The sequence below is a fragment of the Corynebacterium anserum genome, from assembly GCF_014262665.1.
Taxonomy (GTDB): domain Bacteria; phylum Actinomycetota; class Actinomycetes; order Mycobacteriales; family Mycobacteriaceae; genus Corynebacterium; species Corynebacterium anserum.
Genome location: NZ_CP046883.1, coordinates 980,415 through 1,095,757 on the forward strand (window position 1 = coordinate 980,415; position 115,343 = coordinate 1,095,757).

The following is a 115,343-nucleotide window of genomic DNA, read 5'->3' on the forward strand; positions in this document are numbered from 1 at the left end:
CCATCGTGGAATTGCAGGAGAAGACCTGGCGTTTTGTGGATACTGCGGGAATTCGCAAGAAGACTAAGACTGCCCGCGGCCATGAGTTTTATGCATCTCTACGCACCCGGGCGGCGATTGATTCAGCCGAAGTGGCCGTTTTCCTAGTCGACGCATCAGAGCCCATCGCTGAGCAAGATCAACGTGTGCTGCGCATGATCCTAGACTCTGGCAAAGCTTTGGTGGTTGCCTATAACAAGTGGGATATTGTGGATGAAGACCGTCGAGAGCTGTTAGAGCGCGAAATCGAACAGCAACTGGCACACGTTCCTTGGGCACGCCGCGTGAACATTTCCGCGAAAACGGGTCGGGCGCTCCAGAAGCTTGAACCAGCCATGATTGAGGCTTTGGAAAGCTGGGATAAGCGCGTGACCACCGGTCAGCTGAACAACTGGCTCCGCACGGTTATTGCGGAGACACCACCCCCAATGCGAGGTGGTCGTCTCCCTCGAGTTCTCTTTGCTACGCAAGCGTCCACCAAGCCCCCTGTCATCGTGCTGTTCACGACTGGTTTCCTGGAGCATGGTTACCGCCGTTTCCTGGAAAGGAAATTCCGCGAAACTTTCGGTTTCCAGGGCTCCCCAGTGCGGATTGCAGTGCGAGTGAGGGAGAAGCGCGGAAAGAAAAAATGAGGTGAGGATTTTGGGGTGGGAGCTGTGAAGTTAGCTCAACACTACCAGCCAGATTGCCACGTGATGAAGCACGGCAGCCACGATGGTAGCTGCGTGGAACACCTCGTGGAATCCAAACCAACGCTCTGAAGGGTTCGGCCATTTTCTGGCGTACACGATGGCGCCTACGGAGTAGACCACCCCGCCGAGCACCATCAGAAGGGTGACAGCTACACCCAATGAGTTGAAGTAGCCCATTGCGCCGATAACGGCAAGCCACCCCAAGGTGAGGTAGACGACGACATCGAGCCAGCGTGGATGGTTAATCCAGAAGATATTGAGAACGACGGCGGCAATAGCGGCGATCCAGCACACAGGGAGTATCCATAATCCGCCAAAATTGAAGAGTCCATGCCCCACGAAGAAATCGGTGCCAAAAGCACCTATGGTCAAGGGACCGTAGGTGCCGGCGATAAAAACAGCGATCATCGCATGGTCGGCTCGCCGCCAACCATCGATGGCTTCGGCGGAACGCCACGGAGCCCGGTGGTAGAGGGCACTGACCATGAGCATCCCCACGAGGCATAGTGCATAGATCGCGGTGAATAAAGTCATGAGGCTGGCTCCATTGGCCACCGCCGTCACCACGGTTAATGCTGTGCCTGTGCCTCCGAAGTACCACGCAGCGGCACTGTGCAGGCGCCCCCGCATCCAAGGGCGGGGTCCTCGATCGTAGGCGATCCGACGTGCGCGGCTTAATTGGCTGGTTGGCATAGACCCATGCTGTTTAGTTGTCGAGGGCATAGCTATGAGTTTAGCCTTAAAACAGGCCGCTGATGACACCCTCAACATCCACGTCGATTCCCTGCGCAGCAGGAGCCTTCGGCAGTCCTGGCAGGGTCATGACGTCCCCGGTCAATGCCACAACAAAGCCCGCCCCGGTGCGTGGTATCAGCTGGCGCACGTGCAGGGTGTGTCCCTCCGGTGCTCCCAGGGCAGTATGGTCATCCGAGAAGGAGTACTGCGTCTTGGAGACACAGACGGGGAGCTGATCCCAACCATTGGCTTTGAGATAGGCCAGGTCCTTGCGTGCCTGCAGGCTCAGCTCGACATCACTAGCACCGTAGATTTCGCGCGCGATGGTGCGGAGGGTGCTCACCGTACCATGTGAGGGGTCGTAAATTGTGTGTTCCCCCTGTGCCTTTGTCTTCTGTGAGACTTCTTTCTTCGACGCCACCTCGTCCATCGCACCACCAATCCCCGCGACCTCGAGAACGACCTCTGCCAGTTCAATGGCGCCCTTTCCTCCATGCGCCCATACTTGAGTCTCCACCATCCGAACATCATGATCGTGCGCCCATGTACGCATGGCCTCGCGTTCTTCATCGGAATCGGAAGAGAAGAGATTGAGGGCAACAATTGGTTCCACACCGAACTTCCGGATATTGGACGTGTGCCGTTCGAGGTTAACCAAACCTGCTTGAAGTGCTTCTACATTGCTCTTTTGAAGTTCCGCGCGGACTACGCCACCATTGAACTTCAACGAACGGATGGTGGCCACTACAACGGCAGCGGCAACATCGAGTGCTCCCGCACGTGTCTTGATGTCGAAGAACTTCTCTGCCCCCAAGTCAGATCCAAAACCCGCCTCGGTTAATACCACGTCAGCGAGTCCTAGCGCTGTACGAGTCGCTATGAGTGAGTTGCAGCCATGAGCGATATTCGCGAAAGGTCCCCCGTGGACAAGAGCTGGTGTCCCCCCGAGGGTCTGTACGAGGTTTGGATTTATGGCGTCGCGAAGAAGCGCTGTGAGCGCCCCGGCCGCACCGATTTCTCCCGCGGTGACCGGCTCCAAGTTGTAATTTTGCCCGATAACGATGCGGCTGATGCGTGCTTTGAGATCCTCAAGATCGGTCGCTAAACAAAGAATTGCCATTATTTCGCTAGCGGCGGTGATATCGAAACCGGCTTCTCGGGGACTTCCCTGCGCAGGGCCGCCTAAGCCAGTGATGATGTTGCGCAGAGAGCGGTCGTTGACGTCAAGGCAACGCCGCCAACTGATGCGGCGAGGGTCAATGTCCAAGGCATTCCCCTGATGAATGTGATTGTCCACTAGTGCAGCCAGGGTATTGGTCGCTGCAGCGATAGCATGAAGGTCACCTGTGAAATGCAGGTTGATGTCTTCCATCGGGACGATCTGAGAATATCCGCCACCGGCGGCGCCGCCCTTGATTCCCATCACAGGACCCTGGGAGGGCTCACGTAGCGTCACCATTGTGCGGTGTCCCGCTTGGCGCATTGCATCAGCTAATCCGATAAGTACTGTGGACTTTCCCTCGCCTGCGGGAGTAGGAGACATTGCGGTGACCAGAATGAGCCGGCCTTCGCGCTGCGCAGGGGATCCCTTGAGTTCTTTGAGCCGTGGCACATCGATTTTGGCCTTGGTGTGACCATAGGGGATAAGTGCTTCTTCGGGAATGCCGGCGCGCTCAGCAATTGTGGTGATGGGCTCGGGGGTGTGAGCTTGAGCAATTGCTACATCTGATGGCTGTGTATCGAGAGCGTTGTTAGCAACAGAAGTGGTCATGGTTCAACCATAACGAAGTGTCTTTACTGCCCTGACTGAGATAGGCATAGATAGGGATAAAAGAAGCGCAATTTTTCGGTAGTAGCTGCAGCTATGTGCAGAGACCACTGAGCGTTTGAGTGAGATATTGCTGAAGTTGCCGGTGGTGGCGTCGTGTCCAGAAAACAATGGTGAGCTGGAACAATACCGAGGATCAAGGTGCCGTAATTCACAAACAGGGGAAAGAATTGGGTGTGAACATTACAGAAAACCCACATGTGGACACCTAGAATCAGAGGGTAGCCCGGACACCCCCGGGACCATGATTTTTCAACGGACTAACGAGGATCCATGACGACTCCACAGCAGCACCAGAACGACTGGAATGAGCGCCTCCATGAGGCTCAGCAGATGCTTCCGCTGATCAGCAAACTCCACCGCGAGAAGAACGTGGTGACTTCCATATTCGGTCGATTGCTGGTGAACCAGACTGACATTGACATCATCAAGTCACACCGTTACGCACGTCGCGTTGTTGAAAAGGAGATGCCCCTAAGCCAGACCCTTCCGGTTCTCCAAGAACTGGTGAAGATGGATCTGGGTACCGCATCCATCGACATCGGATCCCTCGCGCGCCGTTACGAGAAATACGGCGAAGGGCAAGAGCTAGGTGCATTCATCGAAGATCAACTCAGAGAGGTCATCGGTACGCAGACCGGCCGCGAATCCCGTGACGTTGTCCTCTACGGATTCGGACGAATCGGACGCCTACTAGCTCGCATTCTGGTCTCTCGCGAGGCTATGTATGGCGGCGCACGTCTACGCGCTGTAGTCGTCCGTTCCAAAGGCGCCGGAGATCTTAAAAAGCGCGCATCGCTATTGCGCCGCGATTCCGTACATGGGGCCTTCGATGGAACCATCACGGTGGATGAGGACAAGAACATCATCTACGCCAACGGTACGGCCATCCAGGTCATTTACGCCAATGACCCATCTGATATCGACTACACTGCCTACGGTATTGAAGACGCGATTGTCGTGGACAACACCGGTGTCTGGCGTGACCGGGAAGGATTGTCGAAGCACCTGGAGTCTAAGGGAGTTTCTCGTGTTCTGCTGACGGCTCCGGGTAAGGGAGACATCCCTAACATCGTCTATGGCATCAACCACGGTGATATTAAAGATGATGAGAAGATTCTCTCCGCCGCATCGTGTACGACCAATGGTATTACCCCAGTGCTCAAGGTCATTGCTGATCGTTACGGTGTCAAGCACGGTCACGTTGAGACTGTCCACTCCTTCACCAATGACCAGAACCTCATCGATAACTACCACAAGGGCGAGCGTCGCGGTCGCGCGGCAGGTCTGAACATGGTGATCACTGCCACCGGCGCGGCGAAAGCTGTTTCTAAGGCTCTGCCGGATTTCGCGGGTAAATTGACCGGCAACGCCATCCGTGTTCCTACCCCCGACGTCTCTATGGCCGTCCTGAACCTCGACCTTGAGACTGAGGTGGAAGCCGAGGAGGTAAACAACTTCCTGCGCCGTGTTTCTTTGCACTCGAATCTCCGCCAACAGATCGGCTACATTCAGAGCCCGGAGGTGGTCTCTACCGATTTTGTGGGCACGACCAATGCAGGCATTGTGGATGGTCTGGCTACCATTGCCTCCGGAAACCACCTGGTTCTTTATGTGTGGTACGACAACGAATTCGGCTACTCCAACCAGGTTATTCGTATTGTTGAAGAGATCGCCGGAGTACGTCCACAGGTTCTCCCTACTCGTCGTGAGGCTAACGACGTATAGCGATAGTGGCGGATAGACCCACAAGGAATCTGTTTTCAGCTCACAAGTGCATAAGCGGAAAGAACCCCTGGGGATACTCCCACACATAGTGGTGAGTGTTTTCTCCAGGGGTTGTGTATGTGGGCAAACTCTATGTGAGTAGATAATCTGCCTGTCTGACCCAGCCCGTCCGGCGAGCGATGCCCCGGTGCTACGCGGAGGTTCGATAAGTCAAGCGGCGGTAGCACACGCGCTTAAAGAAGCAGAAGGATGAGGATCTGGCAGCCAAGAATCTTACCAATCATGGCTGTCGGGTAGACGGTGGTATAACCCCGTGCTGCTAATTCTGTTCCGGTTTGTCCGTTGAGATAGCCCAGGAATGCGGGGTTTGTGGAGACTCCCGCTGCCACACCCATTGCTTCATCCCAGCGTAGGCGCATGAATACTGTGCCTACGACGCCGCACACGAGAGCGGAGGTGACGGTGAAGAGAAAGCCTACGGCGATATAGGTCAGGGACGACGGGTCTGTGAGTGCATTACGGAAACCTTGACCAGCCGTGGTACCGACGCCCGCGAGAAACAGTGCGAGGCCAAGTCCTCCGAGGGAACGGTTAGCGTGATAGGGCATTTGCCATTGGATTTTTCCTGTGCGGGTCAGCGCGCCGAGGACGAGACCGATGACGATTGGGCCGCCGCCGAACCCTAGCGACATATGAGTTCCCCCTGGAAGTGGTATGGGCACCGCACCCAAAAGCAGCCCCAGCGCGAGTCCCAAGCTGAATGGGAAAAGATCCACGTCTGCCAGAGAGCGTTCTGAATCACCGAGGAAACGCTCGACATCCTTCATCCGATGGGCAGGAGCTACGGCGCGAACACGGTCGGAGAATTGTAGTACATCGTGGTCGTGCGGAACGACATCCTCGTCGCCTCTGCGCAGCCGCGTAATGAGGAAACCGTGGGAGAGCGGATCGATATCTTTAATGGTTCGACCAGCTACCGCAGGGTTAGAGATTGTCATACGACGGTAGCTGATATCTGATTTTGTGATCTCTAGGGGAACCTCCACGCCCAGCAGTGCAATGGCCTTATCTAATTCCTGGGGTGTTCCAGCGATGACGAGAATCGCTCCACCATGAGCCTCGGCCTCATCATGGGCTAGTTCTTCGTCGAGATCATCGGTCGCTAGCGGCACCAGCTCGTCACTGTTGGTGAGCAAACGGATGGTATCAGGATCCGGATGAATGATGCGTGAGACCATAATGTCCGCCCCGGAGAATCGACGCAGACCGTCGATGGTTCCACCGATGCCGTCGCGCAATAGCACACTTCGGTGTTCGAGAGGAGCATGGAGTATGCCTTCGTCGAGGGCATCTTGCACGTGGTTGACTTTGAGTACCTTTGCGCCGATAGCCGCGACAGCGATTGCGCCGAGGATTCCTCCTGGGTAGGCCAAGGAATACCCGACTACGGGGTTGGCTGCGAGATCGCGGGCGGAATTCTCCAAGACCTGCACAATAGCTGCCATGCCAGGGGTACTGGTTAGAGCTCCGGAAAGGGTACCTGCGGCGGTGGCTCCGTCAAGATGTATGAGCTTAGTGATTGCGAAAGATCCAGCGACCAAGGTGACGAGCAAAATAGCGACGAAGGCATTCAATCTCCAGCCACGGTGGGGAAGGTCGGCAAAAAATGCACGACCTGCGGTGAGTCCAATGGTGTAGACGAAGATCGATAAGCCCAGTTGATAGAGCAGCGGTGGCATCTGTATGTCCGGGTTGGCCGTAGAAAGTGCCAAAGCGACGAAGAGCACCGCCGCTGGTCCCAGAGCTATGCCAAACACACGGATACGCCCCAGTGCGAATCCGACGGCGCAAATCACGACGAGGGTGATTAGTGGTTGTTCTGCGAGGAAATCCAACAATGCATTCATGTCAATGTAGAGTTTGCCACTTTTGTTGTCTGCTTTCTCTCTATCAGGGGTAGGAGGGTGTTGCGTTTTGAGTTGTCACGCCTTGTAAACCCAGATGCCTTTCACCGCTCATGAGTTTTTCAAGAAAAAGACGAATAAAGGCCGGTGAAGTTTTTAAGCTAAAAGAATGATGTCAACGAGTGATCACTCAGCTTCGGTTCGCGTGCCTTTTGCTATCGGTACATCCAGCGCCTCCACACAGATTGAAGGCACAATGCCTCCGAGTAACTGGACTAGATGGGCCGAACAAGGACGGGTAGTAGATGGTACAAGCCCCAATCCAACGACCGATCACTGGGTACGTTGGGAAGAAGACAACCAACTGATGCAGAGCCTGGAACTGCAAATCGCCCGGGTGTCTGTGGAGTGGGCGCGAATAGAGCCACGCCCCGGGCATTTTGATGAACAAGCGCTACAACGTTATGTGCAGGAATATCAAGATCTGAAAGAAAGAGGCGTGCAGCCTCTCGTGACTCTTCACCACTTCAGTCACCCGTTGTGGTTTGAAGATTTGGGAGCGTTCACACGGGAAGAAAATGTGTCTATCTTCCTCCGCTTCGCCCGGGTAGTGGTGGAGCATTTGGGAAGCATTGTGGATGACTGGGTCACAATCAACGAACCGAATGTGTATGCTACTCAAGCCTTTTTATTCAACGAAACCCCGCCAGGGGGTAAGGCAAACTGGAGGCGCTTGCGCTGTACGTTGCGCAACATGGCTATGGCTCACATCAAGTGTTACGAGCTCATCCATGACATGCTCGACAGCCCAGGCAGGAGCGTGCGTGTGGCTTTTGCCCATCATGTCCGCGCCTTTGCTCCTATGAACCCTAAGAATCCGGTGCACAAAGCATTTACGTGGATTGACGATGCATTGTTCAACCGCGCTGTGGAAGACTCGTTTGTAGTGGGGAAGTTCTCTGCATTCCTGGGTGAACCCAAGACCCAGATCACACCCGGTTTTTATGCTGATGCTATCGGTATCAATTACTATTCCCGCACTGCCGTTACGGGTATGAGCGATGGGACGTTTCCGGATGTTCCTGTAAATGATTTGGGCTGGGAGATATTTCCGGAAGGGCTGGTGGAGTCGGCGCGACGGCTCAATGCCCGCTACCAGCTGCCAATTTGGGTGACAGAAAATGGAACCGCGGATAACGGAGCGGACGGTAAACTCGAGCGATTTCGGTGTCGTTTCCTATTGGATCACATCACAGCGATGGCTCAAGCGTGCGAATCCGGGGTGCCCATTGAGCGTTACTATCACTGGTGTTTTGTGGACAACTGGGAGTGGACGGAGGGGATGGCACAGCGTTTTGGCATCGTTGCGATGGAACCGACAACCCTCGATCGCGTCGTGAAACCCAGCGGTTATCTGCTACGCGACATAATTCGATCGGGCGCAGTGACCGCAAAACACTGGGAGACTTACGCTGAACCCGAGGGCTACCCACGAGGTGTACCTCTCAGCCAACCAGGCAAGGAGTCGGTGCGATGACGGATGTGAAACCCCCGAAGAGCCACACGCCGAGCGAACAGCACCAGCAACAGGTTACTACCCGCACGAGTACAGACGTCAATCAGAGGCCAGATGTTTCGAGGACGTGGCTCACACAATACGGACTCGCATATTTTGGCTCATGTATTGGCTGGGCGGCTCCGTCGCAGCTACTCCTGGGTAACCAGTTGATGATTCTGCGCCCAGAGGATAAAGAAAATGCCCTAAGCCTATTGATGATGATAGGTGGAGCAGCAATGGTGATTACCAGCTTGTTTACGGGCTATCTATCAGATCGAACAAGAAGCAAAATTGGGCGCCGTATGCCCTGGATTTTGGCGGGGACTGCGATCTGTACTGCTTGTTTAGCTCTCATGCCAGGTTCACCGAATTTCGCTCTGTTGGTGGGGCTGTGGGCTGTGTTTCAAATATTCATGGCCTTTGTGACAAACAATCTGTTGACTCTAGGACCGGACGTAGCACCGCAACGGCAATTTGGCATGATCTCTGGGGTGTTGGGGGCTACGTATACGTTGGGGCTAGTTTTGGGTACGGTTGTGGCTTCTGCCGTGGCTCTGGCGCCGGCTTATTACATCACAGCGGGTTTGTTAATGGTGCTCGTATGTCAGATGGCTACGGGGCCTGGCCTGCGAAAGTTGTTAGAGGCTGAGCGCCACGCCGATCAGTACGGTGATGATGCGACCGAATCCGTGTTTAACACTGCTGTTTCTTTGGAAAAGGAGCGTACCGCGATTACTGGTGGGTCTTTGCATCCCGTTTTGTAGTGCATATAGGCAACTACGTGGCACTGTTCTATCTGTTGTACTACCTGAAGGATCACATCGGTGTGGCTAACCCCGATGAAGGAGTGATGCTCCTGACGGTCATCTACGCAGTCTGTACTATCATCACCGCGATTGTCGGCGGTAGCCTTTCGGACAAACTGCATCGCCGCAAGATTTTCGTCATTATCGCTTCATGGAGCGTGTCCAGTGCCACTATCGTCATGGCGTGGGCCGAGACGCTGGCACCAGTCATCATCGCGGCAGTGATTCTGGGGTTGGCGTGGGGAGTGTTCACCTCTGTGGATCAGGCACTCATCAATGAGGCTCTGCCTAGCGAGAAAAACCGTGCGCGAGATGTCTCCATCATGACGTTGACCGTGGGGATAACAAATATGCTTTCCGGGGGGATAGCGGCCTTAGCACTGAATTATTTAGGCGGATATCCAGGGCTTTACCTTTTGTGCGGTGGTGTCTGCATCCTCGGGTCGCTGCTTGTCGTGCCAGTACGGTCTTCGCGCTAAGAGTGGATCGCTAAAGTCCCCGCGTCAAAAGGCTCTGAATGTGCGACCGCCCGCGCAGCTCCACGTCACCGGTGAAATGCCGTTCGTAGGTTGCCAGGGCGGCATCGTTTCGTCCGTGTGAGACCGCGGGTTCTCGGTGGCCCTCCGTCATGTTCGTTTATGTGTCACCTTCTTCGACGTCATTGCAGCGCTTTCACGCTGGATTACGCGTTCGACAGGTGTAGCCACAACGGTGGTGACAGCGACCGTGATGAGAGCACTAAGCATAAGCGCGGCATCTTCACCGGGATGGAGAACTCCCAATTGATTGCCGGTGGTCGCAGCTGCCACAGGTACTCCCATTTCGACTGCCGTCATGAGAGCTATCGTGAGGGGCTGTCCGGTGAGCACCGGGACTATGTGAGCAAGAAATGCTGCGGCGCCGAGCGTAATGCCAAGAATGATCATGTGAGGATGTTCCACCAGTTGACGGAGATTGAGTGATGCGCCGAACCAAACGAAGAATATTGGTGCAAAAAGTCCCTCTGAGAGGGTGAACATTTGCTTGGCGAGCCGCTTGGGCTCACCTACGGCGCCAACTGCGAGACCTGCAGCGAACCCAGCCAACATGACGGAGACTCCAGTAGTTTGTGCTAGCGCTCCCAAAAGAAAGATGATCACGAGGGAAATGCGCAGTTCGAGAACCATTTCCTTGGCTTTGGACCATGTGCGAAAACGCTGTTCGTAGCCGTTGTTTACCAGATATTTGAGCACGACGTACAAAACGACGGCGCAAGCGATGATTGCAAGTGCGCCGAGTGCTGTGTGGAGGAGTTTATCCGGTCGCAGTACGAGAGGAAGAACAGGGATAGAGAAGGCGTCCGCCAGGGCGATTTGAGGAATCATTTGGCGCATAGAAGGGCCATCGAGCGGGTAGTTTCCCAGTGCAGACAGGATGAGAGCTGCAGAGGATGACGTGATCAACACTGCGTAGAGCGCGCTGTGACCCGTGCCGAAAAATTTGCTCAAAGCCACACCGAGAGGGACTGACACCACAGCCACAAGAAAGGCCCGGAAAATGCCCGTTTTGAGATCGTGCTTATCTAAGGTTGCGAAAGAGGGGACATGAGTACCTGCAACGAACATGAGGAGGATAAAGCCGATTTCTGCGAGGAACTTGAATTCTTCCCTGTTGGCGTCGAGAATTCCGAAGCCAGTTGCTCCGAGCAGAACGCCCATCCCCAATTCTCCTACGACCACGGGCATGCTCACGCGACGTCGTGTGACAACAGCGGTTCCGGCGATGGCAACTGCCAGAATGATCGCTAGTTGAAAGAAGCTCATAGCCGGAGATAGTACTCCCGACCATGAGCGCCTACGGTGATTATGAATTGATTAAACGGAAGTGTATTCGCAAACCTGCGCAGGGGTTATTTCTCAGGGTGTGAGCTGAGCACAACCTCGAACTCCAAGAGGTCAGCTCCCGTGGCTACCGGAGTGCGTCCCCCAGTGTGAGCCGTAGACTGAGTGTGGTTTTCAGAAGAACTCGAAGGCTTACGAGTGTGGGGATCTGAATCACGCCAGGCTTCAAAAGAGGATTCGTCGGTCCAGCGGGTCACTACGAAGTACCGATCATCGCCCTTGACTGGGCGCAAAAGCTCAAAACCTTCGAAACCCGGCGCGTTATCCACAGCATGTTGGCGAGCGGCGAAGCGTTTCTCTAGCTCTGCACCTTTGCCCTCTGGAACAGTAATTGCGTTGATCTTTACAATACTCATGAAACCGAATCTACCCCTCATTTATTCGGAAGAACGCTGAGAGAATTCAATTAGAAGAATGCTCTGGGAGCCTGGACGAACTTTCCGGAGACAATGTGCTTGCAGTGCAGTACTCAGCGAAGGCGTGTGCCACGATTCGTCCTGCGGCCACTATGTCAGGATCAGCGGCCGTCATCTCTGCGACCATAGGCTCAGGATCATGACCGTCGCCCTCCATCCATGCGCCCATGAGCTGAGGACTGGCCTCTGGATGAAATTGAAGGCCGAGGGCACTTCCCACACGGAAGGATTGATGCGCATAGCGTTGGGACGTGGCCAGCAACGTAGCTCCCGGTGGCAGTGCAGTAACAACATCGTGATGGCTTTCCGCTGCGATGAACTTCTGAGGCAAATGCCTGAGAACCGGATCTTTCATTCCCTCAGCGGTGAGACACAAGGCAAAAGCACCCTCCTCACCTTCCTGGGCGAGGGTAACCGTGCCACCAAGCGCGTCCGCGAGGATCTGGTGGCCAAGGCAGATGCCGAGAAGTGGCGTGTGAGCGTCGACAATCTGAGTGATGAGATGGTGCAACTGAGGCATCCACTCATAGCCATTCAGACAATTGTCTCTGCCTCCAAGGACGATGACACCGTCTCCTAGTTCTTCGAAGGAGGGAACCGGCTCGTGCCATAATTCGACAGTGCTAATGCTCAAACCAGCATCACACAGCCACTGGGCGAAGCGATCAAGGGGGACGGCTGGATCCGGTTGAAGGACTGTGACACTAACACGCATGGCAGCGATGGTATTGTTCCCGTGTTTCGACCGGATTACGCGCGGGATAACCTCTGGGATTACCCCTGAGAGCTCTCGAGGGATGAGACGCGTGGGAAAACTCTCTGTGCTCGAAAAAAGAGGACAATATGAGAAACAGGCCAGAACATGTCTGTGAAAACATTCTCTGACCCGTCGATGGTCGGGCTAGCGGGATTTGAACCCGCGACCCCCACACCCCCAGTGTGGTGCGCTGCCAAACTGCGCCATAGCCCGCATGTCTCGTGAAGAGACATGAACACCATACAACAGTCTCTTCGGAGAAACCTCGAGCGGGTCCATAACTGCACGCGACCGGCGTGTCGCGCTGTTTCCTTTGAGAGGCCTAAGGCGCGAGTTTTCTAGGGGAGGAGGTAGGAAATTCTGTGGTTAGCGCGAGATTATTCTGCCCGAGTATCTACTGGCGTATCGGTAACGACAATCCCATCAGAATCGCAGTATGCGATGTGTCCAGGAATGAAATCCACTCCACCGAAAGAAACGGTGACATCACGGTCACCTTCGCCAGTTTTGGTGGACTTACGAGGGTTCGTCCCTAGCGCTTTGCATCCGAATTCCATCGTCTTGATCACCGCAGAATCCCTAATCGCACCGTTGACGATTATTCCTGCCCAACCGTGATCTTTGCCGAGACCAGCGATGATGTCTCCCACGAGAGCTGTATGGAGGGAAGCGCCTCCATCGATGACTAACACGCCACCGGGATTATCCTCACTCAACACACTTTTTAGTAGAGCGTTGTCCTGGAAACACTTGACGGTGGTGATCGGTCCGGCAAATTCTGTCTTGCCTCCCAGGTCGTGGAATTGCGTGTCGCAAGAACGTACGTCTTGGCCGATAGTGTCCACTAAATCTGCGGTCGGAATAAACTTCACGGTAGTCATGGCACCACCTTACGTCACCTCCGTTTTACGTCACATAGGGTTGGGCCCACGCTGCGATTAATTCGCCAACTCGTTGGCCGGAACCACGCCGTGTGAGCAAATGATCTACTTCTGGTACCGCAATGAGGCTGGCTGGTTGGAGGGCCGCGTCGATAATCTTGAGTGCGTCTCGGAATGGAACCGTCTGGTCGAATGGTGAGTGAGCGACCATGAGGTTCACCTTCTTTCTCCCTAGCGCCTCGATATCGCGGGCCGGGACAGATCGGGCAAGATCTTCCAGCATCTCTTTCGTGATGCGAATTGAACGACCGGAGAGAGGAACATCTAGATAGGTACCTGCTGAAGCTTCAGCGAGCTGCTCGATGAGGTCGGGTAGAGTGATGGCCGCATGGCGTGGGTCAAAGGGGGCACCAATTGTTGCTACGGCTTTCACCGAGGGAATACGAGAGCCAGCGCGAAGAGCAGCGGCGCCACCCAGAGAATGTCCCACCAGAAGTGCCGGAGCAGTGTACTTTTCGCTCAGCCACGTGGCGACGTGGTGGAGATCGTCCACATTATGGCTCAAGGTTAGATCGCTGAATGTGAGACGCAGACTTGCGTAGCCGTGACGGGCGAGAGTCTTTGAGACGCGGCTGACTCCAGGAGAGTTTTTATTGCACGTGAAGCAATGGGCGACGAGTGCGACTGCACCGTTGTGTTCAGCGGGAATATCGTATGTGGCCTCGATCATTCCATGAGGCCCTTCAGGCACTGTGACATTAGTGGAACGGATAGGTGCCACCTTGAGAGTCATGTTTCTTGCCATCCTTTGTCTCGGCCTTCGCTACTGTTGAACTATTAGATTAACGACCAAACCGAAGGGCGGATCTGACATATGGCATTTGACTGGTTCTGGAAGGCAATGGGGTCTTCTCCAACAAAGAATCAGAAGAAGAGCAGGGCAGTGGTTGCCCAAGCTGGTGCGGATCGTTATGCCGGCGCAACTGACGATGAGCTACGTACGGCCGCGGCCGAAGCTGTGGTTCCGCGTGAGTTCGACGAAGACGGAGCCGTAATCCGCGAGGGGTATGTTGAGGATGCTGCTCAGTTACTCGGTGTGGTGCGTGAGGTTGCTCGGCGGACGTTGGGGTTAGCACCTTTTGATGTGCAGATGCAAGGAACTCTACGGTTACTCCACGGTGACGTTGTGGAAATGGCAACCGGCGAAGGAAAAACCCTCGCCGGTGCTATGGCTGCGGTGGGGTATGCATTACAAAACAAGCGTGTGCATGTCATTACCGTCAACTCATATCTCGCAGGCCGTGATGATGAGTGGATGGGGGCAATGTTCGACTTTTTTGGATTGAGCCACGGTGCGATATCCGAGGAGCTTGACAGCGCCTCTCGCCGGGATATTTATGCTCGCGACATTGTATTTGGAGCGATTAATGAATTAGGATTCGATGTCCTCCGTGATCACCTCATTACTCGCCGTTCAGACCAGGTGCGCACTGATGCGGATGTGGCCATCGTTGACGAGGCCGATTCAGTCATGGTTGATGAGGCATTGGTTCCTTTAGTGTTGGCTGGGTCTGAGCCAGGCCGTGCCCCTGCTGGCCGTATCACCAAGATTGTGAAGGCCATGCGGGAGCAGGAACATTATGTGATTTCTGAGGATCACCGCAATGTTTTCCTCACTGACCGAGGCGCTGCGTTCGTGGAGCGGCATTTGGGAATTGATTCTCTTTACGGCGAAAGTGGGGATGACCACCGTATTCATGGATCGACCGAATTTCTTAACTCCGACGCCACGCTTGAGAATGCTGCGTCGGACGAAGAAGAGCGGGACGCGAACCTAGGCGAAGCGGCAGCGGGAGAGCAGCTTCGCAGTGCGGATGTGTTGGTACAGGTCAATGTGGCATTGCATGCGGAGCATTTGTTGATCCGGGATGTGCACTACATCGTGCGTGATGGAAAAGTTGCGCTCATCGATGGCTCTCGTGGGCGTGTCGCCGAGTTGCAACGCTGGCCCGACGGTTTACAAGCAGCGGTGGAAGCGAAAGAAGGCCTGCAAGTCACCGACGGCGGCCGGATTCTAGATCAGATGACGATTCAGGCACTAGTGGGCATGTATGAGCAAGTCTGTGGCATGACCGGCACTGCCTTGGCAGCGGGTGATCAATTGCGGCAGTTCTATGACCTGGAGGTGTCGGTCATCGAACCTAATATGCCCACGAAACGTTATGACGAAACGGATCATGTGTATGCGAGCGCCGAAGATCGCGATAACGCCGTGGTGAAACACATCATGGATATTCAACACACTGGTCAGCCCCAGCTGGTCGGAACTCAGGATGTGGCTGAATCCGAGCGCATCGCTCGCGAATTAGCGAAGGTCAATATTGAATGTGCTGTGCTTAACGCGAAAAATCATGAAGCGGAAGCTGCCGTCATCGTCGAGGCTGGCCGGCCAGGTCGGGTCACCGTATCAACGCAGATGGCTGGGCGGGGCACAGACATCAAACTCGGAGGTACCGATGAGGCAGAGCGGGATGATGTGGTCGCAGCTGGCGGTCTGCATGTGGTAGGCGTGGGACGCTTCCGTTCACAACGCCTAGACAACCAGTTGCGTGGACGCTCAGGCCGCCAAGGCGACCCAGGTTCCTCAGTATTTTTCGTGTCTCTCGATGATGACGTTGTCGCAGTGGGAGGGGCAGGGGAAGAGCTACAAGCTCAGCCGGAGCCTGACGGGCTATTGCCGCAGAAGAAGGTCATCAATTTCGTCGACCACTGTCAGCGTGTAACGGAGGGGCAGATGCTCGACATACATGCCACTACCTGGAAATATAACAAGTTAATTAAGGATCAGCGCGACATAATTAATGATCGGCGCGATTCTCTCCTCGATACAGCTACTGCGTGGGATGACCTGAGTTATCACAACGTGGACAAGGCCAATGCTCTCAAGTCCGCTGGTCTCGCTCAGGAAGTATTAGAGCAGGCAGCGCGCGAAATAATGCTTTTCCATTTGGACTACGAATGGAGTGAACACCTGGCCTATTTGGATGACATTCGAGAATCGATTCATTTGCGCGCCATTGCTCGGGAGTCTCCCATCGACGAGTTCCACCGGATGTCGATTGCTGCCTTCGGCAACTTAGCAGAGCGTGCTGTGGAGAAGGCTCGAGAGACCTTTGACGAGGTGGAAATCACCGGAGATGGTGTGAACCTGGAGGGGCTAGGTCTCCATAAGCCGAGTGCTACCTGGACCTATATGGTGAACGATAATCCGTTGAGCAGCGGTGGCGGTTCTGTTATCGGGTCAATTGTTCAGATGTTCCGCTAATTTTTCTATAACGAGTTGGCCACTGAATCCCCCTTGGTATCCACGGGGTAGTATTGTGGTCGTAGTTGCAGCAAACGTCTCAGAGAGGACTACAACATGAGTGAGAACACCGGAATCCCAGAGGCTTCGGTCGAGACCACTTCGGTTTTCCGTGCTGACCTCTTGAAGGAAATGGAGTCTGGAGCACAGTCTGACTCCACTCCTGCCGGTGTGGAAGGCCTGCCTGAGGGCTCTGCTCTTCTCGTAGTGAAGCGTGGACCTAACGCGGGCTCCCGTTTCCTGCTTGATCAGGAGACCACTGCCGCCGGACGCCACCCAGACAGCGACATTTTCTTGGACGACGTGACAGTCTCCCGCCGTCACGCAGAATTTCGCGCTAACGGTGAGGGTGAGTATGAGGTAGTGGATGTGGGATCCCTCAACGGAACGTACGTGAACCGTGAGCCCAAGAATTCCGCAGTATTGAGCAATGGTGACGAGATCCAGATCGGCAAGTTTCGTCTGGTGTTCCTCAACGGATCGAAGGAATCTTAAGTAGATTTCTCCCCTGGACAGCTAGTATCTGTTAGTTTCTGTCCAGGGATCTTCTAGGTAATTAGCTTTTGTCATGTAAGACCCCACATCCTCCTGACGCCGATGGCCAGTCAAGGGATGTGACTGGAATTTTGGAGTGATCTGGTCTGTGAGCGCTCAAGGAAACGCTGCCCGCAAGGTGATGGATAGTGCCCTTCCAGGGGCTGCGAAAAAGGTCCTGCCTACGTCTACTATCGGCGACGTACTTAAGCAGCTAAAGCCTGACTTCCCAGATGTTACTGTTTCTAAGATTCGTTTCCTTGAGACTGAAGGTCTTATCAGTCCACGGCGCAGTGCCTCGGGATATCGCCGCTTTTCCCCGGAAGATATATCCCGTCTTCGTTACATCCTTACCCATCAGCGGGACAACTACTTGCCTCTCAAAGTGATTCGTGAACAGCTGGAGGCGATGGATTCTGGCAATGTGACGCCGGTGACTGCTAAACAAAAAGCTCCGGGCGCCGTTAGTGCTGATCAACTCCGGGCGTCCCAGGCTCGGCGTTTGACCCGAGCGGATGTGGTGGCGCGAGCTGGAGTACGAGACGCCTTCGTGGGCTCACTGATCCGATTGGGTCTGATCAGCGCAGACTCTGCCGGATTCTTCTCTGTGGATGATGTGGTTGTGGTTGAGCTGGCTTCTCGTCTTACCGAACATGGGTTGGATAATCGTCACCTCAAATCACTGATGACCATCGCGCAACGGCAGACCGACATGGTTTCCCGCGTCGCAGATCCGTTGGCTCATGGCCGTGATGAGAACGCCAAGCAGCGGGCAGAAGAAGTGTCCAGAGAAGTCTCGGCCTTGATCATTTCTCTCAATACAGCGTTGGTGAAGGGCAATCTTGGCTGATATCGAGGTTCACCTTGTGGGGCGTCTCAGTGCGTCGGGTCTTAGTGATCGTCGCCTAGACGTCCTTCTTTTCGTCACACCTGATAACTCTCAGATGCTGCCGGTGTGGATTCCAGAGTTAGCCGATTTAGGTGGACGCCCCACGGACGCCGAGATTTTGGCAACAACGCTCAGCACCAGTGAATACGGGGACCCATGGTTTGCGGAGATCGCAACAAATTCGCGTGGGCAGATGACGGCTGGTCTGAAACAAGGTAAGCGATATATCGATGTTCGTCCAAGCACGCTTGAGGCAGCGTGGTATGCGGGTGTGCTTTTCGACATTCGAGTGAAGGAAGCGGTAACACCTGCACTGCTACCAGTGAACCCAGAATTTATTGCAGAGCTCAAAGAACTCCTCCGACAAGCCCAGACCGAAGAATCTGAGGATGGGAATGTGTGGAGTGAGCTGGCGAAGGAGAACGACCTTCCACTTCACGAAGGAAAAGACCCCGTTTTAACCTGGCAAGGTTTACCCATTGCAGCATGCCCCGACGTTGCTGATGAGTTTGCAGACATGTGGAAAGCACTGGGGCTGAGCGAGGATCTGGGGGACTGGCTCGGCTCCGAAGAAGAATAGGTTCATATAGCGCCCCGGGATTATGTAAACAACATGCGTGTTGTTACAACTGTGATTTTTGTGACTGGTGTTAGTATAAACCCTGAAGTTCTACTAGAGACTTAGAGTAGCTTTCTGCCTTGACTATGCAAGTAAGCTGTCTAAAGTTGAAAAGTGTCGAATTACGGCGTGGTAATCACATGGAATGTGTCCTATGTGCTATCGGCCGGCGATAAGCAGGAGAGACCAGATGACCAAGCAGCTTCCACAACAGGATGCGCTTTTCGACGTGCAAGGCCCCGATGAAGAAGTCGGGTACCGTGTTCCCATTGCGTGTCAGGTAGCAGGTATCAGCTATCGGCAGCTCGACTATTGGGCGCGTACCAAGCTCGTTCAGCCGAGTATTCGCGGTGCCCACGGCTCTGGGTCTCAGCGCTTGTATTCTTTCCGCGACATTCTGGTGCTGAAGATTGTTAAGGGGTTACTCGACACAGGTATTTCGCTACAAAATATCCGGAAAGCTGTCGAAAAGCTCGATAGTCTCGGTGTGGATGACCTTTCCGGTATCACTTTGGTGTCTGACGGGGTGTCTGTCTATGAGTGCCGCTCTCCCGAGGAAGTTATTGACCTGCTCAACGGTGGACAGGGCGTCTTTGGTATCGCCATTCCAGGACTGATGAAGGAATTGACGGGCACGATCACTGCTTTTCCGGCGGAGAAGGTCGATCAGGATCCGGCTATCGACGAACTGGCTGAGCGCCGCCGTCGGCGTCGCATGGCGTAGTAGTTTGGCGTCTTAGCGTTTCTCCTCTCTCGTGGAGGCTAACGTGTGACAATAATCCCCTCGCAGTCTCTCCGCGAAGGGATTATTTTATGCCGAGCGTCGTGTGCAGACAACACCCGTGGGATTTGCTTATGACAAGGCCTCTTCGAGCGTGTCTGCGAAGTTGGCTGAATCTTTTGCGGCGTAGACTTTACCGCCGGTAACTTCAGCGAGTTCTTTCATTGAGGAGACATCCACGCTATCTCCGAGGGTGACGATATCCAGTTGCACTGGGTTGTTTTTATTGAGTTCTTTGATAGCCGCAATGGCTTGGTCTAAAGAGTTCGCGCCGCCCTGATTTGAGCTAGCCGTGATCAACACCATTCGGTGATTCGTGACACTCGAATTTGCAGCGGCATAGGATGCTGAACGATATGTGGCCATGATCGAATCATAGGTGTACGCTGAGCCCCCAAGACCCAGTTGATTCAACCTTGCCGCAGAAATAGTCCCGTCGTCTTTCACCGAAATATCGACATTTGCGCGAAACGGGTTCTTCACACCTGGGTTCAGTGGGGAAGAATAATTCCATAGCCCAACATGGCCCTTATTCTTACCAATGCTCAGCATTTTCTCTGAGAGAGATTCGCGAATTACGTCGAGGCGAGTCTTTCCTTTTTCCATCACGCCCATTGCATTTGACGTATCGAGGAGGAAAGTTACGTCTTGTGGACTCGATGATTGAGCAGACTGTGATTGCTTGTTTCCGACGGCAGTATCTTTATTTGTTCCATGCGAAGCGGAGGAGTCGGAGGTGAAAGTGCCGTTGCGAATATCAGACACTGCAGCGATCTGCGCATCACCACCGTCTCCAATAGCGGAAGAAAAATCAGTACCAGCTCGGGCCTTCATTTCTTCGATCGCCCCCGAGCCGAAGGTAAGGATCGGTGCGCCATCGACGACGGCAACTTTGTCGGAGGAGAGTTTGAGACCTGACTTAGTGATAGCTGTGATTGCTGCCTGCGCATCATCGGGGATCCACACAGAAGTGAGGTTCTTTTTCTGCGAAATCGAAGCTGAAGCTTGTTGGTCGGTCATACTCTTCACTTCAGCTCTTACGCAGGAATCACGGACGATGTGTTGGTCGCCGTTGTAATTGTCCACGAGTCGATGGGCAGTATCGTGGTGGTTCTCAGACGACCAGACGGTGAGGTTGTAGTCTCCATCTGCGCAGTGCTGTTGGGAAGAATCTGCCTCGTTGCTGGAGTGCAGCGCATTCCAGCCAAAAGCTAGCGCCAGAATAGCAATGACAGCCACAGAGGCGACCCACATCCACCCTGCGAGATGATAGTTCTTTGTGTCACTACTGTGGCGACCCATACACGGCACTCCTTAAAGCCGAAGAAAACAGACGCAATGCTCACAGCTTAGCGGTTAGCTGAACGTAACTGGGGGAATGCTGCCTCAAGTCTGTCGATGATTTCCGCTCGCAATTGCTGCCCCTTGAGTGAAAGAGCTTTTTGGCGACGAACGTACTCAGCACGACCGGAAGGAGTTTCAATCTTCACAGGCTGGAACCCCCATTCGCGTAAGTCATATGGGCTGGCTTCCATATCGAGTTTCCGTACGTCGCAGGCCAGTTCAAAGGTTCGCAGCAGCAGTTCACCTGGAATCAGTGGCCCCAGCTTGGTGGTCCATTTGTACAAATCCATTGTCGCGTGGAGACAACCCGGTTGTTCCATTTGTGATTGTGTGGCACGCGTGGGGTACTTGTCGTTGAGGGGCACAGCGTCCTTCGTGAAGAAGCGGAATGCGTCGATATGGGAACAGCGTAGTGTCCCGGCTTCGACCACCCGGTTGCTTGCCTCAGCTCCAAGCCTTAGTGGTTCGGGGTGGCGTGGGGTGTCCTTGTAGACCATTGCCCATTCGTGCAATCCGAAGCAGTTCAGCTGCGGTGGGCGGTTCATCGTGAGGCTCATGAGTCGGTGCATATATGCGATTGACGTGCCGCGTTTCTCCCATACGCGGTGTGTATCTAATACCCATGTGCCATCGCGCTCTACGTAATGATCCTTGTGTCGGGGAAGGATATCGTCAATTTCTTGCGACGCTGGTGCTGTTCCTTTGCAGCCTAGATCTAAAGCGAAACCTGCCCCGGGATGCCAGTGGCTGAGCTTGCCCGGGGAGGTGGGGTAGTAGGTGTACATGAAATCCCACACGGGGTGTCGTTCGCCACGCCTTCGACGTGCGAGGTGCTCACTGGTGAGTTTTTTCACGTGCTCAATGTGCTCTGCCCGCAAGGCAGTCCACGTCGGGATATCGAGCGTTTTAGTCATCGTGCGTCCAGTCTCTGACAGTGCCCACGAGTTCTTCAATGATGTCTTCCAGAGTGACCATACCGACGGTGTCGTTACTCTCATCAATGACGGCGGCAATGTGGCTGGAGGACTGGCGCATGGCTCGCATAGCGAGGTCGAAATTCTCGTCGAGTTTCACCGTGATGAGGGGACGGACATCTGCCGCATCCAAAGGTTTTTGAGCCTCGTCGATTGCAGGATCAGAGGACATCACGAGGTTATCCAACACATCCTTGACGTGAATGTAGCCCACCCAGTTCCCGGTGGAATCCGTGACGGGAAAACGGGAAAAACCTGTTTCAGCGACTGCTGACTCAACATCGGAGACTTTCAGCAGCGAGCCGGTTTTGCGAACAGCCCGGACATCATCCAGCGGGATAAGAACCTCTTTAAGGGTGCGGTTGGAGCTACCCAACGCATTGGACAGACGCACGGCTTCGGCAGGTGCTATGAGCCCCTCAGAACGGGACTCGGCGATCATGCTTGCAAGCTCAGAGGGCGAGACCGTGGAATCCAACTCGTCTTTTTGTTCGACGCCGAATGCATGCAGGGTAAGACGGGCGATCCAGTTCAGAAAGATCATGATGGGGTGAGTGATCTTGACGAACAGCAGATGCGGACGGATCAGATAACATGCCACAGTTTCCGGCCCCGCCAGTGCAATGTTCTTCGGCACCATTTCGCCCAAGATGATATGCAATACGGTGACGATCAACAGTGCGATGGTGAAGCTTACAGGGTGCAAAAGCTGTCCGGGAAGCCCCAGAGCATCGAATGGCTTTTCAATGAGGTGAGCGATGGCAGGTTCGCCGACTTTACCCAGAAGAACGGAGGCGAGTGTGATACCAAACTGTGCCCCAGCGAGCATGATAGACAAATGCTCGGTGGCGTAGAGCACTTTCGGTGCTACCTTGTTGCCAGCGGCGATCATATTATCCAGTCGGTCGCGACGCGAAGAGATGAGCGCGAACTCCACCCCAACAAAGAATGCATTGAGTGCAAGAAGAACAAATGCGAATAGGATTGCCATAAGATCGGTGTTCACTTCTCATGCTCCTTTCGCTGTTGCTCTTCTTTTTCTAGTACGAGTCCTGGGTTCTTCACTGGCCGCAAAACTACGCGATCGACACGGCGGTTATCCATCACTTTGACTGTGGCTCGCCAGCGGAAGGTATTGCCTGACTCCAAGGATTCTGCAAAATCTCTTTCTCCGCGGGGTAATAGAACGACATCGCCCTGCTCCGGAATACGCCCAAGTGTAGCCATGATGAGACCTCCGAGAGTTTCATACGGACCCTCGGGGGCACTGTAACCGACAGCATCCGCTAATTCATCTGTACGCAACAAGCCGGAGACTTCCCAGGTTTTACCTCGCCGCATGACTTCTGCGTCTTCAGCACGGTTATCGTGTTCATCCCACACCTCGCCGACGATTTCTTCGACAACGTCTTCGATGGTGACTATGCCTGCCGTTCCTCCATACTCATCGGCTACGAGTACGAGTTGAGAGCCAGCGCCGCGAACCTTAGCGAGTACTGCATCTCCACCAAGGCTCGCTGGGATAGTTGGTACGGCACGAGCCATATCAGCTACGGGAGTACGAGCCCTCTCTGCGTGCGGAATGCTTAGAGCATCCTTCACATGTACTACACCGATAGTGTCATCAAGATCGCCTCGGGTTACCGGAAAACGCGAATGACCAGACTCTAAGGCTCGACGGATGAGCTCAAGTGCACTGTCATCGACCGATAAAGTTTCCACTGTGGAACGAGGAGTCATGAGATCTTCGGCGCGGGCGTCGCCAAATTTTAGTGACTTGTCGAGAACCCGAGCCTTACCGGCAGTGAAACCACCATCGCCGGTGGAATTCTTCACCAAGGCAGACAGCTCCTGCGGGCTACGGGCACTGGCGAGCTCATCGGCAGGTTCGATACCCAGTTTGCGCACGATGACATTCGCAGAGTTATTCATTGCCCGAATAAAAGCCGCCAAGACTTTATTAAAAGTCCAGACAGGACGAACCGTGTAACGACCCACTTGGAGGGGATGGGCGATGGCCAGGTTCTTCGGAACCAACTCACCGAAGACCATCGATAAAGCGGTAGCGATGACCAATGACAACAGCAAAGCCACAGTCATCGTCGCGGATTCTGGCAGACCCACCAGCTCTAGAAGGGGGGTAAAGAACCGAGCCAGAATTGGTTCGGCGAGATAACCAGTGGCCAGCGTGGTGAGAGTGATGCCCAGTTGGGCACCAGAAAGCAGGAAGCTGAGTTCTCCGTGGGCTTTACGCAGTAGCTTAGCCGTGGAATCTCCCTTTGTTTTGACATGATCGTCCACTGTGGATCGCTCTATACCGGTAAGGGCAAATTCCACAGCAACGAAAAGACCTGTGCACGCGGTCAATGCAACGAAACCTATTAGGCCTAGGACGGACAGCAGTATGTCCATGAATTATCGGCGCCCCTTCTTCAACGCGATTTTTTCCAGCAACTGTTCGCTACTGAGCTGTAAAGGTTTTACACCAGCCTTCTCGAGCAGAGTGAGGGCATCCTCAACAGCATCATCGAAAGCCAATGTTACGACCGTTCCTGCCGAACCTGCACGGGCGGTGCGTCCGGCGCGGTGTATATACGCTTTGTGCTCAGCTGGTATATCGATATGAACCACGAGCTCGACATCGGAAATATCGATTCCTCGCGCAGCAATATCTGTGGCTACTAGTACGCAGGCCGTTCCACTGACAAAGTCCTCGAGCGCAGACGTGCGGGAAAACTGTCCTTTGTTTCCGTGGAGGCCGACCGCCGCCACTCCAGCCTTGAGCAGCGTGTGTGTCAAGCGATCCACCGCGTACTTCGTCCGTACAAACATGATGGCACGAGTAGAGTTCTGGGCTAAAGCTACAACTAGATTGCGACGATCCGCTCCGTCGCTGACGGCGACGAGGTAGTGAGTCGTAGTATCGAGGTTAGCTTTAGCTGGTGTCGTTGCGTGTTCCACTGGATTATGCATGAAACGGTCGACAAGGATCTTGACATCTCCGTCAAGCGTGGCACTGAACAGCAGGTATTGAGTGTCTTGCGGCATACGCTTTAATAGCGATGTGACCTGAGGCAAAAAGCCCATGTCGGCCATTTGATCTGCCTCGTCGAGCGTTACCACGCAAACATCGTCGAGCGTGATGAGGCGCTGCCTGACAAGATCTTGGGCGCGTCCTGGAGTAGCAACCAAAATATCTACCGGACGGGCCAGCGACCGGATGTTGTGGCTGATTTTCACCCCGCCAACGACCTCAAGAATACGCTGCCCCGCGGCGGCAGCGAATGGCTCGAGCCTGGAGCGTACCTGTACCGCAAGTTCGCGGGTTGGTACGAGTATCACGCTACGGGGCGCCTTGGGACGTGAAAACCCCTTCATCAACGCGCTAATTATTGGTAAGCCGAATGTGAAAGTTTTGCCAGAGCCGGTGGGGCCTCGCCCTAGCACATCTCGACCACTGAGAGCGTGCGGGATAGCCAAAGCCTGGATAGGGAATGGGTGGAGAAACCCTTCTGCGTTGAGAGCCTGAGTCAGCGGCAAAGGTAAGCCCAAGTCGGCGAACGTGATAGACGTGTTAGCCAAGGTGGCTGCCCGTGACTGCTGATGACCCTTGGGTGAAGAGGTCGGAGGCGACGACTTCTCTGGGCGCTTTTTGTGGCGAACCGGCCGGCCACTACGGCGGCGTGGTGTGCGTCGTTGAGAAGAGCCAGATGCCACTTAGGCCTCAACCTCATTACGTTCACCGGACCACAGAGTGTGGAAAGCTCCAGGGCGATCAATGCGACCGTAGGTATGCGCCCCGAAAAAGTCACGCTGTCCTTGGATTAGGGCAGCCGGTAGGCGGTCGGCACGTAGCGCATCGTAATAAGACAGTGACGAAGCGAAGACAGGAACCGGCAGACCTTGCTGCGTCGCAGTTACTACGATTGTCCGCCATGAATCAATAAGCCCCTCGAGCTCATCGTTGAAATATCCATCGAGAAGCAATGACGGCAATTGTGGATTGGTCTCATACGCTTCGCGAATACGGTTGAGGAACTGCGCACGGATGATGCAGCCTCCACGCCAGATTGTGGCCATATCCTTTGGGTCGAGGTCCCAGCCATATTCCTTAGACCCCGCAACAATTTGATCAAAACCCTGGGCATAGGCAACGAGTTTCGACGCGTACAACGCTCGACGAACATCTTCGATGAACTGTTCCCGATCAGACTCTTTGATGGCGCCTGATATCTTGCCGGAAGGAAGGTTGCCGAACGCGGCCCGACGCTGATCCTTTGCAGAAGACAAAGCTCGAGCGAAAACAGCTTCACCAATGCCCGTTACCGGAATTCCTAAGTCCAGTGCTGACTTGACCGTCCAGCGGCCCGTGCCTTTTTGGCCAGCTGAGTCAACAATGATGTCCACTAATGGCCTGCCGGTTTCTGCATCAACTTGTGCTAGGACTTCCGCGGTGATCTCCACTAAGTAAGATTCCAAGTCACCCTTGTTCCATTCACGGAATACATCGGCTATCTCAGCAGGCTCCATTCCCGCCGCGTGACGTAACAGGTGGTAAGCCTCGCCGATAACTTGCATGTCGGCATACTCAATGCCGTTGTGAACCATCTTTACGAAGTGGCCTGCGCCATCTGGCCCGATGTGCGTGCAGCAAGGAGTTCCATCCACATGAGCGGAGATTGACTCTAGTAGGGGTCCGAGTGACTCATAAGATTCCTGTGGACCGCCAGGCATGATGGCCGGACCATGAAGAGCACCTTCCTCACCACCTGAAATGCCTGCTCCAACAAACATGAGGTTACGATTCGCCATTTCTTTTTCGCGACGAATTGTGTCGGTGTACAAGGCGTTTCCGCCATCGATGATGATATCGCCTTCATCCATGGCATCCGCCAGTTGGTTAATGACTGCGTCGGTCCCAGCGCCAGCAGCAACCATGATTAACGCCCGACGAGGACGTTCCAACGAAGCGACGAACTCTTCGATGGAGTTGGCTGGAACAAAGCTGCCGGTATTTCCGAACTCCTCCATAAATGCGTCCGTTTTCGCAGTGGTGCGGTTGTAAACAGCTACCGTATGACCATGGCGCGCAAAGTTACGGGCAATGTTGGAACCCATGACGGCGAGACCGACCACACCGATCTGTGCGGAGCCGTTGGTAGACGACGCGGATGAGGAAGTCGCTGAGGAATTAGTCATGGTTTCTCATTTTAGCGTCCGCTCTTCCTATACGGTGATGGCATGAGTGAGAAGTTGGAAACACAGGCACCCAGTGACTTATCGCGTGGGAAAAGTCGACAGTTGATGCAGTTCCATGAGGCCGCGGCTAGAGCGGTGACGGAAGAGCTCCCACCGGAGATCGTGGATCTGATTAACGAGTCGAATGAAGTTGGTGTCAACCTCGATTCTCATCTCGGAGTGACGTACACAGCTGCTGGCCCTAACGGCGTGACGATGCGTCTGGAGATCAGCGACAAACATCTGCAACCATGGGGTGTCACCCATGGCGGGATATACGCAGCTCTAGGGGAATCCGCAGGTTCTGTAGCCGCATACATCGCGGCAGGAGCGGGGCCGGCTGTAATGGGTACCAGCAATCACACGGATTTTCTGCGTCCCTCTAAAAAAGGTGACGTTATTGTCACCACGGCGCGACCAGAACATGTGGGGCGCACCACTCAACTATGGCGCATCGAGCACCGCAACGAACGTACGGGAAAACTCGTGGCGCTTACCCATCTGAAGACGGCCGTAGTTCCTGAGCCAGTAGTGGACTCAAAGCCGAATGGGAAAGAGGAGGGTAGTAGAGGATAAAACTAACCCCTCTCAGTGGAGGGGAACTGCACCCAGAGAGGCGCGCTTATTCGCTCAGGGTCCCATCCACCGTTCGGATAACGGTCGCACGGTTAGTCGGACACTGCTCGAGTATCGCGCCCTTCGCCGAAACGAAGGTTATCCCGAACCTCGATCGAGCGGATACCTTCCTTGTCCTCCATCTCGCGCAGTTTACGCAGGGCGTTCCGAGCGTGAAGCTGCTGACGTGTGGCAACCAGCTGCCAGCGCCGTCGGGAAACAGAATTCAGACCCCACGAAAATGCGGCGACCGCGCGATTACGGAAACCAACCATGTAGAGAAGATGGAGAACCAACCACATCAGCCAACCGACGAAGCCAGACACCTCGGCTTTATTGAGCTTCACCACCGCATTGAAACGGGAGACGATTGCCATCGAACCCTTGTCAAAGTAATCGAATGGCGGGCGCGAAGCGGGTGACGTGCGGTTTTCTACCTGATCGATGATTGTGCGTGCGGCGTACTGTCCACCTTGCATAGCAACCTGGGCAACACCCGGAAGGCCATCGAGATTGATCATATCGCCGACGACAAACACATTCTTGTGCTCACCGACAGTGAGATCTTTGTTGACAGATACCCTACCGGCACGGTCGACGTCGACGCCAGCCTGATCTGCAATGTGCTTACCCAATGGGGAAGCGGCGACACCAGCGGACCAAATCTTGCAGTAGGCGGGAACTGTCGTCTCGATATCCGTCTTGAGATCTTTAAAGGTCACGCCCTCTTTATTCACGTTAGTGACGAGAGAGTTTGGAATGACTTCAACGCCCATTTCTTCGAGGCGACGAGCGGCTTTGCGCCCTAGCCGCTTGCCAAATGGCATGAGTACCTGAGGTCCACCGTCTACCAGCAAAATACGGGTGTTCTTGGTATTGATTTCACGGAACTCGTCACGCAACGTGCGGTGTGCCATTTCAGCCAACTGTCCAGCCAGCTCCACCCCGGTCGGGCCTGCTCCGACAACCACGAATGTTAACAGGCGTTCGCGTTCTTTTGGATCGTCAGTGATCTCAGCGCGCTCGAATGCACCAGTAACGCGTGCGCGGATCTCAAGAGCATCGTCGATAGTCTTCATGCCCGGCGCGAACTCAGCGAAGTGCTCATTACCAAAGTAGGACTGCCCAGCTCCGGCAGCGACGATCAAGCTGTCGTAATCCAATACTTCATCTTTGCCACCCAAGTCGGCGGTGACGGTGTGCTCGGCGAGGTTGACGTTGCGGACTTCACCCTTAACCACGCGAACGTTTTCCTGATCCGCCAAGATTTGGCGAATAGAGGGGGCAATCTCCCCGGAGGAGAGAATGCCGGTTGCAACCTGGTACAGCAGCGGCTGGAACAGGTGGTGGTTGGTGCGGTCAACGATAGTTACGGACACGTCTGCATCCTTGAATTTCTTGGCCGCAAAGAGGCCACCGAAGCCGGCGCCGATGATGACGACGTGGTGGCGACCGCCGGATGGGCGGTATGGGGTGGTAGTCATACAGGTGATCTCCTCTATTGGTGCAATTGGGAAAGTCTTGCCAGACCTGTGGAACCCTCGGTTTTGAGGAACAGTCCCATGTTAGACCCCAACTACTGAATCCTTCATGTCGGCTCGTGATAAATCACCCTTACCAGTACCCCGGGACAAGGAAAATTGCGGCGAATCGGCTGTGTCGGACAGGAATAATGTTGTTTTCCTAGTAACTTCGGGGGGACTAGGAGGTGTCCGCAAAATCGTGGAGCAGTACATCGATGAAGAGCGCTGGCCAAATCTGGTCATGCCTCCACGTGCCCGTTTTCAAGGTCTGCGTGCGCGTGATGTAACCTCCCGCCTAGAAGAACTACTGCAAGCTCATGACGTGTCGCTTGAGACCGGGAGCACACCGCACATGGTTGTTCGAGACGGGCAGGTCATTGACCGCATCGTTGCGGATGGCTGGTTGGGCTTGGCAGAAGGCTATATGGCCGGAGAGTGGAGTGCAGAGCCACTGCACGAGGTACTCCACGTGATTTTATCTCAGCCATTAGAGAAGACCTCAAAACGTTTGCTGGGTAACTTTGGGCATACCCATCGGCACAAGTTCGGTCAGGTGCGACCTGGCGAGATTCCCGAAGGACTCGTAGAGCTCTACGCCGGTGCTACTCGCGCAACGGGGGCAGCCTTGTTTTCTGCGTCGTCCCGAACGTCCTCAGCTGAAGAAGTGACAGTCCACCCGAGTGCAAACTCAAAGACGACGGAAACCTGGCCCGTGGATATCACTTTCTTTGGCGAGACCGAGCATGTCGATCGACGCGACCTTGATGACGCTCAAAAACGGCGTATAGAAGCGATGCTGGATGAGGCGGAGGTTCGACCTGGAGATCGCGTGTTGGAACTTCCGAGTTCAGGAGGTCAACTCGCAGTGCAAGCCGCTTTGCGTGGTGCAAGTGTGGATGTTCTGACCAGTGACGAGGATCATGCAGATGCGGTTGAGGCACGGGTACGTGCCGCAGGCGTGGCAGGAGCTGTTCGCGTAGAACTCATCGATGGCCCGATACCGTCGCCGCGGCAGTGGTCGGGCGAATATGAGGCAGTTTTCTCCGTAGAGAGTATGGAAACCCTGGGAGTCGGTGGGCTCAAACACTACCTCCGGGCGGTGGATCGTATGTTGTCTCGAGACGGCATCGCCGTCATACAGTCCTGCGTGGCTACCGAGAAGATGCGGGAGACCAGTAGAGAGGCGCTCGATGTTATGCGTGCTTACGTGTGGCCGGCGTTGGACTACCCGACAATTCAGCAGGTGCTGGACACGACGGCACGGCACACCGATATGCGCGTCGTTGCAGAAAACCACATTGGTACACACCTCGCTGCAACCATTCCACTGTGGCGAGCTAATTTCGTTGCCCGAGAGCGTCAAGCCGCTGCGGCTGGTTTTGATGTGGTGTTTCGGCGCTTATGGGAGTATCAATTGGCCTTGCATCAGGCGCTGGTTCACCATGGCGAGTTGGACTGCGTGCAGTTTGTTTTCCAGCCGCGTTACCACTGAGATTGATAGATATGAGCGTCGTCGCCGGTACTTTCGATGGCTCATGCCCGTGAATGACGGCCTGGGAATGATCTAGGTGAGTAATTCTTCGTCAGTAACCTTTGTGGGCACCATTTGCGACTAATCCACGAGAAGTGCCACGGAGCCTTGGTACACAAAATAAACTAGCCTTCGACATTGAATCATCCCGGGGCACTATGCGTGTCCGTATCATCTCCATGGGAAGGAACGCGAAGGGCCGTGAGCACAATTTCTCATTCTAACGGGCAGGCATTTAACCCTGATGTGATTGTCGTTGGCGCAGGTCTTGCGGGTATGGTCACAACTTTTGAAGCGGTGCGTAGTGGGTTGAAAGTCCTGGTCGTCGACCAAGAGAATCGCAAGAATTTGGGTGGACAGGCATTTTGGTCTTTAGGGGGGTTGTTCTATGTCAATAGCCCCGAGCAGAAAATCATGGGGGTAAAAGACAGCGAGGAGCTCGCGTGGCGAGATTGGCAGAACTCAGCTCAATACGACGATGCCGATAATGACTATTGGCCTCGCCGCTGGGGTCGTGAATACGTACGTTTTGCTGCGCAGGAGAAGCGCGATTACCTGAAGTCCTTAGGGCTGAATGTGCTTCCTACAGTTGGTTGGGCTGAGCGCGGTTCGGGCGACGCGTCGGGACACGGCAATTCAGTTCCACGTTTTCACTTGACGTGGGGTACTGGTCCAGAAGTGGTGCGTGTTTTCCGCGAACCACTGGAAAAATTTGAGCGCGAGGGAAAAGTCGCGTTTCTTTTCCGTCACCAAGTTGATGAGCTTATTACCAAGAGCGATCCTCAGGGCTCGCGCGTGGTGGGAGTACGTGGCACTGTTCTGGCGGAAGCTCCAGAGGAGCGGGGAGTGGCGTCCAGCCGAGACGGGATCGGTGAATTTGAATTGCGCGCGGCCGCTGTAGCGGTCACCTCTGGAGGTATTGGAGGCAATCTTGACCTCGTGCGCCGCACGTGGCCGGAAGATCGTTGGGGACCTGTTCCCAAGGATCTGGTGCAGGGAGTGCCAGCCCACGTAGATGGTCGCATGATTGGGATTTCTGAAGCCGCTGGAGCTCGCCTCACCAATACCGATCGCATGTGGCACTATCCCGAAGGCATGCAGAATTGGGATTCAGTGTGGCCGACCCATGGCATTCGCATCATTCCCGGCCCGTCATCATTATGGCTTGATGCGGAGGGCAAACGCCTGCCGACCACCATCATTCCAGGCGGTGACAATCTCAAAGGTTTAGCCTACGTGGGGCGCACGGGATATGGATACTCATGGTTTGTCTTGAATAAGTCCATCGTCGATAAAGAATTCATCTTCTCCGGCTCTGAACAAAACCCTGATCTAACGATTAAAAAGGTGAAGAATCTCCTTACAAAAGTTGGTCCGGGAACTCACCCTGCTATCCAAAATTTTATGGATCATGGGGAGGATTGGGTTATCGCCGAGAACTTGGGTGACCTGGTGAAAGGTATGAATCAGCTGGTGGGAGAAGATGCTCCGCAGATTGATGTGGCGGATCTACGCCGCCAGATCGAGGATCGCGATAGCCAGATTGATAACAAATTCTCCAAGGATTACCAGGTCAATTACATTCGTATGGCTCGCGGATATTTGGGTGATAAGATCGTTCGCTGTCAAAGCCCCCATAAGATCCTTGACGATGCACACGGTCCACTTATCGCTGTGCGACTGCGTATCCTGACCCGCAAGACTTTAGGCGGGATTGAGACAGATTTGGAAGGCCGTTGCCTGCGCGCCGATGGCTCCGTATTGCCAGGACTCTATGCTGCGGGTGAAGTGGCGGGCTTCGGAGGGGGAGGAATGCACGGAAAGAATGCCCTCGAAGGCACATTCTTGGGTGGTTGCATTCACTCCGGTAAGAGAGTGGGCGAACACTTGAAGAAGTATGTGGATAGCGTTCGCAATGAAAATGCTACTGGGACGCTTTAGCTAGAGCCGTGCAGTGAAGAGAAGCGGAAGTGACTTGTGGAGCACTTGGGATCTACATATCCATTTTCAACCGCATGGCATTGGCGACCACACGGCGAGGTAGAAAGCCCGGGAGGCTGCTGAGGACTCCATTGGAGGTACCGACTACGCGTGACGGGGGTGGTGATTTCTTTTCGAGGGTCTTTAAGCAATCCGTGACCACAGCTTCTGGCTCCATTCTTTTCATCCCTCCGTCTGCTTTCTCACTGCCCGCGACGTGGAAAAACTCGGTATCGGTGGGCCCTGGGCATAGCGCGAGGATCCTGACGCCGCAATGACGGTTTTCCGCCCATAGAGCTTCTGTGAAGTTGAGAACAAAAGCTTTGGAGGCGCCGTAAGCGGCCATCCCTGGAGAAGGTTGCATCGCTGCAATACTGGAGACGTTGACCAAAAAACCGCTTGCGCGTTCGAGGAAGCGGGGGAGATAGGCTCGCGTAAGTTCCACTAGCGCGTCGATATTAACTGCAATCTCATTATGCAAATTTCTGGGCTCTACCTCAGTAAACCGTGTGTAGTTGGCGAATCCCGCGTTGTTGATGAGGGAGGTGACTGTGATGTCTCGGGCATCTAATTCTGCTTGTAGTTCAGTGCCCGCGCCGGGAACGGCGAGGTCTTTTGCGAGGGCGATGGCCTTAATGCCGTAGGAGGCTTCAAGCAGTTCGGCCAGAGCTTGAAGCCGTCCCTCTCGGCGGGCGACGAGCACGAGATTGGCTCCTCGTGCTGCGAGTCTGCGGGCAAATTCCACTCCTAGACCGGAGCTCGCGCCAGTGATGAGGACAGTTTCTGTAGTGTACTTCAGAGCCTTCATACAGTTAGTTCTACCGGATTATTAGATTTCCGACGCCATGAAGCCCTCCGTGCAGGAGTGCATATTTTTATCTAGTATGGATGACTGTTTGCTCTGTGGCAGATTTGCGCCCAGGGCAGTTGTTTTGACGAGTATAGAAAATAACGACGAGTTTAAGAGGAATTAATCGAAGAGATGTCGTTCGCACGAGCTCTTAAGATCTCCTTGTCTTTCGTAGGACTGCTGGTGGGAGCTGGTTTTGCTACAGGGCAAGAAGTTGTTCAGTTTTTTGTTTCTTTTGGCAGCATCGGAATCTGGGGTGCGCTTCTCGCCGGGGTCATCATGACCATCGCCGGAGCAGTTATCCTGCAATTGGGGAGCTTTTTCCTCGCGGATGAGCACAATTTTGTTTTCCGTAATGTGTCGCATCCAGTGATGTCGAAGTTTCTGGATATTTCAGTGACTGCCACAATGTTCGCGATTGGTTTTGTGATGCTGGCGGGTGCGGGGGCCAATTTAGAACAGCAGTTTGGGTTGCCGGCTTGGATTGGTTCCGCGATCATGCTTGTCATTGTGATGGCGACTGGTCTGTTAGATGTGGACAAAGTGTCTAGCGTGATTTCCTTTCTTACGCCGTTGATCATCGTCGCAGTCATTGTTGCTTTCGTCTATACGATGATGAATCTTCCTAGTGACGTGGCTCCACTCAACGATGTAGCGCAGCAGCAGGATTCACCGGTGAGTCCGTGGCTCCTGTCTGCCATTAACTACAACGGGTTGGCATTGATGCTGGGAGTGTCAATGTGCCTAGTAATTGGTGGCAATTATTCGAATCCGCGAGAAGTGGGATTGGGTGGCCTTGGTGGAGGGTTGCTCTATACCGCCATGTTGTTGATGGCGGCCGTCACTTTGTTGCTCAATATGGACGAAGTAGCGACCAGTGATGTCCCTATGCTGCAACTTTTTGAGTCCATGCACCCTGTGATGGCTTCAATAATGGTGTGGATCATTTTTGCCATGATTTACAACACCTGTATCGGTATGTTCTACGCGTTGGGCAAGCGTCTTACGGTGAATAATCCACGACGATACACTCCGGCGTTTCTCGTCACGTGTTTAGTTGGGTACGCGGTGAGCTTCGTGGGCTTCGAGACCCTGATGACCTATGTGTACCCAGTCATTGGTTACGTGGGCATTGTGATGGTGCTGACGCTGACTTTCTGGTGGGTAAAACACCGCAAAGACATAGCTAAGGAGATCAAGATCCGTGAGGACATCCGAGAGCTTATGGAAAAGCGGGAGGATCCGGAGGTTCACTTCGGTAAGGAAGAAAAGATTGAGCTGGAGGACAAGATCGACGAGTCTGAGGCCGATGACATTGAGGGCGTCATCGAGGAGGAAGTGAAGAACGAATTGGGCTAACCGAGCCAAAGTGTCATAATGTATATTATCGGCTAAAAGAGCTCTAGCGAGTGTTAGGTCCTCGCCAGAGCTCTCATTTTCTAGCGAAAGAACACACACGTCATAGGTGGAGAAATGTCACTGTGACGTTTCTTTACCCTCCGGTAGCTGCAGCAATTTGCTCAGCCATGATCATTCCCGCCACGGAAAAATAGATCAGCAACCCAGTCGCATCCACGAGCGTCGACACCACTGGCGTCGAAAACACAGCTGGATCGACACCGAGCTGACGGCCGGCCAACGGGAGTACGCCGCCGACAATGCATGCCCACGTACAAATTGCCACGATGGAAAGTGAGATTGTCGCGCCGACGCGGCCGTCGTACAAAAGGAAGATCACAGGGAAAATAAGCGCGCCCAGAAAGATACCAAGCAGAAAGCCCACGCGTACCTCTCGCCAGATCACGCGAAAGATATCGCTCGGCCGTACTTCATCGACTGCCAAGGCACGTACAACGGAACTGGCTGCTTGCGAGCCGGCATTGCCACCCGTACCGATGATCATTGGCACAAAAACGCTGAGAACCACCACCGCCTCGAGTGTGGATTCGAAAATCTCCATGACATTGATGGTGAGAAATGCCGCGAGAATGAGGATGATTAGCCAGATGCCACGTTTCTTCGCAAGTGTCATAACGGTAGCTGTGAGATAAGGCTCTTTGAGAGGTTCTGAGCCACCCGAGCGATAAGCATCTTCGGTAGCCTCGAACTCCAGTACCTCCATGGCGTCATCGACCGTGATGAGGCCGAGAATACGCTCCTCAGCATCCACCACAGGCAATGCCAGCATGTCTGATTCCTGCATAAGACGAGCGGCAACCTCCTGGTCCTCTGAAGCCTGTACATGGTGCTTATCTCTATGCAGCAACTCCTCCACTCTTGTACCAGTCGGTGCTGTGACCAGTGATGATAGTGCAACTGTACCGAGAAGCTTACGGGTATCATCTGTCACGGGTATGACCGCAATTTCAGAGTGGCTTGCGTTTATATCGGGATGGCGAGAATTCTCAGCATTGCGCTGTATCTTCTCCAGTGCTTCCTCCCTCGTGACGCGCGGTGAGAGCACTGTGGGCGTAGGAACCATGAGTCGACCTGCAGATTCAGCAGGATAACCAAGAAGGTCATCGACTAGTTCTCGCCGAGAGTTCGGTAACCCCTCGAGCAAACGCGCCGCCACTTTTGCGGGCATTTCGTCGAGGAGCTCTGCCTGATCATCCGGTGCTAGAGAGTTGAACATTTCCCCTGTCTCCTCCTCTCGGAGACCGTGGAGAAGATCAGCCTGCACAGGAGGATCAATAAACTCGAAAACTCTGAGAGCGCGTTCTTTCGTGAGAAGACGGAAGGCTATTGCCATTTCAGAGGGGGTAAGCCGCGAAAACTCCTCGGCAATTGATGAAGAAGTCTCCGCCGATAGCCATTGCCGAGCCGTATCAACGTCCCGGGAATGAAGAAGGGAGCGCAAAGAAGCCTGCGCGGCAGCGGCCGTCATGGCAGCCCTCCGTCACGCTTATAGGTAGCCCATAGTTGCCAGACTGTAGTGAGAAGAAAAAGGATGCAGACCGCGCTAAAAAGATAGTTCACCCAGCTATTCGCGCTCATCAGTAGATAAATGGTGAAAAACAGCAACACCACGATGCGCATAATACGGGAAAAGAAAATGGTTTGGGGTGACATGTTTCTATGCTCTTTACTGACGGCGTGGAATCGATGTACTGAGGGCTAGGAAAGCTCCGCCAAGCAACAAAGGAATTGTGCCCTATTAGTGCTTTTGTTGGAAGACTAAGAGCAGATCAATCGTACCTTCGTCTTGGATCACAGCGGCAACAAACTGACCTGTATCTATCTTGAAATCTGAACGTTTCACCGGAATGTTGCCTTGGACTATGACGCTCTCCCCTGTGCGAAGAACTTTCAGCTCGGTAGTGATGCGCTTAGTGACGCCGTGTAGTGTGAGATCTCCAGTAACCGTGATGGGAGCAACTTTTCCATCAGAGGGAAGACGGGAGATGTCCACGGGTTTAGTGAGGCTAAACGTCGCTTTAGGAAACTCAGTGGTGTGCAGAATGTCTTTGCGTACGTTGTTATCCCGCTTTTGATTATCGGAGGTAATAGAGGCAACATCGACCTCCACCTTGCCAGCGGTCAGCATCTCATTCTTGACGGTGAGCTCACCGTGGACGTGTTCGTCCTGGAGGTTATCGGTCCGCCCAGATGTGGTTTTAGATTCTGCGGGTAGCTTTTCGAAAAATGTATAACCGGCCTGAGTGGAATTTGAACCGTAACCCTGGACTGTGTACCAAGAACCATCCATACCGATGGATGCTGGTTCACCACCAGTGGCCATGTCTGCGGCCTTGAGGCCCTTATCGTTGATCATGTGCATCACGATTGGACCGAAAGCAAAGAGTAGACAGAAAATGATGCCGATGACACCGAGCGTGATGATTCCCTTACGCATGCGTATAAGCCTAGCCCCCAAATTGAAAAAAGCTAATCATAAACTGCACGCAGAGACCTCGTATGCGACTAGTGGTTGCGGAAGTTTTCGACCTGACGGGCGATGTTCACAACGTCCGCCGCGAGTAGCGCGATAGTTGCATGGTCTTCCCCATCGTGAGCCGCTGTGTGGATGTCTTCGGCAGCACAACGCAACTCGAATAATTCATCGTGGAGTTTGGCTACCTTAGAGGCAGATAAGATGACCGAATCCTGGGGAATACCCGTGCCTTCGAGCTGGTGGCGCTGTTCATAGGAGCGTTGCCGACACGCATGCGAACAGTACTTTCGGCGCCGGCCTGCTGGGTTGATCGTCATCTCTTTGCCACACCATGCGCAGTGGTTAGGGGGCTTTCTCACGGGATGAGTGGGCATGGGAACAAATGTTAGTAGCTATCCGTTGAATAACTATAAAGCGAAACCCGTTACACTAGTGTGGTTGTGCCACTGTTCCCGTGGCACGCTTGACCTTCCAACCAAAGAATTTTAGGAGTGAGGCACAATGGCAGATCGCGTACTCCGCGGTAGCCGCATGGGCGCTGTGTCCTACGAGACCGATCGCGATCATGATCTGGCTCCTCGTCGCATGGTGAAGTACCAGACCGAAAATGGCGAGGTCTATGAGGTTCCGTTCGCTGATGACGCTGAAGTCCCTAATGAGTGGATGTGCAAGAACGGACAGATGGGCACCCTCATGGAGGGTGATGGCCAGGAAACCAAACCTGCTAAGCCTCCGCGTACCCACTGGGATATGCTCCGGGAGCGCCGTTCTCTCGAAGAGCTGGACGTTCTCCTTGAGGAGCGCATTGAATTACTACGGAAGCGTCGCCGTAATGCGGTCAAGTTGATGAAGGAGCAAGAAGCCGCTAATAATGGCTGAGCCGTTGTACGAAGTGCTCTTTCCCTCAAGAGAAAAGCTCCCTTTCCCGATGATTCGCAGAGAGGGAGCTTTTTGCAACTCTTCTATTTCACGGCATGCTCAGAAAACTTACTTAAACATGTTGATAAAGCTGCCCGAACCGATACGCCAAAATTCAGATGCCAGGTTCTTCGCTTGTTCAGCTCGGTGGGCTGCTCCCCACTTGGTTACCTGAATCATTGCTTCGGAGACGATATTGCCGCTCATCTTAGATTCGCCGAGTTCACGTTCGGTGAAGGTGATAGGTACTTCGCGCACGTCGAAGCCAGCCATGACAGCGCGGAAAGCGAGGTCTACTTGGAAGACATATCCCGCAGAATCCACCGCGTCTAGGTCGATACCCTCGAGAACTTCTCGACGGTAGGCACGGTAGCCGCCGGTGATGTCGGATAGTCCCGCACCTAGGGCCATTGAGGCATACAAGTTACCTCCTCTGGAGAGGATTTGGCGCGATGCTGGCCAATTTACGGTTTTGCCGCCACGGACATAACGCGAACCGATGACCATTTCAGCGCCGGAGTCGATGCGATCCAACAACAGGTGCAGTTGCTCTGGGGCGTGCGAGCCGTCGGCATCCATCTCGCACAAGATCTCGTAGTCACGGTCGAGACCCCATTTAAATCCGGCGATGTACGCGCCGCCGAGGCCCCCCTTGCCCTGCCGGTGCATAACTTTGATGCGCTCGTCCTTGGCTGCCATGTCGTCAGCTAGCTCGCCGGTGCCGTCCGGACTGTTATCGTCGACGACGAGAACATTGACGCGCTCGGGCTCGGCGGCGAGCAAACGGTTGATGATCAGCGGAAGGTTTTCCTTCTCGTTGAACGTGGGGATGATGACCAGCGTCTTGTCGCTGAGCTTCGCCATGTATAAAACAACCTTTCTTATGCGGGCATGTGCGGCCCCATTACCCTGCTGAGTTTAGTCACTCACTGTGCTTTCTGCCGATTCGGGTGGCGTGTCGGCTCGTTTTTACCCGACGTCACGCCACACCGTTTGATGGCGAAACCAGCAATGACGAAGCAGATACCCATGGCGGATAAAACCCACTCTACCCATGGTCCGACATAAGCTGATATAGTTCGCGAGTCTCGCAGCGAGAGGTTAGCACTGAGTATGGCTGGCTGGAATATCGTGCTGTGCTCGACGACAGAGCCGTCGGGATTGATTATGGCGGAGACGCCGCTGGTTGCTGCAACAACCAATGAGCGGTCATACTCCATGGCGCGCATACGGCTCATTGCCAACTGTTGATACGTCATATCGGTAAAACCAAAGGTGGCGTTGTTCGTGGGGGTGGTTAGTATTTGTGCCCCGCCGTTGATAGCACGACGAGTAGCCCCATCGAATGCGATTTCATAACAGGTCGCCACTCCCACCTCGACAGGATAATGGCTTGGGGACTCAAGAGAGTACGGCTCCATCGTCACGACACCATTATCGCTACCTGGCTGGAAGTTACCTGCTCGATCCACTAAGGGAGTGATCATGCGAAGCAGATCACGAAAAGGCATGTATTCCCCGAAAGGCTGCAAATAGCGCTTGTTATGCACGTCCCCCGGTCCGTCTGCCCCCCAGGCATACATGCTGTTGTGCTCGGGAGATACCGTACCTAGCAGAATAGGAGCACGGATGTCGTCGACCGCGGATTGGATAATTTCCGCTGCTTCCGTGCTGGTGAAAGGATTGACATCAGAGGCGTTTTCCGGCCAAATCACCAGATCCGGCTGAGGCTGTTTTCCTGCCCGAACCTCCTCGGCAAGAGTGTGCGTAAGCCGTGCGTGGTTATCCAACACAGCGCGACGTTGGGCCGCAAAATCTAAGCCGAGTCGCGGGACATTGCCCTGAATGGCAGCGACATTGATGTGGGCGTTATCGCTGGCTTCCATGTCTGTATCTTTAGCCATGATGGAGGAATTAATGGATACCGCCGTACCGATACCTACGGCCACAACTAGTGCAATGGCTGCTGGTACTCCGAGATACAGTCGGGAGGAAGGAGCCGTGTAGCGTCGGAAAAAATAAAACCGTCCAGCGCACGCGAACCAGGTCGTCCATGCCAACGCTATCCCAGAAAACACGGTGATAAAAGAAACCAAGGCTGGCCCACCCAGCTGAACCCACCAACCCAGAGGACCGCCCACCTGCCCCCACGCAATGCGCCCCCAAGGAAACCCACCAAAAGGCCAACTGGAACGGAGCCATTCGGTAGCAGTAAACCACGCGGCTATGGCGATTGCCGAGGTGAAAACCTGAAAACGACTGGCGTTCAGAGGGCGGCGAAGAGCGTATCTTAAGCCCAGACCAAAAAGCAGAGAATACAACGATTGGACTGCAGCAAGAGCAACCCACGCATACCAGCCAACAAATTCCCCGACCCATGGCAGAAGCAATAGGTAGAGCACAGCGCCCTGAAGCCATGCCATGACAATGGCGCGCTCTGACGTGACGGCCAGGAAGAAGAGAGCAAAACCAATTGGAGCAGCCCACCACAACCCCGTCGGTTGGAAGGATGCATAGAGCATCAGCCCACTAAAAGCGGCGAGGACCAGGCGAAACACTACTCTGTAATGCCCTTGTTCTTGTCTGAAGGATCATCTGAGGATGAGGAGCTGTTGTTGCGGGGACCGCGAGGAGCTTCATCTTCTCGATGATCAATGACCTCTCCCCATCCGGGAATATTTTTGCTGCCGGGAGCACCATACTGGGTAACTGTTGTAAACGCGGAACCACCGAAGTTAGCCAAAGCTCGACGGGCGCTTGCGCCGATGAGTTTACGGGTGAGTGCACGGGTTGGCGGAAGCATGAGTAATAAGCCGCATACTGTCGAGACGATACCGGGAACGGCAACCAGGAAGGCACCAACAACAGTTAAAGCGGCGTCTGCTGTAAGTTTGCCGGGATGATTTGTCTGGGTAGCCACGCGCTCAGTCAAGGCGCGCAATTGCCAGGCAGACACAGCCATACCAGCGATGAACAGCGCGATTAATAATATCAGCGCCCAACCGAACCCAATCCACTTCCCTATGAGGAAGAAAGCAATGAGCTCAATGAGAAAATAAGCAGCTGCCACCAAAGGCATAGAAAATTGCTCCTGACTGACGGTCTCTCATGGAAAATTACTGAGAGATGGGTTTGTTGCGCGGCCTCACCATCGATCACACACCAGCGGCAGTGAGTTGCTTCCGCATGCCCCCTTAGCTTATATCTAAGCCTCTCTCCCCTCCAGCCTATCGTGCTTAAGAGATTAGCGGGGAGCTCGACGCCATAACCAGCGCGGTACCAGTTGCATGACTGCTGCTAAGACCTTGAGTTGAGCAGGAACCCAGATATTTGTTGCATGTGGATTGGCTAGGGCATCGACTGTGGCGCGAGCCACGCGAGCCGGAGTGGATGACAGCGGAGCTGGGTCCATTCCTTGAGTCATTCGTCCGATAACAAAACCAGGACGAATCACTAATAGGCGCACCCCCGTACCGACGAGGGCATCTTGCATACCCTGACAAAATCCATCTAAACCGCACTTCGCGGAACCGTAGACGTAATTTGGGCGACGCACCCGGGCCCCCGCAATAGAGGAAAAAGCCACCACCGTTCCCCTTCCTCGTTGTTTCATACGATGCGTCAATTCCGTAAGTAACACGGCCTGCGCCGTGAAGTCCGTGTGCAGAATCCTATGTACTTCTTCCCCGCTACGCTCGGCTTCCTGCTGATTGCCCAGTACACCGAACATGGCGAAGGCGACGTCTATTGTTGTGCCCTCTTGCTCTATGACGTCTATCACGCGGGAATGAGTTGAAGTCTCAGTTGCATCGAAGAATACGCAGTGGACTTCCCGAGCCCCACGGTGCCGAAGATTAACTGCTTGGCGCTCGAGATCATCCATCCGTCGACCAGCTAAAACGATATTGTTACCCGGAGCCATGAGAGTGGCAATTTCTGCGCCTATTTCGCTGTTTGCGCCGAAAATAGCGATTGTCATCGAGCCAGTGTTCTGTGCATTCACATCCTCTAGTGTAAAGACCGTACTAGTGAAAAGACGCAGCGAAATTACGTTTCCAGAGCGACGACGGATCGATTAATCGCCTTGGATGCTTTGCGGCTAGTACTGCGTACTTCCTGGCTGTAAGCGGTTTGTCGGATTTGGTCTAATAGATCAATCACGCGGCGACACCATCGCACGAAGTCACCAGGTGTGAGAACCGCCCCTGATGCGGCTGCTGCCCTCAAGCAATACTCCAGAGGTGCTCCGGCCGCCCACTGGTGTAACGCTGTAGCAAAACCCAATTCAGGAGGGCGGGTGACATTTAACCCATGGCGTTTTTCGTCGTAACTAAGTTCGTCATAGATGCGGATGGTGTGGTCAATGGCGATGGCGAGCGCATCGGTAGGAACTTCGGTAGAGTCCCCAGTCTCTTTGCGGTTCTCGAACACCACCGTGGAAACAACCGCGGCTAATTCTGCGGGATCTAACTGATCCCAAATTCCACGACGTAGGCACTGCGCAACGAGCAGATCGGACTCGTGGTGAATGCGAGCCAAGCGTTCTCCCTCGAAGGTTGTATTCGCTGTCTTCTTGCCCTCGTTGTCCACATTGGTTTCTACGTAATCCAGCTCCTCTAGCAGAGACACAATGTGATTGAACTGATCAGCCAGGCTGTCCTTTTCCACACCGGAGATCTTCTGCTCAAAATCCAGCCGACGCTGTGCTTTGATATGTGCAATGGCGACGCGCGTGACGTCTTCCCGTAATGTCCATGAATGGACAGGATGCATCTGAATTTGGTTGCGCAAAGCCGTCGCTCGAGCTGAGTTGCCCCGTGCTTTTGGCTTGAGCTTGGCAGGCTTATGCTCAAAATGCATACGGCGAAGATTAGCTGCGACGGAACGGGCTTGTTTCTTAGGCGCGCGTCCTACACCTTTATGCAGACGCATATGTCCGATGAGTACCGGAACGTTGCCGAACATGTTCGGCTGGATGCGCTCCACCCAACCTTCATCGGTGATGATGGTAGGACGGGGATTTTTCGGCGTGGAATCCTGGCGAACAATAACGGCGGTCATAGGGTCACGACCAGTGGGTAGTGCGATAACGTCGCCAGAGCGTAGGCTGCGCAAAAGCTGGGTAATTTCGCCTTGCCGTTCGTCGCCTGCGTTCCGTCGTGCGCGGCGTTCCTCCTGAGCTAATTCGCGACGCAATCGCGCATACTCCAGGGCGCGCGACACATCGTCAGCTAGCTCGCTAGAACCAGCGTGTGTCTCTTGAGCAACCAGAGCAGTGAGCTGTTCCGATTGTTCGGTGAGGTCACGACGGCGCCGTTCCACAGCCTCCGCACGCTCCACAACGGTCCCATTTGCTTGGTACTGGGCAAAAGAACGTTCTAATAAACGATGAGACTCTTCCCATCCTTGGGTGCCCAGCATGTTCACCGCCATGTTGTACCCAGGGCGGAAGGTTGAATTGAGTGGGTAAGTACGAGTTGAAGCCAGACCAGCAACTGCATGCGGGTCGATCCCCTGTTGCCATAGCACCACTGCGTTGCCGACCGTATCTATTCCCCTGCGGCCGGCGCGGCCAGTGAGCTGGGTGTATTGTCCAGGAGTGAGATCAACATGTGCTTCACCATTGAATTTCACGAGTTTTTCCAACACCACGGAACGCGCTGGCATGTTGATACCGAGAGCCAACGTCTCGGTGGCAAAGCAGACTTTCAGCAACCCGCGGGAGAACAAGTCTTCTACGATATGGCGGAACGCCGGTAACATGCCGGCATGGTGGCAACCAAATCCACGTGACAGTGCCCTGCGGAATTGCCGGAAGCCCAGTACATTCAGATCTTCAGGCGTAAGACCGGCGACACCCTCATTCACCGTCCGTAGAATTTCCTCTCGAGCTGAAGGAGATGTGAAATCCACTTTGGCCATGAGCAGTTGTTTGACAGCCATATCGCAGCCTGCGCGAGAGAAAATGAAGTAGATTGCGGGTAGCATTTTCGCAGAGAGCATGTGTTGGACAACGTCAGCACGTTGAGGTTCTCGGCGCTTGCCTGTCTGCTCTTGCTTGGCAACAGCAGCTACCACGGCTCTGTTTACCGAGCCAATATGCTCGTCTTTGCCGTCGAACAGCGGTAGAATTTGGCGGCCAACCATCATGTATTGGTTGAGCGGTACGGGGCGCGTATCAGTGACGATGATGTCGGTATCACCGCGCACGGTTCGCAACCATCCACCGAATTCCTCGACGTTGGAGACAGTAGCGGATAAAGATACAAGGATCACTCGTTGATCGAGGTTGAGAATTGCCTCCTCCCAGACTGGGCCTCGTGAGGGATCAGATAAGAAATGCACCTCATCCATCACCACGTGGGTTAAAGTACGCAGCCGGTCAGAGTCTGCGTAGATCATGTTGCGGAGCACTTCAGTGGTCATAACCACAATGGGCGCATCTGCATTGATAGTGACGTCACCTGTCAGTAACCCCACCCTGTCTTCTCCGTAGCGTCTGACGAGGTCGTGATATTTCTGGTTGCTTAACGCTTTAATTGGGGTGGTGTAGAAACACGTGCCTTGATGGTGAAACGCGCTGAATACGGCAAACTCTCCAACGACGGTCTTGCCGGCACCTGTGGGAGCACCAACAAGTACTCCCCTTCCTTGTGCAATGGCCTCGGCTGCATCCAGTTGGAATGCGTCGAGTCCAAATGGGTAGAGTTCGCGGAAGCGCTCAACGTCAGCGGAATACTCCGAACGGCGTAAAACATCGTCAGTCATCGCTAACGAGCCTACCCTGTGGAGCGACGGGAGCTCTTGCGGAGGTTCTTTCCCGAAGAAGGTTTTTACGACAACGGCTCAGAGAACATCGTCAAAATTTCCCGATTCGGAGTGTAGGTCGAGACCGTCGCGGCGCCCATTGGTCTGTGGCTGTTGATGAGGGCGAGCACTACTGCTGCTGCGTGGAGCACGGCTGGCGGTACCCGGGGATGGATTGTCAGGGAGGCTGGTGGGGCGATCGATCGATGTTGCTCGAGCGACATCCTGGGTGGCGTCCACGTGCGTTGCTTGGCCGATAGGTTGGGCGGAATCTATTGATGAGGCCTGGTCATCCTCGAGATTCATCCACTCCTCTATCTTCTCAGTTCGTTTGCGGTCGTTGATACGGGCAATTTGAGTAGCGATCTCCATGAGCAGACACAACACCAGGGCGAGGATCACCATTGAGAGTGGATCTTGGCCCGGGGTGGCAAAAGCGGCAAAGATGAAGAGACCGACGATGATATAGCGGCGTTTATCCTTGAGCTGTTTGTAGGTGATGACGTCTGCGGCATTGAGCAAAACAGTGATGAGGGGAACCTCGAAGCTCACACCGAATACGACTATGAGCGTGATAACGAATTTGAAGTATTCATTACCGTTGAGCGCTGAGATTTGGACGTCTTTACCTAGAGACATCAAAAACTCAAGGCCATAGAACAGGACGAAGTATGCAATAACCGCACCAAAAATAAAAAGGAAGCCGGTGGCGAAGCCAACGGACAGAGTCCAACGCCTTTCGTTCTTTTTTAATCCCGGCGTGATGTAGGCCCAGATCTGAGCAATCCAAAAAGGAGAAGCTAAAACTGTTCCCGCGAGCGCACCGACTTTCAAACGCAGCATGAACATCTCGAATGGAGTGGTAGCCAACAGAGCGCACTGACCATCCGCCGCGCTTAGGCGCATACCCGGATCCAGATTGCAGTACGGCTCCTTAAGAATCCAACCCAGTGAAGGAACGGGTCCGAGATTGGTGCCATACCAGATGTAGCCAAAGATGGTGCCGATACCGATGATGATCAAGCACGCGAAGAGCCGCTGGCGTAGTTCCTCGATGTGCTCGACGATGCTCATTTGCCCGTCGGCAGGCCTTTTTTTGCGCTTCTTGATGTGAAAGAAGCGCCTTGTCAGCGGTGCAGTTGCTGAGGACATAGCAGGAGCTGAGGCCTATTGCTGCTGACCGTAGTCACGCTGAGGATGTTCGACGGGAGGCTGTGGCTGCTGCACCGGTTGTTGCTGAACAGGTTGCTGCTGTACCGGTTGTTGCTGAACTGAGGGCTGAGGCACGGTATGAGCAGTCGGTTGCTGTTGTTCGATTGCTTGTTTTTCCTGGGCAACGGCCTGCTTATCCGTCTTCATTTCATCCATTTCGGATTTGAAAATGCGCATGGAACGGCCGAGAGATCGTGCGGCATTAGGCAGCCGGGATGCCCCGAACAACAGGAAAACAACGAAAATGATGAGGGCAAGTTCCCATGGGCCGAGGTTCATGTGGGACCTTTCACATAGTCAAACATTTGTATGGACAGTGCGTGAGCGAGTTGCTTTTCCACTGGAATTCAGTGCCGGTGAGCTTCTCTCCAAGAGAGAATCTCGGAGAATAAGCCTTGCCGACGTGGTGCACCTAGATACTATAAGCCTGAAGTCCTAGTTTTGCGCGCTCACGAACTCTCTTCGCTAAGTCTAGTGGTTCAATCACCTGGATGCTTTCCGAGTATGCCACACAAAAACGTTCCAACCATGCGCCAGTATTTGGCATCGTCACTGCTAGATAGTCATTTTCTGGCTGCTCTTCGATAAGCCACATTGGGTAGTACTCGAGCATCCACGCCAAATTCTTATGAAGTTCCAATGTGACCCACTCGGAGGTGGCTTCAAAATTAAAGGGATCTTCCTCCTTAATCACAGGATGTTGGGGAGCCGGAGCTGAATCTTGTGCCCCGAACGTGATATTTCGCATCCGATCGATGGCATAGATACGTTGCTCACGCTCATCTTCTCTCCCCCATAGATAAGGTTCGCCGTTGATCAGCGCAATACGATCCGGAATCCACGTGCGCCGCGTGACGGAATCACTGTTTAACGAGTGGTAATCAGCACAGATGAGACGGCGTTGTGTTACGGCCGCACGCATAGAGGCTAGAAGCGCACCTTGTTCATCGTGTTCTTGCTCCGCCTGAGTCAGCGGACGGTCATTGTGCGTCGAGCTATCCGACGCCACTAAACCCCTATCCTCGCGTCTCACCTGATACTTCCGTGAGTCCCTCAGTAAAGAGCGCAGAGTGCTCACCACATCATCGATGGCATCATGGTAAGAGGGATCTACGGTGTTCCGTAAAGCCTCGAGGTTGAACAGGAGTACTCCCGCTTCCATGCTCGTAAGCGTTAACGGCCTGTCTAATCCAGCTGTGAATTCCACTGACGCAGTGGTCTTGTTCACATTGATTTCGACTAACGACCCTGGCAAGTAGCCTGGCAGACCGCAGTAAGATAGTTGCTGAAGCTCATGCTTGATCTGGGGTACTGACAGCCCGAGTTGGCTCGAGGCCTGCATGAAAGTCCCGTGTGGATGGGAATGAAACCAAGTGAGAACGTTGAGGCTCTGAGCGAACTGAGCTCCTGCGGCAGGCAGCCGAGATGTGGTGTGCGTCTGAGATGTGTCCTGTGTCATGGTCGCTCAGCTTCCTCTTTTGTCGTCTGAAATGCGGCGACGTTAAATGATTCGCCTGTAGCACAGCGTAGAAGCTGGACTACATCACTGACGATGTCTTCAGGTTCTACTACCACGGCATCGGGCGCATAAGCAGCGGCTGTCTTCACAAGCCAGTCGCGGTCGACAGGGCCAATGGCACCAGAGGCATCGGTGAGCAGGCGCAGCTCCTCGGCACCAGATGATTCGTGAAAGCGGAGAACAGCGTGAACCATAGTTCCCGATGAGTTCAAACCCTGGCGGATGAGTTCGGAACTGGGAAGATCTGGTACAGGGTGGGTGATGAATTGGGCCAAAACCTCAATATCTGAAATGCGTGAGATGCGGAAGGTTCGCTGTGCATTGCGTTGGGTGTCCCATCCAGTGACATAGAGCTTGCCATCCACTGCACCGTACGCCCAGGGCTCTAGTGTTCGACGTGTTGGGAATCCGACGAGAGACTGATAGTAATCAAACGTGATGCACAAGCCATTATCCAATGCTCGAAAGATCGCATCAATTGATTTCTGATCGAGATCAGTGAGATCGGGAACACTCGCGATGACAGAGGAACTGAGACCGCGGCGTATCCCAGCTGCAACCAGCTTGTGGTAGGCACTTTCCGCTGCGGCGGACATCTCTCCCGATTGAGTCCAGCGTGCAGCAGCTACCAACACATCTGCCTGTTTGGGAGTCAGATCCAGTTCCGGAAGAAACGCTGCCTCGTGGTCGAGAAAGTAAAGTTCACCTCCATTTCCCCCGTGGTGCACCTCAATGCATAATCCCAGTTGTGCGAGGGTGTTACGGTCTCGCTGGAGTTGTTTACGCCGGGAAGCTGGCGTCGGTGAATCGTAACCATCGACGTGAGAGATCACCCAATCTGCACTGCGAGGTTGGTTCTCATTGATCAGTGCTATGACTAAATTGAGCAGCCGAGAAGCACCCTTTTCCCAACTCACTTTCGCCGGGAGGTTACGGTTTCGGGGAGGTGATTGTGAGAAGTGCTTCTGTTGGTTCACGGCGCGCAACCTGTTTCCATGAGGGCGATCATGGAGTCCACACGTTCATCGACTTCGGAGAAAGGATCAGCAAGCACGGTCTCCATTCCGTGTTCACCATTGATCTTTAACCGCATCCAATCAACGGTGATGGAGGTGTCTGTCGCGCGTGCCTTTTTCAGGAAATGGCCCCGCAGCGCCGCCCGTGTGGTCGCTGGTGGTTCTGTGATTGCTTGTTCACTCACGCCGGGTTCGATAAGCCGCTGAGCAAAACCACGTTTGACGAGAACGTTGAATAAACTCCGATCGGGGTGAATATCGTGATAGGTCAAATCTACCTGCACCAGGCGGGGATCAGTAGCGTCCAAATTATTGCGGGCAGCGATGCGGTCCATGAGAGTCTTTTTAATAACCCAATCGATCTCAGTGGCTACAGGGGTGAAATCTCCAGTGTCGAAACAATTGAGCGTTCGCTCCCATAACTCCACGACGGGTTCTAGCTGAGAATTTGGCGTACCTCGGAATCCAACCTCATCAGCCGGCGGATCGGGACGCTGGGAAAGCCATTGTTTTGATGCCTCACAAAATGAGCGCTGAATTTCTAGTGGAGTGGCTTCCTGGGCGTTGCGCAGTTTGATGGGCACCGTTGCGGTGAAGTCGCGGGCAATATCGCGGATGGAACGAATTTCGTTTGCCATCTCATAATCGGGCAGATCCCATCCGGCTTCAATGAGTTCGAGCACGAGCAGCGTGCTGCCTACTTTGAGTGCAGTGGTGACTTCAGACATGTTGGAGTCACCTACGATGATGTGTAGTCTCCGGTAGCGAGAAGAATCGGCGTGCGGTTCGTCCCGGGTATTGATAATTGGACGGGAACGTGTGGTGGCGCTAGATACACCTTCCCAAACGTGATCTGCCCGTTGGCTCATCACAAAACCCGGTTCGAAGTTTTCATTAGGGGCGCCTGCGGAAGGCATGGATAACTTACCGGCACCCGCTATTAGTTGACGGGTAATCAGGAAAGGCAAAAGCTGGGCACTTAAAGCTTTAAGAGGGACATCGCGTCCGATGAGGTAATTCTCATGGCAGCCGTAGGAATTGCCAAGTGTATCCGTATTGTTTTTTAGCAGAAAGACATGGCCGCCAATTCCTCGTTGCTCAAGTCGCTGCTCGGCCTCCAGGGCCATTCGGTGCAATGTGAGATCGCCAGCACGGTCATAGGCTATTAGTTGATGAAGGCTATCGCACTCGGCGGTGGCGATTTCCGGATGGGCTCCCACGTCGAGGTAGAGACGAGACGCGTTGTTGGTATAGATATTCGAACTACGGAATTCGCGGGTGATTGGTTCGAATAGCTCGCGGGCGATTTCGTCGGGTCCAAGCCGGCGTGTGGAGTCCAGGATGTTAGTGATGCCGTATTCGGTCTCCAGACCCATAATGCGGCGCACATTGACGTGGGAGGATAGTCCCTTGGTCACGCTTACTGACCACCCTTTTGCACATAAGAGCGGACAAATTCCTCCGCGTTGCTCTCCAGCAATCCGTCGATTTCATCCAGGAGATCGTCGGTACCTGTGACGGACATCTGTTCTTGTCCGCCTCCGGTGTTCAATGGGTCCAGAGGATCACTGTTGTCATCGCCGCGTCCGCCGCCAGCGTGAATGTTCCCGCCCGTCGTCATTGTTTTCTCGCTCCTTGCTGTGTACTGATCCGTGGCTTCTACTCTAGTGGGTTGCGCCATGTCTTTTAGCCGACGCCGCTTATCGCCTCCTCTCGGATTGCTTTCAGCTTGGCGATGAGCTCCTGCAAGGATGGGTGCGAATCGTCGTCGCCGAGGATCTGAGCTCGAGTGAATTCAGTTGGCTCATCCATACGGATGCGCGTAGCTGGAAGGCCATCATGCTCACAATCTACGATGACGCTGTCCCAGTTTGCGGACAAAATATGTTCGGAAAAATGCGTGACTAAGTATCCGCGAAGCCATGCGCGAGTGGTGGTTGGGGCATTAACAGCGGCTGCTTCCACGGTGGCAGAATCCACGAGGGTGCGCATCCGTCCCCGTCTTACTAGTGCGTGATAGAGACTTTTATCTGGATCAATGTCTGAATACTGAATGTCAATCACAGCAAGGCGCGGATCATCCCAGCTGATCCCGCGTCCGCGATAACCATTGATGAGGGACAATTTGGCCGTCCAGTCCAACCGGTCAGCTGTGCTCAACGGATCACTGTCGAGAGCGGCGAGGATGTCCTCCCATTCGGTCAGCACGTTGCGGTCATCATCGCTGAGTATGCCCACTGGCTGCAGAGTATCCACCACACGGCGACGGATTTCGCGCTGGATTTCAATGGCAGATAGATACACGTTGCCGTAGAACCGTAACGGTTGCGAGCAGTCGAGATCGCGGGAAACGGTGCGTACCGCGTCCACAGGCTCTACGAACTTCATATCGGAAAAGTCCGCTCCGTGCTCTACGGCTTTCAGGACCAAGGCGGTGGTGCCGAACTTGAGGTAGTTCGCTAACTCACTCATGTTTGCGTCGCCAATAATGACGTGGAGACGGCGCCAGCTATCCGCCGTGGCGTGGGGTTCGTCACGGGTGTTGATAATGCCCCGGTTAAGTGTGGTCTCTAGAGAAATGACAGTTTCGATGTAGTCGGCTCGCTGAGAGATCTGGAAGCCACTCTCCTGTCCTGTCGTACCCAGTCCCAGACGCCCCGCCCCCGTAAATACCTGGCGAGTCACGAAATGAGGTATGAGCGCTTGCTGCACCGTTTCCACATCGAGCGCGCGTGGATACAAATAATTCTCGTGTGAGCCATAGGAGGCACCTTTGCCGTCGACGTTATTCTTGTAGATTTTCAGCCGCGGTTGGCCATCGACGTTGCCCGAAGCTACCGCAGCCCGGTGCATAATGAGATCTCCGGCCTTATCCCACACCATCGCCTCCCAGGCAGAAGCACTTTCCGGAGAAGAGTATTCGGGGTGGGCATGGTCAACATAAAAACGCGCCCCTGACGAGGTGATGACGTTCGCAGCACCTAACGCATTGGGATCCAACACGGGCGCCGCTCCCGAGCGGTAGCGTCGAAGATCAAATCCACGAATGTCCCTCAAGGGCGACTCATTTTCATAATCCCATCGGGTACGCCGGTTCACCCCCAGACCGCTGGTTTGAGCGTATGCAACCACGGCTTGCGTGGAGGTCAAAATAGGACTGACATCTGGTTGGTCGACAGCCACAATTCCATATTCAGTCTCCGACCCGATGATATGCATAGGGGAAGCAAAGCCTCTCTTCTAGTGAACCGTAATATCTGTGACGCGTTTGGTGGTATGACCGTAGATCCGAGCCCACTCGGCAGGGTTGGTGGTATCTGGGAGGTCTTCATTGTCGCGAACTTCAGCGGCGACAGCATTGTGAATATGCTCTACCGTCAAACCTCCCCTGGTGTTCACATCTCTACCGCGGAGAACATCCTTGATCGCAGCAGTCTTTGCCCGATCGACGATATTGGCCAACATCGCTCCCGACACGAAATCCGACCAATAAAGATCTTTCGTGGAACCGTCCGCGCAGTGCAATGTGACATAGCGTCGGGATTCATCGGTGGAAAAAATGTGCTCCACTATCACGCTACGCAGATGCGCCGCCGCAGCTTCTTGAGACCCGAATTCGGCTACCAGATCCTCATTAAGAGGTAGATCTGCGGTGAGGTGCTTCGACAAGATATCGGCGCTAGCGGAAGCATCGGGGCGTTGCACACGGATCTTCACGTCGAGGCGGCCTGGACGCAGCACAGCCGGATCGATGAGCTCTTCTCGGTTGGAAGCGCCTATCACAATGACGTTTTCCACTGATTCCACCCCATCGAGCTCTGCAAGTAGTTGCGGCACCACGGTCGACTCCATGTCAGAGGACACGCCTGTACCTCGGGTGCGGAAGATCGCCTCCATCTCATCAAAGAAAACTATGACCGGGTTACCAGAGCTGGCGACGCGCCGGGCTTGCTCAAATATCTGACGAATTTGTCGTTCGGTCTCTCCGACAAACTTGTTGAGGAGTTCGGGCCCCTTGATATTGAGGAAGTAGGATTTCATGCGAGGTTTATTTCCCGACGCAGTGCTCTCCGCTTCGTTTCCCATGTGTTGAGCCAGGGAATGAGCCACGGCTTTGGCAATCAGCGTCTTGCCATTGCCTGGCGGTCCGTATAGAAGCACTCCCTTTGGGGGACGTAGCCCGTACTGTAGATAGATTTCAGGGTGCAAAAATGGCAGCTCCACTGCATCCCGGATCTGCTCGATTTGGTGAGAGAGGCCGCCAATGTCCTCGTAGGACACATCCGGTACTTCTTCAAGCACCAAGCTTGTTACCTCAGTGCGCGGTAGAGCCTCAAAAGCCCATCCGGAGCGGCGGTCGACAATGACGGAATCACCGGGGGTAATATCCTTGGCGATTACCGCGTCACGGAGAGAGCCAGCAGCCTTAACTACGCTCTCCTCCCCCATTTTGTCAGCAATGATGACGCGTTCGCCGACGATCTCAACCACCTGAGCGATGTCACCAGAGTCTTCTATGCCGGTGACCTCAACAATCTGGAGTCCTTCGGACAGGCGAACCGTGCATCCCGGTTGCATCGACGCCAGCTCAACTAAAGGAGATACTGGTACGCGCATGCGACGGTTGGCGGTAAAAACTTCTGCCTCCATACCCTTGGGACAGACGGCAAGGAGGGTGCCATATGTGCTGGGAGGTTGTGCCATCGCTTCTAGGCGAGCATTCATCTCCTCCAGCTTGTCTCGGCTGGCCTTGAGCATTGAGACCAACTTGGCATTGCGTGCCCCCAGGGTACGATTTGCCAGTTGTAGTTCGCGCAAGGTTTCAGGCTGAGACTGTGTGTTCTCGCTCATAAACCCTAGCTTACTTATGAGTCATGCATTATCGGCGTGCGCGTCGTTGTGGGCGTGGTGCTACTGTTCCGTCAGCAAGGCGGCGAGCCCAGATGAGGAACGCAGTGTGTGCATTCATCCTGTGTTCGGGTCGAGTGGCAAGACCCTCGACTTTCCACTCGCGCACTAAAGATTCCCACGCTTTAGGCTCAGTGAAGGCTTTTGTTTCGCGGATGCCTTCCATCACCTTCATCAACTGCGGAACAGTAGCCACATACGTCATGAATACGCCACCGGGCAACAGGATGTCTTTGACGGTATCGAGCATCTCCCAAGGCTCCAGCATGTCCAGAAGGACGCGATCAACCTCGCCAATTTCCTCTTTCGTGGCCTCTTTGAGATCACCCAGGCGTAGATCCCAATTGTCCGGATGCCCGCCCATCTGTTCAGAGACGTTTCTTTCCGCGTATTCCAGATGATCCTCGCGGATCTCATAGGAGATGAGTTTGCCTTTCTCCCCTACCGCGCGGAGGAGCCACATGCTCATGGCACCGGAACCGGCTCCGGCTTCAAGTACAGTCGCCCCTGGAAAGATGTCTCCTTCCACCAAGATTTGTGCGGCGTCCTTGGGATAAATAACTGCGGCGCCGCGTGGCATCGACAGGACGTGATCTACTAGCAAATGGCGGAAGCATAGATATTCTCCAGCGCCGGAGGATGTCACGACGGTGCCCTCGTGCTCACCGATGATGTCGTCATGCTTGATTTCGCCTTTATGGGTGAAAAAGCTTGCACCTTCTTGCAATGTAATGGTGAAGTGGCGGCGTTTAGCATCGGTAAGTTGAACACGGTCGCCTGGTGTGAATCGTCCGGAATAAGCCATGGGGAGATAGTAACAGCCAAGCGCTATTGTTATTCCATGCTCGAATTCCGCCCGGGTGAGCGCCTACTTGCCTGCACATTTAGCTTCATTTCAGGTTTTGTCGATTCCATTGGATTTCTGTACCTTGGCGGCGTCTTCTTGTCCTTTATGTCCGGGAATACAACGCGTAGCGCGACGGCCATCGTAGAAGGTAATTGGCCCTTGGCCACTCTGGCCGGCTCCTGCATCGTACTTTTCCTCATTGGCGTGGTGACTGGAGCAGTGATCAATCGGTGGGCTGCGCGCCGATGGGATGTGTTCCGCGCCCGTGAGGCCGTTCTCTTTAGTGTCTCAGCCATTTTCTTGATCACATCCATTCTCACTGTTGTGGGAGTAGATGATGTCGCAATACTCACCTTGTCTGTGGGAATCGGCGCAACGAATTCGATTTTCGAGCGTAAGGGAGAAGTAGCAATTCCACTAACTTATATGACCGGCACCCTCGTGAAGATGGGACAGCGCTTTGCGGACACGTTCTTCGGTGGACGGCATATACAGTGGGTATATCACTTTATTCTTTGGGCTTCGCTGAGCGTAGGAGCCATTGCGGGAGCGGTGACTTATCACAAGTTGGGTCTGCACTCCGTAACGATCATCACGGCAGTGGTTATCCTGGCTACCGTTGTCAACCAAATTCTGCGTGCCAGAAGGCGAAAACGCGGTCTACCCCTTTAGGTAACTGTGGCTTATGGCGAAAGCAGTCCACGGACTGATTACCTTGACCGATGCTTTTTTGCCAATGTTCATCATCGTTCTAGCGCCCTCGTGACGAAAGGTTTAACATTCGGACTGTGTTAACTCCAGAACAGACCGAACGTTTACGCTCCGATCTTCTAGAGCTGGCCAGGAGTTTTTCCGGCTCAGTGTCTATCGACCATGACGTGATGGAGGCCGCCTCTTCCGATATGGCTCTCAATGCGGACTACGGCCAAGCATTGGCTTTGGTTCGAGCGAAGTCTGTCGATGACGTCGTCGCCACCATGCGATTTGCCTATGACCATGCTCTTCCCGTGGTGCCGCAGGGAGCCATGACCGGTATCAACGGAGGCGCGAACGCGATAGATGGATGTATCCTCCTGTCTGTTCGCGCGATGGATCGCGTGCTAGATATCGACGCCACTAACCACACCGTCACGGTAGAACCGGGAATTATCAATGCTGATTTGAAAAAGACTCTGGCTGAACAAAATCTGGCCTATCCACCCGACCCGGGATCGATGGCTATTAGTTCTATTGGAGGAAATATCGCTACCAACGCCGGAGGACTGTGCTGTGTCAAATATGGCGTGACACGCGACTATGTGCGTGAGATCAAGGTGGTACTGCCAGATGGAACACTCACAAGGCTGGGACGCAAAACTGCTAAAGGCGTGGCCGGACTGGATCTCTGCTCATTGTTCGTAGGCTCTGAGGGCACGCTCGGCGTGATTGTGGAAGCTACCCTTGAAGTCATCGCTCTGCCACCTGAGCCGCTGACTGCAGTGGCTACATTCCCCACAGAGCACGAAGCGGCAGCAACTGTGAGTGCTTATATGGCAACCGGTTTACGTCCAAGTCTTCTGGAATTTCTCGATGGCATCACTATAAACTTGCTCAATAACTTCGGCGACTTCGGCTTGGATGACTCCGTGGGCGCGATGCTGATCATGCAGTCGGATGCACCAACAGCAGCTTCTGACGTTGAGAGATTTACCGAGATCGCCGAAGAAAACGGTGCCTTGGACGTGGCCTTTTCCGATAACACGGCCGATAATGAAGCGCTGATTGCTACCCGCCGATGCGTGCAACCCGCCAACGAGCTTTATGCTCGCAGTCATGGAGGTGGGCAGCTCATTGAAGATATTTGCATTCCTCGCTCCGCCATGCCGGAATTCTTTGATGGCTTAGCCGAGATCCGGAAGGAAACTCACACCACCATTGCGGTCGTTGCTCATGCCGGCGATGGCAACACCCATCCCTCAATTTTTTACGATGCCAAGGATCCACAGTCCCGCGCGCACGCTGAGGAAGCATTTGAACAGATCTTGGATTTGGGTCTGCGTTTGGGTGGAACTATCACCGGTGAACACGGCATAGGAAGCGTGAAAGCGCGGTGGCTAACGAAAGAACTGGACGAAGGTTCACGCAGGCTTCATCGAGAAATTAAGAATGCGGTGGATCCTCTGGGCATTGCTAATCCAGGCAAGATGCTGGGGGCGCTTTAAACTAGACTCCTAAGAACCTACAACTGGGCTCGCACGCACCCTCAGCTGGGGGTCACTATCCGCTGACAGACGGGGATGCCATCATCCCCTTTGAGGGTCCGCTCCAGAGAATTCGAGAAACAGAAAGGCTGGCAAAACACCCTGTGCCACCTACCGAAAAGAAGAAGCTAAAGCTCGCGCTGTCCCCTTCGCGGGCAGGTGACTACAAACAATGCCCGCTACTGTACCGTTTCCGAGCCATCGACAGGTTACCAGAACCTAAGACAACCGCCCAGGTCAAGGGAACGTTGGTGCACGCCGTCCTGGAGAACCTGCATAAGCTTCCCCGTGAGGAGCGCACCTACCCGGCTGCTGTGAAGATGCTGAAGCCTGAGTGGGCGAAAATGACAGCTTCTGATGAGGAACTACAGCAACTTGTACCGGGCGATGACCTCATGGACTTCTTGGTTGACGCCCGCGGCTTGATCAAGGGCTATTTCATGATGGAAAACCCCGGTGGATTCGATGCCCATAAGTGCGAAATGTTCGTGGACACCGTATTGCCCAACGGCGTTCCGGTTCGAGGATTTATTGACCGCGTCGATATAGCACCGACTGGTCAGGTGCGCGTGGTGGATTACAAGACCGGAAAGAAACCCATCCCTCGCTTCTCTGAGCAGGCGCGTTTCCAAATGCTGTTTTATGCGTTGGTATGGTGGCGAATCTACGATGAGATCCCGGCTCAGCTGCGCTTGATGTATCTCAAGGTTTCAGACGATATGACCCTGTCCCCCGGTCCTACGGAGCTCAATTACTTTGAACGGGATCTAGGTGAATTGTGGGGGCGCATCACCCACGATGTGATGACCGGAGAATTCACCCCCACGACATCAAAGTTATGTGGCTGGTGTGCCCATCAAAAACTCTGCCCAGCTTTTGGAGGGACTCCTCCGGAGTACCCTCGGGATGCTATGGAACTTTTGGACACGGGGGCGAAAAATCCTAGTGAGAGGGTGAACGGATCCGCGTAGCGAGCGTGAGTAGATCCGAATAACGAGTTCAAAAGGGATTCTCACCATCTCTACTGAAAGGGATTCTCACCATCTCTACTGATGAGTGGCGGGAACTCCGTAGCGTTGGGGGCTGGTCTACTCATAAGTCGCTGGCGGCTGGACTACTCATGAGGACTACTTATAAAGGGTGCCCTGGAATGAAGGATTAAGCAGATTGTCTGCGGATAGAACCTTGTCTACCGTCTCTTCGTCCAAAAGCCCCTTTTCCACGACCAACTCGCGGACGGACTTGCCAGTGGCTGCTGCTTCCTTGCCGATGAGATCACCGTTGTGGTGGCCGATCAGCGGGTTGAGGTAGGTCACGATGCCAATGGAGTGATCTACATAGGAACGGCATACATCAGGATTAGCAGTGATATCGACGACGCAGAGAGTCCGCAGCGTCTGGCAAGCTCGTGCGAGGTAGCGCACCGATTCGAAAACGCACTGTGCGATGACCGGCTCCATCACATTTAATTGGAGTTGTCCGGCTTCCGCCGCCATGGCAACTGTGACGTCGTTGCCGAAGACTTTAAAGCAGATTTGGTTGACGACCTCGGGGATTACCGGGTTGACTTTCGCCGGCATGATCGACGAGCCGGCCTGGCGTGGTGGCAGGTTAATTTCATTGAGGCCTGCCCGCGGACCCGAGGACAGCAGACGCAGATCATTGCAGATTTTCGACAACTTCATAGCTACGCGTTTTACGGCGCCATGGGCATTGACATAGGCTCCACAGTCGCTGGTAGCTTCGATGAGGTCTCCGGAGCTAGTGATCTCTAGCCCGGAAACTTCACAGAGAGCGTGAATGACCGCGTCGTGATATCCCGGCGGAGTATTGACACCAGTACCGATCGCGGTGCCGCCCATATTTACCTCACGCAAGTGCTCCTGGGCACGTTCCAGCTGCAGGCGCTCTTCGGAAAGGTTGTGTGCGAAAGCCGTAAATTCTTGTCCCAACGACATGGGAACTGCGTCTTGCAACTGAGTACGTCCCATGGTGAGAACTGTTGAGAATTCTTCACCCTTGGCCTGGAATGCGCGTTCCAGGGCTCCGAGGTGCTTGATCAGTTCATCGATAGCGAAATGTAGGCCGAGACGGAATCCCGTGGGATAAGCGTCGTTGGTGGACTGTGACATATTCACGTCATCATTTGGGTTAATAACGGAGTATTCGCCTTTATCATGGCCTAGAAATTCAAGAGCAAGGTTAGCGATAACCTCATTTGTATTCATGTTGGTGGAGGTTCCAGCACCGCCCTGGAAAACATCCAGTGGGAATTGATCCATAGCTCGATGTTCGTTGAGCATCTGGTCACAGGCCCACATGATCGCTTCAGCTTTATGCTGCGGCAGGGCACCGACTTCATAATTCGCCAAAGCAGCGGCTTTCTTGACCATCACCATCCCGCGGATAAATTCCGGGATCATGTTGATTGTGGTGCGCGAAATTTGGAAATTATCTACGGCGCGCAGTGTGTGCACCCCGTAATAGGCGGATTCGGGGACTTCTAGTACGCCTAGGAGATCCTCCTCGTGGCGGAAGGCCTGTGACTCGCGGGCGCGAATGGAGTGCTTTTCTGCTGAGGTGATGATGTCCGTTGATGTTTGGACATAGCCGGTCTTCGCAGCGTCAGAAGAGGGTGAGGGTTTTGGAGTGCCGACCATTTGTGGTGGTCCTTCCTTCGTTGTGGTGGGTGAATGTTTTTCACCCTGCCCCACACTGTGGCGCAGGTTACACACACCATAACTGAGGAGGTCTATTCAAGTAGTCCGGCAGACCCGAAAAGGGGGCACGATGCAGAGATAACCTAGCGGCGGACACTGACGGTTACGCTGCAGCGCGTGTCGTCCGGCGAATTAGATGCGGGCGATGCGGATATCAGTGGCGAGGATCGCTTCTGCTCCGCGTGCTGATAGCTTATCCATGAGGTCATTGGCCTGATTGCGTGGCACCATCGCGCGTACAGCAACCCAGTTGTCATTGGCAAGCGGCGAGACCGTTGGAGCCGATAGTCCCGGGGTGATGTCCGCACACTCATCCAAGTTCGCTCGAGCTACGTTGTAATCCAGCATCACGTAGTTGCGAGCATGAAGGATGCCCTCGATACGTTTGATGAGCACTTGCTGCTCAGGGGTGACTTCCTCACCGACACGACCTACGATCACAGCTTCTGACGTGATTAGTGGTTCCCCGAATGGCTCGAGCCCCTGTTTACGCAGGGTACGCCCTGTGGAAACGACATCGGCGATGGCATCAGCGACGCCGAGGCGAATGGAAATTTCTACAGCTCCGTCTAAGCGAATGACCTCAGCATTGAGACCGCGTTTCTTGAGATCCTTACGTACGAGATTCGGGTAGCTAGTGGCAATACGCTTCCCATCGAGCTTTTCGGTGCTCCACTCCTCACTGTGCGGTGCAGCATAGCGGAATGTGGAGGCGCCGAAACCCAGCCCCAGAAGTTCCTTGACCTCTTCGCGCGTGTCCGCAGCCAAGTCCCGGCCGGTGATTCCTAGATCCAGATGACCCGAGGCGATGTAGATGGCGATGTCTTTGGGGCGGAGAAAATAGAACTCCACACCGTTGGCTTTATCTTCGATGGTCAGGGACTTTGAGTCGCCGCGAGTTGCATAACCGGCCTCCTTAAGGATTTCGGTAGCAGTTTCGGACAACGAGCCCTTGTTAGGGACAGCAACGCGCAACATGGTAAAAGGTCCTTTATTGGATGAGGAAAAGGCGGATGGATGGAAACAACGAGGTCAACAGAACAAACCTCAGAGATGTCGGTAGATATCCTCTGGGGTAAGACCACGGCCGACCATCACTACCTGCAGCCAGTAGATGAGCTGGGAGATCTCTTCGGCTAGCTCGTCATCGGATTGGTATTCAGCAGCTAACCACACTTCGCCGGCTTCTTCGACAATCTTTTTCCCTTGAAAATGCACGCCGTTGTCAAGAGCGCGGACAGTTCCGGAACCCTCGGGGCGGTCGGCTGCCTTCTTTTGCAATTCGGCGAATAGGGAGTCGAAATTCTTGGATTCACTCACGCCGTCTATAGTGCCACGTCCGGTGGGTGTTTTCCCACTCTGCCCCAGCTGTTCGTATATGAGTTCCAGGTCTGCCACGGTGAAGTTTGTGAGGTCAGTGTGTTGGGGATACAGATCGCTTAGCGTGGTGACGCTTTCAGGAACTACTGTGTTCTCCTCCACAGGGACGCCAAGGACTCGGCATCCAGCGGCGTGTGCCGCACGCATGCCGTTACCTGAATCTTCAATCACGAGGCACTCATCGGGAGAAAAACCCAAGCGACGAGATGCCTCCAGGTAGATCTCCGGAGACGGTTTTCCCGCGCATACTTCGTCGCCGCAGAGTGTAAAAGCGAAAGCGTTTTTCCCTATCACCTTCTCCATGGACGTCAAAGCCACGTCAGTTAGATACCTCGTCGTATTAGTAACCAGTGCCATCGGAATTCCGGCTGCCTGGGCTTCCGCCAACAATTGTGGTACTTGGGGGCGAAAGCTGATGCCTGCGCTGAGAAGTTCACACATGGTCTCTCTCATCCAGAGTGTCCACGTGGCAATCATGGCGTCGTCAATAGGCAATCCGGCGAAACGGGCGCAGATACGAATAGTTCCGGGCATCGTGCCACCGATAGTTTCAGCTCTCACCTCTGGGGTGAGCTCTCGCCCCATGGCTCGAGCCATGCCGTACGTTGCTTGTCCCCAGAGATGCTCGGTATTGACGAGCGTACCGTCCATGTCCCAAAGAATTGCTTTCATGATGGGGTTAACCATAAGCCAGGAACGGCTCCTTTGCAGGACATAAATCGCTACAGTAAATCAACAAAGGAGGAACTATGACATACAACACAATTGCCAATGGAAGTGACTACAACAGCTACTTCACACTCGATCACACAGAAAGCGAAACGCACGGGGACGAAGAACGCACCGTGTACCACTTCACTGCCACTCCTCTGACAGCAAGTCCTTGGGGCGAAGGGTTCCAGCATGGCTCTCCGCCGGCGGCGTTAATCTCAAATCTTCTGGAAACAGGGGCACGTGAGGCAGGGCTAGACATGCAGGCCGGCCGATATTCCCGTATGTCCGTAGACCTTCTTGGGGCGGTTCCTTTGGGAAAACTCACGGGATATACCACGGTCATCCGTCCTGGAAAGCGTATTTGTTTGCTTGAGGCAGTGGTCAGTGACGCCCATGGACGCGAGTTCATTCGTGGTCGAGGGTGGTGGATTAAAGGATCGGATACAACCAGTATCGAGCGTGTGGTTGCGGATAATATTCCAGGTCCAGAAACCGGTACCCCGGCAACAGATTGGCTTGACCACTGGTCTAGCGGCTATATCGATTCCATTGAGGTGATCCGTGTCCCACTGCCTCCCCGTCACAACGATAATGCGGAAGCTAATCCTTGCTGTTACTGGACGCGCACCTCACTCCCCGCAGTGGATGGCCAGGAAGAATCGGCATGGACGCGCCTAATGAAGACGGCAGACATAGCCAATGGTCTGAACATGCACCTATTGGACATTCGAGAATGGTCCTACATGAATGTTGACATGTCGGTCTACCTACATCGAATGCCAGTGGGCGAATGGACCGGGATCGTTGCCGAACACAACTACGGCCCAGACGGCATCGGTACCACCGTGGCAAGGATATATGACACGACTGGCCCGATCGGCACAATAAATCAAGCCATTATGCTGTCGGCAGTGAACTGAACACCAGTGAACTAGACATTGAAGTATTTTGCTTCAGGATGGTAGAGGACGAAGGCATCTGTCGATTGCTCTGGATGCAGTTGCAGCTCTTCAGAAAGCTCTACCCCGATGCGCTCCGGTTTCAGCAGCTTCACGAGTTTGATGCGATCTTCCATATCTGGGCAGGATCCATAGCCGAAGGAGAAACGAGCTCCCCGATATTTGAGATCGAAGAATTCCTCAGTGTCGTCGGAATCTTCGGCGCTCACCCTTTGTTGTTTTTCTTCGCCTTCGTCCAGAATCAGCTCATCGCGAATACGTGCATGCCAGTATTCGGCCAAAGCCTCAGTCAATTGCACTCCTACTCCGTGAACCTCCAGATATTCACGATAAGAGTCGTGGGCGAAGAGCTCATTAGCATATTCTGCGATAGGGTCGCCCATGGTCACTAGTTGGAAAGGCAGTACATCGACACGTCCCTTGCGTATTGCTCGATGGCGGGAGCAGATGAAATCAGCGATGTTGAGAAAACGCCCACGTTGTTGGCGCGGGAAGGTAAAGCTGGTCACAGGTTCCGCGCGAGGATCTGGTTGCTGTCCTTCTGGTGGCATAGGCAAGATGTGTACCGTATCGCCCTCTGATACTGCTGGAAAGTAGCCATACACTACGGCTGCGTGGTCAAGTACTCCCTTTTGTTTCAGACTGTCCAACAGGGCGCGTAGTCGTGGCCGGCCTTCAGCTTCTACAAGTTCTTCATAAGATGGGCCATCTCCGCCGCGGGTTGATTGCAACCCCCATTGCCCTCGGAAGAGAGCGCGTTCATCCAACATTGGTAGATAATCATTGAGGCTGATCCCTTTGACGATGCGCGTTCCCCAGAATGGAGGTGTAGCCAACGGTACATCGATTGCTACATCGGAACGTTGAGGGATTTCCACTGGTTGAGCTTCGGCCTTACGTTTCTCAGCGATGGCTTTGGACCGTTCCCGGCGGGCACGGCGTTTCTGTCGCTTTTCGATAGCTGCTGCAGACTCCTCGGTGTGCTCACCACGCAAGCCGGCCATAATGCCGTCCAACACCGTGAGTGCTTCGAAGGCGTCTTTAGAGTAGTACACGTCACCGTCGTAGACTTCAGTGAGATCATCCTCGACATATGGCCTGGTCAGCGCGGCTCCCCCGAGCATTACTGGAATGTGGGATTTGCCCAGACGATTCATCTCCTCCAGATTCTCTTTCATGATGACCGTAGACTTCACTAATAGTCCGGACATGCCGATTACGTCAGCATTATGCTCCTCGGCGGCTTGGAGAATGTTGCTGATGGGTTGTTTGATACCGATGTTTACCACGTCGTATCCATTGTTGGACAGGATAATGTCCACCAGGTTCTTGCCGATATCGTGAACATCGCCTTTTACGGTGGCGATAACCATTGTGCCCTTCGAGGCTGAGGATCCGCCTGCTTGAGATTCCATGTGTGGTTCGAGGTGGGCTACGGCAGCCTTCATTGTTTCAGCGGACTGCAGGACGAAGGGTAGCTGCATTTGTCCGGAGCCGAAAAGATCACCGACTGTCTTCATACCCGCGAGGAGATCTTCATTAATGATCGCCACCGGATCCTTCTGGGTCATAGCCTCATCGAGGTCGTCCGTGAGGCCAGCACGCTCACCGTCGATGATGCGCTGTGCGAGTCGTTCGAACAGTGGCATAGCAGCCAGCTTCTCTGCTCGTTCGTCTTTTGCCGACGCAGCGGATACGCCTTCGAAAAGTTGCATAAATTTCTGCAGTGGGTCATAGTCTTCGGTTCGACGATCGTAGACCATGTCGAGAGCGGTATTGCGCTGTTCTTCTTCGATGCGGTTCATCGGCAGGATCTTGGAACTGTGGGCGATAGCGGTGTCCAGCCCTGCTTCAATACATTCGTTTAAGAAGACGGAGTTCAGTACTTGACGTGCTGCTGGGTTGAGTCCGAAGGAGATGTTGGACAGTCCCAGTGTGGTGTGCACTTCGGGATGGCGTTTCTTTAGTTCGCGGATGGCATTGATGGTTTCGATACCATCGCGGCGTGTTTCTTCCTGGCCTGTAGAGATAGGGAAAGTGAGACAGTCGACAATGATGTCTTCCTCAGGAAGCCCCCATGATTCGGTGATGTCTTTGATAAGGCGTTCAGCAATCTCTACCTTTTTCTCAGCGGTACGGGCTTGGCCTTCCTCATCAATAGTCAGAGCCACAACAGTAGCCCCGTGCTGTTTAACTAGCGCCATGGTTCGCTGATAGCGAGAGCTGGGGCCATCGCCGTCTTCGAAATTCACTGAGTTGACGGCACAACGCCCACCGAGGTGCTCCAGCCCTGTGCGTATGACCTCCGGTTCTGTGGAGTCAATCATCACTGGCAGGGTGGAATTAGTAGCGAGCAGGGAGGCTAATTTAGCCATATCCTCTGTGCCGTCGCGCCCGACATAATCAATACAGAGATCGACCATATGAGCGCCATCGCGTACCTGTTCCTTGGCAATGTCTAGGCACTTTTCTACATCTCCCGAAAGCATGGCTTCGCGGAAGGCCTTGGAACCATTGGCATTGGTACGCTCACCGATCATTGTGATGCCCGTATCTTGGGTGAGCGGCATGGATTGATATAGAGAGGACACGTCATTGTTATGCTTTGGCGTGCGCTTACCTTGAACTGCGGCGTCGTTGCTTGGGCTACCTAGTACCGCATCACGTACAGCGGAAATGTGTTCCGGAGTGGTGCCACAGCAACCACCCACCATGGATAATCCATAGTCTTGTACGAAATTGCGTAAGGCGGTGGCGAGCTCCTCAGCAGTGAGCGGATAGACGGCGCCATTGGCTCCTAATACGGGCAGACCCGCGTTGGGCATGACGGAAACGGGCAGAGTGGTATTTTGCGAGAGAAAGCGCAGATGTTCATTCATCTCATCTGGGCCTGTGGCACAGTTCATACCAATCATGTCGATGCCCAGGGGCTCTAATGCGGTGAGAGCAGCGCCGATTTCAGAACCGAGAAGCATAGTGCCGGTGGTCTCCACGGTCACATGAACGATGATGGGAAGTGGGGAGTTGAGTTCAGCGAATGCTTGTTTTGTTCCCAGTACGGCTGCTTTGACTTGTAGCAGATCTTGGCATGTTTCGATGAGAATGGCATCCGCCCCAGCACGAACCATCCCTCGGGCACATTGCACGTATGCGTCCCGCAAAGCATCATAAGGAGCATGACCAAGTGAAGGCAGTTTTGTTCCGGGGCCTATAGAACCGACGACGAATCGTGGGGTGCCGTCAGCGCTAGGTCCCATTTCGTCGGCCACTTCACGGGCGATGGCGACGCCTTTTTCGGCGAGTTCCTCGATGCGGTCTGCGATGTCGTAATCGGCTAAGTTCGGCAAATTGCAGCCGAAGGTATTGGTTTCAACTAGGTCGGCACCAGCTTCGAAGTAGCGTCGATGAATATCGCGCAGCACGTCGGGGCGTGTGTGGTTAAGGATCTCATTGCACCCTTCGAGTCCCAGAAAGTCTTGTTCTAGGTCGAGGTCAACAGCCTGAAGCTGGGTGCCCATGGCGCCGTCGCCGATAAGAACCCGTCTCTTCATGGCGGCAAGAAAGGGGTGGTCGGCACTTACTCGGGGAAACGCATTGTTAGTCATTAAATAGACAGCTTAGTTCACTACCCGCCTCATAAAGAATTAATAGTGCTTCACTTCTCCCCCGGTCGTTCCCGTTGCTCATCGCACGCCTCGGAAATCTCAGGTGCTCACCGACACGCTCGGAAGGCGTCATTTCCCACGGAGATTCTCAGGGGTTCCCGTTGCTTGTTGTTCCCTCCCGGGTCATTTACATGATTGGTCTATGAGTGGCTGTCAATCATGATGTGTACATGTTCTGAGACCACAGAATAATTGGCTTCGCATTCTGTGCACAGCGCTCGAAGGAGCGCATCGAGGTCTTCGAGTTCCTCGTCCTCGAGGACCGCTCCTTCGTACTTGTCGGATAAGCGCAGCAAATCTTCGATAATCGGAGATACTGCAGCGACTACTGCCCGGGTAATCTGATCAGGTTCGGAGGGTGTTTTATTCTCTGATGCCTCCTGCAGTACATCCGTGGAGGCAGCGAGAACTTTTTGTTCATCTTCGGATAGCCGTGGGATGCGTGAGATGGCGTCGACTAAGGAGTCAACGATCACCCGCGCCTCTCCGACGACTGTCTCAGGGTACGGTGCCTCCCAAAATTCGCGGTCTTCTTTGCGTAAGTAACTCCCTGTAGCCATCGCATGAAGATTGTCCACGAACGCTTCGCGTGCCTCGTTAACCCCTGTACTCAATTGCCGTCGCTCCTTGTTTTCCGTTTTCTACGTTTGTGCGCATCCGGATTCTGCCGCACTCGCCTCTTGAGCCTCTTCAGTCACTGAGTCCAACTGGATGCCAAGGAGAGCATCGAGTGCCATAGCCACGTCCGACGCCACACCTGCTTCACCACCAGTGAGTACACGATTAGCCCACGCATCAACATGGTGCAGTGCCGCAGGGGTGTTCAGATCATCAGCGATAAATGCCCGCAGCTGATCAATCATGATGGTGGAATCAGCGCTGTCCTCTCGCTGTGTGAGCGTATTGTATGCACAGCGCCACAAAGCTAAACGCGATTCGGCTTCGGCAAGAACCGCGTCGGACCAATCACGATCACTCCGGTAGTGAGAAGCATAGACCCCCAGTCTGATAGCCGACGGCTCGTGACCAGCTTGGGTGAGTTTGTGGACAAACACGAGGTTGCCTAGCGATTTACTCATTTTGGTTCCGTCAAGGCCAATCATTCCCGTATGAACATAGTGTTCGGCCATACGTGTCGCATCGGTGGCAGCCTCCGCATGTGCTGCTGAGAATTCATGATGAGGGAAACGAAGATCGGAGCCACCCCCTTGGATGGCAAACGGAGTGCCCAGGCGGTTGTTAGCTATCGCGGAGCATTCGATGTGCCATCCGGGTCTTCCCGGACCAAACGGTGAGTCCCACGCCGGCTCCCCTTCGCGGTATGCGCGCCACAACAGGGCATCCAGGGGATGCTTTTTGCCAGGGCGCTGTGGGTCGCCACCCCGCTCGGCAAAGAGCTCAGCCATGGTCGGCTCATCATAGCGGGATTCGTATCCGAATTGAGTGGTGAAAGTATGATCGGCGTAAATATCCGGGTAATCATCATGCAGTTGGTAGGCCGCGCCTTTATCCAACAGGCGTTGAACCATCTCTATGACCTCGGGAATGGATTCCACTGCTCCTACGTAATCGCGTGGAGGGATGACTTTCAGAGCCTCCATATCGGAGCGGAATAGATTGATTTGGTCCGTACCCAACTCGCGCCAGTCCACACCATCGCGTTGTGCACGTTCGAATAGAGGGTCATCGACGTCTGTAATGTTCTGGACATAGTGCACCTTCACACCCGAGCTCACAAGGTAACGGTGAATGAGATCGAAGGTGAGATACGTTGCAGCATGTCCCAAATGAGTGGAGTCATAAGGGGTGATCCCGCAGACGTACATGCCTAATTCAGCATCCCCCTGTGGGATAACGACGGGTTTGACCTGATCATCAGCCGTGTCATAAAGGTTGAGCACGGGAGCGGACCCGCTGAGAACCGGCACATGAGGGGGAAGCCAAGAATGCATAGCCACCACTCTAACCCTGCGGTCAAAGTGGTGGTAAGTCAGGGAGGGGCCGTGTGGGTGAGTGTGAGCGAGCCAGCAGGGGTGCAGCGCGGTTGAGTCAGCAGGGGTGTAGCGTGGCTGAGTCAGTTGGGGTGCAGCGCGGATTCTTTCGCGCAGAGTGTTGCCGCACGTGAGGTATGTACGGCGCGACGCTGCGTTTGGTTGATAGAAGTTGATGGAAAACGGCTCATTTAGGTTGCTGGAATAACGTTCATGCCCAGGAGAACCATGACCAGAATGCCCACCGGAATACGCCAGAGTGCGAACCATGCGAAGGAGTGGTGGGAGACGAATCGAAGCAACCATGCGATTGCCGCGTATCCCAAGACAAACGCAATGAGAGTGCCGACGATCAGCTGCGCGCCACTTGCTGCCTGACCCGAGGCCGGATCAAATGCGTCGCGAAGAGAAAAAAGACCCGAGGCCAATACTGCTGGGATAGCAAGCAGGAATGAAAAACGCGTCGCGACTTCGCGATTCAATCCGAGGAACAAACCAGCAGACACTGTACCGCCAGAACGCGACACCCCGGGAATGAGTGCCAAACATTGTGCGAGACCCATCAATATGGCGTCTTTCATCGTCAACTCGTTGAACGAACGCGCACGGTGGCCAACCTTCTCAGCCAGAATGAAAACGAAGGAGAATAGAACCAACATGGCTGCAGTAAGCCACAGATTGCGCAGACCCTCTCGGATGAGATCCTTGCCGACAAAACCAAGAATGCCAACAGGGATAGTGCCGACGATAACCATCCATCCCATCGCATAATCGAAATCCCGACGCGATTTATCAAAAAGCCCGGATAACCAGGCCTTAGCGATGCGGAAGATGTCCTTGGCGAAGTACACCAACACTGCCAGCTCAGTGCCAAGCTGAACCACCGCGGTAAAAGAAGCACCGGCATCCTCGCCCCAGAAAAGGGTCGAGACGATGCGTAAATGTCCTGAGGAAGAGACCGGCAGGAACTCTGTCAGACCCTGCACTATCGATAGGACAATTGTTTGAATCCAAGACATTTCTGATGTCATGAGGACAGACGATACACCTGCCCTCGATGAATAGGGAGTACGAAACTCAGGCTGGTAGCGTAGTGGATGTGAAAGCGCACGTAACCGCCCCTGTTAGCCTGTCCACACAGATACGGCGTGCGCGCCGATTTTCTGTGGGAGCCGTTGTTATCACCACCGGAATACTACTCGGTGGGTGTACTCAGCAGATGCTTGGAAATGATCAGGAGAATGCTGGGTCAGCTGATGACCAGAAAGACCACACTCCCGTCGGATCTCCGGCGACCCCCGATCCGTCGCCGGCGCCAGCTGATCACTTGGCGGGAAAGACCGGACAGGCAGAAGAACACACAGTCCTTGATGCAGTCCGAGTATCTGCAGGATCGGATGCTGATAAACTGGCGGTTCTTTTTGCGGATGGAAAGCTAAATATTGGCAGTGCAGAGTCTGTACTGAGCTCGGATGCCACTACGGTAAATCTGGATAAAAGCTGCGATAACCTGGCCACATCCGCTGATGGCGTCGCCGTTGCGTGTGATGGAAAGTTACTTGATATCAACGCTGAAGGGCACACGACACGAACAATTACCCTCGACGGTCGCATCCTATCCGGAACTTTCACCGATGATGGTAGGTCCGTAGCAGGAATTGAGGGTGAAGAGCGCCTGCGTTTCTTTAATGCACAGGGTGAAGAGACAAAGAAACAAGTGGTCAGCAAGAACATTGATGAGACCATTTTGATCGAGCCCAGCGGAGATAGAGCAGAACGTGTCGCTGTTATTGATCGCAGCCGCACAAGCATCAACGACGTTTCCATCGAAGACCAGGCTTTCAACGCCGCGCTGCGTATTGGTCAGGGCGTAGGAGAGGTAAATAACGGCCGAGGCAATGATGGGGTCATAGTCGCCTCTGATCACCGTCAACAGCAATTCCAACTATTCACGATGAATGATGTTGTGCGCCTACACCAGGAAGCGCCCACTGGGCCATCGCCCTGGGCCACTCTATGGGACTTTAAGCGCCAGCTGGCGTGGGTCTCCACCACAGGGGACAACAAGCTCACTGGATACAGTGTCAAAAGCGGTGTGCCCGAAGCGACTGTTCAGTTGGACACTATTGCGAATGTCCGAGCTGTCCTCGATACGCCCGACGGCAAAATACTTCTCCTAGCTGAAAATGGACAATGGCAATTGCTCAGCGCCAAAGACATACAAGCGGCACAGGATAAAGGTGTTCCAGGTGCTCAAAAGCTGGACCAGCGCATCATCGGCGGGCAGGAGTAAGGCCAAGAATAAGCGGTCTAACACCACCTGGATAATGCAAGAAAGTAAGAAGGATAGAAATTCTATGTCCACCGTGTCCCCGTCACATTTCCGTACTTTTCGCGCTAAAGCATATGGCCTTGCGCTCAAGGCGATGTTTAGAATGCCGCCCGAGCGTATCCATTCTCTGATGTCGTCATTATTGGAGGCGGTGAACAATTCCGACGTCGTGCTCCGAACGTTACGTAAAATGTGGGTTGTTAACGACGTAGTGCTGGCGCAGGATGTCGCAGGAATCCACTTCCCCCGTCCCCTTGGACTGGCTGCAGGTTTCGATAAGGATGCTAAGGAAGTAAATGTATGGGGGTCACTGGGCTTTGGCTACGCCGAAGTGGGTACGCTTACCATTCTTCCCCAGCCGGGTAACCCTACTCCCCGACTGTTTCGCTTGACCGATGACCGTGCCATTCTCAATCGGATGGGGTTCAATAATGAGGGGACGGTCGCGGCAACTCGTCGTCTGGAGCAACGACGTGCCACAGAACCGGTTGGTGTGAATCTCGGTAAGTCTAAGTTGACGGATGCTGACGTTGCGGCTCATGATTACCGCAGGTCAGCGCGGGTTGTTGGTGATATCGCTGATTATTTGGTCATCAATGTATCCTCCCCGAACACTCCGGGTTTACGCGATCTGCAAGCGGTAGAGTCACTGCGGCCGATCGTCCAGGCGGTTCAAGAAGAAAATAACCGTCCCTTGTTTGTGAAAATTGCTCCTGATTTAACTGACGAGGATGTCCTCGCCGTCACGGATATGGCACTCGAACTAGGAGTAGCTGGCATCATTGCTACCAACACCACCATTTCCCGCGAGGGGTTGCGAACCGATGCGTCTTACGTGCGAGCTCTCGGCGCTGGAGGAGTTTCAGGAGCTCCTGTTGCTGAGCGCTCTATGCACGTGCTCAAGATCATCGCCCAACGTGCGGAGGGGAATCTGGCTCTTATCTCGGTCGGTGGAATAGAAACTCCCGAACAAGCATGGGAACGTATTGCGGCTGGTGCGCATTTGATTCAGGGATACACTCCGTTTATTTATGGCGGTCCCGATTGGATTCGCGACATTCATCGAGGGATTGCTGATCAAATTAGAGCCCACGGCCTGAGCTCTATCAGCGAGGCGGTGGGCAGTAATCTTCCGTGGACCCTCGGTGGGACTGAGAAAACCCGTTAGTTCTCCGCCCAGCCCCAGAGGATCCCGCGGGCGGTGGCTTTGAAGTTGAGGTTAAACCCGAGCACGGTGGGTGTGGAACGATCATCAATATCCAGAGTTTCACCCACTGCATGAACTGCGAAGAGGTAGCGGTGAGGTCCATGACCCTCTGGTGGCTGTGGGCCGTAGTAGCCGCGGATCCCGGAGTCTCCGCGCAAAACGACTGTTCCGTCCGGTAGTGAAAGCAAATTGTCTTTGTGCCCGGCTCCCAGCTTCAAGGAGGTTACGTCTGCGGGGATGTTAAAGACTGCCCAGTGCCAATAGCCGGAGGCGGTGGGAGCATCGGGATCGAAGCAGGTGACTGCGTAGGTCTCGGTGCCCTCCGGCCCCTTTTCCCAGGACAGTTGTGGGGAGACGTCATTTCCACCTAGCTGTTCTTCTGGGATACGTTCGCCGTCGTTGAAAGTATCGCTGGTGACCTTGAGCGCTGGCAGGTCTGCCAGTGGTGCATAGGGATCGGGACCGGGGAAACGATCGTCGATATATGTTGGCTTGTGGTGTCTACTGCTGGAAGTCATGTTCTCCAACGTAGCGAAAAATTCAGTCGAATGCACCGTTGAATTTATATTTGTATAGTTTATGACCTGGGTATTTGTTATTTACACGCTCATGACGCTAGAGTAACTTCTCGTGCATTGAAGTACGGATGCACCGCAAGCTTCGCGGTGAATTTCTGTGCTGAGATGTTTTACCCTGTCCGGGTGGCGGAATGGCAGACGCGCTAGCTTGAGGTGCTAGTGTCCTATTAACGGACGTGGGGGTTCAAGTCCCCCTCCGGACACAAAATGACTAATTGTGGCGGTGCGCTAGCTCGTGTAGGTTGTGCTGCCCAGGGGGTAATCCAACGCGCGAGTACTGTACCATTGCGAACAAAGATACTCATTAGCGCCCTTATCGCGGTCATTGTTGTCTGCATACTGTGGGTCCCAGTGCCCTCTACTGGAACTATTCGCGGGTGGGTTGAGTCCACCGGAGTATGGGCACCCGTCACCTACGTATTGCTGATGGTATCGTTTACCCAATTACCAATCCCCCGCACGGTGTGGACGATTGCGGCTGGGATTTTGTTTGGGCCTTTTCTGGGCTCGACGCTAGCGCTCATCGGACTAGCGGTCTCTGCCACCGTCTCTTTGCTCCTCGTAAGAACGTTCGGTCAACGTTGGGTTGATAAACGTACGGAAGGCGACGTGAGATTGGAACTGCTGCGTCAATTGATTGCAGTACGTGGGTGGATCGCAGTTCTGGGTTTGCGGATGGTGCCAGCGGTTCCTTTTACTCCACTGAACTATGCCTGTGGGCTATCGGCCATACCCGTTGTGCCCTATCTCATTGCTACTGTGTGCGGCTCAGCTCCCAACACCGTAGCTACTGTTATGGCTGCAGATGCGCTAGTTACAGGGCAACGTCCGTGGATTTTGCTGATGTCAGTAGTAGTTGTTCTGATAGGGTTCACCCTTTTCACGCGGGAATTTCTGCATTGGCGCACTGTATTAAAAAAGACTCCCCGCACCGACAAGTCAAGTACTGAGCCTGAACTCTGACCTTGTAGCCTAGGAGTATGTTCGCAATTCGTGCTTCCTACCGTGGTCGCTCACGGCGTCGTGGTTCCTACGTGCGTGACGTGGCCGAGGCCTTAGGTAAATCCAGCTCCGTGATCTCCGAGCGGGTGTTATCAGTAGAGGATTTCGTCTGTGTCGTGCCCGGCCCTGAGGAAGCCGGAGGCGTGGTGATGAGCCTGTTGCAAACGGGAGAATTTGCCATCGGCATCGGCTCTGTCATCTCTACCGACGCTGCATCGAACGGAGAACTCGATTACGAAGATCTGGATGAGGCTGATTACAACGAGGAAATTATGGAGGAGCTCATCGGAGCTGCAAGCCGAGCCCTCGCCCCAAAGCAACGTGCCAGTGTAGTGAGCGTGCGTGTAGAAAAGCCGGGTTCTGGCGGAGTATTGGCTCCCGGTAAAGCAGCAGAAATTGCGGAAGATGTTGCCGCGGCTTTCACTCTTCTAGCCCACGTGCTCTCGCGTCGGACAAAGGAAGGTCGTGAAGCTACCGCGCTTCTACGGGCAGGCCACCTTCAATCTGAGGCCGCTGAGATGGTCGGTATAACCAAGCAGGCTATGAGCCAGCGCTTGGCTGCCGCGGGATGGCAAGCAGAGCAGGCGGGTTGGACACTTGCCGTTCATACTCTTGCTCGAATCGAGGAGATGTAGCACTCCCCCTATGTTCGGCTCCATTTCGTGAGTCGGTAACCGATTGACCGTTATCAAATAGCCGATGCTATCCCGCTGCTTCGGGATGGACAGACCCTAACCTTCCCAGGGCGGTAAGGATATTTTTAGTCACGTCTTGGCAATGCTGAATTGTCATGGGATGGGTGGAACAGTCACAAAATCAATGAGCCGTTCCACCGCTCCGATCAGCGAGGAATCTAAGTCGCGGAAGCTATGTATTGACTTGTACACCCGTCTCCATCCTTCTTGTGGGGAACCCCATCCCAGACGGGTGCAGACCCCCGTTTTCCAATCTTCTCCATAGGGCACGTGTGGCCAGTGCTTTATCCGGACGCTTGAGGGTTTGACGGCTTCCCAAATATCAACGTAGGGATGACCCGTGACCATAACGTGCGGGCCAAGACTGCTGGTCAGTCGAGATTCTTTGGTGTTATCGATGAGGTGGTCAGCGAGAACTCCAACTCGGCATTGTGCGGAGGGGTGGAAGTCCGCCAGCATCTGAGGGAGGTTGTCGAGCCCTTCGATGTATTCGACGACGACGCCTTCCACACGGAGATCGTGTCCCCACACCTTTTCGACGATCGCAGCGTCATGGACACCTTCGACCCATATGCGTGACGGGGCGGCTACTTTAGCTTTAACATTGTCTACCCGGCGAGACCCGGAGTTCGACATTGCTTGTCGAGGCGGTAAGAGTTTCGGATCTATATAACGAGTCAAGGTTATACGCTTGCCTTCTAGCAGGAAGCCTCCAGGTTTGAGCTTAAAGAGTCTCGTTGTACCGTATCGGTCCTCAAGCCTAATAAAGTCTCCATCGGGGGTTCGCTCTCCCCCGAGTACTGCCCCCACAAAGTCGTCGCCGTATACCTCAAGAACCATATTCAGTTCGGGTTTCACCTCCGGGTAGACTCTCGGTTGTTTTCGAGCATGTCCCTGGAGGATGTCTCCCGAATAGCGGGAACGATAATCGCCTGCGTTCATGGAATTCATGCTTGAACACTTTAGGCGACAGCCTTGAGCGGATGAACGGGGCGCACCGCACAACAGAGCCAGCTACGAATACTTCGTGTCACAGAGCCAGACTGAAACACACCGCACAACAGAGCCAGCTGTAAGGAAGGGAGTAGGTTTGGGACAATGAGCGCCTCTGAACCTTCTTTACTGCGAGAACAGCTGTGGTCACCCGTGCAGAACACCTCTTTGTGGCTTGCTTGGTGGCTCCACAATGTCATCAGCACCGATGAACTCATTGATGCTTTCCACAGCGTACAAGGGCCTCTCCACATATTCGACGCAGTTCCCTGCCCTAAGGGACACGCCGCGCAAGTGCGTGAGAGGCATCTGGAACAAGAAGTTGTGACGTCGCATGAAACTCCTGCTGGACTAGTTGACCTACTTCGACAGATACGAACAGCAACCAACGATGCCCCGGTGGGGCTCGAAGAACAACCACTTGTTAGTTTGATTTTATCCGGACCGGGAGATGTCCCCCCTCTACCTGCCGGAAGTTTAGCGGCACAGCACATTGTCCGCACGGGTGCGGGGTTGGTGTTACCTACCGACGAGCCCGATATCTCTCACGTACTGGTTCCGGAGATGAGGCACTCGGAATATCACGAGGTAGACGCTATTCACTGGACGTGGCATGTCATTGACCAACCGACGCCACCGATGCCGATATACAGCCCGGGTGAGGCCGAGCATTTATTACGCACATCGACAGATCAGGCGGCTGGGCTCATCGAAAATTCTGCGGACCGCTACGCACACCATCCGAATGTCCATCTGGCGGTCGGGAGGCTCAGAGATGCTTTCGGATTGCCGGGGCTACCCCACGGAATCAGCGAACGTGCTGCAAAGCTCATGGCCAGGGCGGACTATGTTTCGGCTCTTGTGGCGGTGGTGCGCAATGGTGAGCCGGGTGCCAGTTTGGATCCGTTCCTCTTGCCGTTAATGAGAGCTGTGCGTGTAGCACGGACAACCGCCGTGGATTACGCGCAACGGGAATTAGTGCGCTGAATAATTCCTTGGCTCGGCAGTCGGTGATCTGCGACTCGCGATGACCACTCAATTACTAGGAGACAGACCTGAAAATAAGAAGCAGTGATAAAAGGAGCGAAAAGCGGCGGAACCGGAACTCTTGATTGTCAGAAAAACCAGGCTTTAACTCCTCAGGGGCAAGAAGATCACTCAATCATACGCACCGCATAGGGAGCCATTCCACCCCAGCGCACGTCACTTACCTGTACGTAGCTTCCAGATTGCGGAGCCTCAAGCATCTTGCCATTGCCCAAATAGAGAGCCACATGTTGGGAGCCATTAGCACCCCAAAAGAGCATATCGCCGCGTTTCATTTCGGAAGCAGGCACTTGACGACCTGCGTTGTATTGCGAGCCAGAGTAGTGATCAAGCTGGATGCCAACCGCGTAGAAGGCGTACATCATCAGTCCGGAGCAGTCGAATCCTACCTTGGCATAGTCGCCATGCGCATCGGCTACACCATAATCGCGGATACCTAAAGTAGGGCCGTGATAGTTACCTCCGCCCCAGGCATAAGGCACGCCCTGTTGAGACATGGCGCGAGCAATTACCGCTTCAATTTGTTCGGATGCGGAGCCCTGGGCAGTCCCAGTTTCTGTCTTATCAAGTGCATCCTGTACCGGATTGGTGCCGGCGGTGGTGTTATTTCCGGATGTAGTGCCCGTCGTTCCTGTCGTAGCTGAGTCGGTTGCTGTACCATCCTTGGTTCCCCCAGAGGCTCCAGCCCCTGAGGTCGCACCGCTCGCCGCTTCTGTGCCGGAAGTGCCAGTGTCCGTCCCCTGCGTTGGGTTCTGAGAGGCGCCCGCTGATGGGTGAAGTTGAGCTTGAGCATTGTCATATTCGCGACCTGCTGAGTCTCGACCTGCTGCTACTGCGTCCTTTAGCGCGCGTTTTTGATTGCCGTGCTCGTTGTAGCTGCTGAATCCAGTCATCACGGCGTCATTTCCGGCGTTAATTAGACCATTAATTGCAAGCTGACGCTCACGGTCTCCAGACGTATCGGCGGCAAAATCCGTATCGACGTCCGGTGCTGTCCCTAGGGGGTTGGACGCATCAGGTTTGTGTGCCTCGGCGTTGCCGGTAGCAGGAGATTCTTGTTCGGCAGGTGTGAGGGTGCTGTCTTTTGTCCCAGCGGTAGTCGATTGCTTGCCTGTGGTCTTTGAGGCTGCATCCGTAGGGACGGACGTTGCGGTTTTGTCAGCGACGGAGACTCCAGGCGCTGGAGATTGTTGCGTGTCTACTGCAGAATCCTGTGCTTGGGAATCTTCAGCCTTGTCCGCTGCAGATTCCGCTGCTCGCCGCTTATCCCAAGAGGATGCTCCAGGATTAGCCTTAGACACATTGTTTACTGCTTTACGTGCGGCATCGAGCTTGCGCTGAGCGGTTTTCTGCTGCTTAATGAGCTCTGCTAACTTAGCAGATTTCTCTTTGAGCTGCTCCATGGCTGTAGCCAGTGCCTTGTTGGCATCTTGATGAGCCTTAACCGCGGCAGATACGGCATCGTTTGCAGCGCTGCGGTTAGCGCGCAGAGAGGACTCTTCATTTGCAGTCTGAGTGCGGGCTAAATCCAGCCGATCGACTGTGTTTTCCTGACGTTGGGCCGCAAGCCGAATCATGGTGGAACGATCCAACGTGTCGCTCACGGCATCAGCACCGGCAGCGAGATTTATGGGGGAACCGTCACCGCCGGCGTTGTAAGTAGAACGCGCAAGTTGATCCAACTCTTTTTGAGCTTTGGCAACGGCGTCATCGGACAAAGAAAGACGATCCCGTGCGTCCACTACTTGGTTCTGCGCTTTTTGTGCTGCATCTTGGGCTTTGGCTAGGTCGACGCGAGCTTTATTGGCTTGTTCCCTCAGCCCGCCCATTTCTAGTTCCATGCGGGAAACGGCGCCCTTAGCTTCCGACAACTGGTTGACCAGATCTGCCAGGTAGCTTTCGGCAGTTACCGTCTCTTCTGCTTTGGCAGGGTGCGTTGCGACCTGGAAAGTCATGCCTGCTGATACTGCGCAGGCCAGCAGGGCACGGGACGACCGAGCAATGTTGACCGTCTGCAGTCGACGGCTTGCGGCACGTTGGAACACGTTGGTCTCTCCTGAGTTGAACGACTCGCAACGGGTAATTGAGACCCTGTCTGCCCGGTCCGGCTGTCCACACTTCCCCATGCGGTCAGTACCGGTCCCGCTGCAAAGAGGATCCCAAAAATCACTTTGAGATCATCCCGTTACAAAAGATGACAAGTGAACCCTAGGACACAAGAGAAACGACAAGGTACTTCAATCCCTTAAGTCACAAATGACACATATGTACCCTTAGTCACGGCATGCGGCTTGACCTGCATAAATTTGCCCAGAAAAAATAACTGTGAACTATGTCACATTTTTAGTTTGTTCCGCGAGTTGCCTTGAACTGAGCCTTAGTTGCCGTTCAAGTCTGGAGTGTTGATTTACTTCGGTAAAGTCTAAAAGCTTGACCGTTACGTGTGGTTGGTTGGGTGGGTGGGGTGCTCGGGCGAGTTTTTCAGGAAAAAGAGAGGTAGAGAGGTAAGGAAGCAGTAGCGGTAGCAGTAGCGGTAAGCAGAAAGCAGAAAGATATCGGCGCCGAAATGAGAACCTAGGTGCGGTTCTGTCCACCGAAGAATCGAGTAAACGCCACACTGAAGATTGCTGCTAATGCGGTGAGGGTCAAGACTATAGCGTTTACTGTTCCGTAGTTAAGGTCTGTTCCATGCACAGTGTTGATGAAGGTCTCAACTTCCGCGGGGTGGAAAGAATTGACCATGAGATACTGGGTGTCTTGAATTTGGCCACGTGTCAGCTTGTCGGAAATAATCCCGGGAATTCCTTCGGCTTGCACGATGATGGTGTTTGCATCAACTTTGCTCTTGAGGGCTTGCGCGAGGTCGCGAGTTTCATCCATGCGCATCACGCCCGGATAAACGACTATTTTTGTGGCGCCCAGATCTTCGGAGATATGGGGGGCTGTTGTTCCATTGAGGATGTTGTCGTAGTGCTCTTGAATGCTGGTGGTCTCCTCGCCATATATCTTTACTACTTCCGGCGAGAGGTAGAGATCTGAGTGATGTAAGTGACTGGCTATGTCATCAACATTGATGTTTTGAGGAAGCATTGTGGGTGGGGCACCTCATATTTGTAGAAGTAAAAAATGGTCGCTGTGAGCCCGAGTGAAGGTGGATCTTGCAGGATTTTTACCATTAGAACCTTTTCGGGGGTGGTCCCGACACGCGTGTTTCTAGCAGATTAAGAACAGTACGAGCGTCCTGTTAAAATTGGCGGTGACGTTGCGGGGCTTTGCTGACACAATGGGCATTGGTTTCCCGCAGATGCGTCCTTGACGATTTTGGGACCATCTACTTGGTGCGATCCATAAAGGTTGTGCCTTGCGGTGGCCGCACAACGACTACGAGAAGAGACTCAGGAGCATACAGTGACTGAAAGCATCAACTCTTTTGACGCTAAGGGCACCCTGGAAGTCGGCGATAAGTCCTACGAGATTTATCGTCTGTCTGCTGTGCCCGGTATGGAGAAGCTGCCATATTCCCTGAAGGTTTTAGGCGAGAACCTTCTGCGTAACGAGGATGGCAAGAACATCACTCGCGAGCACATTGAAGCTATCGCAAACTGGGATCCAACCGCGGAACCAAGCATTGAGATCCAGTTCACCCCTGCCCGCGTAATCATGCAGGACTTTACTGGTGTTGCCTGCATCGTGGATCTGGCAACTATTCGTGACGCTGTCGTTGCCCTCGGTGGAGATGCCGATCAGGTTAATCCGCTGAACCCAGCGGAAATGGTTATCGACCACTCCGTTATCATCGAGAACTTCGGTGACGAGACAGCTCTCGAGAAGAACGTCGCCATCGAGTACCAGCGCAACGATGAGCGTTATAAGTTCCTTCGCTGGGGTACCGGAGCATTCTCCAACTTCCGTGTCGTGCCTCCAGGAACTGGCATCGTGCACCAGGTGAACATTGAGTACCTGGCACGCTCCGTATTTGATAACAACGGTGTTGCATACCCTGATACCTGTGTGGGTACCGACTCTCACACCACCATGGAAAACGGCCTGGGTATCTTGGGCTGGGGTGTAGGTGGCATCGAGGCTGAGGCCGCAATGCTTGGTCAGCCGATTTCCATGCTCATCCCTCGCGTCGTTGGATTTAAGCTACACGGCGAGATCCAGCCTGGCGTTACGGCAACCGACGTGGTCTTGACCATCACCGACATGCTGCGCCAGCACGGTGTGGTGGGCAAGTTCGTTGAGTTCTACGGCGCAGGTGTGGCAGAGCTGCCACTGGCTAACCGTGCAACCATCGGTAACATGTCGCCAGAGTTCGGTTCTACCGCTGCTATGTTCCCAATCGATGAGGAGACTGTTAAGTACCTCGAGCTGACTGGACGCGATAAGGAAACTCTCGAGCGCGTCGAGGCTTACGCTAAGGAACAGGGCATGTGGCTGGATCCTGAGGCTGAGCCAGAGTTCTCTGAGTACCTCGAGCTGGATCTGTCCACTGTCGTGCCTTCCATCGCCGGTCCAAAGCGCCCTCAGGACCGCATCGAGCTGTCCGACGCAAAGGCTCAGTTCCGCAAGGATCTGTTTAACTACGTCGACGCTGCAGAGGGTCAGGCTGCAGAATTTGACGCAGAGGGTGGCGTATCCGGCGAGACCCCAGCCTCCCCGGCTGACGCTAAGGGCAACATTCCATCTGCAGCCGCTTCCGCAGAAGGCCGTCAGTCCAACCCAATTGAGGTTGAGTACAACGGCAAGAAGATGGTGCTGGATCACGGTATGGTTGCCATCGCCTCTATCACCTCCTGCACCAACACCTCTAACCCATCAGTGATGATCGGTGCTGGTTTGCTTGCCCGTAAGGCTGCTGAGAAGGGTCTGACGGCTGCCCCATGGGTGAAGACCTCCATGGCTCCAGGTTCTCAGGTAGTGAACGGCTACTACGAGAAAGCCGGTTTGTGGAAGGATTTGGAGGCACTGGGCTTCTACCTCGTGGGTTACGGCTGCACCACCTGTATCGGTAACTCCGGCCCACTGCCTGAGGAGATCTCCGCCGGCATCAACGAAGCGGATCTGGCAGCTACCGCTGTGCTTTCCGGTAACCGTAACTTTGAGGGTCGCATCAACCCAGATGTCAAGATGAACTACCTGGCATCTCCAATCCTGGTCATCGCCTACGCCATTGCCGGCACCATGGACTTCGACTTCGAAACCGACTCCCTGGGTAAGGACAAGGACGGCAACGATGTCTACCTGAAGGACATCTGGCCATCTACTGAGGAGATCGAGGAGACTATTGCCTCCTCCATTACCAAGGAACTCTACGAAGCTGACTACGCCGATGTCTTCAAAGGCGACGAGCGTTGGCAGAACCTGCAGACTCCAACGGGTAAGACCTTCGACTGGGATGAGAAGTCCACATACATCCGCCGTGCACCATACTTCGACGGCATGTCGAAGGAACCACAACCAGTTACTGACATCAAGGGCGCTCGCGTCCTCGCTCTGCTCGGTGACTCTGTGACTACCGACCACATCTCCCCTGCATCCACCATTAAGCCTGGAACCCCAGCTGCTCAGTACCTGGATGCAAATGGAGTGGCTCGCAAGGATTACAACTCCCTGGGTGCGCGCCGTGGTAATCACGAAGTGATGGTTCGCGGTACTTTCGCAAACATTCGTCTCCAGAACCAGTTGCTTGATGGCGTATCCGGCGGCTACACTCGCGACTTCACTCAGGAAGGTGGCCCACAGGCCTTCATTTACGACGCTGCACAGAACTATAAGGAGCAGAACACTCCTCTCGTGGTTCTGGGTGGCAAGGAATACGGCACTGGTTCCTCCCGTGACTGGGCTGCCAAGGGTACCCTTTTGCTGGGCGTCAAGGCGGTTATCGCTGAGTCCTTTGAGCGTATTCACCGCTCTAACCTCATCGGCATGGGTGTGGTTCCATTGCAGTTCCCAGAAGGCGAGTCCTGGAAGACCTTGGGTCTGGACGGTACCGAGACGTTCGATATCACTGGGATCGAGGAACTCAACAACGGCACCACCCCTAAGACCATCAAGGTCACAGCTACTAAGGACAGCGGTGAAAAGGTCGAGTTCGATGCCGTGACCCGCATCGATACCCCGGGTGAAGCTGACTACTACCGTAACGGCGGCATTTTGCAGTTCGTGCTGCGCAACATGATGGCATCGAAGTAAGGCTCTTCAAAAACGAAGAGCAATACGCGCGATATGCCTCATGTACGGCTCAGCCGTACAAGGTAGTTAAAGCGATAAGCGGTGGGTCCGAGACAGTAGCGTTCGGCCCGCCGCTTTTGTTCTCTAGTGCATCGCATTCTTGAATCATCCACACAGGAAGTGGGTTTTGGTATGCCCAAAATCGCTGATCTGAATATGGACGAGAAGAAGGAAGAGATTCTCGTCGGAGCTCGACGTTGCTTTGCTGCGTATGGCTACGAAGGAGCTACCGTGCGTAGGTTGGAGGAAGCCACTGGTAAGTCTCGTGGAGCAATTTTTCACCACTTCCGCGATAAGGAAACTCTGTTTCTCGCATTAGCCCAAGAGGATGCTGCCCGTCAGGCTGATCTGGTTGCCCGGGAAGGGCTGGTTGAGGTTATGCGTGACATGCTCACCCACCCTGAACGTCATGAGTGGCTTGCTACACGTCTGGAAATCACCAAGCTTTTGCGCACTGACCCTGTGTTTCGTGCGCGATGGATGGAACATCAAGAGGTGTTGGACACAGCTGTTCGGCAACGTTTGGAACGTTTGGCGGAGGATGGTCGTATGCGTGATGATGTGGATCCGTCAGTTATTCACCTATTCTTGGAGACTCTCATGGACGGTTTCATCACCCGTTTAGCATCCGGTGGCTCTACCGAGGGATTGGATCGAGTACTTGATCTTGCGGAAAGCACGGTGCGTTCCGCACCAGTAGCATAAAGCTTCGCCGCACGTTATTAAGTGCAAGGGCACACGCTGTTAGGCATCGCCTCGTGTGTTGCTAAACACCACGATGCTGCGCATCATAATTTGTGCCCGCCTCGATACGTTTGGTGTGGTGCGGTTCTTGGCCGCATGCCATCGACGTAGAGGCGGGTCTCTCTTTTCTGTACCCAGCGTGCTATTGGTGCACCAGCCTTGGCGAGCCACCACGCATGTTGCGAAAATGCGAGGCACCGACCAGTGACAGAGCCATCCTCTTGGCGTTCGATGATGAATGCTTCTTCCCCCCTTTCGATATGTCCCGATAGCGTACCGTAGACCAACACCGTGCGCGTGGTCGATTTTTCGAGATGGAGAATCCGGCATGGGTTAGACGTTAGACCAAATCGCAGGACAATGACATCCCCGACCCGTGGCTGCATGGTGTACGTGGCTGTTGTGCCCAGGGTCTCTCTTCCCGCAGTGTCCAGGCTCTCCTTCTCCGCGGCAATTATGGTGTCTTCTCCTGTGCAGCCTATGGTGTCACCAACAGTGGACTTTCGTGTGTTGTGCAAGTGGCTGGAATCTCCGTCGGGGTTGCCTCGGGCTCTTGTCCTGGTATTTACACCGACGTGTGCGTGCCTGTGTACTTGCCATGTGAGGAGCCGGTAGCTGGCAGCCCGGAGTGCAGCATCCCCTTTTCCAATCACTTCGGAGTAATCGGTGATTTTCCATCGTGGATCACTGGTGGCGTCGGATAAAGGGTATCCAGCGAGCATCCTCATAGTCCACAGTCTCAAGGTAGAGGGGTAACTCAGCTCAGTTGGACTCATGCTCAGAATTCTCATGGCTCCACATTAGAATGAATCCCATGTATGCGATTATGACTGTCACTGGCGCGGACAGAACCGGCATCATTGCCGCCGTAACCTCCGCTCTCGCTGAGCTCGAGGTCAATATTGTGGATGTGTCCCAGACTCTCATGTCAGGCTATTTCACAATGATTCTGCGCGTGCAGTTTGACGAAGCAGCTACTTCACTCAAAGCTATTCAAGATCGGTTGAACCCGGTCGCAGAAGAGACTAAGCAGGCTATTCGTATCCAATCAGAAGCTCTCTTTACCGCCATGAATGAGATTTAGCCATCCAAGCGCAGCAAAAGCTGAAGGACATCACAAACAGTGTTTAATCCCAACCGTATTCTCGATACGATCGAGATGATCGATAAATATCGGCTGGACATCCGCACGGTCACCATGGGTATTTCTCTCTTGGGGTGTACGCGTAGCAGTATGTCCGAGACGTGTCAGGCTATATATGACCGAGTAACCACACAAGCCTCACGGCTTGTGAATGTATGCGAAGGTATCGAAGCTGATCTGGGCATCCCCATCGTTAATAAACGTATTGCAGTAACCCCTATTTCCTTGGTAATCGCCGGTGTGGATGGAAGCCCAGTTGATGCTGCACAAGCACTCGATAAAGCTGCGAAAGAAGTGGGGGTGAACTTTGTAGGTGGATATTCAGCCCTGGTGGAAAAAGGGGCCACGACTAGTGAAAAGGCATTAATCCGTTCGATTCCCGAAGCGCTTGCCGAGACGGACGTAGTGTGCTCTTCCGTGAACATTGCCTCTTCACGAGCAGGTATCAATATGAATGCCGCAGCACAAATGGGACGGGTGATTAAACAGGCAGCACAACTGACTGCAGATCAGGATGCAATAGCCTGCGCAAAGCTCGTTGTGTTCGCTAATTCCGTTGGGGATAACCCGTTCATGGCAGGCGCGTTTCACGGCATCGAGGAACCCGACTGTGTGGTCTCCGTCGGAGTCTCTGGTCCAGGTGTGGTGGATCGAGCCCTCGGGAGTTTATCGGGAGCCACTCTTGATCAAGTAGCCGAAGAAATTAAAAAAGCCGCGTTTAAGATCACACGTGCAGGTCAGCTGGTGGGCTCTATGGCCTCAGAACGCCTGGGGGTCCCGTTTGGGATTATCGATTTGTCGTTGGCACCTACAGCCGAATTGGGTGACTCCGTGGCACATATACTCGAGCACATGGGGCTGGAGCAGGTGGGAACACATGGGACGACGGCGGCGCTGGCCCTATTGAATGACGCAGTAAAAAAGGGAGGGATGATGGCATGTTCCCGTGTAGGTGGGCTCAGCGGTTCGTTTATTCCTGTGTCTGAAGACAAGGGAATGATTGATGCTGTGCGTGCCGGCGTAATCACGATGGACAAACTGGAAGCCATGACCTCGATTTGTTCCGTCGGCTTCGACATGATTGCCATTCCGGGCGATACCTCAGCGGAAACCATTGCGGGAATGATTGCTGATGAGGCGGCGATCGGGGTGATGAACCATAAGACGACCGCTGTGCGGGTAATCCCTGTCCCGGGAACAAAACCCGGTGATGAAGTGAATTTTGGCGGCTTGTTAGGCTATGCGCCGGTGATCCCAATAAACGAAGTGGGCAATCGCGAATTCGTCCATCGCGGAGGCTTCATCCCAGCTCCTATTCATGGGTTCCGAAATTAGAACCGTTGATAATTGGAATGCAATTGAGCCACAGATTGGGCAGAGCGTGCAGCAATGCAGAAAAGTACCGTGAAAAAGACGGTGAATGTTAGGGAAAGAAGGCATGACTGACTCCCCGAGCTTATTTCGCTATGCGCGGACATCCCCGGTCATTGAGGATAATTACGGCGCGTTGCGGCGTGGAAAGGAAAATGGTGTATTCCGGCAACCCTGTCCGCTGCCAGCAGAGAATCCTGCGGTGTTGGCCGCGCTTGAATCTCACGGCAGAGTGCCAGTTGACGGCCTAAAAAATGGAATGGCAGGCTCTCAGGCGTTACTCAGTGCGGTGTCGGTTAGTTTGATCATTCTTGGGACATTCTTATGCGTGTTTACAACCCGTTTTGGTGGTTGCGTAGCCGGCGGTGTTATAGCGTCGATTGGAATTGTCATTCTCATCGTTGATGTGTGGTCCATCCGTAGGCGACAAAGGGATGTCGCTACTCTGTCGGAGGCTTGGCACAATGGTTGGCTGCGTTTTGCTCCGGCACAAGTTGGCGGTGTGTGGGTGTCTTCCTCCACACGACATGGTAATCAGCGCGAATTGCGTGATGCTGATTTTCGTTACCGGTACCGTGCGCTGGTTGAGGTACATCCTATGGATGGGAGCGAACCTTTTTATGTGCGAACCGATGAGTTCGATGTGGATGCCGACCGCGAGGGTCTTCCCTACGGCTTGAAAATGGCCGACGGACCCCTCGACATGTTTGAACCGGAGTTCTCCAATGGATGGACCGTTGCGCGATGGGTTGCTGGCATACCGGAGTCAGCCACAATTACGACCGACCTTAACGTAGAACAGATTAAGGCTGTACTCAGAGCCGCGGGCATCCGGTAATCGTTAAAGGCTGAGAATAGCTGAGAATATGTGCCGTTGCGGCAGCGTTCTCGTGTATTCTCACCCCTTGCTGTTAGCGTTTCTTTAGAAAATCCAACAAAGGATCGACGCGGGGTGCAATATGTTGACGCAAGATGATGTCGGTACGCACCCTTTGCACACCAGGTATCGCCATCATCATCATGGTGATGTTTTCTAGGTGTTGGAGATCTCGTGCAGTCACTCGGCAGGTCAGGTCTTCGGCTCCTGCCGTGGAGTCTGCGTAAATGATAAAAGGTATATCTTTTAGCTTGGAGACGGCTACATCGAGTGAACGTTGTTCCATTGTGAGATGTACGTCGGCACTGAGCGGGAAACCTAGGGCAGCGGCGTTTAGTGTGGGGGCGAAACTTTCGATCACGCCGCTGCCGACTAACTTGTCGAGACGGGACTGAACAGTGCCCCGAGCTACACCTAATCGGCGTGAATACTCGCGTACGCCGGCACGCGGCTCCGCTCGCATGAGCTGAATGAGATCAAGGTCCAGGCGGTCGAGTTTTGACTGTTCGGGCGGCATAGTGCACCTCCAATTAGTACTAGTTAATGAGATGATGAAATGTGGCAATGGCTCGGTGTGCTCCCGATAATGGTGAGCAATCGGTCTAGTTTTGTTCACCAAATTACCAGCTTGCTGCGCAGATGGTATCGATTTTTAGTAGACGCTGGACTCGTGAATGGCAACAGCAATACTGTGTGATCCACAACACAAACAGTGTGATTATTGTTCCACAGAGCAGGTGACTCCAGCTATGACATCGACGATGAACCCCAGCACCACGGGGACTTTCAAAGACAGCCATTACGAACGCAGCCCCCGGAGCGTCGAGGATCTTTTGACCCGTCGCTATACTGCTCGGCAGGGTTCGGTGCACTTGACCGGAATTCAAGCCCTCATACGAATGATCTCGGATCGCCAGCGGGCAGATGCAGCCCGTGGACTGCGGACCGCAAGCTACGTGAGTGGTTATGAGGGGTCTCCCCTGGCAGGTTACGATCTCGAACTTAGCCGCCAGAAGAAACTCTTAGAAGATCACCGTATTTTTCATCAGCCCGGTGTTAACGAAGAGTTAGCAGCTACCGCCGTTGAAGGCACCCAACTCACAGCTGCTGCCACCCTCAAGGATGATATTGATGGTGTGGTTGGTTACTGGTATGGCAAAGCCCCCGGGTTAGATCGCGCTGCTGATGCAATGCGGCACGCGGTGATATGCGGCACAAATGGGAAAGGCGGTGCCGTGGCCATCGTTGGGGATGATCCCACTGCGAAATCGTCTTCAGTTCCTTCCAATTCAAGTCGCCTCTTGGCAGACCTTGGCATGCCAACCCTGGTTCCTACGGATGCATCCGATGTGTTGAGCCTTGGCACTCATGCTGCGTGGATGTCTCGGGCGACTGGACTATGGGTGGCGCTACGTGTCACCACCGCTGTTGCGGATGGTTCAGCCACTGTCGTGTTGGACGACGTCACTGCTCCCGAGCCCCCCACTACCCCGCACACACCACACGCTAAAGTTCTGGGACAGCCACTTTTGGCGCTCGATGCTTCCAGAACTGGTGAGCGCTTGAACCGTGCTATTGCCTATGCTCGCGAACACCATATCAACCGCTTGGTGCAGGCCTCCCCTGACGATGAAATTGGCATTATTGCCTCGGGTGCAACCTACTTGGAGGTTGCACAGGCGTTGCGCACGTTGGGGGCAGGGCAATGCCCGCCGAGAATCCGACTTTTGCGGCTAGGTATGACGTACCCTCTGGATTCCGCTGAGCTTTCTGAGTTTGCCGCTGGACTAAAAAAGATTGTCGTTGCTGAAGACCTCGGCACCTATCTGGTGGAATCTGTACGCACCGTGTTGTACGGAACGAGCCATCGCCCGGATATTATCCATACAACAGCTCCAGAAAAGTTACTGCCCCGCCTACTTAAGGATGAAGGCATTGACATTATGGAGACCAAGAATCCGCCGCGGCTCATGAATTTGCCTCTGGCGGTGGCACCGCGCACGCCGCACTTTTGTTCGGGATGCCCTCACAATGCCTCCACCAGAACTTCCCCTGACACTTTGGTGGGTGCCGGCATCGGATGTCATGCCATGGTTCTTCTCATGGATGATCAACGCGTGGGTAATGTTATTGGCACTGCTCAAATGGGTGGCGAGGGCGGGCACTGGATTGGCATGAGCCCCTTTGTGAAAGAAAAGCACCTCGTTCAGAACCTCGGCGACGGTACCTTTTGGCACTCTGGATCACTGGCTATTCGTGCGCTTATCGCTTCGGATGTGAATGTCACGGTGAAACTACTCCACAACGGAACTGTTGCGATGACGGGCGGTCAAGATGCTGTTGGAGGGCGCGGTTTACGTTCAATTGTGGACATGCTGCAGGCGGAGGGCGTGGGAAAAATTGTCGTTACTAGCGATAACGTTTCGCGTACCCGAAAAATGCTGCCCCGGGGAGTCGAGGTGAGGGAGCGTTCTGAGCTCGCCGCTGTCCAAGAGGAACTGGCAGCAATCAAGGGTGTCACAGTGTTAGTGCATGACCAGCATTGTGCTGCCGAGAAACGTCGTTTTCGTAATCGGGGCCAAGCGGAAAAACCGAAGACCGCCGTGGAGATTAATCCCCGCATCTGTGAGGGCTGTGGTGACTGCGGTGAGAAATCAGGTTGTCTCTCCGTCCAGCCCATTGACACGGATTTTGGGCGTAAAACAAAGATTGATCAGACCAGCTGCAATTCCGATTACACCTGCTTACAAGGCGATTGCCCGGCGTTCGTGACCGTGACACCCGGAGCCTCAGACATTCGCGCGACGGCGCAGAGCTCACCGATAGGAATGGAACACCAGATTCATGCAGCGGACTTACCAGAGCCAACAATGACTCCATTGGCGGATCGGCAGGCACATAGTGTCCGCATCACTGGTGTGGGAGGTACAGGAGTGCTTACCGTTGCAGCGGTACTCGCTACCGCTGCGCAACATGAGGGTTATTTTGTGAGAGGGCAAGACATGACAGGCCTCGCGCAAAAAGGTGGTTCCGTGATTAGTGATGTCCGTTTGAGTACTTCTTTTATGGATCACCCTGGACATATTCCTGCTGCGGGTGCTGATGTGTTGCTGAGTCTTGATGGCTTGACTAGTGCTGCAGACGAGACGCTGGAAGTGCTTAATCCGGAGCGCACTATCGCAGTGATTTCTACGACTGATCAGCCTACCGGGAAAATGGTGACTGAGGTCCGCGCCGAGCGCACAAATAGCGCACTCATCTCCCGCGCATTGAGTTCGAGAGTTCAACGCGCAATCTCCGCCGATGCGGGAGATCTTTCCACACAACTTTTTGGCGTAGCGACCTACCAGACGATGATTGTTTTAGGCGCGGCAATTCAGGCGGGTGCTATTCCCGTCAGTGCCGCGGCGATTGAAAGGGCTTTACGGGCCAATGGACGCTCTTCTGAGCTTAATGTTCAGGCATTGAGGCGGGGTCGCCAGCTCATCGCTGCCCCGCAAGAATTGGAGCGGCTGCTTGCACAGCCCCAAGGGGTAGAGAGCATGGAAAGTACAGTGACCGTACCTCGAGCCAACAATGAAGAGCCCTTATGGAAAACTGACATGGACATGCGTGCACAAGAATTGGAAGCATGGGGAAATGCGGCGGTTGCATGCAGGTATAAAGAGGATGTTCGGCGCATCGCTGAGGCGGAACGGCGTATTGATCCACGTTCCACTGAATTAGCTCTGGCTGCGGCTTTCGGGCTGCATAAGCTACAGGCGTATAAGGATGAGTACGAAGTGGCGCGCTTAGCTGCTGATCCTGCCTTCGCTCAGGACATTGAACGCCGTTATGGTGCTGGAGCAAGTACGAAAATCCAGCTCCACCCACCGATCTTGCGTGCAATGGGGCTTAAGAAGAAAATTGGTGTGAGCACGCGGTTCATGCCTGCGCTCAAGGTGCTCGCCGCTGGAAAGCGACTACGCGGTACGTCGTTGGATATCTTCGGCTACACCAAGCAGCGACGCGTCGAGCGTGAATTAGCTGAAGAATACCGAAATGTACTCCTCCGTCGTAGTGCGGAAATGTCTAGCGCAGAAGATTTAGCCAGCCTCGTCGAGTTAGCTCGGGAAGCTGATTCTGTGCGCGGTTATGAGGAGCTGAAGATCAACTCAGCGTTGAGACTGCTGGCGTTGTTGCGCGAACCTGACCGACGGTCACACTAGAGAATGAGTCGAGCTGCTGGGGTTGTTTGCGACAACTGCCCGCTCGGCAGCTTCACCAATAGATGAGTGAAATAATGGATATAGACAAAGCTGTCTGTTAGTGTGGGCTTGTGAAGTTTGTACTGCTATCTCCACGCCGAGGCAAAGAAGTCATCGCTGCCGAATACGATGATTTCCTCACCTTTTCTGGACTGACCGAACAACAGCTCGAAGTTCGTGTTTTGGACCAGCCCGATAGTTCTTTGGGCGACTTTTCGGATGTCACCGGAGTCTTTATTGGTGGAAGCCCCTTCACCATCACGGATCCGATTGACGACGAGTGGCAGCCGGCCATTTCCCAGCGCCTGGTTCACTTTGTGAAAGACGCAACCGTTCACCGGCGTTTCCCCATATTGTCCACGTGTTATGGCACCGGAATGTTCGCCCATTATATGGGTGGGCGCGTGGGACAAGAACACAGTGAGGAACCAGGACCTTCTGTGGTTCAGCTCACTGAAGCTGCAGAACATGATGTCCTCACCCGGGGACTTCCCCGCGAATTTTTGGGACTCGGAGCGCATAAGGATTCAGTTGAGCAGCTTCCAGCAAATGCGACGCTCCTTGCGACGGGGCCCACATGCCCAGTGCATATGTACCGCATCGGTGACAACGTGTGGGTCACTCAATTCCACCCAGAATTAGATGGAGACCGAATTACAATTCGACTGGGATTCTACGACCGCGCCGGCTACTACTCCGAGGAGAAGGCCAAAGAAATTTACGCATCTCTTATCGGACACGATACATCTGCTGCCAACTCTCTCATCTCTCGTTTTGTCACGTATGCGGTCAGTCTAGAAAACAAAAACGAGTGTCATTAAGATCCCTCACTATGAATTATTGCCAGGCAGAATGGTACGACGCAGTAGCGCAAGAATACTGGCGTGAGACGAAACCGCTCCTTCTTGATGTACTTCAACCGTGGAGCGGTGAGACGGGCTTGGCTGCGGATATTGGTGCTGGCACGGGTCTCACCACGCAATTGCTCGCCACGGTTTGCCGGGGAGAAGTGCTCGCGTGCGAACCCGAAGAGGCCATGCGGGTCGGAATTATGAGCAAAATTGCCGGTGAGGATGATATGCGCCGTCGGGTCACTATCGCACCGTGGACAGTACACGATCTGGTTAGGACCGTGGATGAGCCAATAACACTCATCACTGCGATCTCCATGATCGATCATCTTCTTCCCTCCGAACGCGCCGAACTTCTTCAGTGGGCTGCAGCGCATTTGATCCCGAAAGGCGCGTTGATTATTGGTCCCTATGAGGACACAGGAGCTCCGAATACGCGAGATAATGGCGTCACCACACCCATGCAAGACGAAAAACTTGGGAATTGCTATACATCGGAATACGTGGGGCGTTTTCGATACGAGGGATGGGCTAAGCTCGATGATTCTCACCAACACACACGATGGTTGATGACGTGGCAGCTTTATGAAGGGGATTCACTACTGGAACAACGGTCATCCGATTTTATTGTTTATCCAACGAGTCGCCAGGAACTAATTAATCAAGCAGAGGACGCTGGTCTTGTTGCGCGAAGCGACGGAACTTTTGTAGTGCTGCAACCGCAAATTGAGGTGAGCTAGTTTTACGGCAGCGTTTTAGAGGGGGCCGGGCGTGCTCCTTATCGGGCCAGGGCAATCAGTCCGACCTGGGCATGTGCCAGCCTATTCGTTTCCAGTTAGGCTAGTTCCACGATCTCCATGTATTCATCTGACCATAGGTCTTCCGTACCGTCTGGAAGGATGATCACGCGCTCGGGGTTAAGAGCTTTCACAGCACCTGGATCGTGGGTAACCAAAACCACTGCCCCGGTATATGTGCGCAGGGCATCCAGTACCTGTTCTCGCGACTGCGGATCCAAGTTGTTCGTTGGCTCATCGAGCAAGAGGACATTAGCACGGGAACTAACGAGCGTCGCCAGAGCCAGCCGCGTCTTCTCGCCACCAGATAACGTTCCGGCCGGTTGGTTCAGTTGATCACCTGAGAACATGAACGCGCCGAGCAATCCACGCAAATCCTGTTCACCGGCGTCTGGGCAGGCAGACACGGCATTTTCCCACACCGTGCGGTGAGCATCAATGGTGTCGTGCTCCTGAGCAAAGTAGCCAATCTTCAATCCATATCCGGACACCACACCACCTTCACCATCAACCCGTTCCACACCGGCGAGCAGTTTGAGCAGCGTGGTCTTACCCGCACCATTGAAACCTAGTACCACAACACGGCTGCCCCTATCAATGGCCAAATCTACACCGGCAAAAACCTCCAACGAGCCGTACATTTTTGTAAGACCCGTGGCATTCAGTGGGGTTTTACCGCAGGTGGCCGGTTCGGGAAAGGAAATACTGGCCACCTTGTCTTCAACGCGTACATCGTCGAGTTCATTCATCATGCGTTCTGCGCGCGCTGCCATCTGTTTGGCTGCCTTCGCCTTCGTGGCTTTTGCCCCCAATTTGGCCGCTTGTTGTTTCAAAGCTCCGGCTTTTTTCTCCGCATTAGCCCGTTCACGGCGGCGGCGGGCTTCATCTGTAGCTCGCGCATCGAGATACTTCTTCCACCCCATGTTGTAGACGTCGGCTTCGGCACGCACGGCGTCGAGAAACCAAATCTTGTTGCATACAGCATCGAGAAGTTCGACATCGTGGCTGATCATGATGAGCCCACCCTCATGTTTGGAGAGAAAGTCACGCAGCCAGGTGATGGAATCCGCATCCAGGTGGTTGGTTGGCTCATCGAGTAGCAGCGTGGTTTGCGAACGTCCCGAACCGGCGGTGGCAGCGAAAAGAATCTGGGCGAGCTCGACACGCCGACGCTGACCGCCGGAGAGAGTCTTTAGCTGTTGGTCGAGGACTCGTTCCGGTAGTCCGAGAGCATCACAAATCCGCGATGCTTCGCTATCGGCCTCATAACCACCTAACGCATAATATTTCTCTTCCATCCGGGAATACTTGTTTACCGCAGCGTTCCGCTCCGAATCACGGGTGGCGGTTTCCATTATCTCTTGTTGGCGTTCCATGGAGCGTCTGATTTGGTCGAGACCTCGCGCCGATAACACTCGATCGCGCGCAGTTTGTTCGATGTTTCCTTCCTTAGAATCCTGAGGAAGATAGCCAAAGTCTCCGCTCCGGATGACCTTGCCCCCGTAGGGTTCGCCTTCGCCGGCAAGGATCCGCATAGTGGTGGTTTTGCCTGCACCGTTGCGCCCAACGAGTCCAATGCGGTCGCCAGGTTGCACACGCAAGTGCTGTCCCGGTGCATCAAGGAGTGTACGGGCACCGACACGTACTTCGAGATCTTCGGTCACAATCACAACCGTCCACGCTATCACCGTGGGCGCGCGTTATTCTCATTGTGTTAGGGCAATGAACCGTGATGGATGAGGAATTACTTGTTGATAGAAGACAACCCTTCTCCCCCAACGCCGGCATCGGGTGCACCGCATCTATGGATTAAAGGCCTAGGGCCCGCTGGCGCACTGTTGGCGTTCAGGGCGGCCGCCCGTGGTTGGAGGGTGACTGGCTGTGATCCTCGTGTGGAGTCTACTCAGCGGCTGCCCGCATGGCCTGCGACCTACGGGTTGCTCGATTCTGAGGTTCCTGTCTGGGCGAGGGATTTTGTGTCCGCGCCCATTGAACTTCGTACTGTGACATGTTCCGAGCGTCCTGCGCCTTTTCGTTATTGCATGCTCAACAAAGAGGCGTTACGCACTGCTGTTGAGGCAGTGGGGATACGTATTACGTCTGATCTGCGCCCCCCTCACGACGCTACGATGGTAGCTGATTGTACGGGCGCGCCTACCGACTCCAGTGCATACTGGCAACTTGCGGTGGGCATTGTGCTGCCTTATTCCTTCTTGCGCAACGCCACCCCCTCCCCCATCTTTATGGATTGGTCAGCAACTACTGGACGACCACCGAGTTTTCTCTACGTCCAACACCTCGAACGTGGTGTGCTTTTCGAAGAGACTGTTTTGGCAACTGGTCTGTCCCCCCATGCTGTCATTCCTGAACTAGAACGGCGGATAGAAGCTCGTCTAGACGAGCACTTCCGGGATTGGCGCTCACATGCCCTCCCTGATCGCGAAACCGTTGTGATACCCATGGGGACACGACGAGCACGCTTTCTTTCGATCCATGATTTCAGTCCAACACCAACGAATACCTCTGAAGACAAAGTACTCTCGGGCGCAAGCACACTGCCGAGAATCTACTTTGGAGCTGCGGGAGGGATGATCAATCCAGCAACGGGTTATTCCGTGGGGGGAGCCATGAGTCAGGCCGATGCGTGTTTGGATTCTTTAGAATCCGCGGGCGGGTATTTATTAAGTGGCACCGAGAGAGCACGCGGGAGAATCAAGCTGCACCGCAAGGCTAATGCTGAATTGGCCTTCTATCTACGTCGTTTGGGTTCTGAATTAATTAGTCGGGCTGATGGCCCGACGTTATCAAGCTTTTTCGATGCATTCTTCACTCTCGATCTTGCACGCCAACTTGCCTATCTCACTGGTCACGATGGGATCGGTGTAATGGCGTCAATGTGGGCGATGCGCTCCATCGTTGGATGGCGGCATCCTTTCCTCATGCCTTTGTGGAAAACTCCACGGCAAGTGCTGCGTGCAGTGCTAAAGAACAAACGATGAAAAGAAGGGTGATAAATACGACAGCGAATTTTGTGGGAAGCTAGACAGAAAATCCCAGGTATCGTAGCTGTTCGCGGCCCTCTTCGTTGATCATTTGAGGCCCCCATGCTGGTGTCCACACCCAGTTAATGCGCAGCTCTGAGATCTCCTGGAGTGTTCCCACAACGGCAGAATTGGCTTGATCCTCAATCATGTCGGTCAGAGGGCATGCAGGGGACGTCAAGGTCATATTCACCACCGCGGTGGAACCCTCGACCCACGTGTCATAGACGAGGCCTAGGTCCACGACATTGATGCCGAGTTCCGGGTCAATGACATCCATGAGGCACTCTTCGATCTTTCCGGCCATCTCGATCTGCTCCGGAGTCTGGTCGACAGGAGGCTGAGGAACCTCATTCATTGGATTGGGGTCCATTTCTGGCGCGGAAGGGTTATCGTTTGTGGTTTGGTTCTCAGTCATTGTGTTGCTTCGCTTTCCTGTCTGCGGGTGTTATTTGTCGGCGGGGATAGGTAAGAATACGTGATTACTTGTGGCTTAGCCGCGAGATTTGGTGGTTGTGGTGCTCGACTGGCAGTGCATCTGCGACCTTCCAGTGCTGTGTTGGCTAAGTAGTGCTCATGCTTTTTGCCGTAGAACAATGGTGGAGCGTAGTTCTCCGGAACATCATTCGGTGTTTCCGGGTTGTTCCTTACGCGCTCCAGCATCGTAGGCGGCGGCTTCGAACGCTTTCCACCCCAGGAGGGCGCACTTCACTCGCGCTGGGTATTTGGACACACCGGCGAACGCTACTCCATCGCCGATGATCTCATCATCGCCGTCAACTTTGCCACGAGAAGTAATCATCCGTTCAAACTCAGCGAGCTTTGCAAAGGCGTCGTCCACCGGGAGCCCGACAATTTCCTCTGCCATCACCGAGGTCGAAGCCTGGCTGATGGAACAGCCCACGGCGTCGTAAGAAACATCCACCACTGTCTGTTTATCTTCGCTGAGAGTTACGCGCAGGGTCAGTTCGTCACCGCAGGAGGTGTTGACGTGATGGACTTCGGCGTCGAATGGCTCCCTCAAGCCTGCATGTTGTGGATGTTTGTAGTGATCCAGGATCACTTCCTGGTACATCTGCTCAAGTTTCATGGCTACTGACTTTTCTCTATAGAAGGGCTGTACGGGGACTATAAGACTGCTTGATCTGGCAGGTAATAAGAAAACTGGCTGTCTGTCAAGCAACAAAGAGACTAGCCCCGAACCGTACCGAAGAATCTTTGTGCTTGCTTGATTGCTTCAACCAGGACGTCTATTTCTTCTCGGGTGTTGTAGATATAGAAGCTGGCACGAGCTGTGGCTTGCACTTTCATACAGGTATGCACTGGCCAGGCGCAATGGTGACCCACGCGGATGCAGACACCGTTGTCATCCAGAACCTGACCCAGATCGTGTGGATGAATACCATCGACAACAAAACTCACCGCAGAACCCCTATTGTCCGTCGTGCAGGGACCAATCAAACGCAGAGCCTCAACGGTCTGCAACTGTTCTAAGGCATAGGCAGTGAGATCCTGCTCGTGAGCGGCAACCTTATCCATGCCCAATTGCTGAAGGTAACGAACAGCTGCGCCTAGACCCACTACTTGGCTCGTCATTTGAGTGCCTGCTTCGAACCGTTGTGGAGGCACAGCGAAGGTTGTTGCCTCCATCGTCACCTTCTCGACCATAGAACCTCCGGTGAGGAAAGGAGGAAGTACGTTGAGATGAGCGGACTTTCCGTACAACACGCCGATTCCGTTTGGCCCGAGCATCTTGTGGCCGGAAAACGCCGCGAAATCAACGTCTAAGGCATGGAAATCAACAGACATATGGGGTACTGATTGGCACGCGTCGAGCACGAAAAGAGCTCCCACAGCACGTGCGCGCCGTACGGCTTCCTCCACGTCCAATATGGCACCGGTGACGTTGGATTGGTGGGTAAGGGCTACAACCTTAGTGTTTTCGTTCAGAACCAGGCTATCGAGGTCGATACGTCCATCGTCGGTGAGCGTGTACCATCGCAGGGTTGCGCCAGTGCGCGCTGCTAATTCTTGCCAAGGAACTAGATTGGCGTGATGCTCTAGCTCGGAAACAACAATCTCATCGTTCTCCGTCACCTGAAGCGCTCCCGCACGCTGATCCCCCAGTAGATACGCCACTTCATTGAGAGCTTCAGTGGCATTCTTCGTGAACGCCAATTCGTCAAAATCAGCACCGACGAAGTTAGCAATTGACTCACGCGCTTGTTCGTAGGCGTCGGTAGCCTCCTCTGCGATTTCATACGCTCCCCGGTGAACAGGGGCGTTATGGCGGGTGAGGAAATCCCGCTCTGCATCCAGAACCTGGACTGGACGCTGTGCGGTCGCTCCGGAGTCTAGGTAGACGAGGGGGCGGCCATCACGGACGGTCCGGGACAGGATCGGGAAATCCTTCCTGATTGCAGGAATGTCCAATGATGTGCTCATGTGCGGGCGCTCTCCTATGTGTGCACGATTATCTGCGCAAAGTGGGTGTGATTAATACGGTATGGCGCTGTGCGCCAGGAAACGACAAGCAGCCGAAAACCAGAGATACCTAGCCGTAAAGATGGCGAAAGGCCTGACCCCGTGGCGAAAGAATCTCACGCACCTGGCCAGGCCCTGCAGTCTTAAAGGCCCAGGAGGTTGTTAGATAAACTTCTCGTAGCCTTCTTCTTCAAGCTGCAGTGCCAGCTCAGGTCCGCCGGACTTGACGATCTTGCCCTTTGAAAAGACGTGAACGAAATCGGGCTTCACATAGTTCAAGATGCGCTGGTAGTGGGTAATCATGACCACACCACCTTCTTCACGTTCCTTGTAACGGTTGATGCCCTCGGAAACGACGCGAAGTGCGTCGACATCCAAGCCAGAGTCAGTCTCATCCAGAACAGCAAACTTGGGCTTGAGCAGACCGAGTTGAAGTACTTCGTGGCGCTTCTTTTCGCCACCGGAGAAACCTTCGTTCACAGAACGCTCGGAGAAAGACGGATCGATTGACAGCTCTTCCATTGCACCGCGAGCTTCCTTTACCCACTCACGAATTTTCGGAGCCTCACCGCGAACCGCGGTGGCTGCAGAGCGAAGGAAATTAGCCATCGATACGCCAGGGACCTCGGTGGGGTATTGCATCGCGAGGAACAGTCCAGCACGAGCGCGCTCATCCACGTCCATTTCGAGGATGTTCTCGCCGTCTAGCAAGACTTCGCCTTCGGTAATTTCGTAGCGTGGATGTCCCGCAATGGCGTAGGACAAGGTGGACTTACCAGAACCATTAGGGCCCATAATCGCGTGGGTTTCCCCCGACTTCACAGTCAGGTTTACGCCGTGGAGGATGGGCTTCGGAGCTTCGTTCTCGTCCGCCGGAACAACCTGTGCATGCAGGTTTTTGATCTCAAGGGTGCTCATTGAAGTGAAAGTTCCTTATTGTTGTGAAATTGGTGTGTCTGAAAGCGTTGGTGGCTCTCGCAGAGAGCTATAGAACGGTGTTCTCCAGCTCTTCGGCCACTTTGTTCTCGAGCTGTTCGCGGACAGACTCCAGCGGAATTCGCTTGATCACATCGGTGAAGAAGCCGCGTACGATGAGCATTTTTGCTGCCGCCGCAGGGATACCGCGGGACTGCATGTAAAACATCTGCTCGTCGTCGAATCGGCCGACGGTCGCAGCATGGCCTGCTCCGACGATTTCTCCAGTTTGGATCTCCAAGTTAGGTACAGAATCTGCGCGTGCACCCTTGGTAAGAACCAGGTTGTTGTTCTTCTCGTACGTATCAGTGCCGGTAGCCTCCGGGCGAATGAGTACATCACCGATCCATGCTGTGCGGGCATCCCGCGCGTTATTACCCTTCTCAGGCTCGCCCTGCAGAGCTCCCTTGTACAAAACATTGGAGCGGCAGTTCTTAATGGAGTGGTCGACTAGGAGACGCTGCTCGAAATACTGGCCCGCATCAGCAAAGTACAGTCCTAGCAGCTCTGCATCGCCGCCCGGAGCGGTGTAACGAACGTGTGGAACGGAACGAACCACGTCACCGCCGAAAGCTGCGTAGTAGTGGCGGACAGTGGCGTCGCGCCCTACCTCGATATGAGAGTTCGACAGGTGTACACCATCTCGGTTCCAGTCTTCGAACAACACCGTGGTGAGCTTTGCTCCATCGCCAACGACAAATTCGATGTTGTCCGAGTGGGCGCCAGAACCGACATATTTCACAATGACTACTGCCTCGGAATGGTTCTCCAATTCCACGACGAGGGTGCCGTACGATACCTTGTCCTCACCCGCGCCAGTGATGGTGATGATCACTGGCTCGTCGAGCACTGTATCCTTGGCGACTTTGAGGTAGTCGGCTGTGGTGGTTTCTGCCCATGCTTGTGCAGCAGCCCGATCGACTGGTGCGCCAGCACGACCGATGCGCTCATCGCTGGGATCCAGCTCTTCGTAGCTGACACCCTCCGGCGCCTCCACGGAAATAGTCGCACGTTCACCCTCTACAGCAGAGCCATCGTGAAGTCCGCGTAGGCGACGGAGAGGGGTGAAACGCCAATCTTCGTCCTTGCCCTTGGGAATCGCGAAGTCTTCGACATTGAAAGAGGTGAAACGGTCGCCCTTAGTCTGGTGTTCGGTTCCAGCCTTCACCGGGGTAATCGTTGCCTCGGTCTCAGTAAGTGGGGTTGTCATCTGTTTTAGCCCACCGATCCTTCCATCTGCAGTTCGATCAGTCGGTTCAGCTCAAGTGCGTACTCCATCGGAAGTTCCTTGGCGATCGGTTCTACGAAGCCGCGGACGATCATCGCCATCGCTTCATCTTCTTCGATACCGCGGGACATCAGATAGAACAGCTGATCCTCAGACACCTGCGAGACTGTCGCCTCATGTCCAAGGGTGACGTGGTCGTTGCGGATGTCGTTGTACGGGTATGTGTCAGACCGCGACACGGAATCTACGAGGAGCGCATCACACTCGACGTTGGATGCAGAGTGGTGGGCATCCTTGTTGATCTGAACCAGGCCACGGTATGCAGCGCGGCCGCCAGAACGAGCTACCGACTTAGAAACAATGTTCGATGAAGTGTGCGGAGCCATGTGTACCATCTTCGCTCCGGTGTCCTGGAATTGTCCCTCGCCTGCAAACGCAACAGAAAGAACTTCGCCCTTTGCGTACGGGCCGGTCATCCACACAGCCGGGTACTTCATCGTCACCTTGGAACCAATGTTGCCATCGACCCATTCCATTGTGGCAGCCTCTTCACACTTGGTGCGCTTCGTGACGAGGTTATAGACGTTATTCGACCAGTTTTGGATGGTGGTGTAACGGCAGCGGCCACCCTTCTTCACGATGATCTCAACTACCGCGGAGTGGAGAGAATCGGTCTTGTAGATAGGTGCCGTGCAACCCTCGACGTAGTGAACGTAGGCATCCTCATCAACAATGATCAGGGTTCGTTCGAACTGACCCATATTTTCAGTGTTAATACGGAAGTAGGCCTGGAGAGGGATGTCAACGTGAACACCCTTGGGAACGTAGATGAAGGAGCCACCCGACCACACAGCGGTATTTAGCGCGGAGAATTTGTTGTCGCCCGCAGGGATCACGGAGCCGAAGTACTCCTCAAAAAGCTCTGGATAGTCCCGTAGTCCAGTGTCCGTATCGACGAAAATGACACCCTGGCTTTCCAAATCCTCACGAATCTGGTGATAAACCACCTCTGACTCGTATTGGGCAGCTACACCTGCAACGAGGCGCTGGCGCTCAGCTTCGGGGATACCCAGCTTGTCGTAGGTGTTCTTGATGTCTTCTGGTAGATCTTCCCAGGTCTGAGCCTGCTTCTCCGTGGAGCGCACGAAGTACTTGATCTGGTCGAAATCGATGCCAGACAAATCCGCTCCCCACGTAGGAAGTGGTTTCTTTTCGAAGATTTCTAGCGCCTTAAGACGGCGCTGTAGCATCCACTCCGGCTCATTTTTCTTGGCAGAGATGTCACGAACGACTTCTTCATTGAGGCCGCGACGTGCAGAAGCTCCTGCTACGTCCGAATCGTGCCAACCGTAGCCATATGCGCCGATGGAGTTGATGATCTCTTCATCGGTCTGTGGTTGCTGTGCAGCTTGAGTCATATCCTAACTTTCCTTCTTGGGGGAAGGGTGAATAGTTGTCAGCGGAATGTGGGTGGTGCAAATGCCGTTACCGTCGGCGATAGTCGCCAGTGGCTGGGTGTGTTGCCCAAGCAATTCCGCGACCACCCGGTGTTCCGCCGCGCACAGTTCAGGGAACTCTTGCGCGACATCCTGGATTGGGCAGTGGTGCCGACAAATCTGAACACCACCTGCAGCATTTCCAACCGTCGCAGCATAACCCCGGTCCGATAGTGCGTCCGCGATCGCCCTTGCCTTTGCGATCACATCTTCATCATTACCCGTGGAAGTCGCGTCGGTAGTGGCGATGCTCTTGTTCTTATTATCGGTTTCCTCAACATCGCTGAGCAGGTCATGAATGCGTTCGGCAGCGAAGTTTTCCACAGCCGCTTCACCACCAGCCTGGCGCAGGGCGCGAAGTGCAAGCAATGCCAGGGTGTCGTAATCATGTCCAAATAGCGAACGGCCGGCGTCGGTCAATCGGAACATCTTCGCCGGCCTACCACGTTGGCCGGATCGTGGAACGCTCATGATTTCGGCGTAGCCGTCCGCAACAATGTTGTCGAGGTGGCGACGCACGCCAGCTGCGCTGAGGCCAAATTCCTCGCTAATGTCCGTGGCACTCACCGGTCCATGACGCAGAACATGGAGCAAGATGCGGTGCCGAGTATCGTGATCGCTCACCTCAATGGACACCTCATTTCCTTCTCGTTATTGATGCGCCGTGATCGGCAGTCTCCCTATTGGGCGGGATCCATGCGGCCACTCATGATTAGACAACACGAATGTTACGTAAATTATTTCCTTTGTCTACTAAGGTTTCCCTATCTCTCGCACCCAATGTCGAGTGAACCGAGCACTCAACAACAACACACACCGTGATACCCACCCCAAGAAGCAGACACAGACGCAGTAAACTGTTCAGCCATGCACAAGGATCTGCCCACCTCCCCCGTCCACCGTCTGAGTGGCGTTTTTGGAACGTTGGCGTCCCAGTTGCCACATATTGGTGTTGCGGGTTCGCGCTCTGCATCATTGCACAACGAGGGGCGAGACGTTCTCCACCATCCAGAGCAAACGCGCCTGAGTCCTCTTGACCCCGCGCACCGCCTTCGTCTGCGGTTAGCAATGTTTTTAGGCACCGTCGGCGCATTTATGATTGCCATTGGTGGGCTAGGCGCTGGGGCTTACCCAGTGCTACATAATCCATTTTGGCAACTACCATTCGTGAGCACTCTTTCACGGATGCTCCATGCATCCACTGTGATGGTGTTCCTCGGCATCGGCATACTTGTTATCGGCTGGCTACTCATGGCCAGATTTTGCGTCAGTTTACGGCGACGGCGCGTCCACCTTGTTCCGGTGAGCATCTTGTGGAGAACTTTCGTTGCCTGGGTCATCCCTCTGTATGTGACCGCTCCATTGTTCACCCAGGACATTTATTCTTACTTGGCGCAAGGATCCATTGCTGCTCGAGGCTGGGATCCCTATGCAGCTGGCCCCGTCGACTTATTGGAACCGGATAACCCACTCGTTCGCTCTGTTCCATTGATGTGGAGTCACTCCCCCGCCCCCTACGGCCCCACTGCTTTGGGTTACGGTGCCGTGATCTCATCGCTGACGCATGACAGTTTTGTTGCCGGTATTTTGCTACATCGCCTCGTATCGATTATTGGCCTTGCCCTCGCGGGTTGGGCTCTGGTCCGACTCTCCCGACGCTGTGGCGTGCCCTCTCAAACTGCCATGTGGCTTGGCGTATTGAACCCACTAGCTCTACTGCATTTGGTGGGCGGTATACACAACGAAGCCGCTATGTTGGGATTACTTCTGGCCGGATTGGAACTAGTGTTGCGCGGAGTGGACCAGGTGGAACGCCCAATTCAGAGCTGCTGGATCCTCCTCATCCTGGGGCTATGTCTCATCACCGCTGCCGGTTTGGTGAAGGTCACTGCACTAATGGCACTGGGATTTGCTGCGGTAGCTATCGCCCGTTGGTTTGGTGGAACCATCACGGATCTCATCAAAGCTGGTCTGATCTCTGCCTCGGTGGCGGTTATTGTAGCCCTTGTGCTGTCACTAGGTACAGGCGTGGGGCTCGGCTGGATCACATCCCAGGGCGGAGCAACGGAGATCGTGAGCTGGATGTCATTTTCCACAGTCCTGGGACTCGCCTCAGCATTCCTTGGCATGAATTTAGGACTGGGTGATCATCAAAGAGTTGCGCTGACAGTCTTTCGTAGTCTTGGTGTTCTCGTTGGTATCGCGTGGGTAGTCCGTATGTTGTGGGCCTCGTTCAAAGGCCGGATCCATCCCGTGGGTGGTCTTGGCTTGGCAATGTTCCTCATGGTGGTCTTCTTCCCTGTAGTCCAGCCCTGGTACCTCTTATGGGCAATCTTCCCGCTGGCGGCTTGGGCAAACCGTGACCCATTCATTTTCATCGCGGTGGCATATTCCACGTTATTCAGCTTCGCAGTCCTTCCTAGGGGGCTAGGTCTACCCCCGGCGACTGTGGTCTATATCTACGTCATGTTTGTCGTAATTTTTGCCGTTGTACTCCTGGCCGGCTATTTCTTTGTGCGTGCACACCCTTATCTGGCGGACGCGATAAAAACAGGTACGCCTCTTGACAGAGAAGCATTGCGTCGTCATAAGAAATCACAATGAAGCGCGCTAAAGTAGTGCTCCGTGACCCAAGCAAATACCTCGACCAAGAGTTCACGACACGGCGCGGAGATCTTGTGTCTCGAGAAAGTGGTGCGCCGTTTCGGTAACAATGTGGCAGTCAATGAACTGAGTTTTTCTCTCCATGCTGGGGAAGTGCTCGCTCTCCTAGGGCCGAATGGCGCAGGAAAGACCACCACAGTGGAAATGTGCGAGGGATTCTCCTCCCCCGATGAAGGCACAGTACGTGTCTTCGGCATGGATCCCGTAGCCAAAGCAGATGCCGTACGCGAACGCATCGGTGTGATGCTGCAGGGCGGCGGTGCGTACCCTGGTGTGCGCGTTGGTGAGATGTTGGAATTGGTTGCCAGCTACTCCACGGATCCCCTGGATACCCAATGGTTGTTGGAGACGGTAGGCCTGGCGTCGCATAAAAAAACACCGTATCGGCGTCTATCCGGAGGCCAACAACAACGGCTTTCCCTTGCCTGCGCGTTGGTCAATCGCCCCGAACTGGTCTTTTTAGACGAACCCACCGCGGGGCTTGATGCTCAGTCGCGCATGGTGGTCTGGGATCTGGTGCGTTCGCTACGCCGAGATGGAGTAGCAGTGGTATTAACCACTCACCTCATGGATGAAGCAGAAGCTCTCGCAGACAACGTGGTGATTATCGACAAGGGGCGAGTAGTAGCGCAGGGTTCCCCCGAACAACTCACCTCCATGCGAGTCATAGGCGGTGACTCCGCCGAGGGAAACGCAGGAGGGATGGTGACGATCCATTATGACGGGGACCTGGCAGCCGAAGAATTAGCTGCCCAACTCCGGCAAACCGGGGTGGGAAAGGAGGCTGTATCTGTCAGTGAAACCAAAGCTCAGCATTTGGCTATTAAAACTAAAGAAGTGACTCCTGAGTTCATTGCAACTCTCACACAGTTGCTCGCGGACAAGAGCATTTTGTTGCGAAGCCTCGACGTGAATAAACAAACTCTCGAGGATGTGTTCCTCAACATCACAGGACGGGAGATCCGCTCATGAGGACCCCTTCAAATCAACGGTTCAATGACGGTCTATTCATACCTCGGCCGCAACGTGCCTCCGCCGGCAGGATTCTCAAAGCTCAGGCAAAGATGGAGTCCATTCTTTTCCTTCGACACGGAGAACAGCAGCTTCTGTCACTCGTTATCCCGCTCGCTATGCTGATCGGCTTATCGCTGCTTCCTGGTCTGATCGAAGGAAGAAACGTCAACGTGGTCTACCCCATGGCTCTAGCTATCGCTCTCATGGGCGCAGGATTTACAGGGCAGGCCATTGCCGTGGCATTTGACCGGCGATATGGAGCTCTTAAACGCATAGGCGCCTCCGGTGTTCCGACGTGGGCACTAATCGGCGGAAAAGTCTGTGCCGTGGGGAGCGTGGTTGCCGTACAGATTCTGATTCTCAGTGCTGTGGCGGTGGTGCTTGGGTGGCATCCTTCTCTTGCAGGTATCCCGGCGGCCATTGCGATCGGTGTCCTCGGCGTGTCTACTTTTACGAGTTTCGGCCTATTTTTGGGAGGGCGTTTCAGCTCGGAAATGGTGTTGGCCCTGGCCAATACGGTGTGGTTTATTTTGCTGGGTGCTGCTGTGTTTTCCGTCATGGGGGCTGGACTCAGCGACACCACGCGGACGAGCATGATGCTCATTCCCTCCGTAGCGCTGACACAGGGGTTTTCCGATGCTCTCAACCACGGCCAATGCGATTGGTTTGCAGTAATCGCGTTGATTGCTTGGTCCCTCATCGGGACGGCCGCAGCCTTTAAATTCTTCCGCTTCACCATGGACAGCGATTAGCCGCCACATCTGCCCCGCATTGTGATGAAAAGATCTCACGCCGCGCAGTGGCATGTCCCTTTTTCCGTCCTCGTGGCTGAGCCATTAGGCTAGTGAATGTGTTGGAATCAATGCGATCGCGCGTGAAAAAAGAACAAAACCCGCTGGCAAAAGTGATGGTTGCCTTTTACGCCTGGGTGCATAAGATGGACGCTCACTACGGCTTCCCCCGTCCGGTGCGTATACCGTCAATCCGTACCCAGCGATTGTTCGCCATCATCCTCCTGATCTGCCAAACCGGCATTACCTTTACCGGATCCCTTGTGCGTGTTACTGGTTCAGGCCTGGGATGCGATACGTGGCCAGAATGCCATCCTGGTTCCTTTGTCCCGACCTCGGGCGCTGCCCCATGGATTCACCAGGCCATCGAGTTCGGCAACCGGCTTCTCACCTTCGTCCTGATCGCAGCAGCCCTCGTGACTTTCATCGCGCTAGTGCGCGCGGGGCGACGCACGCTTTTGCTTCACATGGCCTTTCTTCAGGGAATTGGCATCATCGTTCAGGCTGTGATCGGCGGCGTCACCGTGCGTTTGGATCTCGCGTGGTGGATGGTTGCGGCTCATTTCATGCCCTCGATGATTTTGGTCTTTTTTGCAGCAGTATTGGTGATCCGTGTTGCTGAGCCAGACGATGGGCAGCGCGTATACCAGATGCCTAAGCCGTTGCGTTATCTCGCGACCGGCATGTCTTTTGCGTTGTTTGTGGTCCTCACTAGCGGTACGTTAGTCACTTCAGCTGGCCCTCACGCCGGGGATGAAGCCATCCTTCCAGAGCACCGTCTCCAGATTGAACTTATTACTATCGCTAATTTGCATGCGCATGCTATGTATCTTTATTTGGGCATGACGATCGGTCTCATTGCCGCGTTGTTTGCTATCAATAAAAACCGTGTGCTCAAGCAGACATCACTGTGGTTGTGCGGCGCAATTGTCTTCCAGGCTGTTATCGGTATTATCCAGTTCCGGATGGGCGTTCCGATTTGGACCGTTCCAGTTCACGTTCTGGGTTCAGGCATTACCTGCCTGATTACCGGCGTGCTGTGGGCACAGCGGCAGCGTTTATTGGGAGGAGATGCAGCCCATACTGGTTCCCCAGCCGCAGACGCCACCGTAGTGAATAATGTGGACTACTCCGTGACCCATTAGCTGGGGCGCACAGAGCGCAGTGATCTCCAGCACTGAACCCCTGCCGCACTCTGTGTGATTGCGGCAGGGGTATCTACGTTAAGCACAGAGGCGTCAAGTTATTCTTTGGTTGGCGGGGACACGTCACCAACGCATCCGACAAACGGCACCGGGAGTTGCTCCATCTCCCGCCATGTCTTGAGACACGAGAGTACTGCTACACCTCTCGGTATGGAGTAACGCTGAGTATCGGTATGGGGGTTAAACACCAAGCAGCTCGGCGATGGTGTTCCAGCCGAGGACCGCGTCGACAGACAGCGCAACGAACAGGATAGATAAGTAGTTGTTCGATAGGAAAAACAGCTGCATTGGCTTGACCGGAGTTCCATGTTTGACGCCCTGATGTAGGCGGTGCGCCATGACGATGAACCAGAGCCCAGCAGCCACAGCAATGACGGAATAAATCCATCCAGCTGCGGGAACGAGGAAAAGAGAGGTGATGACTGTCGCCCACGTGTACAGCAGAATTTGGCGAGTAACCTCTAACGGCGGTTTGACCACCGGCATCATCGGAACACCAGCCGCTTCATAATCCTCGCGGTAACGCATGCCTAAAGCCCAGGTGTGCGGAGGAGTCCAGAAGAAGATGACCATGAACAGTATGATCGCCTGAGCCCACGAGCCCCATCCGGCGTGAAAAGCCCCGCCGTTGTTATCTGTGATGACGGCCCAGCCAACGACCACAGGCATGCAGCCGGCCGCCCCACCCCAAATCACGTTCTGCCACGTACGGCGCTTAAGCCACTTTGTATAGACGAAAATGTAGAACCAAATGGTCAAAAGGATGAACAGCGCTGCAAGCAACGATTTAGCCAATAGCCACAGCCACAGGAAGCTGATCACCATCAACGACCACGCGAAAATTTTCGCATTCTGTAGAGAGACAGAGTCCTTGGCCAAAGGTCGCCGCCGCGTACGACGCATCTTCTGGTCAATGTCGTGATCGGCAATCATATTAAAAGTGTTGGCGGACGCGGCGCCCATCCATCCACCGATCAGCGTGAGAATGATGAGACCGAAATTGACTTCCCCACGCTCTGCCTGGAGCATCGCAGGAATTGTCGCGACTAGGAGTAATTCGATGACCCTAGGCTTTGTCAGGGCAATATATGCCTTGACTGTGTCAGCGAACTTGTTCACCGAGCCTCTCGCCTCACTTTTCTTCAACTCATACGTCTTCGGAACGCCCTTATTAAGCTACCCGAGCCTAGCCGAGACAAGAAACAGGACACCACCACAAACAGAAGTTAGAGGCAAACACTAAGATGAAAACGTAAATCTGCCATTAAGAAGTGACAGACTTCTTCTCCTTGTCTGCAGAAAGGCATTTTCAGTGACTCTCTCCCCTGAGCAAACAGCCCTGACTGTTCGGAACTATCCAGCCGACTGGTCTGAGTCCGATACGCGTGCTGTTGATCTGGCTCGTGTGCTCGCTGCCGATTCCGTCGAGAACTGCGGTTCTGGTCACCCGGGTACAGCCATGAGTCTCGCGCCACTGGCCTACACCCTGTACCAAAAGGTCATGCGTCACGATCCTCACGATCCTCAGTGGGTTGGCCGCGATCGTTTCGTCCTGTCAGCTGGCCACTCCTCCCTGACGCAGTATATTCAGCTATATCTCGGCGGTTTCGGTCTCGAGATTGAGGATCTCAAAGCATTGCGTACCTGGGGTTCGAAAACCCCGGGCCACCCGGAGGTACACCATACAGATGGTGTTGAAATTACTACCGGCCCCCTGGGACAAGGGTTGGCGTCTGCAGTTGGTATGGCCATGGCGGCTCGTCGAGAGCGCGCCCTCTTTGACCCTCAGGCTCCCGCGGGCGAATCGCCTTTCGATCATTACATCTACGTGATTGCTTCTGACGGCGACATGCAAGAGGGCGTCACCGGTGAAGCGTGTTCTATTGCGGGGACACAACAACTGGGTAACCTCATCGTTTTCTGGGACGATAACGGTATCTCCATTGAAGATGACACGACCATCGCATTCACTGAAGATGTCGTAGCCCGTTATGAGGCCTATGGTTGGCAGACTCTTGAGGTCACGGCCGAAGATGTGGAAGGCATTCTGGACGCCGTGGCACGAGCACAGGCTGAGACCTTGCGCCCTACCTTCATCCGTGTTCGCTCCGTGATCGCCTACCCGGCTCCGAATGCGATGAACACTGGTGCATCACACGGTGCTGCTCTAGGCAAGGAAGAGATCACTGCTATCAAGCAAGAACTCGACTTCCCAGACACACCTTTCCCTGTTGAGGATGAGGTGGTGGCTCACGCTCGTCAACTGATTAAGCGCGGAGCTGATGCTCACGCCGAGTGGAATAAGAGCTTTGAAGCGTGGGCGGCTGCTCATCCTGAAAATAAGCAGCTCTTCGACCGTCTTTTCGCCCGGGAGTTGCCTGCGGACTTCGACGCGCAGTTGCCGAGCTGGGAGGAGGGTGAATCGGTTGCTACCCGTAAAGCATCAGAGGCAGCGCTGCAGGCGCTGGGTGCTACGCTGCCAGAACTATGGGGTGGCTCTGCCGATCTAGCCGGTTCCACGAACACCATTATCAAAGGTTCGCCCTCTTTCGGACCTGAGTCCATCTCCACCAAGATGTGGTCAGCTGAACCAGGTGGGCGCAATGTGCACTTTGGTATCCGTGAACACGGCATGGTTGCGATTCTTAACGGTATCGCATTGCACGGACCCACGAGGCCTTATGGAGCCACATTCCTGCAGTTTGCAGATTATGCGCGCGGTGCTGTGCGCCTCGGAGCTTTGATGAAGTCCGATGTTTATCACGTATGGACCCATGACTCTATTGGCTTAGGTGAGGACGGGCCGACACATCAACCTGTTGAACACCTTGCTGCCCTGCGAGCCATCCCAGACTTGGCTGTCATCCGACCAGCGGACGCTAATGAAACCGCGGTTGCTTGGGCTGAAGCACTCAAAGCTCCTGAGGGACCGAAGGCTCTGATCTTGACTCGCCAGAATGTGCCGGTTCTTCCCGGGACAAAAGAAAAGGCTGCTAAGGGAGTCGCTCGCGGTGCTTACGTGCTACGCGAGTCCAGTGCTGAGAAGCCGGACGTTATTGTCTTGGCAACCGGTTCCGAGGTTCACATTGCCCTCGAAGCTGCTGAGACACTCGAGCAGGAAGGCATCGCAACCCGCGTTGTTTCTGTTCCTTGTATGGAGTGGTTCATGGAACAGGACTCCGAATACATTGAGTCTGTTCTGCCAGCGGATGTGACCGCACGTGTATCGGTAGAAGCTGCTATCGCCATGCCGTGGTACCGGTTCACCGGCCTCAAGGGCCGCAATGTTTCCCTCGAGCACTATGGCGCATCTGCAGACTTCACGACGCTCTTTAAGAAGTTCGGAATCACTGCAGAAGCAGTTGTCGCCGCTGCCAAAGACTCTTTGCACGAGCGTTAAGCGGTATCCATAACTACCGCGCACGTCCCATGTGGGCCCTCCTTTTGTGTGGTACTTGCCCTCCCCTTCTCCTTAGAGCGGAGGGTTTTTCCGTACCATGTGGGGAGAACACCGTATTGAAAGGTCTATAGGTCTATACGTCATGAGTCCTCTCTCCTCTCCTTCCATTGCTAATCCCGACGCTATGAAGGTGCCTGCCTCCATTAGTTCTTTGTCACGCATCGGTACTTCTGTGTGGCTCGATGACCTTTCACGCGACCGCATCGTGTCGGGAAACCTGGCCGACGTCATAGAGTCCAAGGGGGTCGTAGGAGTGACGACCAACCCGGCGATTTTCGCTCACGCAATGTCTCAGGGACACGCTTATGATGCACAGCTTCAGGAACTGGCATCCAACGATGTACCTGCTGATTCTGCGGTGTTTGCTATGGCCGCTGAAGACGTGCGCGCAGCGTGCGACGTTTTCCGTCCTATCTACGACGCCACTCATGGCCGCGACGGTCGTGTATCCCTCGAGGTTGATCCCCGTCTTGCTAATGAAAAGGATGCGACCGTTGCGCAGGCGAAAAACCTAGCCAGGACTGTTGACCGGCCGAATCTCATGATCAAAATTCCCGCTACTGAAGAGTGCCTTCCCGCAATCTCGGAAGTACTGGGTGCCGGTATTAGTGTCAACGTGACATTGATCTTTTCCGAAGCTCGTTACCGTCAGGTCATGGAAGCGTTTATCGAAGGTATCGCTCTGGCTCGTGACAATGGACATGACCTGAGCACTATTCATTCCGTCGCTAGTTTCTTCGTCTCCCGTGTGGACACTGAAATCGATAAACGTCTCGACGAGATCGGTACGCCGGAAGCTTTAGCGTTGAAGGGCAAAGCGGGTGTTGCTAACGCCCGTTCTGCTTACGCGGCGTTTGAAGAGATGCTGCTCAACAACGCGGATTGGCAGAAATTGGAGGAAGCTGGAGGGCGTGTACAGCGTCCTTTGTGGGCGTCGACATCCGTGAAAAATTCCGACTATCCCGACACCCTTTACGTCACAGAATTAGCGGGCCCTCACACGGTGAACACCATGCCGGAAGCTACTCTCGATGCAGTCATTGACCACGCAGAAGTGGGTGGCGATACGTTGAGTGGCACTGAGAGTGCTGCGCATACTGTGTTCGAATCTCTGACGTCCGTGGGCATTGACTGTGCAGATGTGTGGGCGGTTCTCGAGGACGAGGGCGTACAGAAATTTGTCGACTCGTGGAACGAGCTGCTCGATACACTCAGCGCACAGCTCGACAAGTAAGAGAGTAGCTGGGTAGGTAATAAAGTAGTGCGCATGTTCAATGCTGATCCAGAGCAGTGGCACAACCCCCTGCGAGACGACTTCGATAAACGCCTCCCTCGTATCGCCGGCCCGTGTGGATTGGTGATTTTTGGCGTTACTGGTGACTTGGCGCGCAAGAAGTTACTCCCTGCTGTGTACGACCTCGCTAACCGCGGGCTTCTGCCTGCTGGTTTCAGTCTCGTTGGTTATGGTCGCCGGAATTGGACGAAACAGGAGTTCGAGGAGGAGGTCAAGTCAGCCGTTCAAGACCGCGCGCGTACAACCTGGCGGCAGGAAGTATGGGATCGGCTGGCTGAAGGTATCTTCTTCGTGACGGGTGATTTTGTTACAGACGTGGCTTTTGACAATTTGGCCTCTCAGATTAAAAAGATTGATGACCTCAGAGGAACCGCAGGTAACTGGGCCTATTATTTGTCCGTCCCGCCGGAGCACTTTTCTCATGTGTGTCACCAGTTGGATCGATCAGGCCTTGCCGATGGCTCTAAAGTAAATGGTTGGCGTCGTGTGGTCATAGAGAAGCCATTCGGTCATGATGAGGCATCGGCGCGTGAGCTGAATCACATCGTCAATAGTGTTTTCCCCGAGTCCAGCGTGTTCCGTATCGACCATTATCTGGGCAAGGAAACGGTGCAAAATATTCTCGCCCTACGCTTCGCTAACCAGCTATTCGATCCGCTGTTCAACAGCCACTATGTGGACCATGTACAGATCACCATGGCTGAGGATATTGGCCTCGGTGGACGCGCGGGCTATTACGATGGCATCGGCGCAGCCCGTGACGTGATGCAAAACCACCTATTGCAGCTCATGGCTCTGATTGCCATGGAAGAACCTGTCGCGTTCAATCCCGCCGAGTTGCAAAATGAAAAGCTCAAAGTGTTACGCGCTACCAGGCCAGTTGGTCCATTTACCAAGACGACAGCCCGCGGTCAATATACATCCGGATGGCAAGGTTCCGAAGAGGTTGTAGGGTTGCGCCAAGAAGAAGGGTTCGATCCTGAATCGACCACGGAGACCTTTGCCGCTGCAACATTCGAAATCTCTTCGCGTCGTTGGGCTAGCGTACCGTTTTATCTGCGTACGGGAAAACGGTTGGGGCGCCGTGTTACAGAAATTGCCCTGGTATTCAAGGAAGCCCCATATCTGCCTTTCGGCCCGGGATCGACCACTGCACAAGGCAATAACATGCTGGTCATCCGCGTACAACCTGATGAAGGCGTGCTCATGCGTTTTGGCTCGAAGGTACCGGGTTCTGCGATGGAAGTGCGCGATGTCAATATGGATTTCGCCTATTCCGAGGCTTTTACAGAGGAATCTCCTGAAGCGTATGAACGCCTCATTCTCGACGCTCTGTTGGATGAGGCATCGCTATTTCCAACAAATGAAGAAGTTGAACAGTCGTGGAGGATTCTCGACCCGATTCTCGAAGACTGGTCGCTTCACGGACGACCCGACGATTATGCCGCAGGTACTTGGGGGCCCCGCGCGGCTGATGACATGCTGCGCCGCTCAGGTCGCAGTTGGCGCCGGCCATAAGTAAACGACCACTGGATACATTATGATTATCGACCTTCCGAATACGAAGACCGTTCAGATCGTGAAACGTCTCCGCGCTCTGCGCGAGGAACGAGGCGAAGTCGCCACCGGTCGTGTATTGACCTTTATTGTGGTGGTTAATGATTCAGATAATCTGGATCGGGTAATCGCCTCCACGCACGAGGCCTCGCGTGAACACCCTGCCCGAGTGGTGGTAATGGTGAGTCATCGAGATGCTGAAGAGACACGCCTCGACGCCGAAATCCGGATCGCTGGTGACGCTGGAGCTTCTGAAATCATCGTCATGCATCTGTTTGGCACCCTCAGCTCTCATCGCGCATCGGTCGTCACTCCGTTGCTGCTCCCAGACACACCGGTTGTGGTGTGGTGGCCCTCTGATGCGCCACGAAACCCTTCAACGGATCCGCTCGGAGCGCTCGCAACTCGTCGCATCACCGACTCTTTTCATGATCCCGATAATGACGCGCTCTACCGTCGTAGAATGACCTACACCCCCGGTGATTCAGACCTGACGTGGAGCAGGATCACCCTGTGGCGGGGACTGTTGGCGTCGACACTCGATCAACCTCCCCATGAGCCTATCCGAGCTGCAGAAGTGTACGGGCCAGCTGACGACGCCTCGCTGGATATAGCAGCGGGCTGGCTCGCAGATCGGCTGGATGTGCCAGTGACGCGGCATGCGACAGATAGCGACCGAATTCCACTCGACGATGAAGGCTACGCGACGTTTCCCATTGAACGTGCGGTGCTGAGACGCGATATCGGCGATGTAGAGGTGTCCGTCGTTAACTCGTCTACGGTCAATGTGAGGATCGATAGCCACAGCCAGAGCATGAACTCCAACGTGACCCTTACACGCAGAGCTGTTGGAGACTGTCTTGCCGAAGAGCTGCGCCATCTCGATCCGGATCACGCTTTTGGCCATGCGCTGCGCGGTCTTGTGCGTGTGAACCGTCCGGATCGACGTGGGCGGTTTCATAGATCACTGCGCGTGAATAACGACTACTTTGATGGACTGGACAAGCAAGATTATTCTCAACAGGTTCAGGTCTCACGACGCTAGAATCGGCTGCATGAGTTCACACACTGCTTCTGTGCCCGAAATCCGTGTTTTGCCCAATAAACTGGCTGTGGCTAGCGCTGTGGCGCGCGAATTCTGGAACACGATTGCCGCTCTTCAGCGTACGGGAAACACTGTGCACGATGATGGTGTCGTGCGCGTGGTGCTGACTGGAGGCACTGTCGGTATCGAGACGTTACGGCAGATTCTCCTGCTTGATCATGCGGCTAAGACGAGTGCCGAGGACTTCCCGATCACCACTGTGGACTGGAATAGGGTGTTGGTTTTCTTTGGTGACGAACGTTTCTTGCCTACCGGAAACCCAGATCGCAACGATACTCAAGCGTTCAATGCATTGCTTCGACATATTGATATCCCCCGCAGTAATGTTTTTCCCTTTTCCGCACCACAGCCAGGTGAAGCCTTCGATGGAGAGAACTTAGACTTGGCAGCGGAGAGTTATTGCAGAGTTCTTGGGCGTGAAGCGCCTGAGGGATTTGATATTCATTTACTCGGGATGGGGCCTGAAGGTCACGTCAATTCACTATTCCCCCAGACCCCAGAGCTGCTCTCCCCCACTGCGCTAGTGCAATCCGTACGAGGATGCCCTAAGCCGCCGGCGGAGCGAGTAACACTCACACTCGATGCTATTGCCACAGCTCGGCGAGTGTGGCTGATCGTCGCGGGCAAAGAGAAGAAAGAAGCAGCGGTCCACG

Annotated in this window: 97 protein-coding genes, 2 tRNA genes and 2 pseudogenes (2 of these 101 cut by a window edge); 43 read left to right on the forward strand and 58 right to left on the reverse strand. The window is 54.2% G+C overall.

The genetic code is table 11. The features are described from left to right. Positions 1–671, forward strand: partial view of a bifunctional cytidylate kinase/GTPase Der gene (der, locus tag GP473_RS04045; RefSeq protein ID WP_246394907.1) — the final stretch only. The gene continues 1,732 nt to the left of window position 1, outside the view; the window shows 671 of its 2,403 coding nt (coding positions 1,733–2,403); the start codon falls outside the window, past its left edge; the stop codon is at positions 669–671. 30 nt (positions 672–701) lie between these two features. On the opposite strand, the gene trhA is transcribed toward der, so the two are convergent. Both trhA and GP473_RS04055 read right to left on the reverse strand, forming a co-directional pair. Beyond that, positions 702–1,361 carry a PAQR family membrane homeostasis protein TrhA gene (gene trhA, locus GP473_RS04050; RefSeq protein WP_185770649.1) on the reverse strand — a complete coding sequence of 220 codons (660 nt, stop codon included), beginning with the start codon at positions 1,359–1,361 and terminating at the stop codon, positions 702–704. 109 nt (positions 1,362–1,470) lie between these two features. Further along, on the reverse strand, positions 1,471–3,237 hold the full coding sequence (locus tag GP473_RS04055) for a formate--tetrahydrofolate ligase (RefSeq protein ID WP_185769707.1): 1,767 nt from the start codon (positions 3,235–3,237) through the stop codon (positions 1,471–1,473). 330 nt (positions 3,238–3,567) lie between these two features. Here GP473_RS04055 and GP473_RS04060 point away from each other — a divergent pair, with 330 nt between their 5' ends. Further along, positions 3,568–5,022 (forward strand): glyceraldehyde-3-phosphate dehydrogenase, encoded by a 1,455-nt coding sequence (locus GP473_RS04060; RefSeq protein WP_185769708.1) that lies wholly within the window; start codon positions 3,568–3,570, stop codon positions 5,020–5,022. A gap of 233 nt (positions 5,023–5,255) precedes the next feature. On the opposite strand, the gene GP473_RS04065 is transcribed toward GP473_RS04060, so the two are convergent. Beyond that, positions 5,256–6,920, reverse strand: coding sequence for an aspartate:alanine exchanger family transporter (locus GP473_RS04065; RefSeq protein ID WP_185770650.1), 1,665 nt, complete (start codon positions 6,918–6,920; stop codon positions 5,256–5,258). A 178-nt stretch (positions 6,921–7,098) separates the two neighbouring features. On the opposite strand from GP473_RS04065, the gene GP473_RS04070 reads away from it, so the two are divergent. From GP473_RS04070 to GP473_RS09465, 3 genes are read left to right on the forward strand one after another with little or no spacing between them, the layout of a single operon-like run. Continuing rightward, positions 7,099–8,463, forward strand: coding sequence for a glycoside hydrolase family 1 protein (locus GP473_RS04070; RefSeq protein ID WP_185770651.1), 1,365 nt, complete (start codon positions 7,099–7,101; stop codon positions 8,461–8,463). Continuing rightward, the gene (locus tag GP473_RS09460; RefSeq protein ID WP_246394909.1) at positions 8,460–9,248 is read left to right on the forward strand and encodes an MFS transporter; all 789 of its coding nucleotides are present in this window, start codon (positions 8,460–8,462) and stop codon (positions 9,246–9,248) included. Before GP473_RS04070 ends, GP473_RS09460 begins: the two co-directional genes overlap by 4 nt. 17 nt (positions 9,249–9,265) lie before the next feature. Beyond that, on the forward strand, positions 9,266–9,769 hold the full coding sequence (locus GP473_RS09465) for an MFS transporter (protein ID WP_246394910.1): 504 nt from the start codon (positions 9,266–9,268) through the stop codon (positions 9,767–9,769). A 147-nt stretch (positions 9,770–9,916) separates the two neighbouring features. Here GP473_RS09465 and GP473_RS04080 read toward each other — a convergent pair whose 3' ends face one another. The 6 genes from GP473_RS04080 to GP473_RS04105 form a co-directional block, all read right to left on the reverse strand. Then, a complete protein-coding gene (locus tag GP473_RS04080; protein ID WP_186277184.1) occupies positions 9,917–11,092 on the reverse strand; it encodes a cation:proton antiporter in 1,176 nt (391 codons plus the stop codon). A gap of 86 nt (positions 11,093–11,178) precedes the next feature. Next, complete coding sequence (locus tag GP473_RS04085) at positions 11,179–11,526, reverse strand: antibiotic biosynthesis monooxygenase family protein (RefSeq protein WP_185769711.1); 348 nt, start codon at positions 11,524–11,526, stop codon at positions 11,179–11,181. Positions 11,527–11,572: 46 nt separating this feature from the next. After that, positions 11,573–12,301: a type 1 glutamine amidotransferase gene (locus GP473_RS04090; protein ID WP_185769712.1), complete on the reverse strand. Its 729-nt coding sequence runs from the start codon at positions 12,299–12,301 to the stop codon at positions 11,573–11,575. A gap of 178 nt (positions 12,302–12,479) precedes the next feature. Beyond that, positions 12,480–12,556 (reverse strand) — tRNA-Pro (locus GP473_RS04095). Between the two features lie 164 nt (positions 12,557–12,720). Further along, positions 12,721–13,224, reverse strand: coding sequence for a ribonuclease E activity regulator RraA (gene rraA / locus GP473_RS04100; protein ID WP_185769713.1), 504 nt, complete (start codon positions 13,222–13,224; stop codon positions 12,721–12,723). Positions 13,225–13,249: 25 nt separating this feature from the next. Next, positions 13,250–14,017 carry an alpha/beta hydrolase family protein gene (locus tag GP473_RS04105; RefSeq protein WP_185769714.1) on the reverse strand — a complete coding sequence of 256 codons (768 nt, stop codon included), beginning with the start codon at positions 14,015–14,017 and terminating at the stop codon, positions 13,250–13,252. An 81-nt stretch (positions 14,018–14,098) separates the two neighbouring features. On the opposite strand from GP473_RS04105, the gene secA2 reads away from it, so the two are divergent. From secA2 to GP473_RS04130, 5 genes are all read left to right on the forward strand, one after another. Next, positions 14,099–16,549, forward strand: coding sequence for an accessory Sec system translocase SecA2 (secA2, locus tag GP473_RS04110; protein WP_186277185.1), 2,451 nt, complete (start codon positions 14,099–14,101; stop codon positions 16,547–16,549). A gap of 96 nt (positions 16,550–16,645) precedes the next feature. Next, positions 16,646–17,083 carry an oxoglutarate dehydrogenase inhibitor Odhl gene (gene odhI, locus GP473_RS04115; protein WP_185769716.1) on the forward strand — a complete coding sequence of 146 codons (438 nt, stop codon included), beginning with the start codon at positions 16,646–16,648 and terminating at the stop codon, positions 17,081–17,083. Positions 17,084–17,264: 181 nt separating this feature from the next. Further along, positions 17,265–17,972 carry a transcriptional regulator FtsR gene (gene ftsR / locus GP473_RS04120; protein WP_185770652.1) on the forward strand — a complete coding sequence of 236 codons (708 nt, stop codon included), beginning with the start codon at positions 17,265–17,267 and terminating at the stop codon, positions 17,970–17,972. Then, positions 17,965–18,591 (forward strand): hypothetical protein, encoded by a 627-nt coding sequence (locus tag GP473_RS04125; RefSeq protein WP_185769717.1) that lies wholly within the window; start codon positions 17,965–17,967, stop codon positions 18,589–18,591. Before ftsR ends, GP473_RS04125 begins: the two co-directional genes overlap by 8 nt. Before the next feature lie 229 nt (positions 18,592–18,820). Then, entirely contained in the window at positions 18,821–19,354 is a 534-nt protein-coding gene (locus tag GP473_RS04130) for a MerR family transcriptional regulator (RefSeq protein WP_185769718.1), read from the forward strand. 129 nt (positions 19,355–19,483) lie between these two features. Here the strand turns inward: GP473_RS04130 and GP473_RS04135 are convergent, their stop codons facing one another. The 6 genes from GP473_RS04135 to gndA form a co-directional block, all read right to left on the reverse strand. Then, positions 19,484–20,713 carry a VWA domain-containing protein gene (locus tag GP473_RS04135; RefSeq protein ID WP_185769719.1) on the reverse strand — a complete coding sequence of 410 codons (1,230 nt, stop codon included), beginning with the start codon at positions 20,711–20,713 and terminating at the stop codon, positions 19,484–19,486. Between the two features lie 47 nt (positions 20,714–20,760). Continuing rightward, positions 20,761–21,669, reverse strand: a complete 909-nt coding sequence (locus tag GP473_RS04140) for a 3-methyladenine DNA glycosylase (protein WP_185769720.1) — start codon at positions 21,667–21,669, stop codon at positions 20,761–20,763. Beyond that, positions 21,662–22,720 carry a hemolysin family protein gene (locus tag GP473_RS04145; RefSeq protein WP_185770653.1) on the reverse strand — a complete coding sequence of 353 codons (1,059 nt, stop codon included), beginning with the start codon at positions 22,718–22,720 and terminating at the stop codon, positions 21,662–21,664. Before GP473_RS04145 ends, GP473_RS04140 begins: the two co-directional genes overlap by 8 nt. A gap of 11 nt (positions 22,721–22,731) precedes the next feature. Continuing rightward, positions 22,732–24,141, reverse strand: coding sequence for a hemolysin family protein (locus GP473_RS04150; RefSeq protein ID WP_185769721.1), 1,410 nt, complete (start codon positions 24,139–24,141; stop codon positions 22,732–22,734). Positions 24,142–24,144: 3 nt separating this feature from the next. Then, positions 24,145–25,296: a DEAD/DEAH box helicase gene (locus GP473_RS04155; RefSeq protein WP_185770654.1), complete on the reverse strand. Its 1,152-nt coding sequence runs from the start codon at positions 25,294–25,296 to the stop codon at positions 24,145–24,147. Between the two features lie 150 nt (positions 25,297–25,446). After that, complete coding sequence (gene gndA / locus GP473_RS04160) at positions 25,447–26,928, reverse strand: NADP-dependent phosphogluconate dehydrogenase (RefSeq protein WP_185769722.1); 1,482 nt, start codon at positions 26,926–26,928, stop codon at positions 25,447–25,449. 42 nt (positions 26,929–26,970) lie between these two features. Between gndA and GP473_RS04165 the strand changes: the two genes are divergently transcribed. Then, complete coding sequence (locus tag GP473_RS04165; RefSeq protein ID WP_246394911.1) at positions 26,971–27,543, forward strand: PaaI family thioesterase; 573 nt, start codon at positions 26,971–26,973, stop codon at positions 27,541–27,543. A 92-nt stretch (positions 27,544–27,635) separates the two neighbouring features. On the opposite strand, the gene GP473_RS04170 is transcribed toward GP473_RS04165, so the two are convergent. Then, positions 27,636–29,066 (reverse strand): NAD(P)/FAD-dependent oxidoreductase, encoded by a 1,431-nt coding sequence (locus tag GP473_RS04170; RefSeq protein WP_185769723.1) that lies wholly within the window; start codon positions 29,064–29,066, stop codon positions 27,636–27,638. A gap of 238 nt (positions 29,067–29,304) precedes the next feature. Between GP473_RS04170 and GP473_RS04175 the strand changes: the two genes are divergently transcribed. Further along, positions 29,305–30,597 carry a class I SAM-dependent methyltransferase gene (locus GP473_RS04175; protein ID WP_246394912.1) on the forward strand — a complete coding sequence of 431 codons (1,293 nt, stop codon included), beginning with the start codon at positions 29,305–29,307 and terminating at the stop codon, positions 30,595–30,597. Positions 30,598–30,837: 240 nt separating this feature from the next. Continuing rightward, positions 30,838–32,577, forward strand: a complete 1,740-nt coding sequence (locus GP473_RS04180) for an FAD-binding dehydrogenase (protein WP_281381147.1) — start codon at positions 30,838–30,840, stop codon at positions 32,575–32,577. 52 nt (positions 32,578–32,629) lie between these two features. Here GP473_RS04180 and GP473_RS04185 read toward each other — a convergent pair whose 3' ends face one another. Then, positions 32,630–33,424 carry an SDR family NAD(P)-dependent oxidoreductase gene (locus GP473_RS04185; protein WP_186277186.1) on the reverse strand — a complete coding sequence of 265 codons (795 nt, stop codon included), beginning with the start codon at positions 33,422–33,424 and terminating at the stop codon, positions 32,630–32,632. 174 nt (positions 33,425–33,598) lie between these two features. Between GP473_RS04185 and GP473_RS04190 the strand changes: the two genes are divergently transcribed. Then, entirely contained in the window at positions 33,599–34,825 is a 1,227-nt protein-coding gene (locus GP473_RS04190) for a YkvI family membrane protein (RefSeq protein ID WP_186277187.1), read from the forward strand. Between the two features lie 133 nt (positions 34,826–34,958). Here the strand turns inward: GP473_RS04190 and mgtE are convergent, their stop codons facing one another. From mgtE to GP473_RS04210, 4 genes are all read right to left on the reverse strand, one after another. After that, positions 34,959–36,353 (reverse strand): magnesium transporter, encoded by a 1,395-nt coding sequence (mgtE, locus tag GP473_RS04195; protein WP_186277188.1) that lies wholly within the window; start codon positions 36,351–36,353, stop codon positions 34,959–34,961. Beyond that, positions 36,350–36,538: a hypothetical protein gene (locus GP473_RS04200; RefSeq protein ID WP_186277189.1), complete on the reverse strand. Its 189-nt coding sequence runs from the start codon at positions 36,536–36,538 to the stop codon at positions 36,350–36,352. The genes mgtE and GP473_RS04200 overlap by 4 nt, the downstream gene beginning before the upstream one ends. An 85-nt stretch (positions 36,539–36,623) precedes the next feature. After that, complete coding sequence (locus GP473_RS04205; protein WP_186277190.1) at positions 36,624–37,322, reverse strand: YceI family protein; 699 nt, start codon at positions 37,320–37,322, stop codon at positions 36,624–36,626. 68 nt (positions 37,323–37,390) lie between these two features. Further along, positions 37,391–37,678 carry a hypothetical protein gene (locus GP473_RS04210; RefSeq protein WP_313770420.1) on the reverse strand — a complete coding sequence of 96 codons (288 nt, stop codon included), beginning with the start codon at positions 37,676–37,678 and terminating at the stop codon, positions 37,391–37,393. 184 nt (positions 37,679–37,862) lie between these two features. Here GP473_RS04210 and GP473_RS04215 point away from each other — a divergent pair, with 184 nt between their 5' ends. Next, complete coding sequence (locus tag GP473_RS04215) at positions 37,863–38,240, forward strand: RNA polymerase-binding protein RbpA (RefSeq protein ID WP_185769728.1); 378 nt, start codon at positions 37,863–37,865, stop codon at positions 38,238–38,240. A 108-nt stretch (positions 38,241–38,348) separates the two neighbouring features. Here the strand turns inward: GP473_RS04215 and GP473_RS04220 are convergent, their stop codons facing one another. The 14 genes from GP473_RS04220 to GP473_RS04285 form a co-directional block, all read right to left on the reverse strand. Then, positions 38,349–39,143 carry a polyprenol monophosphomannose synthase gene (locus GP473_RS04220; protein ID WP_185769729.1) on the reverse strand — a complete coding sequence of 265 codons (795 nt, stop codon included), beginning with the start codon at positions 39,141–39,143 and terminating at the stop codon, positions 38,349–38,351. Positions 39,144–39,205: 62 nt separating this feature from the next. Further along, positions 39,206–40,837, reverse strand: a complete 1,632-nt coding sequence (gene lnt, locus GP473_RS04225; RefSeq protein WP_343061508.1) for an apolipoprotein N-acyltransferase — start codon at positions 40,835–40,837, stop codon at positions 39,206–39,208. Beyond that, complete coding sequence (locus GP473_RS04230) at positions 40,837–41,358, reverse strand: FxsA family protein (RefSeq protein ID WP_185769730.1); 522 nt, start codon at positions 41,356–41,358, stop codon at positions 40,837–40,839. The genes lnt and GP473_RS04230 overlap by 1 nt, the downstream gene beginning before the upstream one ends. A 165-nt stretch (positions 41,359–41,523) precedes the next feature. Beyond that, a complete protein-coding gene (locus GP473_RS04235) occupies positions 41,524–42,258 on the reverse strand; it encodes an SDR family NAD(P)-dependent oxidoreductase (RefSeq protein ID WP_186277267.1) in 735 nt (244 codons plus the stop codon). A 68-nt stretch (positions 42,259–42,326) separates the two neighbouring features. Continuing rightward, positions 42,327–45,047 (reverse strand): DEAD/DEAH box helicase, encoded by a 2,721-nt coding sequence (locus GP473_RS04240; protein WP_186277191.1) that lies wholly within the window; start codon positions 45,045–45,047, stop codon positions 42,327–42,329. A gap of 78 nt (positions 45,048–45,125) precedes the next feature. After that, complete coding sequence (tatC, locus tag GP473_RS04245; RefSeq protein WP_246394914.1) at positions 45,126–46,238, reverse strand: twin-arginine translocase subunit TatC; 1,113 nt, start codon at positions 46,236–46,238, stop codon at positions 45,126–45,128. A 15-nt stretch (positions 46,239–46,253) separates the two neighbouring features. Beyond that, on the reverse strand, positions 46,254–46,577 hold the full coding sequence (gene tatA / locus GP473_RS04250) for a Sec-independent protein translocase subunit TatA (RefSeq protein ID WP_185769732.1): 324 nt from the start codon (positions 46,575–46,577) through the stop codon (positions 46,254–46,256). Between the two features lie 133 nt (positions 46,578–46,710). Continuing rightward, complete coding sequence (locus GP473_RS04255; RefSeq protein ID WP_186277192.1) at positions 46,711–47,757, reverse strand: helix-turn-helix transcriptional regulator; 1,047 nt, start codon at positions 47,755–47,757, stop codon at positions 46,711–46,713. Beyond that, the gene (locus GP473_RS04260; RefSeq protein WP_186277193.1) at positions 47,754–48,794 is read right to left on the reverse strand and encodes a helix-turn-helix transcriptional regulator; all 1,041 of its coding nucleotides are present in this window, start codon (positions 48,792–48,794) and stop codon (positions 47,754–47,756) included. Before GP473_RS04260 ends, GP473_RS04255 begins: the two co-directional genes overlap by 4 nt. After that, complete coding sequence (gene pafA, locus GP473_RS04265; RefSeq protein ID WP_186277269.1) at positions 48,791–50,209, reverse strand: Pup--protein ligase; 1,419 nt, start codon at positions 50,207–50,209, stop codon at positions 48,791–48,793. Before pafA ends, GP473_RS04260 begins: the two co-directional genes overlap by 4 nt. Before the next feature lie 44 nt (positions 50,210–50,253). Beyond that, on the reverse strand, positions 50,254–50,454 hold the full coding sequence (locus tag GP473_RS04270; RefSeq protein WP_185769735.1) for a ubiquitin-like protein Pup: 201 nt from the start codon (positions 50,452–50,454) through the stop codon (positions 50,254–50,256). 65 nt (positions 50,455–50,519) lie between these two features. Beyond that, entirely contained in the window at positions 50,520–52,052 is a 1,533-nt protein-coding gene (dop, locus tag GP473_RS04275; protein WP_186277194.1) for a depupylase/deamidase Dop, read from the reverse strand. A gap of 21 nt (positions 52,053–52,073) precedes the next feature. Continuing rightward, the gene (gene arc, locus GP473_RS04280) at positions 52,074–53,684 is read right to left on the reverse strand and encodes a proteasome ATPase (RefSeq protein ID WP_185769737.1); all 1,611 of its coding nucleotides are present in this window, start codon (positions 53,682–53,684) and stop codon (positions 52,074–52,076) included. Between the two features lie 28 nt (positions 53,685–53,712). Then, a complete protein-coding gene (locus GP473_RS04285) occupies positions 53,713–54,546 on the reverse strand; it encodes a tRNA (adenine-N1)-methyltransferase (protein ID WP_185769738.1) in 834 nt (277 codons plus the stop codon). A 36-nt stretch (positions 54,547–54,582) separates the two neighbouring features. Here GP473_RS04285 and GP473_RS04290 point away from each other — a divergent pair, with 36 nt between their 5' ends. The 3 genes from GP473_RS04290 to GP473_RS04300 all read left to right on the forward strand — a co-directional run bounded on the left by GP473_RS04290 (position 54,583) and on the right by GP473_RS04300 (position 57,799). Continuing rightward, positions 54,583–55,260 (forward strand): YoaK family protein, encoded by a 678-nt coding sequence (locus tag GP473_RS04290; RefSeq protein ID WP_185769739.1) that lies wholly within the window; start codon positions 54,583–54,585, stop codon positions 55,258–55,260. Positions 55,261–55,376: 116 nt separating this feature from the next. After that, positions 55,377–56,789 carry an FAD-binding oxidoreductase gene (locus GP473_RS04295; protein ID WP_425488593.1) on the forward strand — a complete coding sequence of 471 codons (1,413 nt, stop codon included), beginning with the start codon at positions 55,377–55,379 and terminating at the stop codon, positions 56,787–56,789. A 143-nt stretch (positions 56,790–56,932) separates the two neighbouring features. Beyond that, complete coding sequence (locus GP473_RS04300; protein ID WP_185769740.1) at positions 56,933–57,799, forward strand: RecB family exonuclease; 867 nt, start codon at positions 56,933–56,935, stop codon at positions 57,797–57,799. Positions 57,800–57,955: 156 nt separating this feature from the next. Here the strand turns inward: GP473_RS04300 and aspA are convergent, their stop codons facing one another. From aspA to GP473_RS09610, 4 genes and pseudogenes are all read right to left on the reverse strand, one after another. Next, positions 57,956–59,488: an aspartate ammonia-lyase gene (gene aspA, locus GP473_RS04305; protein WP_185769741.1), complete on the reverse strand. Its 1,533-nt coding sequence runs from the start codon at positions 59,486–59,488 to the stop codon at positions 57,956–57,958. A gap of 192 nt (positions 59,489–59,680) precedes the next feature. Next, positions 59,681–60,526 carry an ATP phosphoribosyltransferase gene (gene hisG, locus GP473_RS04310; protein ID WP_186277195.1) on the reverse strand — a complete coding sequence of 282 codons (846 nt, stop codon included), beginning with the start codon at positions 60,524–60,526 and terminating at the stop codon, positions 59,681–59,683. Between the two features lie 69 nt (positions 60,527–60,595). Beyond that, a complete protein-coding gene (locus tag GP473_RS09605) occupies positions 60,596–60,868 on the reverse strand; it encodes a phosphoribosyl-ATP diphosphatase (RefSeq protein ID WP_185770663.1) in 273 nt (90 codons plus the stop codon). Positions 60,869–61,042: 174 nt separating this feature from the next. Then, a pseudogene (locus GP473_RS09610) lies at positions 61,043–61,615 on the reverse strand (HAD family hydrolase); the annotation flags it as partial. A 62-nt stretch (positions 61,616–61,677) separates the two neighbouring features. On the opposite strand from GP473_RS09610, the gene GP473_RS04325 reads away from it, so the two are divergent. After that, entirely contained in the window at positions 61,678–62,562 is an 885-nt protein-coding gene (locus GP473_RS04325) for a thioesterase family protein (RefSeq protein WP_186277196.1), read from the forward strand. Between the two features lie 11 nt (positions 62,563–62,573). Here the strand turns inward: GP473_RS04325 and metH are convergent, their stop codons facing one another. From metH to GP473_RS04345, 4 genes and pseudogenes are all read right to left on the reverse strand, one after another. Continuing rightward, positions 62,574–66,206 carry a methionine synthase gene (metH, locus tag GP473_RS04330; RefSeq protein ID WP_186277197.1) on the reverse strand — a complete coding sequence of 1,211 codons (3,633 nt, stop codon included), beginning with the start codon at positions 66,204–66,206 and terminating at the stop codon, positions 62,574–62,576. Between the two features lie 200 nt (positions 66,207–66,406). After that, positions 66,407–66,880, reverse strand: a complete 474-nt coding sequence (locus tag GP473_RS04335) for a hypothetical protein (protein WP_186277198.1) — start codon at positions 66,878–66,880, stop codon at positions 66,407–66,409. A 90-nt stretch (positions 66,881–66,970) separates the two neighbouring features. Beyond that, positions 66,971–68,218: pseudogene (gene mshC / locus GP473_RS04340) on the reverse strand (cysteine--1-D-myo-inosityl 2-amino-2-deoxy-alpha-D-glucopyranoside ligase); the annotation flags it as partial. 230 nt (positions 68,219–68,448) lie between these two features. Continuing rightward, a complete protein-coding gene (locus tag GP473_RS04345) occupies positions 68,449–69,288 on the reverse strand; it encodes an undecaprenyl-diphosphate phosphatase (RefSeq protein WP_185769746.1) in 840 nt (279 codons plus the stop codon). A gap of 26 nt (positions 69,289–69,314) precedes the next feature. On the opposite strand from GP473_RS04345, the gene GP473_RS04350 reads away from it, so the two are divergent. Then, positions 69,315–70,550 carry a hypothetical protein gene (locus GP473_RS04350; RefSeq protein WP_186277200.1) on the forward strand — a complete coding sequence of 412 codons (1,236 nt, stop codon included), beginning with the start codon at positions 69,315–69,317 and terminating at the stop codon, positions 70,548–70,550. 64 nt (positions 70,551–70,614) lie between these two features. Continuing rightward, on the forward strand, positions 70,615–71,757 hold the full coding sequence (locus GP473_RS04355; RefSeq protein ID WP_185769748.1) for a quinone-dependent dihydroorotate dehydrogenase: 1,143 nt from the start codon (positions 70,615–70,617) through the stop codon (positions 71,755–71,757). On the opposite strand, the gene GP473_RS04360 is transcribed toward GP473_RS04355, so the two are convergent. After that, the gene (locus tag GP473_RS04360) at positions 71,754–72,314 is read right to left on the reverse strand and encodes a YbhB/YbcL family Raf kinase inhibitor-like protein (protein ID WP_186277201.1); all 561 of its coding nucleotides are present in this window, start codon (positions 72,312–72,314) and stop codon (positions 71,754–71,756) included. The two genes, GP473_RS04355 and GP473_RS04360, sit on opposite strands and share 4 nt — an antisense overlap. A gap of 177 nt (positions 72,315–72,491) precedes the next feature. On the opposite strand from GP473_RS04360, the gene GP473_RS04365 reads away from it, so the two are divergent. From GP473_RS04365 to GP473_RS04375, 3 genes are all read left to right on the forward strand, one after another. Further along, positions 72,492–72,577, forward strand: a tRNA-Leu gene (locus tag GP473_RS04365). A gap of 148 nt (positions 72,578–72,725) precedes the next feature. Next, positions 72,726–73,337: a TVP38/TMEM64 family protein gene (locus GP473_RS04370; protein WP_246394917.1), complete on the forward strand. Its 612-nt coding sequence runs from the start codon at positions 72,726–72,728 to the stop codon at positions 73,335–73,337. A 17-nt stretch (positions 73,338–73,354) separates the two neighbouring features. After that, entirely contained in the window at positions 73,355–74,011 is a 657-nt protein-coding gene (locus GP473_RS04375; protein WP_186277203.1) for a DNA-binding protein, read from the forward strand. Between the two features lie 153 nt (positions 74,012–74,164). On the opposite strand, the gene GP473_RS04380 is transcribed toward GP473_RS04375, so the two are convergent. Next, a complete protein-coding gene (locus GP473_RS04380; protein WP_425488594.1) occupies positions 74,165–75,022 on the reverse strand; it encodes a DUF3097 domain-containing protein in 858 nt (285 codons plus the stop codon). 147 nt (positions 75,023–75,169) lie between these two features. Between GP473_RS04380 and GP473_RS04385 the strand changes: the two genes are divergently transcribed. After that, the gene (locus tag GP473_RS04385; RefSeq protein ID WP_246394918.1) at positions 75,170–76,051 is read left to right on the forward strand and encodes a hypothetical protein; all 882 of its coding nucleotides are present in this window, start codon (positions 75,170–75,172) and stop codon (positions 76,049–76,051) included. Between the two features lie 167 nt (positions 76,052–76,218). Here the strand turns inward: GP473_RS04385 and GP473_RS09550 are convergent, their stop codons facing one another. Then, positions 76,219–78,156, reverse strand: coding sequence for a DIP1281 family NlpC/P60 protein (locus tag GP473_RS09550; RefSeq protein ID WP_281381148.1), 1,938 nt, complete (start codon positions 78,154–78,156; stop codon positions 76,219–76,221). Positions 78,157–78,685: 529 nt separating this feature from the next. Further along, positions 78,686–79,201 carry an Rv1476 family membrane protein gene (locus GP473_RS04395; RefSeq protein ID WP_186277205.1) on the reverse strand — a complete coding sequence of 172 codons (516 nt, stop codon included), beginning with the start codon at positions 79,199–79,201 and terminating at the stop codon, positions 78,686–78,688. 318 nt (positions 79,202–79,519) lie between these two features. On the opposite strand from GP473_RS04395, the gene acnA reads away from it, so the two are divergent. Continuing rightward, positions 79,520–82,306 carry an aconitate hydratase AcnA gene (gene acnA / locus GP473_RS04400; RefSeq protein WP_185769754.1) on the forward strand — a complete coding sequence of 929 codons (2,787 nt, stop codon included), beginning with the start codon at positions 79,520–79,522 and terminating at the stop codon, positions 82,304–82,306. Between the two features lie 171 nt (positions 82,307–82,477). Continuing rightward, positions 82,478–83,050, forward strand: coding sequence for a TetR/AcrR family transcriptional regulator (locus GP473_RS04405; RefSeq protein WP_186277206.1), 573 nt, complete (start codon positions 82,478–82,480; stop codon positions 83,048–83,050). Between the two features lie 83 nt (positions 83,051–83,133). Here the strand turns inward: GP473_RS04405 and GP473_RS04410 are convergent, their stop codons facing one another. Beyond that, entirely contained in the window at positions 83,134–83,865 is a 732-nt protein-coding gene (locus GP473_RS04410) for a DUF1990 domain-containing protein (RefSeq protein ID WP_186277207.1), read from the reverse strand. Between the two features lie 38 nt (positions 83,866–83,903). Here GP473_RS04410 and GP473_RS04415 point away from each other — a divergent pair, with 38 nt between their 5' ends. The 3 genes from GP473_RS04415 (at position 83,904) to GP473_RS04425 (ending at position 86,442) form a co-directional block, all read left to right on the forward strand. Continuing rightward, positions 83,904–84,173 (forward strand): ACT domain-containing protein, encoded by a 270-nt coding sequence (locus tag GP473_RS04415; protein WP_185770667.1) that lies wholly within the window; start codon positions 83,904–83,906, stop codon positions 84,171–84,173. Positions 84,174–84,212: 39 nt separating this feature from the next. Next, on the forward strand, positions 84,213–85,568 hold the full coding sequence (locus GP473_RS04420; RefSeq protein ID WP_281381149.1) for a PFL family protein: 1,356 nt from the start codon (positions 84,213–84,215) through the stop codon (positions 85,566–85,568). A 103-nt stretch (positions 85,569–85,671) separates the two neighbouring features. After that, positions 85,672–86,442 (forward strand): hypothetical protein, encoded by a 771-nt coding sequence (locus GP473_RS04425; RefSeq protein ID WP_185769757.1) that lies wholly within the window; start codon positions 85,672–85,674, stop codon positions 86,440–86,442. A 73-nt stretch (positions 86,443–86,515) separates the two neighbouring features. Here the strand turns inward: GP473_RS04425 and GP473_RS04430 are convergent, their stop codons facing one another. Beyond that, complete coding sequence (locus GP473_RS04430) at positions 86,516–86,998, reverse strand: Lrp/AsnC family transcriptional regulator (RefSeq protein WP_185769758.1); 483 nt, start codon at positions 86,996–86,998, stop codon at positions 86,516–86,518. 244 nt (positions 86,999–87,242) lie between these two features. Between GP473_RS04430 and GP473_RS04435 the strand changes: the two genes are divergently transcribed. The 3 genes from GP473_RS04435 (at position 87,243) to GP473_RS04445 (ending at position 92,319) form a co-directional block, all read left to right on the forward strand. Next, positions 87,243–90,689 carry an indolepyruvate ferredoxin oxidoreductase family protein gene (locus GP473_RS04435; RefSeq protein WP_246394919.1) on the forward strand — a complete coding sequence of 1,149 codons (3,447 nt, stop codon included), beginning with the start codon at positions 87,243–87,245 and terminating at the stop codon, positions 90,687–90,689. A 110-nt stretch (positions 90,690–90,799) separates the two neighbouring features. Continuing rightward, positions 90,800–91,549, forward strand: a complete 750-nt coding sequence (locus GP473_RS04440; RefSeq protein ID WP_185769760.1) for a glutamine amidotransferase-related protein — start codon at positions 90,800–90,802, stop codon at positions 91,547–91,549. A gap of 11 nt (positions 91,550–91,560) precedes the next feature. Continuing rightward, positions 91,561–92,319: a class I SAM-dependent methyltransferase gene (locus GP473_RS04445; RefSeq protein WP_185769761.1), complete on the forward strand. Its 759-nt coding sequence runs from the start codon at positions 91,561–91,563 to the stop codon at positions 92,317–92,319. A 95-nt stretch (positions 92,320–92,414) separates the two neighbouring features. On the opposite strand, the gene GP473_RS04450 is transcribed toward GP473_RS04445, so the two are convergent. Then, positions 92,415–94,046 carry an ABC-F family ATP-binding cassette domain-containing protein gene (locus GP473_RS04450; RefSeq protein ID WP_186277209.1) on the reverse strand — a complete coding sequence of 544 codons (1,632 nt, stop codon included), beginning with the start codon at positions 94,044–94,046 and terminating at the stop codon, positions 92,415–92,417. Positions 94,047–94,124: 78 nt separating this feature from the next. Between GP473_RS04450 and GP473_RS04455 the strand changes: the two genes are divergently transcribed. Next, on the forward strand, positions 94,125–95,375 hold the full coding sequence (locus tag GP473_RS04455; RefSeq protein WP_186277210.1) for a lycopene cyclase family protein: 1,251 nt from the start codon (positions 94,125–94,127) through the stop codon (positions 95,373–95,375). 40 nt (positions 95,376–95,415) lie between these two features. On the opposite strand, the gene GP473_RS04460 is transcribed toward GP473_RS04455, so the two are convergent. The 7 genes from GP473_RS04460 to GP473_RS04490 all read right to left on the reverse strand — a co-directional run bounded on the left by GP473_RS04460 (position 95,416) and on the right by GP473_RS04490 (position 102,236). After that, entirely contained in the window at positions 95,416–95,835 is a 420-nt protein-coding gene (locus tag GP473_RS04460; RefSeq protein ID WP_185769764.1) for a metal-sulfur cluster assembly factor, read from the reverse strand. A 204-nt stretch (positions 95,836–96,039) separates the two neighbouring features. Then, positions 96,040–96,507, reverse strand: a complete 468-nt coding sequence (gene sufU / locus GP473_RS04465) for a Fe-S cluster assembly sulfur transfer protein SufU (protein WP_186277211.1) — start codon at positions 96,505–96,507, stop codon at positions 96,040–96,042. A gap of 101 nt (positions 96,508–96,608) precedes the next feature. Beyond that, positions 96,609–97,862, reverse strand: coding sequence for a cysteine desulfurase (locus tag GP473_RS04470; protein WP_185769766.1), 1,254 nt, complete (start codon positions 97,860–97,862; stop codon positions 96,609–96,611). A gap of 201 nt (positions 97,863–98,063) precedes the next feature. Further along, positions 98,064–98,819, reverse strand: coding sequence for a Fe-S cluster assembly ATPase SufC (gene sufC, locus GP473_RS04475; protein ID WP_185769767.1), 756 nt, complete (start codon positions 98,817–98,819; stop codon positions 98,064–98,066). Between the two features lie 67 nt (positions 98,820–98,886). Further along, a complete protein-coding gene (gene sufD, locus GP473_RS04480) occupies positions 98,887–100,086 on the reverse strand; it encodes a Fe-S cluster assembly protein SufD (RefSeq protein WP_185769768.1) in 1,200 nt (399 codons plus the stop codon). Positions 100,087–100,091: 5 nt separating this feature from the next. Beyond that, a complete protein-coding gene (gene sufB / locus GP473_RS04485) occupies positions 100,092–101,522 on the reverse strand; it encodes a Fe-S cluster assembly protein SufB (RefSeq protein ID WP_186277212.1) in 1,431 nt (476 codons plus the stop codon). Between the two features lie 3 nt (positions 101,523–101,525). Next, complete coding sequence (locus GP473_RS04490) at positions 101,526–102,236, reverse strand: helix-turn-helix transcriptional regulator (RefSeq protein WP_425488595.1); 711 nt, start codon at positions 102,234–102,236, stop codon at positions 101,526–101,528. Between the two features lie 231 nt (positions 102,237–102,467). Between GP473_RS04490 and mptB the strand changes: the two genes are divergently transcribed. From mptB to GP473_RS04510, 4 genes are all read left to right on the forward strand, one after another. Next, positions 102,468–104,204: a polyprenol phosphomannose-dependent alpha 1,6 mannosyltransferase MptB gene (gene mptB / locus GP473_RS04495; RefSeq protein WP_185769770.1), complete on the forward strand. Its 1,737-nt coding sequence runs from the start codon at positions 102,468–102,470 to the stop codon at positions 104,202–104,204. 21 nt (positions 104,205–104,225) lie between these two features. Beyond that, positions 104,226–105,236: an ABC transporter ATP-binding protein gene (locus tag GP473_RS04500; protein WP_246394920.1), complete on the forward strand. Its 1,011-nt coding sequence runs from the start codon at positions 104,226–104,228 to the stop codon at positions 105,234–105,236. Continuing rightward, on the forward strand, positions 105,233–106,030 hold the full coding sequence (locus GP473_RS04505) for an ABC transporter permease (protein ID WP_185769771.1): 798 nt from the start codon (positions 105,233–105,235) through the stop codon (positions 106,028–106,030). Before GP473_RS04500 ends, GP473_RS04505 begins: the two co-directional genes overlap by 4 nt. Before the next feature lie 110 nt (positions 106,031–106,140). Then, positions 106,141–107,214: a COX15/CtaA family protein gene (locus GP473_RS04510; RefSeq protein ID WP_185770671.1), complete on the forward strand. Its 1,074-nt coding sequence runs from the start codon at positions 106,141–106,143 to the stop codon at positions 107,212–107,214. Positions 107,215–107,454: 240 nt separating this feature from the next. On the opposite strand, the gene GP473_RS04515 is transcribed toward GP473_RS04510, so the two are convergent. After that, complete coding sequence (locus GP473_RS04515) at positions 107,455–108,420, reverse strand: heme o synthase (protein ID WP_185769772.1); 966 nt, start codon at positions 108,418–108,420, stop codon at positions 107,455–107,457. 166 nt (positions 108,421–108,586) lie between these two features. Here GP473_RS04515 and tkt point away from each other — a divergent pair, with 166 nt between their 5' ends. From tkt to pgl, 5 genes are all read left to right on the forward strand, one after another. Further along, the gene (gene tkt, locus GP473_RS04520; RefSeq protein WP_185769773.1) at positions 108,587–110,674 is read left to right on the forward strand and encodes a transketolase; all 2,088 of its coding nucleotides are present in this window, start codon (positions 108,587–108,589) and stop codon (positions 110,672–110,674) included. A 184-nt stretch (positions 110,675–110,858) separates the two neighbouring features. After that, positions 110,859–111,968, forward strand: coding sequence for a transaldolase (tal, locus tag GP473_RS04525; RefSeq protein WP_185770672.1), 1,110 nt, complete (start codon positions 110,859–110,861; stop codon positions 111,966–111,968). Between the two features lie 33 nt (positions 111,969–112,001). Beyond that, positions 112,002–113,546 (forward strand): glucose-6-phosphate dehydrogenase, encoded by a 1,545-nt coding sequence (zwf, locus tag GP473_RS04530; protein WP_185769774.1) that lies wholly within the window; start codon positions 112,002–112,004, stop codon positions 113,544–113,546. A 22-nt stretch (positions 113,547–113,568) separates the two neighbouring features. Next, positions 113,569–114,630, forward strand: coding sequence for a glucose-6-phosphate dehydrogenase assembly protein OpcA (locus GP473_RS04535; RefSeq protein WP_185769775.1), 1,062 nt, complete (start codon positions 113,569–113,571; stop codon positions 114,628–114,630). A gap of 10 nt (positions 114,631–114,640) precedes the next feature. Further along, positions 114,641–115,343: the 5' portion of a 6-phosphogluconolactonase gene (gene pgl, locus GP473_RS04540; protein ID WP_185769776.1), read on the forward strand. It continues 104 nt past the right edge of the window; 703 of the gene's 807 nt are visible here — the first part of the coding sequence; its start codon is at positions 114,641–114,643; the stop codon falls past the right edge of the window.

Bases quoted from the DNA above. Each gene is read 5' to 3' on its own strand.
- trhA (WP_185770649.1), bottom strand. From the start codon at position 1,361: ATGCGGGGGCGCCTGCACAGTGCCGCTGCGTGGTACTTCGGAGGCACA.
- GP473_RS04055 (WP_185769707.1), bottom strand. From the start codon at position 3,237: ATGACCACTTCTGTTGCTAACAACGCTCTCGATACACAGCCATCAGAT.
- GP473_RS04060 (WP_185769708.1), top strand. From the start codon at position 3,568: ATGACGACTCCACAGCAGCACCAGAACGACTGGAATGAGCGCCTCCAT.
- GP473_RS04070 (WP_185770651.1), top strand. From the start codon at position 7,099: ATGTCAACGAGTGATCACTCAGCTTCGGTTCGCGTGCCTTTTGCTATC.
- GP473_RS09460 (WP_246394909.1), top strand. From the start codon at position 8,460: ATGACGGATGTGAAACCCCCGAAGAGCCACACGCCGAGCGAACAGCAC.
- GP473_RS04080 (WP_186277184.1), bottom strand. From the start codon at position 11,092: ATGAGCTTCTTTCAACTAGCGATCATTCTGGCAGTTGCCATCGCCGGA.
- GP473_RS04085 (WP_185769711.1), bottom strand. From the start codon at position 11,526: ATGAGTATTGTAAAGATCAACGCAATTACTGTTCCAGAGGGCAAAGGT.
- GP473_RS04090 (WP_185769712.1), bottom strand. From the start codon at position 12,301: ATGCGTGTTAGTGTCACAGTCCTTCAACCGGATCCAGCCGTCCCCCTT.
- rraA (WP_185769713.1), bottom strand. From the start codon at position 13,224: ATGACTACCGTGAAGTTTATTCCGACCGCAGATTTAGTGGACACTATC.
- GP473_RS04105 (WP_185769714.1), bottom strand. From the start codon at position 14,017: ATGACTCTCAAGGTGGCACCTATCCGTTCCACTAATGTCACAGTGCCT.
- secA2 (WP_186277185.1), top strand. From the start codon at position 14,099: ATGGCATTTGACTGGTTCTGGAAGGCAATGGGGTCTTCTCCAACAAAG.
- odhI (WP_185769716.1), top strand. From the start codon at position 16,646: ATGAGTGAGAACACCGGAATCCCAGAGGCTTCGGTCGAGACCACTTCG.
- ftsR (WP_185770652.1), top strand. From the start codon at position 17,265: ATGGATAGTGCCCTTCCAGGGGCTGCGAAAAAGGTCCTGCCTACGTCT.
- GP473_RS04130 (WP_185769718.1), top strand. From the start codon at position 18,821: ATGACCAAGCAGCTTCCACAACAGGATGCGCTTTTCGACGTGCAAGGC.
- GP473_RS04135 (WP_185769719.1), bottom strand. From the start codon at position 20,713: ATGGGTCGCCACAGTAGTGACACAAAGAACTATCATCTCGCAGGGTGG.
- GP473_RS04140 (WP_185769720.1), bottom strand. From the start codon at position 21,669: ATGACTAAAACGCTCGATATCCCGACGTGGACTGCCTTGCGGGCAGAG.
- GP473_RS04145 (WP_185770653.1), bottom strand. From the start codon at position 22,720: ATGGCAATCCTATTCGCATTTGTTCTTCTTGCACTCAATGCATTCTTT.
- GP473_RS04150 (WP_185769721.1), bottom strand. From the start codon at position 24,141: ATGGACATACTGCTGTCCGTCCTAGGCCTAATAGGTTTCGTTGCATTG.
- gndA (WP_185769722.1), bottom strand. From the start codon at position 26,928: ATGACTAATTCCTCAGCGACTTCCTCATCCGCGTCGTCTACCAACGGC.
- GP473_RS04165 (WP_246394911.1), top strand. From the start codon at position 26,971: ATGAGTGAGAAGTTGGAAACACAGGCACCCAGTGACTTATCGCGTGGG.
- GP473_RS04170 (WP_185769723.1), bottom strand. From the start codon at position 29,066: ATGACTACCACCCCATACCGCCCATCCGGCGGTCGCCACCACGTCGTC.
- GP473_RS04185 (WP_186277186.1), bottom strand. From the start codon at position 33,424: ATGAAGGCTCTGAAGTACACTACAGAAACTGTCCTCATCACTGGCGCG.
- GP473_RS04190 (WP_186277187.1), top strand. From the start codon at position 33,599: ATGTCGTTCGCACGAGCTCTTAAGATCTCCTTGTCTTTCGTAGGACTG.
- mgtE (WP_186277188.1), bottom strand. From the start codon at position 36,353: ATGACGGCCGCTGCCGCGCAGGCTTCTTTGCGCTCCCTTCTTCATTCC.
- GP473_RS04200 (WP_186277189.1), bottom strand. From the start codon at position 36,538: ATGTCACCCCAAACCATTTTCTTTTCCCGTATTATGCGCATCGTGGTG.
- GP473_RS04205 (WP_186277190.1), bottom strand. From the start codon at position 37,322: ATGCGTAAGGGAATCATCACGCTCGGTGTCATCGGCATCATTTTCTGT.
- GP473_RS04210 (WP_313770420.1), bottom strand. From the start codon at position 37,678: ATGACGATCAACCCAGCAGGCCGGCGCCGAAAGTACTGTTCGCATGCG.
- GP473_RS04215 (WP_185769728.1), top strand. From the start codon at position 37,863: ATGGCAGATCGCGTACTCCGCGGTAGCCGCATGGGCGCTGTGTCCTAC.
- GP473_RS04220 (WP_185769729.1), bottom strand. From the start codon at position 39,143: ATGGCGAAGCTCAGCGACAAGACGCTGGTCATCATCCCCACGTTCAAC.
- GP473_RS04230 (WP_185769730.1), bottom strand. From the start codon at position 41,358: ATGCCTTTGGTGGCAGCTGCTTATTTTCTCATTGAGCTCATTGCTTTC.
- GP473_RS04235 (WP_186277267.1), bottom strand. From the start codon at position 42,258: ATGACAATCGCTATTTTCGGCGCAAACAGCGAAATAGGCGCAGAAATT.
- GP473_RS04240 (WP_186277191.1), bottom strand. From the start codon at position 45,047: ATGACTGACGATGTTTTACGCCGTTCGGAGTATTCCGCTGACGTTGAG.
- tatC (WP_246394914.1), bottom strand. From the start codon at position 46,238: ATGTCCTCAGCAACTGCACCGCTGACAAGGCGCTTCTTTCACATCAAG.
- tatA (WP_185769732.1), bottom strand. From the start codon at position 46,577: ATGAACCTCGGCCCATGGGAACTTGCCCTCATCATTTTCGTTGTTTTC.
- GP473_RS04255 (WP_186277192.1), bottom strand. From the start codon at position 47,757: ATGACACAGGACACATCTCAGACGCACACCACATCTCGGCTGCCTGCC.
- pafA (WP_186277269.1), bottom strand. From the start codon at position 50,209: ATGGGTCTGGAGACCGAATACGGCATCACTAACATCCTGGACTCCACA.
- GP473_RS04270 (WP_185769735.1), bottom strand. From the start codon at position 50,454: ATGACGACGGGCGGGAACATTCACGCTGGCGGCGGACGCGGCGATGAC.
- dop (WP_186277194.1), bottom strand. From the start codon at position 52,052: ATGCATATCATCGGGTCGGAGACTGAATATGGAATTGTGGCTGTCGAC.
- arc (WP_185769737.1), bottom strand. From the start codon at position 53,684: ATGAGCGAGAACACACAGTCTCAGCCTGAAACCTTGCGCGAACTACAA.
- GP473_RS04285 (WP_185769738.1), bottom strand. From the start codon at position 54,546: ATGGCTTATTCCGGACGATTCACACCAGGCGACCGTGTTCAACTTACC.
- GP473_RS04290 (WP_185769739.1), top strand. From the start codon at position 54,583: ATGCTCGAATTCCGCCCGGGTGAGCGCCTACTTGCCTGCACATTTAGC.
- aspA (WP_185769741.1), bottom strand. From the start codon at position 59,488: ATGGTCGGCACTCCAAAACCCTCACCCTCTTCTGACGCTGCGAAGACC.
- hisG (WP_186277195.1), bottom strand. From the start codon at position 60,526: ATGTTGCGCGTTGCTGTCCCTAACAAGGGCTCGTTGTCCGAAACTGCT.
- GP473_RS04325 (WP_186277196.1), top strand. From the start codon at position 61,678: ATGACATACAACACAATTGCCAATGGAAGTGACTACAACAGCTACTTC.
- metH (WP_186277197.1), bottom strand. From the start codon at position 66,206: ATGACTAACAATGCGTTTCCCCGAGTAAGTGCCGACCACCCCTTTCTT.
- GP473_RS04345 (WP_185769746.1), bottom strand. From the start codon at position 69,288: ATGACATCAGAAATGTCTTGGATTCAAACAATTGTCCTATCGATAGTG.
- GP473_RS04350 (WP_186277200.1), top strand. From the start codon at position 69,315: ATGAATAGGGAGTACGAAACTCAGGCTGGTAGCGTAGTGGATGTGAAA.
- GP473_RS04355 (WP_185769748.1), top strand. From the start codon at position 70,615: ATGTCCACCGTGTCCCCGTCACATTTCCGTACTTTTCGCGCTAAAGCA.
- GP473_RS04360 (WP_186277201.1), bottom strand. From the start codon at position 72,314: ATGACTTCCAGCAGTAGACACCACAAGCCAACATATATCGACGATCGT.
- GP473_RS04375 (WP_186277203.1), top strand. From the start codon at position 73,355: ATGTTCGCAATTCGTGCTTCCTACCGTGGTCGCTCACGGCGTCGTGGT.
- GP473_RS04380 (WP_425488594.1), bottom strand. From the start codon at position 75,022: ATGAATTCCATGAACGCAGGCGATTATCGTTCCCGCTATTCGGGAGAC.
- GP473_RS04385 (WP_246394918.1), top strand. From the start codon at position 75,170: ATGAGCGCCTCTGAACCTTCTTTACTGCGAGAACAGCTGTGGTCACCC.
- GP473_RS04395 (WP_186277205.1), bottom strand. From the start codon at position 79,201: ATGCTTCCTCAAAACATCAATGTTGATGACATAGCCAGTCACTTACAT.
- GP473_RS04405 (WP_186277206.1), top strand. From the start codon at position 82,478: ATGCCCAAAATCGCTGATCTGAATATGGACGAGAAGAAGGAAGAGATT.
- GP473_RS04410 (WP_186277207.1), bottom strand. From the start codon at position 83,865: ATGAGTCCAACTGAGCTGAGTTACCCCTCTACCTTGAGACTGTGGACT.
- GP473_RS04415 (WP_185770667.1), top strand. From the start codon at position 83,904: ATGTATGCGATTATGACTGTCACTGGCGCGGACAGAACCGGCATCATT.
- GP473_RS04425 (WP_185769757.1), top strand. From the start codon at position 85,672: ATGACTGACTCCCCGAGCTTATTTCGCTATGCGCGGACATCCCCGGTC.
- GP473_RS04430 (WP_185769758.1), bottom strand. From the start codon at position 86,998: ATGCCGCCCGAACAGTCAAAACTCGACCGCCTGGACCTTGATCTCATT.
- GP473_RS04435 (WP_246394919.1), top strand. From the start codon at position 87,243: ATGAACCCCAGCACCACGGGGACTTTCAAAGACAGCCATTACGAACGC.
- GP473_RS04445 (WP_185769761.1), top strand. From the start codon at position 91,561: ATGAATTATTGCCAGGCAGAATGGTACGACGCAGTAGCGCAAGAATAC.
- GP473_RS04460 (WP_185769764.1), bottom strand. From the start codon at position 95,835: ATGACTGAGAACCAAACCACAAACGATAACCCTTCCGCGCCAGAAATG.
- sufU (WP_186277211.1), bottom strand. From the start codon at position 96,507: ATGAAACTTGAGCAGATGTACCAGGAAGTGATCCTGGATCACTACAAA.
- GP473_RS04470 (WP_185769766.1), bottom strand. From the start codon at position 97,862: ATGAGCACATCATTGGACATTCCTGCAATCAGGAAGGATTTCCCGATC.
- sufC (WP_185769767.1), bottom strand. From the start codon at position 98,819: ATGAGCACCCTTGAGATCAAAAACCTGCATGCACAGGTTGTTCCGGCG.
- sufD (WP_185769768.1), bottom strand. From the start codon at position 100,086: ATGACAACCCCACTTACTGAGACCGAGGCAACGATTACCCCGGTGAAG.
- sufB (WP_186277212.1), bottom strand. From the start codon at position 101,522: ATGACTCAAGCTGCACAGCAACCACAGACCGATGAAGAGATCATCAAC.
- mptB (WP_185769770.1), top strand. From the start codon at position 102,468: ATGCACAAGGATCTGCCCACCTCCCCCGTCCACCGTCTGAGTGGCGTT.
- GP473_RS04505 (WP_185769771.1), top strand. From the start codon at position 105,233: ATGAGGACCCCTTCAAATCAACGGTTCAATGACGGTCTATTCATACCT.
- GP473_RS04510 (WP_185770671.1), top strand. From the start codon at position 106,141: ATGCGATCGCGCGTGAAAAAAGAACAAAACCCGCTGGCAAAAGTGATG.
- tal (WP_185770672.1), top strand. From the start codon at position 110,859: ATGAAGGTGCCTGCCTCCATTAGTTCTTTGTCACGCATCGGTACTTCT.
- zwf (WP_185769774.1), top strand. From the start codon at position 112,002: ATGTTCAATGCTGATCCAGAGCAGTGGCACAACCCCCTGCGAGACGAC.
- GP473_RS04535 (WP_185769775.1), top strand. From the start codon at position 113,569: ATGATTATCGACCTTCCGAATACGAAGACCGTTCAGATCGTGAAACGT.